General features: G+C 71.7%; 130 protein-coding genes and 1 tRNA gene (2 of these 131 cut by a window edge). 50 read left to right on the top strand and 81 right to left on the bottom strand.

What is annotated here, in order from left to right; translation table 11 throughout:
* The 3 genes in view from K8F61_RS16725 to K8F61_RS16735 are tightly spaced (at most 1 nt apart) and all read left to right on the top strand, a layout consistent with a single transcriptional unit that may run on beyond the window.
* A protein-coding gene (locus tag K8F61_RS16725) for a TIGR03364 family FAD-dependent oxidoreductase (RefSeq protein WP_231819956.1) crosses the window boundary here: on the top strand, positions 1-570 show its end. Its footprint begins 636 nt before the window's first position; the window shows 570 of its 1,206 coding nt (coding positions 637-1,206); the start codon falls outside the window, past its left edge; the stop codon is at positions 568-570.
* Entirely contained in the window at positions 567-1,337 is a 771-nt protein-coding gene (locus tag K8F61_RS16730) for a phosphonatase-like hydrolase (RefSeq protein WP_231819958.1), read from the top strand. The genes K8F61_RS16725 and K8F61_RS16730 overlap by 4 nt, the downstream gene beginning before the upstream one ends.
* Position 1,338: 1 nt before the next feature.
* On the top strand, positions 1,339-2,448 hold the full coding sequence (locus K8F61_RS16735) for an alcohol dehydrogenase catalytic domain-containing protein (protein WP_231819960.1): 1,110 nt from the start codon (positions 1,339-1,341) through the stop codon (positions 2,446-2,448).
* 101 nt (positions 2,449-2,549) lie between these two features.
* Here K8F61_RS16735 and K8F61_RS16740 read toward each other — a convergent pair whose 3' ends face one another.
* Positions 2,550-3,206, bottom strand: a complete 657-nt coding sequence (locus tag K8F61_RS16740) for a hypothetical protein (RefSeq protein WP_231819962.1) — start codon at positions 3,204-3,206, stop codon at positions 2,550-2,552.
* A 22-nt stretch (positions 3,207-3,228) separates the two neighbouring features.
* On the opposite strand from K8F61_RS16740, the gene K8F61_RS16745 reads away from it, so the two are divergent.
* The 4 genes from K8F61_RS16745 to K8F61_RS16760 all read left to right on the top strand — a co-directional run bounded on the left by K8F61_RS16745 (position 3,229) and on the right by K8F61_RS16760 (position 5,977).
* Positions 3,229-4,179 carry an EamA family transporter gene (locus tag K8F61_RS16745; protein ID WP_067250540.1) on the top strand — a complete coding sequence of 317 codons (951 nt, stop codon included), beginning with the start codon at positions 3,229-3,231 and terminating at the stop codon, positions 4,177-4,179.
* Between the two features lie 61 nt (positions 4,180-4,240).
* Positions 4,241-5,281 carry an NAD(P)H-dependent flavin oxidoreductase gene (locus K8F61_RS16750; RefSeq protein WP_231819963.1) on the top strand — a complete coding sequence of 347 codons (1,041 nt, stop codon included), beginning with the start codon at positions 4,241-4,243 and terminating at the stop codon, positions 5,279-5,281.
* Positions 5,282-5,315: 34 nt separating this feature from the next.
* Positions 5,316-5,573, top strand: coding sequence for a type II toxin-antitoxin system Phd/YefM family antitoxin (locus K8F61_RS16755; protein ID WP_231819964.1), 258 nt, complete (start codon positions 5,316-5,318; stop codon positions 5,571-5,573).
* Positions 5,570-5,977, top strand: coding sequence for a type II toxin-antitoxin system VapC family toxin (locus tag K8F61_RS16760; RefSeq protein WP_231819966.1), 408 nt, complete (start codon positions 5,570-5,572; stop codon positions 5,975-5,977). The genes K8F61_RS16755 and K8F61_RS16760 overlap by 4 nt, the downstream gene beginning before the upstream one ends.
* A 27-nt stretch (positions 5,978-6,004) precedes the next feature.
* Here K8F61_RS16760 and K8F61_RS16765 read toward each other — a convergent pair whose 3' ends face one another.
* From K8F61_RS16765 to purU, 3 genes are all read right to left on the bottom strand, one after another.
* On the bottom strand, positions 6,005-6,793 hold the full coding sequence (locus tag K8F61_RS16765; protein ID WP_231819967.1) for a hypothetical protein: 789 nt from the start codon (positions 6,791-6,793) through the stop codon (positions 6,005-6,007).
* A gap of 56 nt (positions 6,794-6,849) precedes the next feature.
* Entirely contained in the window at positions 6,850-7,158 is a 309-nt protein-coding gene (locus tag K8F61_RS16770; RefSeq protein ID WP_231819969.1) for a hypothetical protein, read from the bottom strand.
* A 228-nt stretch (positions 7,159-7,386) separates the two neighbouring features.
* Complete coding sequence (purU, locus tag K8F61_RS16775; protein WP_067250545.1) at positions 7,387-8,250, bottom strand: formyltetrahydrofolate deformylase; 864 nt, start codon at positions 8,248-8,250, stop codon at positions 7,387-7,389.
* 159 nt (positions 8,251-8,409) lie between these two features.
* Here purU and K8F61_RS16780 point away from each other — a divergent pair, with 159 nt between their 5' ends.
* Positions 8,410-9,609 (top strand): cation:proton antiporter, encoded by a 1,200-nt coding sequence (locus tag K8F61_RS16780; protein WP_067250548.1) that lies wholly within the window; start codon positions 8,410-8,412, stop codon positions 9,607-9,609.
* Positions 9,606-10,064, top strand: coding sequence for a glutaminase (locus K8F61_RS16785; protein WP_231819971.1), 459 nt, complete (start codon positions 9,606-9,608; stop codon positions 10,062-10,064). Before K8F61_RS16780 ends, K8F61_RS16785 begins: the two co-directional genes overlap by 4 nt.
* Positions 10,065-10,109: 45 nt before the next feature.
* On the opposite strand, the gene K8F61_RS16790 is transcribed toward K8F61_RS16785, so the two are convergent.
* The 3 genes from K8F61_RS16790 to K8F61_RS16800 are packed head-to-tail and all read right to left on the bottom strand — an operon-like array spanning position 10,110 to position 12,330.
* Entirely contained in the window at positions 10,110-10,838 is a 729-nt protein-coding gene (locus K8F61_RS16790) for a glutamine amidotransferase-related protein (RefSeq protein WP_231819972.1), read from the bottom strand.
* A gap of 57 nt (positions 10,839-10,895) precedes the next feature.
* On the bottom strand, positions 10,896-11,630 hold the full coding sequence (locus K8F61_RS16795) for a substrate-binding domain-containing protein (protein ID WP_231819974.1): 735 nt from the start codon (positions 11,628-11,630) through the stop codon (positions 10,896-10,898).
* A gap of 4 nt (positions 11,631-11,634) precedes the next feature.
* Positions 11,635-12,330: a helix-turn-helix transcriptional regulator gene (locus tag K8F61_RS16800; RefSeq protein WP_231819975.1), complete on the bottom strand. Its 696-nt coding sequence runs from the start codon at positions 12,328-12,330 to the stop codon at positions 11,635-11,637.
* Positions 12,331-12,414: 84 nt separating this feature from the next.
* Between K8F61_RS16800 and K8F61_RS16805 the strand changes: the two genes are divergently transcribed.
* Positions 12,415-12,834 carry a hypothetical protein gene (locus tag K8F61_RS16805; protein WP_067249407.1) on the top strand — a complete coding sequence of 140 codons (420 nt, stop codon included), beginning with the start codon at positions 12,415-12,417 and terminating at the stop codon, positions 12,832-12,834.
* Between the two features lie 102 nt (positions 12,835-12,936).
* Here the strand turns inward: K8F61_RS16805 and K8F61_RS16810 are convergent, their stop codons facing one another.
* From K8F61_RS16810 to K8F61_RS16860, 11 genes are all read right to left on the bottom strand, one after another.
* Complete coding sequence (locus tag K8F61_RS16810) at positions 12,937-13,344, bottom strand: transferase (protein WP_067249410.1); 408 nt, start codon at positions 13,342-13,344, stop codon at positions 12,937-12,939.
* A gap of 107 nt (positions 13,345-13,451) precedes the next feature.
* On the bottom strand, positions 13,452-14,249 hold the full coding sequence (locus K8F61_RS16815) for an APH(3'') family aminoglycoside O-phosphotransferase (protein ID WP_231819977.1): 798 nt from the start codon (positions 14,247-14,249) through the stop codon (positions 13,452-13,454).
* A 48-nt stretch (positions 14,250-14,297) separates the two neighbouring features.
* A complete protein-coding gene (locus K8F61_RS16820) occupies positions 14,298-15,071 on the bottom strand; it encodes a DNA-formamidopyrimidine glycosylase family protein (RefSeq protein WP_231819978.1) in 774 nt (257 codons plus the stop codon).
* Positions 15,064-15,888 (bottom strand): EI24 domain-containing protein, encoded by an 825-nt coding sequence (locus K8F61_RS16825; protein WP_231819979.1) that lies wholly within the window; start codon positions 15,886-15,888, stop codon positions 15,064-15,066. The genes K8F61_RS16820 and K8F61_RS16825 overlap by 8 nt, the downstream gene beginning before the upstream one ends.
* A gap of 34 nt (positions 15,889-15,922) precedes the next feature.
* Entirely contained in the window at positions 15,923-20,746 is a 4,824-nt protein-coding gene (locus K8F61_RS16830; RefSeq protein ID WP_231819980.1) for an Lhr family ATP-dependent helicase, read from the bottom strand.
* Positions 20,747-20,812: 66 nt separating this feature from the next.
* A complete protein-coding gene (locus K8F61_RS16835) occupies positions 20,813-22,147 on the bottom strand; it encodes a CHAT domain-containing protein (protein ID WP_231819981.1) in 1,335 nt (444 codons plus the stop codon).
* Entirely contained in the window at positions 22,141-23,859 is a 1,719-nt protein-coding gene (locus K8F61_RS16840; RefSeq protein ID WP_231819982.1) for a tetratricopeptide repeat protein, read from the bottom strand. The genes K8F61_RS16835 and K8F61_RS16840 overlap by 7 nt, the downstream gene beginning before the upstream one ends.
* Positions 23,856-25,007 (bottom strand): hypothetical protein, encoded by a 1,152-nt coding sequence (locus K8F61_RS16845; RefSeq protein ID WP_231819983.1) that lies wholly within the window; start codon positions 25,005-25,007, stop codon positions 23,856-23,858. Before K8F61_RS16845 ends, K8F61_RS16840 begins: the two co-directional genes overlap by 4 nt.
* Positions 25,004-26,317 carry a hypothetical protein gene (locus K8F61_RS16850; RefSeq protein ID WP_231819984.1) on the bottom strand — a complete coding sequence of 438 codons (1,314 nt, stop codon included), beginning with the start codon at positions 26,315-26,317 and terminating at the stop codon, positions 25,004-25,006. The genes K8F61_RS16845 and K8F61_RS16850 overlap by 4 nt, the downstream gene beginning before the upstream one ends.
* A 55-nt stretch (positions 26,318-26,372) precedes the next feature.
* Positions 26,373-26,555, bottom strand: a complete 183-nt coding sequence (locus K8F61_RS16855) for a PspC domain-containing protein (protein WP_067248683.1) — start codon at positions 26,553-26,555, stop codon at positions 26,373-26,375.
* 69 nt (positions 26,556-26,624) lie between these two features.
* The gene (locus tag K8F61_RS16860) at positions 26,625-28,322 is read right to left on the bottom strand and encodes an ABC-F family ATP-binding cassette domain-containing protein (RefSeq protein WP_231819985.1); all 1,698 of its coding nucleotides are present in this window, start codon (positions 28,320-28,322) and stop codon (positions 26,625-26,627) included.
* 373 nt (positions 28,323-28,695) lie between these two features.
* Here K8F61_RS16860 and K8F61_RS16865 point away from each other — a divergent pair, with 373 nt between their 5' ends.
* Positions 28,696-28,962, top strand: coding sequence for a hypothetical protein (locus K8F61_RS16865; protein WP_231819986.1), 267 nt, complete (start codon positions 28,696-28,698; stop codon positions 28,960-28,962).
* 597 nt (positions 28,963-29,559) lie between these two features.
* On the opposite strand, the gene K8F61_RS16870 is transcribed toward K8F61_RS16865, so the two are convergent.
* Positions 29,560-30,225 carry an alpha/beta hydrolase gene (locus K8F61_RS16870; protein WP_231819987.1) on the bottom strand — a complete coding sequence of 222 codons (666 nt, stop codon included), beginning with the start codon at positions 30,223-30,225 and terminating at the stop codon, positions 29,560-29,562.
* Between the two features lie 101 nt (positions 30,226-30,326).
* On the opposite strand from K8F61_RS16870, the gene K8F61_RS16875 reads away from it, so the two are divergent.
* Positions 30,327-30,953: an NUDIX hydrolase family protein gene (locus K8F61_RS16875; RefSeq protein ID WP_231819988.1), complete on the top strand. Its 627-nt coding sequence runs from the start codon at positions 30,327-30,329 to the stop codon at positions 30,951-30,953.
* Positions 30,954-31,062: 109 nt separating this feature from the next.
* Here the strand turns inward: K8F61_RS16875 and K8F61_RS16880 are convergent, their stop codons facing one another.
* Positions 31,063-32,133 carry a threonine aldolase family protein gene (locus K8F61_RS16880; protein ID WP_231819989.1) on the bottom strand — a complete coding sequence of 357 codons (1,071 nt, stop codon included), beginning with the start codon at positions 32,131-32,133 and terminating at the stop codon, positions 31,063-31,065.
* Between the two features lie 75 nt (positions 32,134-32,208).
* On the opposite strand from K8F61_RS16880, the gene K8F61_RS16885 reads away from it, so the two are divergent.
* Together K8F61_RS16885 and K8F61_RS16890 are read left to right on the top strand one after the other, a co-directional pair.
* A complete protein-coding gene (locus tag K8F61_RS16885) occupies positions 32,209-33,804 on the top strand; it encodes an MFS transporter (protein WP_418888053.1) in 1,596 nt (531 codons plus the stop codon).
* Between the two features lie 31 nt (positions 33,805-33,835).
* Positions 33,836-34,564, top strand: a complete 729-nt coding sequence (locus K8F61_RS16890) for a TMEM175 family protein (protein ID WP_231819990.1) — start codon at positions 33,836-33,838, stop codon at positions 34,562-34,564.
* A gap of 39 nt (positions 34,565-34,603) precedes the next feature.
* On the opposite strand, the gene K8F61_RS16895 is transcribed toward K8F61_RS16890, so the two are convergent.
* Positions 34,604-35,293: an SDR family NAD(P)-dependent oxidoreductase gene (locus tag K8F61_RS16895; protein ID WP_231819991.1), complete on the bottom strand. Its 690-nt coding sequence runs from the start codon at positions 35,291-35,293 to the stop codon at positions 34,604-34,606.
* Positions 35,286-36,719, bottom strand: coding sequence for a DUF6421 family protein (locus K8F61_RS16900; protein ID WP_231819992.1), 1,434 nt, complete (start codon positions 36,717-36,719; stop codon positions 35,286-35,288). The genes K8F61_RS16895 and K8F61_RS16900 overlap by 8 nt, the downstream gene beginning before the upstream one ends.
* A gap of 72 nt (positions 36,720-36,791) precedes the next feature.
* Here K8F61_RS16900 and K8F61_RS16905 point away from each other — a divergent pair, with 72 nt between their 5' ends.
* The 3 genes from K8F61_RS16905 (at position 36,792) to K8F61_RS16915 (ending at position 39,901) form a co-directional block, all read left to right on the top strand.
* Positions 36,792-37,253: an Lrp/AsnC family transcriptional regulator gene (locus K8F61_RS16905; RefSeq protein WP_067248654.1), complete on the top strand. Its 462-nt coding sequence runs from the start codon at positions 36,792-36,794 to the stop codon at positions 37,251-37,253.
* Between the two features lie 58 nt (positions 37,254-37,311).
* Complete coding sequence (locus K8F61_RS16910; protein WP_231819993.1) at positions 37,312-38,649, top strand: aminotransferase class I/II-fold pyridoxal phosphate-dependent enzyme; 1,338 nt, start codon at positions 37,312-37,314, stop codon at positions 38,647-38,649.
* Between the two features lie 280 nt (positions 38,650-38,929).
* A complete protein-coding gene (locus K8F61_RS16915; RefSeq protein ID WP_231819994.1) occupies positions 38,930-39,901 on the top strand; it encodes a 1,4-dihydroxy-2-naphthoate polyprenyltransferase in 972 nt (323 codons plus the stop codon).
* 9 nt (positions 39,902-39,910) lie between these two features.
* On the opposite strand, the gene K8F61_RS16920 is transcribed toward K8F61_RS16915, so the two are convergent.
* A complete protein-coding gene (locus tag K8F61_RS16920; RefSeq protein WP_219085543.1) occupies positions 39,911-40,915 on the bottom strand; it encodes an ArsR/SmtB family transcription factor in 1,005 nt (334 codons plus the stop codon).
* Between the two features lie 86 nt (positions 40,916-41,001).
* Between K8F61_RS16920 and K8F61_RS16925 the strand changes: the two genes are divergently transcribed.
* The 3 genes from K8F61_RS16925 to K8F61_RS16935 are packed head-to-tail and all read left to right on the top strand — an operon-like array spanning position 41,002 to position 42,342.
* Positions 41,002-41,364, top strand: a complete 363-nt coding sequence (locus tag K8F61_RS16925) for a cupin domain-containing protein (RefSeq protein ID WP_231819995.1) — start codon at positions 41,002-41,004, stop codon at positions 41,362-41,364.
* Between the two features lie 22 nt (positions 41,365-41,386).
* The gene (locus tag K8F61_RS16930) at positions 41,387-41,701 is read left to right on the top strand and encodes a DUF4287 domain-containing protein (RefSeq protein WP_067248637.1); all 315 of its coding nucleotides are present in this window, start codon (positions 41,387-41,389) and stop codon (positions 41,699-41,701) included.
* Positions 41,698-42,342, top strand: a complete 645-nt coding sequence (locus K8F61_RS16935; protein ID WP_231819996.1) for a dihydrofolate reductase family protein — start codon at positions 41,698-41,700, stop codon at positions 42,340-42,342. The genes K8F61_RS16930 and K8F61_RS16935 overlap by 4 nt, the downstream gene beginning before the upstream one ends.
* A gap of 55 nt (positions 42,343-42,397) precedes the next feature.
* Here K8F61_RS16935 and K8F61_RS16940 read toward each other — a convergent pair whose 3' ends face one another.
* A complete protein-coding gene (locus K8F61_RS16940; RefSeq protein WP_067248629.1) occupies positions 42,398-42,667 on the bottom strand; it encodes a DUF4229 domain-containing protein in 270 nt (89 codons plus the stop codon).
* A gap of 129 nt (positions 42,668-42,796) precedes the next feature.
* On the opposite strand from K8F61_RS16940, the gene K8F61_RS16945 reads away from it, so the two are divergent.
* The 4 genes from K8F61_RS16945 (at position 42,797) to K8F61_RS16960 (ending at position 46,639) form a co-directional block, all read left to right on the top strand.
* Positions 42,797-43,162, top strand: coding sequence for a PLD nuclease N-terminal domain-containing protein (locus K8F61_RS16945; RefSeq protein WP_219085540.1), 366 nt, complete (start codon positions 42,797-42,799; stop codon positions 43,160-43,162).
* A complete protein-coding gene (menD, locus tag K8F61_RS16950; RefSeq protein ID WP_231819997.1) occupies positions 43,159-44,898 on the top strand; it encodes a 2-succinyl-5-enolpyruvyl-6-hydroxy-3-cyclohexene-1-carboxylic-acid synthase in 1,740 nt (579 codons plus the stop codon). The genes K8F61_RS16945 and menD overlap by 4 nt, the downstream gene beginning before the upstream one ends.
* A 383-nt stretch (positions 44,899-45,281) precedes the next feature.
* The gene (locus K8F61_RS16955; protein ID WP_231819998.1) at positions 45,282-46,142 is read left to right on the top strand and encodes a polyphosphate kinase 2 family protein; all 861 of its coding nucleotides are present in this window, start codon (positions 45,282-45,284) and stop codon (positions 46,140-46,142) included.
* Positions 46,143-46,156: 14 nt separating this feature from the next.
* The gene (locus tag K8F61_RS16960; RefSeq protein WP_231819999.1) at positions 46,157-46,639 is read left to right on the top strand and encodes a GNAT family N-acetyltransferase; all 483 of its coding nucleotides are present in this window, start codon (positions 46,157-46,159) and stop codon (positions 46,637-46,639) included.
* A gap of 21 nt (positions 46,640-46,660) precedes the next feature.
* On the opposite strand, the gene K8F61_RS16965 is transcribed toward K8F61_RS16960, so the two are convergent.
* Positions 46,661-47,932 carry an isochorismate synthase gene (locus K8F61_RS16965; RefSeq protein ID WP_231820000.1) on the bottom strand — a complete coding sequence of 424 codons (1,272 nt, stop codon included), beginning with the start codon at positions 47,930-47,932 and terminating at the stop codon, positions 46,661-46,663.
* 98 nt (positions 47,933-48,030) lie between these two features.
* Here K8F61_RS16965 and K8F61_RS16970 point away from each other — a divergent pair, with 98 nt between their 5' ends.
* The 5 genes from K8F61_RS16970 to K8F61_RS16990 all read left to right on the top strand — a co-directional run bounded on the left by K8F61_RS16970 (position 48,031) and on the right by K8F61_RS16990 (position 53,226).
* Positions 48,031-48,615, top strand: coding sequence for a DUF402 domain-containing protein (locus K8F61_RS16970; RefSeq protein WP_084344886.1), 585 nt, complete (start codon positions 48,031-48,033; stop codon positions 48,613-48,615).
* A 209-nt stretch (positions 48,616-48,824) separates the two neighbouring features.
* On the top strand, positions 48,825-49,760 hold the full coding sequence (locus tag K8F61_RS16975) for a hypothetical protein (RefSeq protein ID WP_231820001.1): 936 nt from the start codon (positions 48,825-48,827) through the stop codon (positions 49,758-49,760).
* A 171-nt stretch (positions 49,761-49,931) separates the two neighbouring features.
* Positions 49,932-50,651 (top strand): class I SAM-dependent methyltransferase, encoded by a 720-nt coding sequence (locus tag K8F61_RS16980; protein WP_067250182.1) that lies wholly within the window; start codon positions 49,932-49,934, stop codon positions 50,649-50,651.
* 127 nt (positions 50,652-50,778) lie between these two features.
* Positions 50,779-51,840 (top strand): polyprenyl synthetase family protein, encoded by a 1,062-nt coding sequence (locus K8F61_RS16985; RefSeq protein ID WP_067250185.1) that lies wholly within the window; start codon positions 50,779-50,781, stop codon positions 51,838-51,840.
* Between the two features lie 12 nt (positions 51,841-51,852).
* Complete coding sequence (locus tag K8F61_RS16990; RefSeq protein ID WP_067250189.1) at positions 51,853-53,226, top strand: FAD-dependent oxidoreductase; 1,374 nt, start codon at positions 51,853-51,855, stop codon at positions 53,224-53,226.
* A 174-nt stretch (positions 53,227-53,400) separates the two neighbouring features.
* Here the strand turns inward: K8F61_RS16990 and K8F61_RS16995 are convergent, their stop codons facing one another.
* Entirely contained in the window at positions 53,401-53,784 is a 384-nt protein-coding gene (locus K8F61_RS16995; protein ID WP_231820002.1) for a hypothetical protein, read from the bottom strand.
* Between the two features lie 77 nt (positions 53,785-53,861).
* On the opposite strand from K8F61_RS16995, the gene K8F61_RS17000 reads away from it, so the two are divergent.
* From K8F61_RS17000 to K8F61_RS17020, 5 genes are all read left to right on the top strand, one after another.
* Positions 53,862-54,473 (top strand): hypothetical protein, encoded by a 612-nt coding sequence (locus K8F61_RS17000; protein WP_231820003.1) that lies wholly within the window; start codon positions 53,862-53,864, stop codon positions 54,471-54,473.
* A gap of 151 nt (positions 54,474-54,624) precedes the next feature.
* Positions 54,625-55,329: a copper resistance CopC family protein gene (locus K8F61_RS17005; protein WP_231820004.1), complete on the top strand. Its 705-nt coding sequence runs from the start codon at positions 54,625-54,627 to the stop codon at positions 55,327-55,329.
* A gap of 131 nt (positions 55,330-55,460) precedes the next feature.
* Positions 55,461-56,054, top strand: coding sequence for a copper chaperone PCu(A)C (locus K8F61_RS17010; protein WP_231820005.1), 594 nt, complete (start codon positions 55,461-55,463; stop codon positions 56,052-56,054).
* Positions 56,051-57,277: a Dyp-type peroxidase gene (locus K8F61_RS17015; RefSeq protein WP_231820006.1), complete on the top strand. Its 1,227-nt coding sequence runs from the start codon at positions 56,051-56,053 to the stop codon at positions 57,275-57,277. Before K8F61_RS17010 ends, K8F61_RS17015 begins: the two co-directional genes overlap by 4 nt.
* Positions 57,278-57,600: 323 nt before the next feature.
* Positions 57,601-58,611 (top strand): alpha/beta hydrolase, encoded by a 1,011-nt coding sequence (locus K8F61_RS17020; RefSeq protein WP_067249298.1) that lies wholly within the window; start codon positions 57,601-57,603, stop codon positions 58,609-58,611.
* A gap of 15 nt (positions 58,612-58,626) precedes the next feature.
* Here K8F61_RS17020 and K8F61_RS17025 read toward each other — a convergent pair whose 3' ends face one another.
* Both K8F61_RS17025 and K8F61_RS17030 read right to left on the bottom strand, forming a co-directional pair.
* The gene (locus tag K8F61_RS17025) at positions 58,627-59,280 is read right to left on the bottom strand and encodes a GntR family transcriptional regulator (RefSeq protein ID WP_231820007.1); all 654 of its coding nucleotides are present in this window, start codon (positions 59,278-59,280) and stop codon (positions 58,627-58,629) included.
* A gap of 495 nt (positions 59,281-59,775) precedes the next feature.
* Positions 59,776-60,261: a YajQ family cyclic di-GMP-binding protein gene (locus tag K8F61_RS17030; RefSeq protein WP_231820008.1), complete on the bottom strand. Its 486-nt coding sequence runs from the start codon at positions 60,259-60,261 to the stop codon at positions 59,776-59,778.
* A 94-nt stretch (positions 60,262-60,355) separates the two neighbouring features.
* On the opposite strand from K8F61_RS17030, the gene K8F61_RS17035 reads away from it, so the two are divergent.
* From K8F61_RS17035 to K8F61_RS17050, 4 genes are all read left to right on the top strand, one after another.
* A complete protein-coding gene (locus K8F61_RS17035) occupies positions 60,356-60,559 on the top strand; it encodes a hypothetical protein (RefSeq protein WP_231820009.1) in 204 nt (67 codons plus the stop codon).
* Positions 60,560-60,625: 66 nt separating this feature from the next.
* The gene (locus K8F61_RS17040; RefSeq protein ID WP_231820010.1) at positions 60,626-61,060 is read left to right on the top strand and encodes a helix-turn-helix transcriptional regulator; all 435 of its coding nucleotides are present in this window, start codon (positions 60,626-60,628) and stop codon (positions 61,058-61,060) included.
* Positions 61,061-61,863: 803 nt separating this feature from the next.
* A complete protein-coding gene (locus tag K8F61_RS17045) occupies positions 61,864-62,811 on the top strand; it encodes a hypothetical protein (RefSeq protein ID WP_231820011.1) in 948 nt (315 codons plus the stop codon).
* 21 nt (positions 62,812-62,832) lie between these two features.
* The gene (locus K8F61_RS17050) at positions 62,833-63,207 is read left to right on the top strand and encodes a hypothetical protein (protein WP_231820012.1); all 375 of its coding nucleotides are present in this window, start codon (positions 62,833-62,835) and stop codon (positions 63,205-63,207) included.
* A gap of 76 nt (positions 63,208-63,283) precedes the next feature.
* On the opposite strand, the gene K8F61_RS17055 is transcribed toward K8F61_RS17050, so the two are convergent.
* The 23 genes from K8F61_RS17055 to K8F61_RS19165 all read right to left on the bottom strand — a co-directional run bounded on the left by K8F61_RS17055 (position 63,284) and on the right by K8F61_RS19165 (position 83,861).
* Positions 63,284-63,619, bottom strand: a complete 336-nt coding sequence (locus tag K8F61_RS17055; RefSeq protein WP_231820014.1) for a hypothetical protein — start codon at positions 63,617-63,619, stop codon at positions 63,284-63,286.
* The gene (locus K8F61_RS17060) at positions 63,619-64,101 is read right to left on the bottom strand and encodes a DUF2746 domain-containing protein (RefSeq protein ID WP_231820016.1); all 483 of its coding nucleotides are present in this window, start codon (positions 64,099-64,101) and stop codon (positions 63,619-63,621) included. The genes K8F61_RS17055 and K8F61_RS17060 overlap by 1 nt, the downstream gene beginning before the upstream one ends.
* A complete protein-coding gene (locus K8F61_RS17065; protein WP_231820018.1) occupies positions 64,098-64,925 on the bottom strand; it encodes a M23 family metallopeptidase in 828 nt (275 codons plus the stop codon). The genes K8F61_RS17060 and K8F61_RS17065 overlap by 4 nt, the downstream gene beginning before the upstream one ends.
* 12 nt (positions 64,926-64,937) lie before the next feature.
* Positions 64,938-67,031 (bottom strand): glycosyl hydrolase family 18 protein, encoded by a 2,094-nt coding sequence (locus K8F61_RS17070; RefSeq protein ID WP_231820020.1) that lies wholly within the window; start codon positions 67,029-67,031, stop codon positions 64,938-64,940.
* Positions 67,032-67,039: 8 nt separating this feature from the next.
* Positions 67,040-67,516 carry a hypothetical protein gene (locus tag K8F61_RS17075; protein WP_231820021.1) on the bottom strand — a complete coding sequence of 159 codons (477 nt, stop codon included), beginning with the start codon at positions 67,514-67,516 and terminating at the stop codon, positions 67,040-67,042.
* Entirely contained in the window at positions 67,513-67,686 is a 174-nt protein-coding gene (locus K8F61_RS17080) for a hypothetical protein (protein WP_231820023.1), read from the bottom strand. Before K8F61_RS17080 ends, K8F61_RS17075 begins: the two co-directional genes overlap by 4 nt.
* Before the next feature lie 12 nt (positions 67,687-67,698).
* Positions 67,699-70,335 carry a phage tail protein gene (locus K8F61_RS17085; protein WP_231820025.1) on the bottom strand — a complete coding sequence of 879 codons (2,637 nt, stop codon included), beginning with the start codon at positions 70,333-70,335 and terminating at the stop codon, positions 67,699-67,701.
* A gap of 1 nt (position 70,336) precedes the next feature.
* Complete coding sequence (locus tag K8F61_RS17090) at positions 70,337-71,110, bottom strand: phage tail domain-containing protein (protein ID WP_231820027.1); 774 nt, start codon at positions 71,108-71,110, stop codon at positions 70,337-70,339.
* Positions 71,107-73,401, bottom strand: coding sequence for a phage tail tape measure protein (locus K8F61_RS17095; protein WP_231820029.1), 2,295 nt, complete (start codon positions 73,399-73,401; stop codon positions 71,107-71,109). Before K8F61_RS17095 ends, K8F61_RS17090 begins: the two co-directional genes overlap by 4 nt.
* A 3-nt stretch (positions 73,402-73,404) precedes the next feature.
* Positions 73,405-73,827 carry a hypothetical protein gene (locus K8F61_RS17100; protein WP_231820031.1) on the bottom strand — a complete coding sequence of 141 codons (423 nt, stop codon included), beginning with the start codon at positions 73,825-73,827 and terminating at the stop codon, positions 73,405-73,407.
* Positions 73,773-74,072, bottom strand: a complete 300-nt coding sequence (locus K8F61_RS17105; RefSeq protein WP_231820033.1) for a hypothetical protein — start codon at positions 74,070-74,072, stop codon at positions 73,773-73,775. Before K8F61_RS17105 ends, K8F61_RS17100 begins: the two co-directional genes overlap by 55 nt.
* A gap of 94 nt (positions 74,073-74,166) precedes the next feature.
* Positions 74,167-74,763 (bottom strand): phage tail tube protein, encoded by a 597-nt coding sequence (locus K8F61_RS17110; RefSeq protein WP_231820035.1) that lies wholly within the window; start codon positions 74,761-74,763, stop codon positions 74,167-74,169.
* Positions 74,764-74,824: 61 nt separating this feature from the next.
* Positions 74,825-75,220, bottom strand: a complete 396-nt coding sequence (locus tag K8F61_RS17115; RefSeq protein WP_231820037.1) for a hypothetical protein — start codon at positions 75,218-75,220, stop codon at positions 74,825-74,827.
* 2 nt (positions 75,221-75,222) lie between these two features.
* A complete protein-coding gene (locus tag K8F61_RS17120) occupies positions 75,223-75,477 on the bottom strand; it encodes a hypothetical protein (RefSeq protein WP_231820039.1) in 255 nt (84 codons plus the stop codon).
* Positions 75,477-75,818: a head-tail adaptor protein gene (locus tag K8F61_RS17125; protein ID WP_231820041.1), complete on the bottom strand. Its 342-nt coding sequence runs from the start codon at positions 75,816-75,818 to the stop codon at positions 75,477-75,479. The genes K8F61_RS17120 and K8F61_RS17125 overlap by 1 nt, the downstream gene beginning before the upstream one ends.
* On the bottom strand, positions 75,815-76,363 hold the full coding sequence (locus K8F61_RS17130; protein WP_231820043.1) for a hypothetical protein: 549 nt from the start codon (positions 76,361-76,363) through the stop codon (positions 75,815-75,817). The genes K8F61_RS17125 and K8F61_RS17130 overlap by 4 nt, the downstream gene beginning before the upstream one ends.
* A gap of 16 nt (positions 76,364-76,379) precedes the next feature.
* A complete protein-coding gene (locus tag K8F61_RS17135) occupies positions 76,380-76,703 on the bottom strand; it encodes a hypothetical protein (RefSeq protein WP_231820044.1) in 324 nt (107 codons plus the stop codon).
* A 64-nt stretch (positions 76,704-76,767) separates the two neighbouring features.
* Positions 76,768-77,982, bottom strand: a complete 1,215-nt coding sequence (locus K8F61_RS17140; protein ID WP_231820045.1) for a phage major capsid protein — start codon at positions 77,980-77,982, stop codon at positions 76,768-76,770.
* On the bottom strand, positions 77,979-78,806 hold the full coding sequence (locus K8F61_RS17145) for an HK97 family phage prohead protease (RefSeq protein ID WP_231820047.1): 828 nt from the start codon (positions 78,804-78,806) through the stop codon (positions 77,979-77,981). The genes K8F61_RS17140 and K8F61_RS17145 overlap by 4 nt, the downstream gene beginning before the upstream one ends.
* A gap of 11 nt (positions 78,807-78,817) precedes the next feature.
* Complete coding sequence (locus K8F61_RS17150) at positions 78,818-80,788, bottom strand: phage portal protein (RefSeq protein ID WP_231820048.1); 1,971 nt, start codon at positions 80,786-80,788, stop codon at positions 78,818-78,820.
* Between the two features lie 12 nt (positions 80,789-80,800).
* A complete protein-coding gene (locus K8F61_RS17155) occupies positions 80,801-82,474 on the bottom strand; it encodes a hypothetical protein (RefSeq protein WP_231820050.1) in 1,674 nt (557 codons plus the stop codon).
* A complete protein-coding gene (locus tag K8F61_RS17160; protein WP_231820051.1) occupies positions 82,416-83,030 on the bottom strand; it encodes a terminase small subunit in 615 nt (204 codons plus the stop codon). Before K8F61_RS17160 ends, K8F61_RS17155 begins: the two co-directional genes overlap by 59 nt.
* Before the next feature lie 132 nt (positions 83,031-83,162).
* A complete protein-coding gene (locus tag K8F61_RS19165; protein WP_418888054.1) occupies positions 83,163-83,861 on the bottom strand; it encodes an HNH endonuclease in 699 nt (232 codons plus the stop codon).
* 134 nt (positions 83,862-83,995) lie between these two features.
* On the opposite strand from K8F61_RS19165, the gene K8F61_RS17165 reads away from it, so the two are divergent.
* Entirely contained in the window at positions 83,996-84,322 is a 327-nt protein-coding gene (locus K8F61_RS17165) for a DUF4429 domain-containing protein (protein WP_231820052.1), read from the top strand.
* A 105-nt stretch (positions 84,323-84,427) separates the two neighbouring features.
* Here K8F61_RS17165 and K8F61_RS17170 read toward each other — a convergent pair whose 3' ends face one another.
* The 8 genes from K8F61_RS17170 to K8F61_RS17205 form a co-directional block, all read right to left on the bottom strand.
* Positions 84,428-84,778: a hypothetical protein gene (locus K8F61_RS17170; protein WP_231820053.1), complete on the bottom strand. Its 351-nt coding sequence runs from the start codon at positions 84,776-84,778 to the stop codon at positions 84,428-84,430.
* Between the two features lie 72 nt (positions 84,779-84,850).
* Positions 84,851-85,270: a hypothetical protein gene (locus K8F61_RS17175; protein WP_231820054.1), complete on the bottom strand. Its 420-nt coding sequence runs from the start codon at positions 85,268-85,270 to the stop codon at positions 84,851-84,853.
* Positions 85,267-85,488 carry a hypothetical protein gene (locus K8F61_RS17180; RefSeq protein ID WP_231820055.1) on the bottom strand — a complete coding sequence of 74 codons (222 nt, stop codon included), beginning with the start codon at positions 85,486-85,488 and terminating at the stop codon, positions 85,267-85,269. The genes K8F61_RS17175 and K8F61_RS17180 overlap by 4 nt, the downstream gene beginning before the upstream one ends.
* Before the next feature lie 24 nt (positions 85,489-85,512).
* Positions 85,513-85,588: transfer RNA gene (locus K8F61_RS17185), tRNA-Trp, on the bottom strand.
* 49 nt (positions 85,589-85,637) lie between these two features.
* On the bottom strand, positions 85,638-86,036 hold the full coding sequence (locus K8F61_RS17190; protein WP_231820056.1) for a hypothetical protein: 399 nt from the start codon (positions 86,034-86,036) through the stop codon (positions 85,638-85,640).
* Between the two features lie 89 nt (positions 86,037-86,125).
* Positions 86,126-86,671: a hypothetical protein gene (locus K8F61_RS17195; RefSeq protein ID WP_231820057.1), complete on the bottom strand. Its 546-nt coding sequence runs from the start codon at positions 86,669-86,671 to the stop codon at positions 86,126-86,128.
* 42 nt (positions 86,672-86,713) lie between these two features.
* On the bottom strand, positions 86,714-87,001 hold the full coding sequence (locus K8F61_RS17200) for an HNH endonuclease (RefSeq protein WP_231820058.1): 288 nt from the start codon (positions 86,999-87,001) through the stop codon (positions 86,714-86,716).
* Entirely contained in the window at positions 87,001-87,138 is a 138-nt protein-coding gene (locus K8F61_RS17205; RefSeq protein WP_231820059.1) for a hypothetical protein, read from the bottom strand. The genes K8F61_RS17200 and K8F61_RS17205 overlap by 1 nt, the downstream gene beginning before the upstream one ends.
* Before the next feature lie 81 nt (positions 87,139-87,219).
* Here K8F61_RS17205 and K8F61_RS17210 point away from each other — a divergent pair, with 81 nt between their 5' ends.
* From K8F61_RS17210 to K8F61_RS17225, 4 genes are all read left to right on the top strand, one after another.
* Positions 87,220-87,483 carry a hypothetical protein gene (locus K8F61_RS17210; RefSeq protein WP_231820060.1) on the top strand — a complete coding sequence of 88 codons (264 nt, stop codon included), beginning with the start codon at positions 87,220-87,222 and terminating at the stop codon, positions 87,481-87,483.
* 116 nt (positions 87,484-87,599) lie between these two features.
* Positions 87,600-88,586 carry a DUF932 domain-containing protein gene (locus K8F61_RS17215; protein WP_231820061.1) on the top strand — a complete coding sequence of 329 codons (987 nt, stop codon included), beginning with the start codon at positions 87,600-87,602 and terminating at the stop codon, positions 88,584-88,586.
* Positions 88,587-88,901: 315 nt separating this feature from the next.
* Complete coding sequence (locus K8F61_RS17220) at positions 88,902-89,162, top strand: hypothetical protein (protein WP_231820062.1); 261 nt, start codon at positions 88,902-88,904, stop codon at positions 89,160-89,162.
* Positions 89,159-89,434, top strand: a complete 276-nt coding sequence (locus K8F61_RS17225) for a hypothetical protein (protein ID WP_231820063.1) — start codon at positions 89,159-89,161, stop codon at positions 89,432-89,434. Before K8F61_RS17220 ends, K8F61_RS17225 begins: the two co-directional genes overlap by 4 nt.
* Positions 89,435-89,477: 43 nt before the next feature.
* On the opposite strand, the gene K8F61_RS17230 is transcribed toward K8F61_RS17225, so the two are convergent.
* On the bottom strand, positions 89,478-90,116 hold the full coding sequence (locus tag K8F61_RS17230; protein WP_231820064.1) for a formyltransferase family protein: 639 nt from the start codon (positions 90,114-90,116) through the stop codon (positions 89,478-89,480).
* A gap of 29 nt (positions 90,117-90,145) precedes the next feature.
* Here K8F61_RS17230 and K8F61_RS17235 point away from each other — a divergent pair, with 29 nt between their 5' ends.
* On the top strand, positions 90,146-90,664 hold the full coding sequence (locus K8F61_RS17235) for a hypothetical protein (RefSeq protein WP_231820065.1): 519 nt from the start codon (positions 90,146-90,148) through the stop codon (positions 90,662-90,664).
* Here the strand turns inward: K8F61_RS17235 and K8F61_RS17240 are convergent.
* On the bottom strand, positions 90,661-91,863 hold the full coding sequence (locus K8F61_RS17240) for a GNAT family N-acetyltransferase (protein WP_231820066.1): 1,203 nt from the start codon (positions 91,861-91,863) through the stop codon (positions 90,661-90,663). The genes K8F61_RS17235 and K8F61_RS17240 overlap by 4 nt on opposite strands.
* On the bottom strand, positions 91,860-92,420 hold the full coding sequence (locus K8F61_RS17245; protein WP_231820067.1) for a ParB N-terminal domain-containing protein: 561 nt from the start codon (positions 92,418-92,420) through the stop codon (positions 91,860-91,862). The genes K8F61_RS17240 and K8F61_RS17245 overlap by 4 nt, the downstream gene beginning before the upstream one ends.
* A 93-nt stretch (positions 92,421-92,513) precedes the next feature.
* Here K8F61_RS17245 and K8F61_RS17250 point away from each other — a divergent pair, with 93 nt between their 5' ends.
* On the top strand, positions 92,514-92,666 hold the full coding sequence (locus K8F61_RS17250) for a hypothetical protein (protein ID WP_231820068.1): 153 nt from the start codon (positions 92,514-92,516) through the stop codon (positions 92,664-92,666).
* A gap of 130 nt (positions 92,667-92,796) precedes the next feature.
* On the opposite strand, the gene K8F61_RS17255 is transcribed toward K8F61_RS17250, so the two are convergent.
* Together K8F61_RS17255 and K8F61_RS19085 are read right to left on the bottom strand one after the other, a co-directional pair.
* Positions 92,797-93,033, bottom strand: coding sequence for an excisionase family DNA-binding protein (locus K8F61_RS17255; protein ID WP_231820069.1), 237 nt, complete (start codon positions 93,031-93,033; stop codon positions 92,797-92,799).
* On the bottom strand, positions 93,030-93,161 hold the full coding sequence (locus tag K8F61_RS19085; RefSeq protein ID WP_269456629.1) for a hypothetical protein: 132 nt from the start codon (positions 93,159-93,161) through the stop codon (positions 93,030-93,032). Before K8F61_RS19085 ends, K8F61_RS17255 begins: the two co-directional genes overlap by 4 nt.
* A 235-nt stretch (positions 93,162-93,396) precedes the next feature.
* Between K8F61_RS19085 and K8F61_RS17260 the strand changes: the two genes are divergently transcribed.
* Positions 93,397-93,669 (top strand): hypothetical protein, encoded by a 273-nt coding sequence (locus tag K8F61_RS17260; protein ID WP_231820070.1) that lies wholly within the window; start codon positions 93,397-93,399, stop codon positions 93,667-93,669.
* Positions 93,670-93,884: 215 nt separating this feature from the next.
* On the opposite strand, the gene K8F61_RS17265 is transcribed toward K8F61_RS17260, so the two are convergent.
* The 16 genes from K8F61_RS17265 to K8F61_RS17340 form a co-directional block, all read right to left on the bottom strand.
* Entirely contained in the window at positions 93,885-94,100 is a 216-nt protein-coding gene (locus K8F61_RS17265; protein ID WP_231820071.1) for a hypothetical protein, read from the bottom strand.
* A 20-nt stretch (positions 94,101-94,120) separates the two neighbouring features.
* Positions 94,121-94,648, bottom strand: coding sequence for a hypothetical protein (locus K8F61_RS17270; protein WP_231820072.1), 528 nt, complete (start codon positions 94,646-94,648; stop codon positions 94,121-94,123).
* Entirely contained in the window at positions 94,645-95,448 is an 804-nt protein-coding gene (locus tag K8F61_RS17275) for a hypothetical protein (RefSeq protein WP_231820073.1), read from the bottom strand. Before K8F61_RS17275 ends, K8F61_RS17270 begins: the two co-directional genes overlap by 4 nt.
* A 146-nt stretch (positions 95,449-95,594) precedes the next feature.
* A complete protein-coding gene (locus tag K8F61_RS17280) occupies positions 95,595-96,089 on the bottom strand; it encodes a single-stranded DNA-binding protein (RefSeq protein WP_231820074.1) in 495 nt (164 codons plus the stop codon).
* 1 nt (position 96,090) lies between these two features.
* Positions 96,091-96,291 carry a hypothetical protein gene (locus tag K8F61_RS17285; protein WP_231820075.1) on the bottom strand — a complete coding sequence of 67 codons (201 nt, stop codon included), beginning with the start codon at positions 96,289-96,291 and terminating at the stop codon, positions 96,091-96,093.
* On the bottom strand, positions 96,288-97,031 hold the full coding sequence (locus tag K8F61_RS17290; protein ID WP_231820076.1) for a hypothetical protein: 744 nt from the start codon (positions 97,029-97,031) through the stop codon (positions 96,288-96,290). The genes K8F61_RS17285 and K8F61_RS17290 overlap by 4 nt, the downstream gene beginning before the upstream one ends.
* Complete coding sequence (locus K8F61_RS17295; protein WP_231820077.1) at positions 97,012-97,425, bottom strand: HNH endonuclease; 414 nt, start codon at positions 97,423-97,425, stop codon at positions 97,012-97,014. The genes K8F61_RS17290 and K8F61_RS17295 overlap by 20 nt, the downstream gene beginning before the upstream one ends.
* Positions 97,418-97,849 (bottom strand): hypothetical protein, encoded by a 432-nt coding sequence (locus tag K8F61_RS17300; RefSeq protein WP_231820078.1) that lies wholly within the window; start codon positions 97,847-97,849, stop codon positions 97,418-97,420. The genes K8F61_RS17295 and K8F61_RS17300 overlap by 8 nt, the downstream gene beginning before the upstream one ends.
* Positions 97,846-98,571, bottom strand: coding sequence for a hypothetical protein (locus K8F61_RS17305; RefSeq protein ID WP_231820079.1), 726 nt, complete (start codon positions 98,569-98,571; stop codon positions 97,846-97,848). Before K8F61_RS17305 ends, K8F61_RS17300 begins: the two co-directional genes overlap by 4 nt.
* Positions 98,568-99,380, bottom strand: coding sequence for an ERF family protein (locus tag K8F61_RS17310; protein WP_231820080.1), 813 nt, complete (start codon positions 99,378-99,380; stop codon positions 98,568-98,570). The genes K8F61_RS17305 and K8F61_RS17310 overlap by 4 nt, the downstream gene beginning before the upstream one ends.
* A 3-nt stretch (positions 99,381-99,383) precedes the next feature.
* Positions 99,384-100,331: a YqaJ viral recombinase family protein gene (locus tag K8F61_RS17315; RefSeq protein WP_231820081.1), complete on the bottom strand. Its 948-nt coding sequence runs from the start codon at positions 100,329-100,331 to the stop codon at positions 99,384-99,386.
* Entirely contained in the window at positions 100,328-100,753 is a 426-nt protein-coding gene (locus K8F61_RS17320) for a hypothetical protein (protein WP_231820082.1), read from the bottom strand. Before K8F61_RS17320 ends, K8F61_RS17315 begins: the two co-directional genes overlap by 4 nt.
* Entirely contained in the window at positions 100,750-100,938 is a 189-nt protein-coding gene (locus K8F61_RS17325; protein WP_231820083.1) for a hypothetical protein, read from the bottom strand. The genes K8F61_RS17320 and K8F61_RS17325 overlap by 4 nt, the downstream gene beginning before the upstream one ends.
* Positions 100,935-101,252: a hypothetical protein gene (locus K8F61_RS17330; protein WP_231820084.1), complete on the bottom strand. Its 318-nt coding sequence runs from the start codon at positions 101,250-101,252 to the stop codon at positions 100,935-100,937. The genes K8F61_RS17325 and K8F61_RS17330 overlap by 4 nt, the downstream gene beginning before the upstream one ends.
* Before the next feature lie 14 nt (positions 101,253-101,266).
* Entirely contained in the window at positions 101,267-101,518 is a 252-nt protein-coding gene (locus K8F61_RS17335) for a hypothetical protein (RefSeq protein ID WP_231820085.1), read from the bottom strand.
* A 123-nt stretch (positions 101,519-101,641) separates the two neighbouring features.
* On the bottom strand, positions 101,642-101,914 hold the full coding sequence (locus K8F61_RS17340) for a helix-turn-helix domain-containing protein (RefSeq protein ID WP_231820086.1): 273 nt from the start codon (positions 101,912-101,914) through the stop codon (positions 101,642-101,644).
* Positions 101,915-102,017: 103 nt separating this feature from the next.
* Here K8F61_RS17340 and K8F61_RS17345 point away from each other — a divergent pair, with 103 nt between their 5' ends.
* The gene (locus tag K8F61_RS17345) at positions 102,018-102,263 is read left to right on the top strand and encodes a helix-turn-helix domain-containing protein (protein WP_231820087.1); all 246 of its coding nucleotides are present in this window, start codon (positions 102,018-102,020) and stop codon (positions 102,261-102,263) included.
* 151 nt (positions 102,264-102,414) lie between these two features.
* A complete protein-coding gene (locus K8F61_RS17350) occupies positions 102,415-103,950 on the top strand; it encodes a recombinase family protein (RefSeq protein WP_231820088.1) in 1,536 nt (511 codons plus the stop codon).
* 111 nt (positions 103,951-104,061) lie between these two features.
* Here K8F61_RS17350 and K8F61_RS17355 read toward each other — a convergent pair whose 3' ends face one another.
* Positions 104,062-104,934, bottom strand: a complete 873-nt coding sequence (locus K8F61_RS17355; protein WP_231820089.1) for a hypothetical protein — start codon at positions 104,932-104,934, stop codon at positions 104,062-104,064.
* Positions 104,935-105,153: 219 nt separating this feature from the next.
* On the opposite strand from K8F61_RS17355, the gene K8F61_RS17360 reads away from it, so the two are divergent.
* Positions 105,154-106,401, top strand: coding sequence for a sugar ABC transporter substrate-binding protein (locus tag K8F61_RS17360; RefSeq protein WP_231820090.1), 1,248 nt, complete (start codon positions 105,154-105,156; stop codon positions 106,399-106,401).
* A 117-nt stretch (positions 106,402-106,518) separates the two neighbouring features.
* A protein-coding gene (locus K8F61_RS17365) for an ABC transporter permease subunit (RefSeq protein WP_231820091.1) crosses the window boundary here: on the top strand, positions 106,519-107,924 show its 5' portion. Its footprint extends 217 nt past the window's final position; only the first 1,406 of its 1,623 coding nucleotides appear in the window; it begins with the start codon at positions 106,519-106,521; its stop codon lies off the right edge, out of view.

A 107,924-nucleotide genomic window follows, 5' to 3' on the forward strand; every position in this document is an offset into this window, starting at 1 on the left:
GGCGTCGTGCGCTGCGCACTCGACATGATGCGGGTGGCGGCCGATCTCCCCGCCCCTCTGCGGGCGCCGCTGCTCACCGGGTGGTCGCTCGTCCGCTACGGCCGGTTCGGAGCCACCGCCTCCGCGTCGGGCCTGCGCGAGCGGCTGCACGCCGAGCGGCCCGAGCTCGCCGCGCTCGACCTCAATCAGATGTACACCCAGCTCCCCGACGGGTCGCTGCTGCTCGGGGACTCGCACCACCGGGCGGTGCAGCCGGGGCCGTTCCAGCCCGAGGCGGCCTTCGACGCCTTCCTCGCCGAGGCCGCCGCGCTGTTCGACGCCGACCGCCTGCGCGTCCTGGAACGCTGGCAGGGGGTCTACGCCGCCGGGCCGACCGAGTTCCTCGTCGAGACGGTGGCGGACGGCGTCCTCGCGCTCGCCGCCACGACGGGGATCGGGATGACGACCGGACTGGGGCTCGCCGAGACCGAGGCCGCGGCGGCGTTCGGGTGGGACGGCGTCCCCGAACCCCTCACCGCGGCGGTGTCCTCGACCCACGACGAACCGCGCCGACCGGAAGGAACCGCATGAGCGCCCTCACCCAGACCCCCACCCACAGCGAGGACCCGCGCGTCGCCGACCGCGTGCCCGTCGAGCTCGTCGTCCTGGACATGGCCGGCACGACCGTCCTCGACGACGGCATCGTCGAGCGCGCCTTCCAGCGGGCCGCCGAGCGCACCGGCGTCGCGGATCGGATGCCGTGGCCCGAGGCGCTGCAGTACGTGCGCGACACGATGGGGCAGTCGAAGATCGACGTGTTCACGCATCTCGCCGGCGGCGACCGCGCGGCGGCGGAGCGGGCGACCGCGCAGTTCGAGGACGCCTACGCCGAGATCGTCTCCGAGGACGGTGCGCAGGAGATCCCCGGCGCCGCCGCGGCGATCCGCACGTTCCGCGAGCAGGGGGTCGCGGTCGCGCTGACCACGGGGTTCTCCCCGGCGACCCGGGACGTGCTGCTGGACGCCCTCGGCTGGCGCGACCTCGTCGACGTGGCGTTGTCGCCGGTCGACGCCGGGCGCGGCCGGCCGGCCCCGGACCTCGTGCTCACGGCGCTGCTGCGCACGGGGGTCTCCGCCGTGCAGGCCATCGCGGTGGCGGGGGACACCACCAGCGACGTCGAGTCCGGGCGGCGGGCCGGCGCCGGTTTCGTCGCCGGGGTGCTCAGCGGCGCACACGGACGCACGGCGCTGGAGGTCGCCGGTGCGGACGCGGTGCTCGACGACGTGACCGCGCTCGCCGCGGCCCTCGCCGAGCGGGAGCTCCTTCCGTCCGGGGTCGCGCTCGCCCGGACCCGCTGACATGCGCGCGGTGCTGGCGCAGACCGGCGCACCGGTGCGCCGGCGGGACGTGACGCTGCGGCCCGCCGCGACCGCGATGGTCTGGCTCGGGGCGGGGCAGCGGCACGAGCGGATGGCGGTGCCCGGCGTCGCGCTCGGACCCCGCGACGTGCTCGTGGCCGTGGAACTGTCCACGATCTGCGGATCCGACCTCCACACCGTCCAGGGCCGGCGGGCCGCCCCCACGCCCCTGGTCCTGGGGCACGAGAGCGTGGGGCGCATCATCGCCATCGGGGACGACGGCGCCTCGGCGGTGGACGCCTCGCCCCTGCACGTCGGGGATCGCGTCGTGTGGTCCGTCACGGTGTCGTGCGAGCAGTGCGACCGCTGCCGGGCCGGGTTCCCGCAGAAGTGCCGGGATCTGGCCAAGTACGGCCATTCCCGGGTCGAGCCGCGGTGGGAGCTGACCGGCGGGTTCGCCGGGCACGTGCACCTGCGGGCGGGCACGGCGATCGTCCGGGTGCCCGAGACGCTCCCCGCTCCGGCGCTCGCGCCGGTGTCCTGCGCCACGGCGACCGCCTGGGCCGCGGTGGCCCGTGCCGCCGCGGTGCGCCCGCTCGACGGTGCGCGCGTGGTGGTGTACGGCGCGGGCCTGGTCGGGCTCACCGCGGCCGTGATCGCGGCGGAGGAGGGCGCCGACGTGCGCATCGCGGATCCGAGTCCGGACCGCCGCGCGACGGCGACCCGGTTCGAGCTGTCGGCGGTGCCGCCGGCGGCCGTGGACGCGGAGTCGGCGGACGTCGTGATCGAGGCGTCCGGGCACGCCGTGTCCGCGGCGATCGACGCGGCGGACACGGGCGGCGTTGTGGTCCTCGTCGGCAGCGTCTTCCCGGCGGATCCGGTGCCGCTGGACGCCGAGCGGATCGTCCGCGGCCTCGTCACGGTGGCCGGGGTGCACAACTACACGGGCCAGGAGTTGGCCGCCGCGGTGGCGTTCATGGCGGGCCGGGGGAGGGCCCATCCCTTCGCCGACCTCGTCGGGTCCGTGCATCCGCTCACGGACGTGGACGCCGCGCTCGCCGAGGCCGCCGCGCCCGACGCCCCGCTCCGCGTCGGTCTCACCCCGCGCTGACCCGCCGTCCCCGCCCTTCGTCCGTCCCTCCGACGCCCGTCGTTCGTCGTTCGTCCGGGTCCCCGGTGTCGAGTGGTCAGTTTTTGTGGGTTCCGTGGCGTTCAACCCGCAGAAACTGACCACTCGACCGAGGAGGACGGGCGCGAGCGCACGGGGGTGGTCGCGGCTGCGGCCACGAGGAGCAGCGCGGACGCCGCGACCGCGGGGAGGAGCCCGACCTGCACGACGACGGAGATCAGGAGGCCGACGCCCGCGGCGATCCGGAGGATCAAGGCCGCACCGGCGGCCATCGGGCGGACGGTCATCGCCGCCAGCAGGATGCCGCCGACCGCGATCGCCGCGGAGAATCCGACCGCGGACCACCAGACGCCGGGCCACGTCGTGCCGTCACGCAGCGCGCCAGTGCGGGAGACGGTCATGGCTGCGGTGAGGCCCGCGACGGCGAGGACCGGTAGGGGCGCGATGAGACGCAGTGCCGTCGTCCGGCGCCGGGTCAGGGTGAGCACGAGGAGCAACCCGGCCAGCACCGGGAGTCCGACCACTGCGGCCACGACGAGGCCGGGGAGGATGTACCCGATGCCGTCCGCGCAGTACCAGCTCCCCGGTTCGTCGCCCATCCGCTCGAACGAGCACAGCAGGTGCAGCTCCTCGCGGAGCATGTCGACGCCGGACACGGTCAGCAGCGGGACGAGGACCGTCCCTGCCCCGAGGAGGACCGGAACCCACAGGGGACGGGCGCGAGGCTGCGGTGACGGCATGCCCCCACCCTAAGCTGGGGGGATGCCCGAAAACTCCGCCGCCGGGGTCGGCACGCCGTCGCGGAACATCGGCGTCGGCGTCGCCCTCGTCATCGGATCCTGCCTCTCCCTGCCGTTCGGCGCCGCCGTCGCGACGACGCTCTTCCCCGCCCTGGGGACCTGGGGCGTCACGTCCTTGCGCGTCCTCATCGCCGCCGTCGTGGTGACCCTCATCGCGCGCCCGAGGCTGCGGCACTGGAACCGGGCGCAGTGGACCGCGGCGATCCTGTTCGGCGTCTCGGTCGCCGCGATGAACGGCACGTACTACGCCGCGATCGAGCGGATCCCGCTCGGCCCCGCCGTGGCCATCGAGTTCCTCGGTCCGCTCGTCCTCGCCGCCGCGCTGACCCGTCGCGTCGTGGACTTCCTCTGGGTCGGCCTGGCGCTGGGCGGGATGGCGCTGCTCGCCGTGGACGGGCTCACCGGCAGCGATCCGCTGGACCCGATCGGGGTCCTCTTCGCGCTCGTCGCAGCGGGGTTCTGGGTGATGTACATCCGCACGAGCACCCGTGTCGGCGCCCTCATCCCGGGCACCGGCGGCCTCGCGGTCGCGCTCGGGGTCGCCGCCGTGCTGCTGCTGCCGTTCGGCATCCCCGCGATGGGGACGGCCGTGGGGGAGCCCTCGCTGCTGCTCATGGCGGGCCTCACCGCACTGCTCGCCTCGGTCATCCCGTACACGCTGGAGCTCGCCGCGCTCCGGCGGCTGCCGCAGCGCGTGTTCGGGATCCTGCTGAGCCTCGAACCGGTCTTCGCGACGCTCGCCGGATGGATCGTCCTCGGTCAACAGGCGACGCCGCTGCGGATGGCCGCGATCGCGCTGGTCGTCGCAGCGAGCATCGGGGTCACGGCGGGGGCGCGCCGACGCCGCGGCGCGGGCCCGGACGAGGAGCCTCCCTCGCTCATGACCGGCTCGATCCCGGTCGTCCCGGACTGACGTCAGGACGCCGCCCGTCATCGAGCGCCGACCGGGAGGAGCTCGGGCGTAGCCTCGAAGCATGAGCGCGCTCACGGATCTCCTCGGCATCGACGTCCCGATCATCCTGGCCCCGTTCGGCGGCCTCAGCTCGGTGGAGCTGACCGCGGCGGTGAGCGACGCGGGAGGACTCGGATCCTACGGACTGTACGGGTACGACGGCGACCGGATCCGCGAGACCGGCGCCGCGCTGCACGCCGCCACCGATCGGCCGTTCGGTCTCAACCTCTGGCTTCCCCAGGGAGACGAGGTCGAACCGGATGACGGCTACGAGGACGCCGCGCGTGCGCTCGCCGGGTACTTCGCGGAGGTCGGGCTGGAGGTTCCGGCGCGTCCGGCCCGCTACCTGCCGACGCTGGAGGAGCAGCTCGACGCCGTGTGGGACGTGCGTCCGGCGGCGCTGAGCGTGGTCTTCGGCGTCCCGTCGCGCGAGGTGGTCGACGCGGCGCACGAGCGCGGCATCACCGTCATCGGCACGGCGACGACGGTGGCCGAGGCCGTGGCGCTGGAGGCCGGGGGCGTGGACGCGGTCGTCGCGACGGGCTCCGAGGCCGCGGGGCACCGGGTCTCCTTCCTCCGTGCGCCCGAATCCTCGCTCGTCGGCGGGATCTCGCTGATTCCGCAGATCGCGGACGCGGTCTCGGTCCCGGTCATCGCCGCGGGAGGGATCGCGGACCGCCGGGGAGTCGCCGCGGCCTTCGCGCTCGGGGCGCAGGGCGTCCAGGTCGGCACCGCCTTCCTCGCCACTCGCGAGTCCGCCGCCAACGAGGCCCACGTCGCCGCGATCCGAGCCACCGCGGCCGACGAGAGCGTGCTCACGAGGGCGATGAGCGGGCGTCTGGCCCGCGGCGCCGCCAACCGTGCGGTGACCGAGATCGAGGCGGCCGGCGCGATCGCCGCCTTCCCGGCGCAGAACTGGATCACAGGCCGGTTCCGGGCCGCCGCGGGCACGCAGGGGCGAGGCGATCTGCAGTCCCTCTGGCTCGGTCAGTCCGCGCCGCTGGCCACGCACGACACCGCCGCGGAGGTCTTCGCCGAGCTCGCAGAGGGCCTCCCCGCCTGACAGTCCTAGCCAGGATCATGGCTATAACGGCCTCATGTCTGCCTACAGTGTGTTGGATGCGCGGAACAACCTGTCCCGTCTCATCGCGGATGCGCGATCCGGCGCGGAGGTCGTCATCACGAACCGCGGCGTCCCCGTGGCGCAGATCACACCGATCTCGGGGGTGGATCTCGTCGGTGACGGACGCCTGATCGTGGAGTGGATCGAGAGCCATGTGAGGCCGCTCGCGTCGCAGCGCACCTCCGGTGAGATCGAGTCGCAGATCGAGGAGTCGAGAGGGGCCTGGGAGTGATCTACGTCGACTCCGGCATCCTCATCTACGCCTTGGAGGACGATGGTGTTCGGGGCGCCGCCGCACGACGGGCGCTCGCCGGCGCGGAGACCAGGCTCGCCACGAGCCCGCTGGCGCTCGCCGAGTGTCTCATCGGGCCGTTGCGCTCCGACGATCTGGTACGACGCGACCGGCACCTGCAGCTCTACGACCGTTTCGTCACGATTCCGCTCGACGGCGACGCCTTCGTCCGTACAGCGGAGCTCCGTGCCCGGTTCGGGCTACGGACCCCGGACGCCCTCCACCTCGCGGCCGCGCAGATTGCCGACTGCGAGGCGCTCTGGACGAACGACCGACGGCTGGCAGCGGCGTCACACGGTCTCGCGGTGGACGTGATCGGCGCACGGGATCAGCCTCTGCCCTGAGCGGGCGTCAATGCCTCGCGCAGGCGGTCATCTCGGCTCGGTGCTTCTCGGAGACGCGCAAAGATGACGGAAGGCGCGCGTGTCGTCGTCGAATCCATCATCATCCGTGCTGGCCGCGAGGAGGGGGAAGAACTCGACCATCGCGGCCGGTAGCGTCCGCTGCCAGTCGCGGATCTCGTCGGTGACCTCGCGCAAGGCGATGCGAAGCACGGGGACGCCCGTCGCGGAGGTCCCGTCGAGGTGCGTTGTGATCCGCCATGCGTCGGCACGGCGGTACAGTTCGTTACGTACGACGTCGAGTTGACGGCGAGTCCACTCGACCTGGACGAGCGTTAGCTGCGCACCGTACGCGCGCTCCAGCGGCGCTCGGGCCGCCTCGATGTCGTGCGCGGCGACGATGACCCGCCACGATCCGTCCTCGGCACGAAGATACCGACGGCTCAGGATGGAGCCGTCGCGGAGCATCTCCTCCTCCCACCGAGCGTGCTCCGTCGTCGCGCGGGGGCGCCCGAAGACGGAGGTCGCACCGGGCGCCACCGCCGGGTGGTGGGTGAACACGTCGACGACGTTCTCGGTGCGGGTCTCAGAGACGCGGAGAGACTCCCCGTCCCTGCGGCCGCGAACGGCGACGAGCCTTCCGGGGCCCGTAGGCGGGGCGCTCCCGGTCAATCGGATGCCGGCCTCGCGGGCGACCGGGGCGGGGAAGACTTCCGCGGCGTTTTCGACAGGAACCACCCGGGGGACGAGCCACGGTGCTCCGCCGTCGCTCACCGTGACCCCGATGGCGGTCATGCGCTCGTCCGGTGCGGGCGTCATCTTTCCTCCTCGTCGTGCGCAGAACGGGTACTCTCCGTGAACTCGTTCGCTGCGAGTCAGATGCCGTAGTAGATGTACAACCAGTGACGCCCATTGGAGGCGGCGGATTCAGTGCAGTAGGAGTCCACGTGATACGGGTAGTTCACTGCATAATTGACGCGGTAGGACTCGCACGTCGGGTAGCTCTTGAAGTCGTCTCGCAGGACATGCCAGACGCCCAGGGGAGCGACGACGGATTCACTTGCTTTGAGTGCAGGCAAGGAAGAACCCGTGGTCGAGGCGGACGCTGCCACAGCGCCGCCGACAGTGAACGCCATGGCGAGGGTCAGTCCGGCTGCTACGCGACGGACGATGGGTATCTTCATGGGAGTCTCCTTTGACGCTCTAGAGAGATGTGACGGTTCCGGACTGTTCCGTCGTCGTGGTGACGGTCAGGTTGCCACCATGGGTTGTCGTGGGTCAATGCGCTCACCGATGAAACATTGGTATGACGCCGCAACGGACGTCTTCGCATGGCTGGCCGCAGGGCTTCCCGGCTGATCCGCTTCGAATCGGATCGCAGAACGGCCTGTCGTCGCACCCCGGGGGTCGCGCTAGAGGATGACCGTCGAGCGGCCGTGCACGATGACCCGGTCCTCGGCGTGCCAGCGCACCGCGCGGGCGAGGACGAGGCGCTCCACATCGGCGCCGCGCTGCTGCAGCTCCGCGGCCGACTCCGCGTGGGTGACGCGCGTGACGTCCTGCTCGATGATCGGCCCCTCGTCGAGATCGGCCGTCGCGTAGTGCGCGGTCGCGCCGATGAGCTTGACGCCGCGCTCCTTCGCCCGCGCGTACGGGTTGGCGCCGATGAACGCCGGCAGGAAGGAGTGATGGATGTTGATGACCGGGGCGCCGAGGCGCTCGATGAAGTCGTCCGTGAGGATCTGCATGTAGCGGGCGAGCACGACGAGGTCGACGTTCCCCTGCAGCAGCTCGAGCTGACGCCGCTCCATCTCCGCCTTGCCCTCGGGCCCCGGGGCGCCGGGGATGTGCACGAACGGCACGCCGAACGACCGGACCGCCTCCGCGAGATCGGGGTGGTTCGAGACGACCATCGTGACGTCGATGTCGAGCTGGCCGCGCTGCGTGCGCCACAGCAGCTCCAGCAGGCAGTGGTCGTACTTCGAGACGAAGATCGCCACGCGCTTGCGCCGTGACGCGTCGTGCAGCGACCACTCCATGCCGAACCGCTCCGCGACCGCTGCCAGCGACGCCTCCAGGGCCGGCCGGGCGGCGGCGAGGCCCTCGAGATGGAGCACCGTGCGCTGGAAGAAGCGACCGCCCTCCGCGTCGGTGGAGTGCTGGTCGAGGGAGATGATGTTGGCGCCGTGCTCGGCGAGCACGCCGGCGACGGCGGCGACGATGCCGGGCTGGTCGTCGCAGGCGATCAGCAGGCGTGCGGTGTCGGGCTGGGCCATGGTGCTCCTCGGAGGCCTCGCGGGGGGTGTGGATCGATTCTGCCGTTCCCCGCCCCGGGAGGCGAATCCTGGGCGTCACGCGGGTGACTCGGGCGCACATGTCGTGTCCGGCGGAGAACCGGGCCGGGCGGCGGGACGCGGTGTCGCTAACCTGAGTCCGTGACGCCCAGCGAAGCAGGCCTCGTCCTGATCCCCGCCCTCGCGGTGCTCGCTCCCCTGCTCGCCCGCGCGGTCCGCCCGGCGGTGCGCGTGCCGATCGTCGTGTTCGAGCTGCTGCTGGGGATCCTCGTCGGCCCGGCGGCGCTGGGGTGGGTCCAGCCGCACGTCGTCACCGACACGCTGGCGGACTTCGGCCTGGCGATGCTGTTCTTCGTGGCCGGGGCCGAGATCGACGTCCGAGGGATCGGCACCCGCTCGCTCGGACGAGCCTCGCTCGGGTGGATCCTGAGCCTCGCCGGAGGGATCGCGGCGGGCCTGCTCCTCGCCCCCGGAGACGGCGCCGTGGTGATCGCGATCGCACTGAGCTCGACGGCCCTCGGCACCCTGATGCCGATCCTCCGCGACGCCGGTGAGCTCGGCACACCGTTCGGCCACGCCGTGTCCGCCATCGGCGCGGTCGGCGAGTTCCTCCCTCTCGTGGCGATCTCGCTGTTCCTGAGCGCGCGCACCACGGTCGTGTCGGCGCTCGTGCTGCTCGCGTTCGTCGTCATCGCGGCGTTGGCGATCGCCCTCGCCCACCGCACGCCGCACGGGCGTCTGCACGCCGTCATCCGGGCGACGCTGCACACCTCGGACCAGTTCGGGGTGCGGTTCGTGCTGCTCCTCATCGCCGCGCTCGTGGCCCTCAGCGTCGTCCTCGACCTCGACATGCTGCTCGGGGCCTTCGTCGCCGGAGCCGTGTGGCGGATCATCATGGCGCGCGCCCCGGAGGCGGACGCGGCCGCGGTCGAGAGCAAGATCGAGGCCGTGGCGTTCGGCTTCCTGGTGCCGATCTTCTTCCTCATGACCGGCGTGCGCTTCGACCTGGGCGCGCTGCTCGCGGCTCCGGCGATGCTGCTGCTCGTCCCCGTCTTCCTCGTCCTCCTGCTCGTGCTGCGCGGCGGCGCGGCGCAGCTGTCCGCACCGGCGGGCTCGTCCGGGCGGGACCGGATCGGCCTCGGGCTGCTCGGCGCCACGGGTCTGCCGATCATCGTCGCCGTGACCGCGATCGGCGTCGACCAGGGCATGCTCGGCTCCGGGACGGCGGCGGCGCTGGTGGGCGCCGGGATGCTGTCGGTGCTCCTGTTCCCGGTGATCGCGATGCAGGTGCGCGGCGAGCGGCTGCCGTCGCGGCCGACCGTGCCCCCGGGGGAGCTGTGACGGTCGCGGCGCTGCTGGCCGACGCCCGCGCGCGCCTGGCAGGGCTCCCCCAGGAGGGGCTGGGGGTGGAGAAGACCTCGCGCTGGCGTGCGCCGCGGATCGTGCGGGCCGGATCCGCCTGGCACGTCGGGGTGCTGCTGCTCACCGCGGACGAGGTGTTCGCCACCGCCGAGGTGCTGCGGGCCGCCGAGGAGGTGCGGCGCGGGTACGCCGCCGAGTCGGCGCGCGCCCGGGCCGAGCGGCGGGCCCAGGCGGTGCGCGGCGGGTTCGCGCCCGGTGAGGTCGTGTACGTGGGCTGGACGGCGATCGACGTCTCCGCGGTGGAGGCGGGCGGATCCTCCGGCCCCCTGGCGATGCGGGACGGCGTGCCCTCGGTACGATGGTCCGCCGCGGGCGGATACATGCCGCTGGCCGCCTACCTGGACGAGCGGATCGCCCTGCTCCTGGGCGGATAGCGCCGGGACCGGGTGCCCCGATGTCGGCCTCCGGACCGGCGGCGCTCAGCGACCGAGCGCGATATCGGCGAACCGGCCGAGGATCCGGGCGGGCTCGGTCACCGCGGAACGGAGCACCGCCTCCTGGACGGTTTCGAAGGCTGCCGGATCGAAGTAGCCGGTCGTCCGGTAGAACGTCATCCGGTCAGCGAAGTCCCGCGGCGACGGCTCCGGATGGAACTGCGTCGCCCAGAGGCGGTCGCCCACGCGGTACGCCTGGACGGGGCAGGCGTCGTTCGCGGCGAGCAGGACGGCGCCGGGCGGAGCCTCGCGCGAGCCCTCCTTGTGGGCGGTGAAGGCGGTGAACGCCGGGGCGGACGGTCCGAACAGCGGATCGGCGGCGGCCGCGGGCGTCGTTCGCACCTCCGCGGCGCTGGCCTCCTCCGGGTGGTCGGTCGTGACCGTCCCCCCGAGCAGGCGCGTCACGACGCCGATGCCGAAGCACGTGAAGAAGGCAGGCGGACCGCCGTCGATCGCGCGCTGCGCGATCCGCTCCAGGTCCGCCTCCAGCCGGCGCTGAGTGTCGGACTTGGCAGCGTCGGTCGCGTTGAACGGGGAGCCGCCGATCACGAATCCGGCGTACCGCTCGCCGGCGTCGTCGGGGAGCGGGGTGGTCACGAGGTCGATGCGGTCCAGCTCGTCGGGACGGACGCCGAGAGCGACGCGGAAGGATGCGCGCTCCGCCGTCGCCGCGTCCAGCTCGGGGCGGACGCCCACATAGAGGAGCGAGGCCACCCCGAGATTCTAGGCGAGCGACGCCGTCCCGCTGAATCCGTGCGCCCCAGGGGGGGCTCAGCGGGAGGAGTTCTCCGTGCGGCCGCGGACGATGCCGACGAAGGTCTCGACGTCCGGCGTCGTCGCATCCTGCCTCCACGCCAGGAGCACCGGGGCGACGGGGCCGTCGACGAGGACGCGGTGGTCGACGGCCTTGCGGTGATGGAGCCGGGCCAGGGACATCGGCATGACGGCGATGCCGACGCCCGCGGCGACCGTCGCGACGGCGTCCGCCACGGTGTCCAGCGGACCGGATGCCGCATCGGCCGTGGGCAGGTCCAGAGGGCCGAGCACGTCCTCGCGGGTGGTGAGCAGCACCTCGCCGCGCAGGTCGTCCGCCGTGAGCTCGTCGGCCGCGAGCAGGTGCGAGTCTGCGGAGGCGACCACGACGGGCAGCTCCTCGTACAGCGGGATGGCGTGCAGACCGGTGCGCTCGAGCGGCTCGCGGACCAGGGCGATGTCCACCCATCCGCTCAGAACGGCATCGCGTTGTGTGGCGACGGGGATCTCGACGAGCTCGAGCGCCACGTGCGGCATGCGGCGCTTCCACGTGTCGATCCATCGCCCCGGCATCGCCCCGGGAACGGCGCCGAGCCGAAAGGTCCGCGGCTGCTCGGGCGGGGCCGGGCGCGCGGCGCGGGACGGGGCGGCCCGCTTCCCCTGGCTTCCGACGCCGGCCCGGGATCGTCCCGCCGCGGCGGGACGCGGGCTCCCGGTGCGGGGGCGGCGGCCTCCGGCGCCCTTCCTCTTCATGCCTTCAGCGTACCGGGGCGGCGGAGGCGGTCACGGTGACGCAGCAGCGCCCCTCGTGCGGGGCGAGGCGGGCGTCGAGGCCCGTGCACCGGGCCCCGTCGATCATGCCTTCGACGAACGCCTGGTTCATCCCGCACACGAGGGCGGTGTGCGTGCGTGCCAGCGCGTCGAACGGACAGTTGGCGAGGACGATCTCGTCGCCCTCCGTCCGCGGCTCGTAGCCCATCGCGCGGAGCGCCTGCCGCAGACGATGCTCGTCCTGCGCCGTGCCCGGGTCGGCCTCGGATGCGGCCGCGCCCGCGATCCGGCCCTCTTCGCGGGCGACGTCGCGGACGGCGTCGTCGAGCGGTGCTGTGCCGTCGGCGTCCTCGATCGCCCGCGCGAGGATGTGTCCGGCGAGGTCGAAACGGCGCGGCGGCAGGGAGACGGCGATGGTGTCGGCGGCGCGACGGTAGAGCTTGGCGGGGCGCCCGGCACCGGGGCCGCTCCGCCCGCTCAACCGGCGGAACTCGACCTCGAGCAGGCCGAGGTCCACGAGCTTGTCGAGGTGGAACCGCGCGATGTGATCGGCGACGCCGGCCGCCTCCGCGGCCGCCTCGCGCCCGGAGGGATCCGGGCGACCGGTGACGTACTCGTAGAGCGCTCGCCGGGTCGGGTCGGCCAGGGCGCCGATGCCGGCGGCGTGGTCCTCGATGCTCATCTCGTCCTCGATCTCGCAGGGGTCTTGTGCTCAGCGTCTCACATCTCTATTTTACAAACAAACACTATTTAGAAAGGAGGCGACATGAGCACCATGACCGAGACCCGTCTTCCGTTGACGCAGGACGGCAACCGGCAGGCGTTCCTGCTGCTGCGGACGGTCTTCACGGTGGCGCCGATCCTGTTCGGGCTGGACAAGTTCGTCCGGGTGCTGACGCCCGACTGGGAGCGCTATCTGGCTCCCTGGATGGACGCCCTCATCCCGGGGGACGCGCGGACCGCGATGGCCATCGTGGGCGTGATCGAGATCGTCGCGGGGATCGTCGTCGCCGTGTGGCCGCGATGGGGCGGCTACCTCGTCGCCGCGTGGCTCGCCGGCATCATCGTGAGCCTCGTCAGCGTCGGCGGCTATCTCGACATCGCACTGCGCGACTTCGGGCTGCTCATCGGCGCGCTCGCGCTGGCGAGCCTCGCCGCCGCACAACGACGCACGCGCTCACGCTGAGCGCACCGCGCGCAGCGGCGAGAGCGGGATCGCGGGGGGAGCGGTCCCGCTCTCGCTCATGCCGGCGCGGCGGGCGCGGGCGCCGACGTGCTCCTCAGGCGCTCAGGCCGCCAGCCAGAGTCCCTTCCGGTCGGTCATGATCCTCATGCCCGCCGCGACGGTCTCGTCGTCGCCGATCTTCGCTCCGCGCGCGATCCTGGCACCCGCCCCGATGTCGGTGCGCACGCCGATGCTCGCCCCGTCGCCGACAGTGGCGCCTGCGCCGATGTGCGCGTGCGCGTCGATCCGCGCGTCCACGCCGATCACGGCGTCGGGCTCGATCCATGCGCCGCGGGCCACCCGGGCCCCGGCCCCGACCTTCGCGCCCGGTTCGACATAGGCACCCGCCTCCACGTGCGCGAGCGGATGCACCTTCGCGCCGTGCGCGACGAGTCCTCGACCGTTGGCGTGCTTGCGGTAGCGCAGGGTGCCGCCCTGGTCGTCCTCGATGTCGACGTAGTTCTTGCCCACGAAAACCTCCCGTGTCCGGGCTTTCCCCCGGATATATGGACAACGGCGGAGGGGCGTGATTCATTCCCGTGCATCGGATCCGATGCGGGGGCGTCCACGGCGCGGCCTCACCCCCAGGTCAGGGGGTCCAGCCGGAGGTAGAAGGCCGCTGCGGCCAGGTCCGGATCCGTGATCCCGAGCGTCGCGAACAGGATCGCGTCCGCCTCCTCCGCCTGCGCGGCGGAGGACCAGTTCTCGGCCGCGTTGGCCCGCAGGAGCGCCAGGTCGGCGTACCGATCCGCGCGACCCAGCCGGCCCAGATCGATCATCCCGTTGCACCGCAGGGTCTCGGGATCCACGAGGAGGTTCGGCAGGCACGGATCCCCGTGGCACACGACCTCCTCGTGCGCCTCGAGGGACAGTCGCCGCGCGAGCTCCCGTTCCACGCGGGCCAGCAGCTCCGGGGCCGGAGTGCCGCGGTCTTCGTCCGGGAGGAAGTCGGGATCGACGGCGCCCCGTCCGACGACGTCCTGAGCGCGCGCGAACATCCGCTCCAGGCCTCTGTCGAAGGGACACGTCGCGGCGTCCAGCGCGTGCAGGGCCGCGAGGCACTGGGCGATCGAGGGCCACGCGGCCAGGAGATCCTTCCCAGCGAGCTCGGAGGCCGGCACGCCGGGGATCGCGGTCATGACGAGGCAGGCGCCGTCCGCGCCCTCCCGCCAGTCCCGAGGCTCCGGAGCGGCGATTCCGCGACCGGCGAGCCATTCCAGGCGATCCCGCTCGGCGGCGAGGTCGGCGACGCGATCGGTCTCCGCGATCTTGGCGAAGACGGCCCCGTCGGCGCGGCGGAGGACGCGGTCGCCGGACTCGCCGGTCGTGATCGGGATCCACTCGTCGCGCGGATCCACCAGTGCTTCGGTGTTCATGTGGTCGACTCCTCCGGTGCGGCGGGCGCGGTCAAGGCTCCGCCTGCCTCATCGCTGACAGGTCGGGCACCAGAAGAGGATCCGCTCCTCCGTCGGGCTCGCGCCGAGCTCGCCCGTCTCGATCGGGGTCCCGCATCTCCGGCACGGGCGCCGGGCTCGGCCGTACACCCAGGTCGTCTGTCCGCGCCGGTCGATCCCGGTGAAGGTGCGGTCGACCCGGTCGATGTTCGCGCGGATGGTCCGAGCCCCGAGCGCCACCAGGGCAGCGGCATCCACGTCCGGCGCCGGCGTCGTCGGCCGCACGCCGCGGAGGAACAGCAGCTCGGCGGCGTACTCGTTGCCGAACCCGGCGACGTTGCGCTGGTCCAGGAGCGCGACGTGGATCGGCCGGACATCGGCGTGGATCCGGCGGGCCGCCTCGGCGGGGTCCCAGTCCGGACCGAGCGGGTCGGGCCCGAGGTGCCCGACGAGGGCGGCCTCCTCGCGGGTGGGGACCAAGGCGAGCATGGACACGTCGAAGCCCACGGCCTCCGCCTCTGCGGTGCCGACGACCGCGCGGGCGCGGAACGCCGGCGCGCGCCACCGCTCGCCCGGACGATACAGGTGCCAGGCGCCGTCCATGCGCAGGTGCGAGCGCAGGGTCATCCCGCCCGCGTGCATCAGGAGGTGCTTGCCCCGCGCCGTGACGTCGGCGATGCTCTCGCCGCGCAGGTCGGCCGTCGCGAGCTCCGGCACGCGCAGGTCGAAGCGCGTGATGACCCCTCCGCGCAGAGCACGGTCGAGCCGCCGCGCGACGCGGAAGACGGTGTCTCCCTCAGGCATCCGACGATCCGCCGGGCAGAGCGGCGCCCCGATCCTGCGTCCCGCCGAGGGGCGGTCGGGAGGCCGCGGCGGCCTCGGGCGCCGGGAGGGGCGTGCGTTCCAGGAGATCCCGGGCGAGCATGGTCGCACCGGCGACCGCCGCAGGCATGACGATCACCGCCCCGAGCGGGACGAGGAAGCACAGCTGCGTCGCGACGCCGAAGCCCAGCGTCCGTGCCCGGCCGCTGCGCAGGATCGCGGTGCGCTGCGGGCCGTCGAGCTCCCGGGCGTCGAACGCGCGGCCGGTGAGCTCCCGGGCGAGGACCCGACCGGTCAGCACGACGCCGAGCACGGCGCCGACCACGCCGCCGACGACCGGGATGAGCCCGACGAGCAGGACGACGAGGCCGGTCAGCGCCCCCACGAGCACGAGGCGGACGCCCTCGCCCACCGTCGTCCAGAAGGAGCCCTCGCCCTCCGGCGGCGCGCCCCGCTCGTGCTCCACCGCCCGCCAGATGCGCTGGTAGAACGGATCGCCGATGATCAGCGCGAGCGCGGTGAAGACGGCCGCGGCCAGCGCCAGCGCGGCCACGAACACGACCGTGCCGACGGCGATCCGCAGCGCCGTGCGCCATCCGGGGATCCACCCGTCGGCGAACGGGGTGAGCGCGTCGGCGAGGGGGCCCAGGGACAGGGCGAGCGGGATCAGCGCGGCCAGCAGCACCGCCGCGGCGATCACGGCGGGGAGCAGGCCCAGCGCCATCAGGCCCGGACGGCGACGCCACAGCCCGAACCCGCGCAGCAGGGTCGCGACCCCGGCACCGAACTCACCGATCACGTTCCCACCCTAGGCTGCGCCACGGATCGGGGCATCAGACGGCCTTGCGGAGGGTGAACCCGCGCGGCGTGGCCACGAACCCGGCCTCCTGCAGCACCCGGCCGAGAGCGGAGCCGAGCTCGGTGCCGTACATGCTCTGACCGTTCACCTTCTCCACGGTCAGCGTGTCGAGGCGGCGGGCCCGTGCGGTCGCCGCGAGATCGGCGGCGGCGGCGCGCAGCGTGTCGGGGTCCTCGTCGAACGCCAGCACCGTGCGTCCGCCCCGCTCCAGATAGAGCACGAGGGATCCGTCGACGAGGACGACCACGGCGCCGGCCTTGCGGCCGGGGCGATGCGACACCTCGTCGAGGCGTGGCCAGGCGAGCGCGGCACCGTAGGGGTTCGCCGGATCCGTCGCGGCGAGCGTGACCGCCGAGCGGGGCGGCGGATCGGCGAGGCCGGCGAAGGTGCGCAGTCGATCGACCGTGGTCGAGGCGGCGAACTGGGCGGCGCCGAGGTGTTCGATCACGTATCCGCGGCGGCAGTGCCCGGCCTCCTCGAACCCCGCGAGGACCCGGTAGGCCTGCGCGAAGCCGCCCGGGACTCCCTCCGCCTGCACCGATCCCCGCGTGACGACGCCGTAGCGGTCCAGGAGCAGCCCCGCGGTCACGGTGGCCCGCCGGGACGGGTCGGTCTCCCGCTCCGGCAGCAGCGACCAGCGCCCGCCGGCCGTCGTGGGGCGGGCGGACGAAGGGCGCGCCAGGGAGACGCCGCGGAACGTGCGGGCACGAGGAGCACGGCGCGTCACCCGGTGCGCCTGGGATCCGCCGGACAGCAGGGCGCGGATGGGCGCGAACGTGTCGCCGGTCACCTCGCCGGCCCAGACCAGGTTCCACAGTGCTTCGAGCACGGCCTGCTCGCTCGTGGCCTCGGCGGCCTCGCGCAACTGCGCGGGGAAGAAGGCGCCGCGCCCCGTGAGCACGGACCGCAGCCGGAGCTCGAGCGGGTCCGCGGCGTCCTCCTCCACCGGGCTCAGCGCGGGCTCGTCCGCGTCGGGGAGCGTGAACGGCGCGAGGTCGGCCGGATGCAGCGAGACCCAGCCGTCCCGACCGGGCAGGGCGCCGTGCCCGGACCACACGACTTCGCCGGAGGACAGCAGTTCGTCCAGCATCGCCGGGCTGTAGTCGCGCACGCGCTGGGGGAGGACCAGCGACTCCCAGGCGCTCGCCGGGATCGGCACGCCGGCGAGCTGCTCGACCACCGTGGCGACGCCGTCGACCCCCTCGAGCGGACGCGACAGGTGCTGCCACTGCGGCAGGAATCGGGCGAACGCCTCGGGGGCGACGGGCTCGACGCTGCCGCGGATCGCGGCGAGCGAGCGCATCCGCAGCCTCCGCAGCACCTCGGCGTCGCACCACTCCCCGTCCTCGGAACCGGATGCGGTCGGCGGGAGGAAGTACCCGCTCGCCACCCGCCCGTCGCCCTCCAGTCGCTGCAGCGCGTGCCGGACGACGGCGGCGCCGAGCCCGAAGCGGCTCGCCGGAGCGGACGCGGGGAACGGCGCGTGGGTGCGGGCGTAGCGGGCGAGCAGGTCGCCCAGCGGGTCCGCGACCGGTTCGAGGAAGGCGACCGGGATCCCGACCGGCAAGGGCACGCCGAGCGCGTCGCGGAGTCTTCCGGCGTCCTCGATGGCGGCCACCCGCGGCACGCCGCCGACCGTGACCTCGATCGCCCGCCGGGCCGCCACCAGCGCGGCCAGGTGCGCGGCCGCCTCGGCCTCCGTCGCGTGCGGGGGAGCGTCGGGGGCGAACTGGGCGCGTTTCGTCTCGGTGCTTCGCTCCTCGCTCAACGACCGGGAGGGGACGGCGAGGGACGCCGGCTCCGCGCTGTGCTCCTCATCCCGTGTCCGCGGGGCCTCCGCGGGCTCCAGGCGCAGCGCGACCTCGGCGGCGTCGAGCGGCCCGAGCACGCGCAACAGGTCCGCGACGCCCTCCACACCGCGCGCACGGCGGCTCGGGTCGAGCCGTTGCACCTCGCGCTCGAACTGCGTCATCACGTCCGGGTCGAGGAGCTCCCGCATCTCGACCGTGCCCAGCAGCTCGCCGAGCAGAGCGGGATCCACCGACAGTGCCGCGGCCCGTCGCTCGGCGAGCGGCGAGTCGCCCTCGTACATGAACGCGCCGACGTAGCCGAACAGCAGGTCGCGGGCGAAGGGGGACGGCTGGGCCGTCTGGGTCTCGACCAGCCGGATCCGTCGATCGGCGATGGCCGTCGCGAGCCGCCGCAGCGACGGCAGGTCGTACACGTCCTGCAGCACCTCGCGCAGGGTCTCCAGGATGATCGGGAACGTGGGGTGCTTGCGCGCGACCTCCAACAGCTGCGCCGACCGCTGCCGCTGCTGCCACAGCGGGGTGCGGCGGGTGGGGTTCATCCGCGGCATGAGCAGGGCGCGGGCCGCGCACTCCCGGAACCGGGAGGCGAACAGCGCGGAGCCGCCCACCTCGTCCGTGACGATCCGCTCGAGCTCCTCCGGCTCGAACACGAACAGCTCGGCGCCGGGGGGATCGGTCTCCGCGTCGGGGATCCGGACGATGATCCCGTCGTCGCTCGCGACCGCCGATCCCTCCACGCCCAGGCGCTCCCGGACCCGTGCGTTGACGGCGAGGGCCCACGGCGCGTGCACCGTCTGCCCGTAGGGGGAGTGCAGGATCAGCCGCCAGTCACCGATCTCGTCCCTGCTGCGCTCGACCGTGAGCGTCCGGTCCGTCGGGAGGGCCCCTGTCGCCTCGCGCTGCTCGTGCAGATGGGCGAGCAGGTTGGCCTGCGCGCGGTCGTCGAGCCCGGCGGCGCTCAGACGCTCCCTCGCCTCGTCCGGCGTGGCGGCGGAGACCTCGCGCGTGAACCTCCCCAGCGCCTCGCCGAGCTCATACGGGCGCCCCAGACCGTCGCCGTGCCAGAACGGCACCCGTCCCGGTTGTCCGAACGCGGGGATCACGTTCACCCGGTCGTGCGTGATCTCGGCGATCCGCCAGCTCGTGGTGCCCAGCGTGAAGACGTCGCCCACCCGCGACTCGTAGACCATCTCCTCGTCGAGCTCGCCGACCCGGGCGCCGGTGGTCTCTCCGGCCACGAAGACGCCGAACAGGCCACGATCCGGAATCGTGCCCCCGCTCGTGACCGCGATGCGCTGCGCGCCGGGTCGCCCGGTGAGCGTCCCGGCGTCCCGGTCCCACACCAGGCGGGGGCGCAGCTCGGCGAACTCGTCGGACGGGAACCTGCCGGCCAGCAGATCCAGCGTGGCCTCGTACGCGGATCGGGGGAGGGACGCGAAGGGGGCGCTGCGGCGCACGGTGTCGAACCACTGCTCGACGTCGATGGGATCCAGAGCGCAGGCCGCGACGGTCTGCTGGGCGAGGATGTCGAGCGGGTTGCGCGGCACGGCGATGGCCTCGATCTGCCCGGCGAGCATGCGCTCGGTCACGATCGCCGTGTGCAGCACGTCCCCTCGGTGCTTGGGGAAGAGGGACGCGCGGCTGATCTCGCCGACCTGGTGGCCCGCGCGGCCCACGCGCTGGAGGCCGGATGCGGCGGACGGCGGCGCCTCGACCTGGATCACGAGGTCCACGGCGCCCATGTCGATGCCGAGCTCCAGGCTGCTCGTGGCGACGACGCACCGCAGGATCCCCGCCTTCAGCTCCTCCTCGACGACGGCGCGCTGCTCCTTCGAGACGGATCCGTGGTGCGCCTTGGCGAGGACCGCCTCGGCACCGGCGGTCGAACCCGACTGGGCGGGACTGGCGGCCGGGACGGCGGCGTCGGGCAGGTCCAGGCCGAGTCGCTCGGAGTAGATCTCGTTCAGCCGCCCCGTGAGGCGCTCGGCCAGCCGCCGGGAGTTCGCGAACACGATCGTGGAGCTGTTCTGGAGGATCCGGTCGACGATCGCCTCCTCGACATGCGGCCAGACGGAACCGGTGACCTCGGTGTTCTCGGCGAACCCCGTCGATCCGTCGTCCGCGCCCGCCGGATCGGGGGCGCCGGGCGGCGGGGGCGGGTTGAGCATGTCGTCGATGGGGACGACGACGTCCAGGTCGAACGTCTTCGAGGCCCGCGGCGCCACGATCTCCACCGGCTGGGAGCCCCCCAGGAAACGGGCCACCTCGTCGATCGGGCGGACGGTGGCGGACAGCCCGATCCGCTGGACGGGCGACTCCGCGCCGTGCCCGCGGCGCAGCGCGTCCAGGCGTTCCAGGGAGACGGCCAGGTGCGCGCCCCGCTTGGTCGCCGCCACGGCGTGCACCTCGTCGATGATCACCGTGTGGACGTCGCGGAGGGTGTCGCCCGCACGGCTGGTGAGCATGAGGTAGAGGGACTCGGGCGTCGTGATGAGGATGTCGGGCGGATCGGTCTGGAGCTTGCGGCGGTCCGCCGAGGACGTGTCCCCGGAGCGCACGCCCACGGTCACCGCGGGGGCGGGCACCCCCAGTCGCCGGGCGGCCTGGCCGATGCCGATGAGCGGCGAGCGGAGATTGCGCTCGACGTCGACCCCCAGCGCCTTCAGTGGCGAGATGTAGAGGACGCGGGTGCGCGAGACGCCCTCGGCCGGGGTCGTCGTGCGCCGTCCGCGCCGCCGGGGCGCGGTCTCCTCCGGATCGGGTTCCGCTCCCGCGGTCTCCGTCCGCTCCCGGAACACCCGGTCGATCGCCCAGAGGAAGGCGGAGAGCGTCTTTCCCGATCCTGTCGGGGCGACGACCAGGGCGTTCCTCCCCGCCGAGATCGCCTCCCAGGCTCCGGCCTGGGCCGGGGTGGGCGCGGTGAACGCCCCGCGGAACCAGTCCTGGGTCGCGGGGGTGAATCGGTCGAGGACGTCGGTCGCACCCACCCGTCCATCATCCCGGCTGCCGCCGACATCCGGACCCGTCGCATCCCGATGGAGGCGCGGCGGGGGTCAGGCGGGCGTCGGCGGCGGGGACCAGGTCGTCGTGAACGCGCCCCAGAGGAGGGGGCTGAAGCGGCGGTCCCCGGTCTCGGTCCAGCGGAGCCGCTGCGCGCGCTGCCACGCCGTCAGGGTCGCGACCGGATCCTCCGCGTCGTGCGCCGCGTCGACGGCCAGCACCGCCTCGGCCAGCATCCCCTCGGCGTCGTCCCCCAGACCCGGGACGAAACGGCGCAGGCCCGCGTCGGTCGGCAGGGTCCACCGGGTCGCCGTGACGTACTCGGCGCCGCGGTGGGCGAAGGCGGCGACGAGCCCGGTCGGCTCGGCGTAGCGCAGGTCCCCGCCGGAGTCACAGGCGACCAGCGCGACGCGGTTCGGAGCGGTGAGGGGACCCATCGTCGAGGTGCCGAGGGCGATGTCGGCCGCGGAGAGCGGGCGGTGCTGCCCGAGCGTCCCCGCCGAGCCGGGCGTGGTCGCCGGGTCGGACAGGTGCATGCGCGCGTCGAGCGCGTGCGTCGAGGCGGTGACGTGGCCGACGTACAGCAGCCGGGAGGCGCCCTGCAGCTCGAGCGCCAGTCGCTCCCGGGTGATGTCGTCACGGCGGATGCGGCTGTGCGGATCGTCGCCCGCGGGGGGATGCCGTCGCGCGGCGTGCTCCCGCATGCGCACGGCCAGCGGGGCGTCGTCCGCCACCGGACCCAGCACGCTGCCCAGCTCGCTCGTCGCCGGGAAGCCGGGGACGACCGGATCCACGACCGCGACGACGGGCGCCTCCGGGTCCCAGGGCGCGACGGCCCGGGAGGGATCGTTGCGGAGGGTGGCGGGAAGCAGCGCCGAGACGTCGACCATGTCGATCGTCCGCTCGTCCCCGGAGGTCGCGAGCATCTCCCACGGCACCTGCGCGGTCGAGGGGGAGGACTGCACCCGCAGGCGGGGGCGTCGGCCGGCGTGCTCGAGCGCGTTCAGCTCCAGCCCCAGCCAGGCCGGGATCAGCGCGGCGGTCAGCGCGGCGGCCAGCGAGCGCTCACGCTCCCGGTCCAGGAGCTCGCCGGTCGAGAGCGCGCGGCGCAGGGCGTCCGTGCCCCCTTCCCCGGCGAGGGGCGTCGGCAGCGCCCAGGCCAGCCGACCGAGGACCGGGGCGATCTCCGCCCGGGGGAGGACGGTCATGCGCGGCGAGTCGAGCTGGTGGTCCCACACCCAGCTCACGTAGAGGTCGTCCGCGTCCACGTACCGGACACGGGCGGTGGGCCGTCGGTCGCCGAGATCGACGAGGACCTCGCGTCCGTCCGTCCGGGCCCCCAGGGCCGGCGGGCCGAGCAGGCGCATCTCCCGCCAGTTCTTCACCATGCCGCCACCACCGTGTCCGCGCGCACCCGCACGCCGTACTCGGCTTCGGCACGGACGATCCACTCGTCCAGGGCGGCTCCCGTCCCGGGTGCGCGGCGCACCCGCGGCGGCAGGGCGAACCGCGGGACCGAAGCGGAGCCGGACCCTCCCCACAGGCCGGAGGCGGCGGCGGGGAGCAGGGCGGCGTCCGGGTCCGCGCGCTCCGCGGCCGGATCCGACGGGATCAGGTCGTCGCGCCGGAACGGATCGAACAGCGGCGCGATCCCGGGCGTCTCGGTCGTGCCGGTCGGGACCGCCTCGGACTGCAGGGTCGCGGAGGCCGCGGCGTTCTCGACGAGGTCGAACATCAGCTCGGCCTCCCGGAGCACCCCCGCCAGACGGAACGCGAGCTCGCGCGCCGGGGCGGTCACGGCCAGCCCCCACCGCTCGCGCACCGGTCCGGGCGGGAAGTCCTCCCGCAACGCCTCCGTCGCGAGCAGCACCGGCACGGCGATCTCCAGGGCGGTGCGCAGGCGCTGCATCCGTCGTCCCGGCAGCGGCGTCACCGACGCCCACTCGGCGTACGCCTCGGCGCGCCGGAGGTCCACGCGGCAGCGCTCGTGCACCGCACGGGCGAGACCCCGTGCCGCGAGGTACGACTCCTGCGCCTCCGCGTGCTTCAGGAGGGCGGACTGGGCGTCGCCGAGGAACCCGTACGCCTCGCGCAGCTCGTGCACGGAGCCGAGCGCGGTGAGCTCCTCGATGAGCCCGCGGAGGATCTTCAGCCCCTGCGCCGTGCGCCGGGTCTGCAGCAGGACCGATGCCAGGCCGGTCCTGCTCGCCGCGAGCCGGGTGACGAGCCCGGCCTCGCGGGCCAGGTCCGCGGCCTCGGAGAAGAGCTCCTGCGCCTGCTCGACCCGACCGTCCTGCAGCGCCGATCGGGCGAGGTTCTCGACCGCGAGCTGCCGGGTCGCAGCGTCGCCCTGCTCGCCCTGCATCTGTGCGGCCAGGCGCAGGTACTCCTCGGCGCGCGGGTCCCCGGTGCGCTGGGCGATGACCCCGAGGTTCGTGTACGCGTGCGCGGCGAGGGAGGGCTCGAACGCCATCGCCGCCTCGATCGTGCGGTGCGCCTCGGCCTCCGCCTCGGCGAGGCGTCCGACGAGGATGAGGATCCCCGTGCGGATGTTGTGCGTGGACAGGGTCAGCAGGTCCCGCTGATCCAGTTCCTCGCCCGCGGCCTCGATCTCCGCGGCCGCCACGTCGAGCGCGGCGAGCGCCTCGTCGTTGCGATCCAGCGCATGCAGGACCTGCACGCGCGAGAGCCGGCCGTTGAGCTGCACGGTGCGGGTCGCCCGCTCGTCGCCGATCTCCGCGAGCGCGGCCTCGGCGGTGGCGATGCCCTCGTCGGTGAGGGCCAGCGCCTCGGCGAGCCGTCCCTGCCATTCGCGCACGGCGGCGAGGTTCAGGATCGCCCGGGCCCGCAGGTCGCGGGCCTCGCCGTCGATTCCGCGGCCGTCGTATCCGGGGGCCTCGGTGGCCGCGAGGACCTCCTGCAGAAGCTGCTCCCCGCGGGCGAGGTCTCCGCGCTGCATGCTGCGCGCCCCGTCGTTGTTGCGGTCGCGGTACGGTCGCCAGCGTGCGGTCGCCGGGATCCTTCCGCGGACCGCGGACGGATCCTCGCCGGGTCCGAACGGATCCGGTGCCCCCTCGGCGGCCGGCGACCGGTCCGTCACGCGGTCGCCTCCGGGGCGTCCTCCGCGGAGAGGGCTCGCTCGGCGAGGGACCACGGGTCGGCGACGCGCGCGGCGGCGAAACGGAGCACGGCGTCGCGGACCTCCGCCGGCTCGGGGTCGAGCGGGACCGGCGTCATCCGCTCGTCCCAGATCCGGAGAGTCCGTCGCGCGACCGGGAGGATGAGCGTCTCGACGCTGACCGGCACCTCACCGGCGAAGCGCTCGCCGTCGTGGCGCAGGACGACCTCGACGCCCCGCGGTGGGGAGTGCCTCGGGTCGGGCCCGAAGCGGGCGCGGAACGGGCCGGCCTCGCCGCCGGCCACCGCGTCGGCCTCGATGCGGAGGGTGTGGGTGCCCGCCTCCGCCAGGATCGCCCAGCGGGCGTCCGCATCGGCGTGCAGGGTCTGCGCCGGGACGGCGGCCCAGGGGACCGCCGCCGTGCCGGACGCGACGGCACGGCCCGCGGCGCCCGTCGCGCCTCCGGCGGCGAGCGCCCAGTCGTCGCGGGCCCGCGGGGCCGATCCGGCGGACGCGACGACCGGCGTCGGCGCAGAGGCGGCCTCGAGGTCCACGCCGTAGTCCTCGGCGAGCCCGACGAGGGTACGGGCGAGTGCGTCGGACTCGGCGGAAACGGGCGAGGGGGCGGCGGCGAGGGCGGCCAGGGCGGCGCGGCCGTCCGCGAGAGCGCGGACGACCGCGTCCTCGTCGTCCAGCAGATGCTCCAGGCCCGCGGTGAGCAGGATCCGTTCGGCGTCGATGAGGCCGGCGGAGAGGGGCGGCAACGCGAGGCCCGCCGGCCACCAGGAGCGTGCCCAGGACAGGTGCGCCCAGCGTCGGAGCTCGGCGCGCAGCGGCCCCTCATCGGCGGGGAGCGTGCGGGGGGAGTCCGCCGGCGTGACGGAGCGCACGGCCTCGGCGACCTCGTCCCCGTAGACGTCGGCGAGCCATTCCTGCGCGATCCCCGGGTGGAGCACGAGCGCGGTCGGGGTCGCCGACCCGTCGATGCGCCAGCGCAGCAGTGCGCCGCGCCCTTCGACGAGGGCGGTCGCCGACGGGGGCGCGGGCGGGAGGACGGACCCGTCCGCCCCGTCCTCGTGGGCGGAGATCCGGATGCCGCCGTCCTCGGTCGGCGTCAGCAGAAGAGTCATGCGGCTCCCGGGAGGTCCCGGCCGAGCGCGGCCTTCACGCGGTGGCGCTGGTCCATGATCACCGAGCGCAGCACGCCGTCCAGCAGGTCCCAGACCTCGTCGGCGGCGGGTGGGCGCCCCCGCAGCTCCCGCCCGTGGACGCGGACCCAGAGCCGCCGCAGATACGCGCGGCGGGCGTCGCGCACGTCGTCGCGGAGGGACTCCGGCACACCGCTGGCATCCCCGGGGAGCCGCAGCACGCGGCGCACGTACGCCTCCCGCGACCAGCGCCCGTGCAGAAGACGGACGCCGCGCGCCGGGCGCGGGGAGGCGGAGGGGCCCAGCGCCTGTCCGGACTCGCGTCCGAGCATCATGACGACCCTGCTGCGCTCGTCGGCGAGCTGCCAGGGCGCCGCCGAGCGCGCGATCTCGTCGGCGAGCAGGTCTGCCGCATCGCTCAGGAGCTCATGCGGGGATCCGGACGACAGCGCGGCGAAGAGCCGCTCGAAGACCGAGCGGTCGAAGGGGAGCGGCAGATCGCGTTTCGTCGCGGTGCCGCCGAGCCGGGGCACGGGGATCGTCTCGTGGGCGGTCAAGCCGAGATCGCGCGCCGCGCCCGGGTCGGCGTGGCCCGCGGCCGAGGCCGTGCCGGAGGCGGTGGCGACGAGCGCGGTGAACGAGGCGTCGGCGTCGTCCGGGTCCTCTACGCAGACATCGAGGAACCGCTGCGCCAGGGCGTCGGCGTCCGGCGTGGGGGAGGGCAGGGGCGCGGTGGCCGCCCAGGCGTCGGCGAGCGCCGCGTCGAGGACCGCACGCTCGGCGTCGTCCTCGAGCAGTGCGCGGATGCGCGTCAGCAGCGAACCGCCCGTCTCCTGCTGCACCTCGGCGACGGTGCTCGCGGCGATCGCGGCCGCGTCCGGGCCGGGCATCCCCGTCGATCGGGCCAGCTCGAAACAGCGCTGGAAGTAAAGGTCCTGCGGGTTGCCCTCGGTCACGCCGAGCGCCCGCCGGGCGCGCTTGAGCTCGGGGAACCAGGCGGCCGTCGCGGCGAGATCGTCCCGCGCGCCGTGGATGCGTGCGGTCAGCTCCGACGCTGCCGTCGGATCCAGGGCGGATCCGGCGAGGTGCGGGTTCTGCACGGGCCGGATCACCAGCGGGTCGAGGATGAGCTTCACGGTGCGCGCGAGCGGCCGGCCGGCGGGGTTGCTCAGGGCCTCCACGTCCGCGCCGAGGGCTGCCCAGGCCTCCGTGATCACCGTCGTGCGGGCGCGTCGTCCCGTCCCGGACCCGGCGACGGGGTCTGCGGCCGCGGGCGGTGAGGAAGTGCGCACGGTCCCACCCTAGCCATCACGCCCCGGGCGGGACCGAAGCCGTGATCGAGAGGGATCAGCGCTCGGCCGGGATGAGGATCCACAGCACGATGTACACCCAGAGGGGCAGCCCGGCGAACACCATGGCGAGCACGGTGAGGATGCGCACGACGGTGGGGGACCACCCGAAGCGGGTCGCGACGGCGGCGCACACGCCCGCGAGCACGCGGCCGCGGCGGGGGCGGATGAGATCGTTCATGCTCTCATCCTCCCGCCGCGACCGCGCCGCGTCACGGGGGCTGGCCCGACTCTTCGAGGAGAGCTGGCCCTACCCCGCCGGGCGGGCGTCCCGGACGAGGAACCCGTCCTGGGGATCCAGCTCCAGGCGCAGATCCAGCTCCAGCCGATCGAGGAACACGTCGTCGTGGCTGACGACGAGCACCGCGCCGCGGTAGGCCCGCAGCGCCTCCACCACCTGGTCGACCGTGTCCAGGTCGAGGTTGTTGGTGGGCTCGTCGAGCACGACGAGATGCGGTGCCGGGTCGGCCAGCAGGACCGTCGCGAGGGCGACCCGGAACCGCTCGCCCCCGGAGAGGCTGGCGACCGGTCGGTCGACCGCTCCGCCGCGGATGAGGAACCGCGCCAGTCGGTTGCGCAGCTCCTTCTCCGGGATCTCCGGGGCCCGCGCGCCCACGTTGGCGAGGACCGACGCGTGCTCGTCGAGCCCGTCGATCCGCTGCGGCAGGTACCCGATCCGGTCCGTGTGCGCCTCCGCCCGCCATGCGGCGCGCAGGTCCGCCGGCGTCGCCGCGTCGTCCTCCGCGGCGCGGGCGGGCGCGGCGTCCTCCGCATCCTCGGGGGCTGCCGGGCGCGCGTCGGCGGAGGCGACCAGCCGTCGCAGCAGCGTCGTCTTGCCGACGCCGTTGCGCCCGACCAGCGCGACCCGCTCCGGCCCCTGGACGACCCACGATCGCTCGCCGTCGCCGAGCGTCGCGATCCGGCGGGTGCGGGACACCAGCGGATCGGGCAGCTCGATCTTCATCGTGGCGTCGTCGCGGATGCGCCGACCGGCCTCGTCGAGGGCCTGCCGGGCCTCCGCCTCCTTCGCCTGCACCTCCCCGCGGAGCCTTCCCGCCGAGACCTGGGCTGCCATCTTTCGGCCGTGGGCGACGATCTTCGGCACGCGCTTCTCCAGCTCCGCCTTTCGGGCGGTGCGGGACCGGTGCGCGAGCTTGGTCTCCGCCTCGATCCGCTGCCTCTTCTCCTTGCGGAGGGCCTGGGCCGCGTCGCGCTCGTCCTGCTTCGCGGACTCCTGCTCCGCGTCCAGCCAGGCGCGCCAGGCGGAGTACGGGCCGCCGAACACGCTCAGCGTGTGGGCGTACAGCTCGGCGGTGTCGTCCATCAGCTCCAGGAGCGCGACGTCGTGGCTGACCACGATGAGCGCCCCGCGCCAGGAGCGCACCATGTCGCCGAGACGGGCGCGCGCGTCGCGGTCGAGGTTGTTCGTCGGCTCGTCGAGCAGCGTGATCGGCGCCCGACGGGCCCGGATCCCCGCGATCGCGACGAGGACGGCCTCGCCGCCGGAGAGCTCCCCGACCGTCCGGTCCAGGAACGAGGGGTCGAGGCCGGCTTCGGCCAGGGACGCGGTGGCCCGCGCCTCCACGTCCCAGTCGTCGCCGACCGCGTCGAAGTGGGCGGGGTCGACGTCGCCGGACGTGATGGCGCGGACGGCGTCGAGCGCCTCGGCCACGCCGAGCAGCTCGGCGACGCGGGCGTGCGTGTCGAGGGTGAGGCGCTGCGGGAGGTACGCGACGTCGCCGCCGGTCGTGATCCGGCCGGCGGTCGGCGTCTCCTCCCCGGCGATGAGGCGAAGCAGCGTGGACTTGCCCGAGCCGTTGCGCCCGACGAGGCCGGTACGGCCTGCGCCGAACGCGCCGGAGACGGCGTCGAGGGCGGTGGTGCCGTCCGGCCACGTGAAGCTGACGCGGTCGAGGACGACGGAGGAATGGTTGAGGGGTGTTGACATGAGCGGCTCCCGGGGGTGTGCGGGGGCGCTGATCCCGGTGGCTCCCGAGGCCTCCGGACGGAGACGGGCGCCGTGCGGACCGGTGCCCGGCGGCGAGGCCGGCGGCGGGCGGATCCCTGCTCGTCGAGCGGCTCCGGAAGGGGCGGCTCAGAACGGCAGGCGGCCGGTGGCGGGAAGGATCGTCGGATCAGCGCGTGGACAGGACGCGGAGACGACGATTCAGATCAAGGGACTTCCAGACACGGCGGACAGGACGCTCGACTGTACCGCGGTCGTCGCTTCCGTGCAACCCGGGCGTGTCGCCCGCCGCGAGGCGGACCGGGTCCGCCGTGCGGGGGATGCCGGGGCGGCCGGCGCTGCGTACCGTGGAGGCATGACAGACGACCGGATGAGTCCGCACGAGGCGCGCCAGCGCATGAGCTGGGGCCTGGGCATGGCGCTCGGGATCGCGATCGGGACGGCCCTGGGTGCGGGCTTGGGCAATCCCGGTCTGGGGATCGCGATCGGTCTCGCCGTCGGTGTGGCCGTCGCGGTCGCCTTCGCGGCGGCCGGTCGCCGTGGCGCCGGACGCCAGGATGGTTCCCCCGACGCGGACGATTCCCCCGACGCGGACGGCTCCTCGGACCTCCCTGGCCGCTGAGCGCCCGTTCCATCCGGCTCCGGTCGCCCCTTTCCGGTCGTTGAGCGAGGAGCGCAGCGACGAGTCGAAACGTGGTGGCGGTTCTCGGTCGTTGAGCGAGGAGCGCAGCGACGAGACGAAACGCGGTGGCGGTCCCGCGGTGTGAGGGCGGTCCGCTGCGCGATGGCCTCGTCCGTCGCGCAGTCCCCCGCCGTCCTTCGGTCGGCTCCCGCCAGGCCCGATGCCAGCGCGTCGGACGAGGCCATCGCTCCGCTCGGCTCCGGGGTGACTCCTCTTCCGGTCGTTGAGCGAGGAGTGCAGCGACGAGTCGAAACGCGCTGCCTCGGTCCGCGGTGTGGGTGAGGCCGCTGCGCGATGGCCTCGTCCGTCGCGCGGTCCCCCGCCGTCCTTCGGTCGGCTCCCGCCAGGCCCGATGCCAGCGCGTCGGACGAGGCCATCGCTCCGCTCATCTCCGGGTGCCCCTTTCCGGTCGTTGAGCGAGGAGCGCAGCGACGAGACGAAACGTGGTGACCCGGGGGCGGGGCGTTTCGACTCGCTCCGCTCGCTCAACGACCGGGGGCGGGAGCGCAGCGACGACGCGAAACGCGGTGGACCGCCTCAGGAAACGGGGGTCAGGCCGTCGATCCAGCGCGTGAGGAAGGTGTGGACGTCGGCGAGCTCCTGCTCGGAGACCGAGTGGGTCAGACCCGGATAGACGCGGCCGGTCAGCTCGGCGTGGTCCGGGAGCCACTGCGCGGTGTGCTCCACGAGGACCGGCGGAATCACGTCGTCGTGCGTGCCGCGCCCCCAGAACACCGGGGTGCGATCCGCGCGGAGCTCGTCGTCCCGTGGCAGGTCGCCGGGTGTGGCATAGCCGGAGAGGTTGACGACGGCGCCGATGCGCTCGGGCGCCAGCCGCAGCGCCTGCAGGGCGACGGACGCCCCCTGGGAGAATCCGAGCAGGGCGACCGGGGCGGTGGTCCCGGCGGCCTGTCCCTCGTCGTCGAGCCACTCCAGCACGGATGCGGCAGCGCGCGTCACCGAGGAGGCGTCGCGGCGCTCCAGCTCCTCGATCGGGTACCAGGACCGCCCCGGCAGGGGCCACGGCGCCGCGAACGGCGCGGGCAGCGACACCACGGCGAGCGGCTCGGGCAGGAACGACGCCAGTGCGAGCAGGTCCCTCTCGTCCGAGCCGTACCCGTGCAGGAGGACGAGGAGCGGCGCGTCGCCGGGCCTGCCCGCGCGGCGCACCGCGGAGCGGTCGATGACGGGGGTCGCGGTCATGGGTCCATCCTGCCAGCGTCCCCCGTGCGCGCCCCGATCGGTCGTGGGCCCGGCCCGTGGATGACCGTGTCAGACCGATGGCGCGCTGGTAGAAAGGGACCATGGCCGTGCGCACCCCTGATCCCGACCCCGCCGACGGCGAGGACCTGCCCGAGCCGGGCGATCTCGGCTTCGGGGACGCCGGTGGCTTCGGCGAGTCCGCCCTGTCGGGAAACCCCGCGTGGCTGAGCGAGTTCGAGCTGGCCGAGGCACGCCGCCGCCTGCCGATGCTCTACGTCGAGGCCATCCCGGTCCGCGCTGACGGCTCGGGACAGGTGACCGACATCGGGATCCTGCTGCGCGCCACACCGATGGGGGAGATCAAGCGCACGATCGTCTCGGGACGGGTGCGCTTCGGCGAGACGGTCCGCGACGCCCTGTTCCGCCACGTCGAGAACGACCTCGGCCCGATGGCGTTCCCCCTGCTGCCCGCGTCGCCGGTGCCCTTCACCGTCGCGGAGTACTTCCCGATCCCCGGCGTGAGCGCCTTTCACGACGACCGGCAGCACGCCGTGTCGCTGGCGTTCGTGGTGCCGGTGACCGGCACGTGCGAGCCGCGTCAGGACGCCCTGGAGGTGACCTGGTTCTCGCCTGAGGAGGCGGCGTCGGACGCGCTCGCGGCCGAGATGGAGGGCGGGCGGGGCACGCTGGTCCGCCAGGCCCTGGCGCACCTCGGCCTCTTGCGCTGAGCGCCGTCGCGTTCGGGGCTCGATCCGGGGAGGATCGCCGCGAAGACGCGCCCCGAAGCCCCGGAACGGACCCCGAACCCGCCGGACCGGGGGCCGACGGAGACCGGAGTCAGACCGACGTGAGCCGGGAGAGCGCGGCGACGAAGGCGTCGACGTCGGCCTCGGTCGTATCGAAGCTGCACATCCACCGGACCTCGTTGCGCGCGGCGTCCCAGTCGTAGAAGCGGAACGTCTCGCGCAGGCGGTCCGCGACGCCGTCCGGCAGGGTCGCGAAGACACCGTTGGACTGCGTGGCCTGCGTGAACGCGACGCCCCGGATGGATCCGTCGGCGATCCCCGCCTCGACCGCGCGGCGCAGGCGCTGGGCCATCGCGTTCGCGTGCCGGGCGTTGCGCAGCCACAGGTCGCCCTCCAGGAGGGCGACGAGCTGGGCCGACACGAAGCGCATCTTCGACGCCAGCTGCATGTTGAGCTTGCGTCCGTAGACGAGGCCGGAGGAGGCCTCGGGGTTCAGGATCACGACGGCCTCGCCGAGCATCGCGCCGTTCTTCGTGCCGCCGAAGCTCATCACGTCGACGCCGGCGTCGCGGGTGAACGCGCGCAGCGGAAGATCCAGCGCGGCGGCGGCGTTCGACGCCCGCGCGCCGTCCATGTGCAGCCGCATGCCGCGCTCGTGGGCGTGATCGGCCAGGGCGCGGATCTCCTCGACGCTGTACAGCGTGCCGAGCTCGGTCGACTGCGTGATGGAGACCACGAGCGGCTGCGCCCGGTGCTCGTCGCCCCAGCCCCAGGCCTCGCGGTCGACGAGCTCCGGGGTGAGCTTGCCGTCCTCCGTCGGGACCGTGAGGAGCTTGATCCCGCCGACCCGCTCCGGCGCCCCGCCCTCGTCGACGTTGATGTGCGCTGTGGCGGCGGCGATGACCGCGCCCCAGCGGGGGAGCATCGACTGCAGGCCCACGACGTTGGCGCCCGTGCCGTTGAAGACCGGGAACGCCTCGACGCCGTCGCCGAGGTGCGCGCGGAAAACCTCCTGCAGGCGGGTCGTGTACGCGTCCTCGCCGTAGGCGATCTGGTGGCCGTCGTTGGCCGCGGCGATGGCCGCAAGGACCTCGGGGTGGATGCCGGAGTAGTTGTCGGAGGCGAAGCCGCGCAGGGCCGTGTCGTGGAGCTGTTCGGTCACCGCTCAAGCTTACGCGGCGGCCGATCCGCTCCCGACCCTGGTGCGATGTCGGAGGCCGCGCGTACCCTCGTCGCCATGGACGCAACCTCCCCCGCAGCGCCCGCCCCGGATGCGGCGAAGACGCCGCTCACCGATGCGCAGCGACACGGCGTGCGCAGCTTCGTCCAGGTGCTCGTGAACACGATGGTCGCGAACGTCACCACCAGCTTCCTCTGGTTCGCGTTGACGTTCTGGGTGTATCTGGAGACGCAGAACGTCATGGCGACCGGGATCGTCGGCGGCGCGTACATGCTGCTCGTCGCGATCTTCTCGATGGTGTTCGGCACGATCGTCGACCGTCACCGCAAGCGCAGTGTGTTCCTCTTCTCCAGTGCGGTCACCGCGGTCGCGTTCGTCGCGGCGTGGCTCATCTACCTCTGGCAGCCGGAACGGGCGCTCCTGGACTTCGGCGGCCCCTGGTTCTGGCTGTTCGCCGGCATCATCCTCTTCGGCGCGGTGGTGGAGCAGATGCGCAACATCGCGCTGTCCACGACCGTCACGCTGCTGGTGCCCGTCGACCGGCACGCCAACGCCAACGGCTGGGTCGGCACGGTTCAGGGACTCGCGTTCATCGTCACGAGCGTGTTCAGCGGCCTCGCCATCGGATTCCTCGGGATGGGCGGGACGCTCGCGATCGCCGTGCTGTTCACCCTGGTCTCCCTCGTGCACATCGTGTTCGTGCGGATCCCCGAGAAGCAGCCGGAGGTGGACCCGAACGCGCCGAGCGCGCTGGACTTCCGCGGGAGCATCGCCGCGATCCGCGCCGTTCCCGGGCTGTTCGTCCTCCTGCTGTTCGCGATGTTCAACAACCTCGTCGGCGGCGTCTACATGGCGCTGATGGACCCCTACGGCCTGGAGCTCATGCCGGTGCAGTGGTGGGGCGTGATGCTCGCCGTGTCGTCCACGGGGTTCATCATCGGCGGGCTGGTCATCGCGGCGCGCGGCCTCGGCCGCAATCCGATCCGGACGATGCTGCTCCTGGTGATCGTCACCGGTGCCGTCGGGTCCCTGTTCGCGATCCGGGACTGGTGGGTCCTGTTCGGGATCGGCATGTGGATCTACATGATGCTCATCCCCGCGATCGAGGCGGCGGAGCAGACGGTGATCCAGAAGGTGGTGCCGTTCGAGCGGCAGGGGAGGGTCTTCGGATTCGCGTCGGCGATGGAGGCCTCCGCGGCGCCGGTCACGGCATTCCTCATCGCGCCGATCGCGCAGTACGTGATCATCCCCTACGTCGAGTCCCGGGAAGGCTCGGCCCACTGGGAGTGGCTGGTCGGCGTCGGGGACGCCCGCGGCATCGCGGTGATCTTCTTCTTCGCCGGGCTCGTCACGATCGGTCTCGGACTGATCGCCTTCACCACCCGGGCCTACCGGTCCGTGAGCGCCAGCTACGCCGAAGCGCCGGCGAGCGACCCGACCGCCGCGGACGACCGCGCACCGGGCGACGACACCGCGGAGGAGGCCGGTGCGGCGGAGACAGGCACGACGGAGGGCGAGGCCCCATCCGCCGGGGAAGCGGTCGGAACGCCGATCGTGGTGGCGCCGCCCGCGACGCGTGGCGGGCTGGTGACGCCGGACCCGGTCGACGGGCCGCCCGCCTCGGACACGCGGCGCCCCGGACCGGAGGCTTGACGACGACCGGCTCCCGCGGAAGCATGTGCGGGTGACGGACGACGAGCACGACCAGCCTCCGACCGCGAGCGCGTCGAGCGCGACACGCCACCGCCCCGCCGAGCAGCGGCACGCCGTCCTCTCCGCCGAGCGGCTGAAGGCGTTCGTGGACGCCGTGGTCGCGATCGCGATGACGCTGCTGATCCTCCCGCTCATGGAGAGCGTGATCGAGCTCGGCCGGGAGGGACGGACGGTCCCGGAATACCTCTCGGAGGAGAACGGCCAGCTCGTCAGCTTCGCGATGAGCTTCGTCCTGATCGCGGTGTCCTGGATCACCCATCATCGGGTCTTCGACCGGGTCGAGCGCACGACGAACGCGCTCGTCTGGCTTCAGGTCGCCTGGATGTTCACGATCGTCTGGCTTCCCGTGCCGACCGCGATGCTGGGGTCCATGGAGACCGACGCCGTGCAGAAGGTCCTCTACATCGGGACGCTCCTCGTGACCGCGCTGCTGATGCTCGCGACCCGGCTGTACCTTCGGGCGCACCCCGAGCTGCACAGGATCCCCGACGCCGCGCTCGCCGAGGGCGTCCGGGTGGAGATCGTGCTCTGCGCCCTGTTCGGGATCGCGCTGCTCGTCGCCGTGCTGATCCCGGCCGTCGGCTACTGGGCGATGTTCCTCATGGTGCTCTCCGCGCCGGCACAGGCGATCCTCGGCCGCCGGTCTGCGCGGGCGCAGCGCACGTCCGCCGGCGCGGGTGACGCGGGAAGAGCCCGCTGAGTCCACGGGAGCCGGCGCTCGGGCCGTGGGCGCCGCGGATCAGGCGATGTCGATGATGCGGTCGTTGAGGGCGTCGGCGTCCCGGTCCCAGAGCCCGGCGACCGCCGCGGCCAGCTCGTCGCGCACATCGTCGAGGCTGCGGACACGGAAAACGACCGCCGCGGCGCGCAGCGGCTCGCCCGCGTCGCGCGCAGCCTTGGCGAAGCCGTGGGCGACCGCGCGTGTCCACGCTTCGCTCGCCGCCTTGACCGCAGCGTAGTTCGCGCCGCCGGCGAGCGGGCGCGCCACGGCCGTCGAGGACACGATCGCGAAGCGGCCCGCGCCCGAGGCGCGCAGGTCCGCGTCGAACGCGCGGCTGACCACCCGGACCGCCGTGAACGACGCCTCCAGCGCCCGGTAGTCGGCCTCGGTCTGCCCCGCGAGGCCTCCGCCCCCGCGCCACCCGCCGACGAGCGGGATCACCGCGTCGACGTGGATGTCCTCGGCGGCGAGCCGCGTCGCGAGCCCGGCCACCTCGGCCTCGTTCGTCAGCCCGCAGACCTCCGTGCGCACCGGATGACCACCGACGGCCGCGGCGGCGAGCGCCTCGAGCTTCTGCGGGTCGCGGCCCACCGCGATCACCCGCGCCCCGGTCGTGACCAGGGCGCGGGCGACGGCCAGGCCCGCCGGGCTCGTCGCCCCCGCGAGGAGGACGACGCGCCCGGCGGCGCCGCGTGCGGTGTCAGTCATCCGTGCCGCGGATCCCGACCGTCGACTCGATGACCGGCTTCATCTTCTTGTCGAGCGTCTCGAAGAACATCGACAGCGGGAACTCGTCGTCCATCACCGCGTCGGTGTACCCCTTGGGGGCGCCCGCGAGGATCTCGTCGCTCAGGCCGCGCGCCCACTGCGACGCCGGGTGCGGGGTGAGCGTGCCGCGGACGAGCTCGTAGGCGGCCAGCCAGTGCGCGGTCTTCGGGCGGTCGATCGAGTGCCAGTACAGGTCGTCGATCGCGTCCCCGAGCGCCACGACCGCGTCGGGCACGTTCTCCCAGTCGAAGGCGAGGGCGGTGTCGGTCCAGTGCAGCACGCCGCGCTGGTGCAGCCACGCGAACAGCAGCTGGCCGCCGACCGCGTCGTAGTTGCGGGTGCGGTTGCCGGTGATCGCGAAGCGGAAGATGCGGTCGAAGATCACCGCGTACTGCACGAGGTGCGCGTAGTCGTGCATCTCCTGCTCGGTCTCGGTGAGCTGCTCGCCGGCGGCGACGCGCGCGTCGAACGCGCGCTCGATCTTCACCGACTCGCGGAAGGCCGTCATGTCGCAGCGCATCTCCTCGAGCGAGTAGAGGAAGAACGGCATCCGCTGCTTGATCATGAACGGATCGAACGGCAGGTCGCCGCGCATGTGCGTGCGGTCGTGGATGATGTCCCACATCACGAACGTCTTCTCGGTCGTCTGCTGGTCGTCGAGCATCGCGGCGGCGCGCTCGGGCAGGTCGAGGTTCGTGATCTCGCTGGCGGCGCGCACCACGCGGCGGTACCGGGCCGCCTCGCGGTCCTGGAAGATCACGCCCCACGTGAACGAGGGGATCTCGCGCATCGCGACGGTCTCCGGGAACAGCACCGCCGAGTTGGTGTCGTAGCCCGGGGTGAAGTCGACTAGGCGCAGCGAGACGAACAGCTTGTTGCCGTAGTCGCCCGCCTCCAGCTCGGCGATGAACTCCGGCCAGATGGTCTCGACGATCAGCGCCTCGACGAGGCGGTCGCTGGAGCCGTTCTGCGTGTACATCGGGAAGACGACGAGATGGCGGATGCCGTCGATGCGGTGCTGCTGCGGCTGGAAGGCCACCAGCGAGTCGAGGAAGTCGGGCACGCCGAAGCCCTCGTCGGCCCAGCGCTGGAAGTCCTTCACCGACGCGGCGAGGTAGTCGGCGTCGTGCGGGAAGGCCGGGGCGAGGGCGCGGATGCCGGCGATGATCGCGGCGACGTGGGCGCGCGCGGCCTCGTGGTCGGCGGCGTTCGGGATCGACCCGTCCTTGATCTGCAGGGGGCGGATCGCGATCGCGGCGTCCTTGAGAAGTGTCCACGCCGCCGAGCGCTCGGCGGTGGCGGCGTCCTCCACGACCTCGGGCTCGCCGATGATGGCCTGCGCGTGCATGGGGGAAGTGATGGACATCGGGACCTCCGATCGAGGATCATGCCGGAAATTTTCCGGCAGAAGCGGGTTGACGAGACTATTCTTCCATTCATGGATGATCCTGTCGACCTGTCGATCCTGGCCGCGATCTCTCGGGACGGTCGCGCCACGCTGGCCCAGCTCTCCGAGCAGGTGGGGTTGTCCGTCTCGGCGGTGCAGTCGCGGCTTCGCAAGCTGGAGTCGCGCGGGGTGATCGGCGGCTACCGCCCGATCGTCGACCCGGAGGCGGTGGGGCGTCCGCTCTCGGCGTTCATCGAGATCACCCCGCTGGATCCTGCCCAGCCCGACAACGCGCCCGAGCTCCTGGAGCACCTCGACGCGATCGAGGCGTGCCACTCGATCGCAGGCGACGCCAGCTACATGCTCTTCGTCCGGGTGCCCACGCCCCGCGCGCTGGAGCAGCTCGTCCGCGACATCCGCCTCGCCGCCAACGTGAGCACGCGCACCACCGTGGTCCTGCAGACCTTCTACGAGCACCGTCCGATCGTGCCCCAGGCGCCGGCCGGCGACTGACCCGGCCGATCGTCGGGCGGCGATCCCCGGCCCCGTAGGCTGGGCGCGAGGAGGGCGGATGACCCAGGGCACGACCGAGGGCCGGATCCATGGCACGACGGCGAGCGAGATCGCCGACAGCATCCGGGTGCGCATCGACACCGGCGCGCTGACGGCCGGCGACGCGCTGCCGACCGTGCGCGCCCTCGCCGAGGAGCTCGGCGTGAACCGGAACACGGTGTCGTCCGCCTACCGCTCTCTCGCCCGCGCCGGGGTCGTGACCAGTCGCGGCCGAGCCGGCACGGTGGTCGCCGGCGCCGTGCTCACCGAGGAGGAGGGCTTCGCCCGGGGAACGGTGCTGCGCGACATCGGCAGCGGCAATCCGGATCCGGATCTGCTGCCGCTGCCGGTCCTCTCGGAGCTCGACCTGCGCACGAGCGCCCTGTACGGCGAGGACCTCATCGATGCGGGGCTGCGGTCGTGGGCGACGCCGTGGCTCGCGCAGGCGCAGCTGCGGCCGTTCGAGCTGACCGTCACGTCGGGCGCGGTGGACGCCCTGGAGCGGCTCCTCGCGGCGAGTCTCGCGCACGGTGACGCGGTCGCCATGGAGGATCCCTGCTTCCTCTCCAGCATCAACGTGGTGAAGCTGGGCGGCTACCGGGCCGTCGGCATCCCCCTCGACGACGAGGGCATGACGGTCGACGGGCTGCGGGCCGCGCTCGACACGGGCGCCCGGGCGGTCGTCTGCACCCCGAGGGCCCACAACCCGACCGGGATCAGCCTCAGTGCGCGCCGTGCGGAGGAACTGCGCCGTGTCCTCGCCGCGTACCCCCACGTCCTCATCGTCGAGGACGACCACTACTCGCTCCTTTCCCGCCGTCCGTACCACTCGGTCGTCCCGGACGGGCATGCGCGGTGGGCGCTGGTGCGGTCCATGTCGAAGTTCCTGGGGCCGGATCTGCGCCTGGCGCTGCTCGCGAGCGACCCGGACACCGCCGTCCAGCTGCGAGCGCGGCTGTCTCCGGGGACGACCTGGGTGAGCCGGATCCTGCAGCGGGTCGCGGTCGGGATGCTGGATCATCCGGACACCCCCGCCGCGCTGGAACGAGCCGCGTCGCATTACGGCGCCCGGAACGACGCGCTGCGCGCCCTGCTCCGCGAGCGGGGGATCACGGCACGCGGAGACGACGGGCTGAACGTCTGGGTCGAGTGCGGCGTCGACGCGCGCGCCGTGTCGGAGGCCATGATGCGCCGCGGCTGGCTGGTCCGCACAGGCGGCGTCTTCCACCTCGAGCCCGACGAGTCCGCACCGGAGATCCGGCTGACGACGCACACCCTGGACGACGACGAGCTCCGCGCGCTCTCGGACGATCTGCGCGCCGCCATCGACGAGGCCCGCGCCCGCACCCGCCGCTGACTCGGCCGTCGACCCGGGGCTGGGCGCGTTTCGTCTCGGTGCTTCGCTCCTCGCTCAACGACCGGAGTGTTCGGTCGTTGAGCGAGCGGAGCGAGTCGAAACGCGGTGACCCGGGGCTGGGTGCGTTTCGTCTCGGTGCTTCGCTCCTCGCTCAACGACCGGGGGCGGGTGTTCGGTCGTTGAGCGAGCGGAGCGAGTCGAAACGCAGTGACCGGGGCTGGGCGCGGCACTCCTCCCTCAACGGCCGGTGGGGCAAAGGGGGCCGCACTAGGATTCCTGCGTGGCATCCTCGAAGCGCTCCCGCGCGGCGACCCCGTCGCGCCCGAAGACCTACTCCCGATCCGGCAATCCGGCCAAGCGTCCCGTCGCGGAGGCTCGTCCGGTGACCGTCGGCGACTGGATCGGCGCCGCCCGCCCCCGGACGCTGCCGCTCGCGATCGCCCCGGTGCTGATCGGCACGGGCGCGGCCCGGCTGAGCGATCCGGCCTTCCACTGGGTGATCGCTCTCGCATGCCTCGCGGTGGCGGTGCTGCTCCAGATCGGGGTCAACTTCGCCAACGACTACAGCGACGGCGTGCGCGGCACGGATGCGCACCGGGTCGGACCGGCCCGGCTGACGGCCTCCGGACGGGTCCCGGCGCGTGCGGTGCTCGTGGTCGCCCTGGTGTTCTTCGGCCTCGCGGCGATCGCCGGCCTGGCGATCGTCATCCGTACCCAGCAGTGGTGGATGATCGCCGTCGGCGCCGTCTGCATCGTCGCCGCCTGGTTCTACACCGGCGGGAAGCGGCCCTACGGCTACAACGCGCTGGGCGAGGTGTTCGTCTTCGTCTTCTTCGGCCTCGTCGCCACGCTCGGCACCACCTGGGTGCAGGTGCAGGACCTGCCGCAGGAGGCCTGGCTCGGCGCGGTCTGCGCCGGGCTGTTCGCCTGCGCCGTGCTCCTGGCCAACAACCTCCGCGACATCGACCAGGACCGCGTCGGGGGCAAGCGCACGCTCACCGTGGTCATCGGCCGGCGCGCGACGCAGATCCTCTACACGGCCTTCGCGATCCTGCCGTTCGCCGCCGTGGTGTACCTGGCGCTCTTCTACCCCATCGCGTGGCTGGCTCTGCTCGCGCTCCTCGCGATCCTGCCGGCCGTAGTGATCGTGTGGATGTACCGGGAGCCGAAGGAGCTGGTCGTGGCGCTGGCCCTGACCTCGCTCGGCGCGCTGGCCTACGCCGGCGGACTGTTCTGGGCCTTCATCGGCTGAGCGGACGGATCAGAGTCCGGCGCCCACGAGGGCCTCGCCCAGGGGTGTGCGCAGATGGAGCATGCGCGCGCCGTCGCGCCTGCTCTCCACGAGACCGGCGTCCCGCAGCACGGTGAGGTGGTGGGAGGCGGTCGACACGGCGATCCCCGTCTCGGCGGCCACCTGGCTCGTCGTCCGGGCGACATGACCGGACAGCAGGATCCGCGCCCGGACAGGACCGACCAGCGCTCCCAGCGCACCGGCCAGGTCCGCCGCATCCCGTGCCCATCCGGCGGTGACTCCGCGGGCGGGGTAGAACAGCGTGGGCTGCGCGGGCGGCTCCGTCAGCACCATGCACCCCCAGGACGACATGACCGAGGGCACGAGCACGAGGCCGCTTCCGCGACAGTCGACCTCCTCGCTGTGCCGGCGGAGGCGCACGCGGACCGCGTCGTCGCCCCAGCTGACGGCGGGATGGATGTCCGAGGCCATGGCGGCCAGCCCCGCCGAGGCCACGACGCGGGAACGCACGGCGATGTCGGCGCGCAGCAGCCGCTCCAGCTGCGGCCACACCGGGGCGAGGGCGGCCTCCCACACCTGTTCCCAGGCATCGGCGATGACCGCGCGAGCGCGCTCGGGACGCTCCTGCATGCGCCGGAGCGCGTCCTGGCGACGTCCGCTGGAACGGATCACCATCTTGCCGAGATCCACGCGCATTCCGGCGAGGGGCGCCTCCCTCAGGGCGGCGAGCTCGTCGGCGGGCGTCATGTCCCAGCGGGCGGCGGCCGTGAGGAAGTCGGGCATGTAGCCGTCCGCGCCGATCACGTGCACGAGCACGGCGAACGGCTCCGGCGGCAACCGGTCGCGCACCTGACGCAGCCATCCCCACTGCAGGGGATGGTCCTCGGGGCGGACGAGGATGCGGACGGCGTGGGCCAGCTCGTGCCCCGGGGAGATGCCGAATCGCACGGCCTGGAGGTCGCCGGGTCCGAGGTGGAAGTCGACGTGATGCGGAGAGTCCGAGTTTCGATCCACATCGAAACTCTACGACGACCACCCGGTCGCGGGAAGAGTGGCCTCGCGGCCGCGGAGACGGCCCCGAACGAGGAGAGAGGAACACGATGACGCACACCATCGCAGACCCGATCGTGCCCCCCGAGCGGATCGGGATCGGCACCCGCGCGAGCCGTCGTTTCGAGGGCAGCCAGCACGGGGCGGGGATCTCCTACTTCTACGTGGAGAACGAGCCCGGCGAGGGCCCCGGGCTGCACTGGCACCCCTACCCGGAGACGTGGGTCGTGATCGAGGGAGAGGCGGAGTTCACGGTCGGCGCGGAGACGTTCCGCGGCTCCGCGGGCGACACCGCGACCGGTCCCGCACACGTCCCGCACCGGTTCGTGAACGTCGGCACCGGCACCCTGCGGATCCTCGGGATCCACGCCTCCGACACCATCGTCCAGACGTTCCTGGACGAGAACGACTGACCCCATTCCCAAGGAGAGAAGCATGTCCTTTCAGGCATACCTGGACACCATCGAGACCAAGACCGGTCTGACGCCGAGGCAGCTCGTCGAGCGCGCCGCGGAACGGGGCTTCGGGCCCGGTACTAAGGCCGGGCCGATCCTCGACTGGCTGAAGGCGGACTACGACCTCGGCCGCGGACACGGCATGGCGCTCGTCCACGTGATCACCAAAGGCCCGCGGATCAGCGACGCGCACGTCGGCCGCGGCGGCTCGCACGGCGACGCCTCCGACACGCTCTGGCTCGACGGACAGGCGACGAACCCGCACGTGTCCGCGCGGAAGGGAACCGGCCGATGACCGTGCGCGCCGACCTCAACATCTCCCTCGACGGCTTCGCGTCGACGACGGACCAGACCCCGGAGAACCCGATGGGCGAGGACTGGTTCCGGCTCGTCGAGGCGTACGCCGCGACGAGGACCATGCGCCGGCGTGTGTTCGGCGACGAGTCCGGGGCGGGGACGACCGGTGTGGACGAGAAGTACGCGGCGGCGTACTTCACCGGCGTCGGGGCCGAGATCATGGGCGCCGGGATGTTCGGGCTGCACGCCCATCCCGACGATCCGGACTGGCGCGGGTGGTGGGGCGAGGAGCCGCCGTTCCACGTCCCCGTGTTCGTGCTCACGCATCGTCCGCGCCCGGACCTCGAGATGCGCGGAGGCACCACGTTCCATTTCGTCGACCTGTCGCCCAAGGACGCGCTCGCCCGGGCGCAGGAGGCGGCCGGCGACGCGGACGTGCGCATCGGCGGGGGAGTCCGGACCGTGCGCGCGTTCCTGGCGGAGGGGCTCGTGGACCAGCTGCACGTCGGGATCGCGCCGATCCTGCTCGGCAGGGGACTGCGGCTCTGGGACGATCTGCGCGGGCTCGAGTCCGACTATGCGGTGCGCAGCGAGACGGCCGAGAGCGGCACGATCCACGTCACGTTCCGTCGTCGCTGACCGCGACGACGCGGCGGGACGCAGACGCGGACGGATGCGGCGTCGCCACGGCGGATCACCGCTCGCCGGCGGCGTCGTCCTCCACGTCCTCGTCGCTGCGTCGGTTCTCCCGGTCGCTGCGGCGCTCGTAGATCTCACGGGACGCGTTCGACAGCGGGGCGCGCAGGAACAGCAGGGAGATGCTGATGCCGATCAACGCCGCGAACAGCACCGCGAGCCACCAGAACTCCCGGAAGATCGGGAAGAAGAACCAGAGGATGCCCAGCGGCACCAGGAACGCGAGCAGCCGCAGCACGGAGTACACGAGCAGGGGCGGGAGCTTCACCGTGCCAGTCTACGAAAAGCGCTGAGGCGTCCGCTGTGAGCGACCGGGCCCGGTCACAGCTGGGCGACGATCCGTCGTTCCCGCCCCGACACGGAGCTGCGCCTCAGGCGTCATGCCTACACTGAAAGGGTGGCGCGGTTTCTCGTGATCGGCGGCATCCTTGCCGCCTTCTTCTGGATCTACAGCATCGTCGACTGCTCCGTTCAGCCGGCGACGCGCCACCGGGGCGTGTCCAAGGGCGCATGGATCGCGATCGTCGTGCTCATCCCCGTGATCGGCGGGATCCTGTGGTTCGTCATCGGGCGCGCCCGGCCGGGCTCCTCTCCCCGGGGCGACCTGTTCGTGCCGCTCGACAACGATCCCGCGCACCTGCGGCGGATCAGCGAGGCGGAGCAGGAGCGCCGCATCCGCGCTCTCGAGGAGGAGCTCGCCCGCCTGGACGAGCCGCGCGACCCCGACGCGGGAGCCGGCACGGGCGCGGGCGAGCGTCCGTGACCGACGCGGCGTCCCGGTCCGCGTCGCCCGCCGCCACCGCCTCACTGGCGCTGCTGGAGGGACTGGTCGCGCGCGGCGTGCGCGACGTCGTGCTCTCCCCGGGCTCCCGCTCCCAGGCGCTCGCGCTCGCCGCGTCCGCGCTCGCCCGCACCGGGGCGCTGCGCGTGCACGTGCGCATCGACGAGCGGGTGGCCGGGTTCACCGGCCTCGGCATCGCCCGGGAGACCGGGCTTCCCGTCGCCCTCGTGTGCACGTCGGGCACGGCGGCGGCCGGGTTCCTCCCCGCGGCCATGGAGGCCTTCCACGCGGGCGTGCCGCTGATCCTGCTCACCGCGGATCGCCCGCCGGAGCTGCGTGGCGTGGGCGCCAACCAGGCGACGACCCAGCCGGGGATGTACCGCGCGTGGGTGCGCCTCGAGGTCGATGCCCCGGTACCCGCCGACGACACGGATCCGACGGTGTTCCCGGCGCTGGCCGCGGACGCGGTCGACGCGGCGACCGGTGCCGCCGGCGAGGGGCTGGCCGGCGTCGCCGGTCCCGTGCACCTGAACCTCCCCTTCCGCGAACCGCTCTCCGCGCCGGTCGAGCCGACCCGGGATCGCGGGCGGGCGGCGGAGCCCCCGGCCCCGGGGCCGGCGGGTCGCGGTCCGGCGGCGTCCGAGGAGGCCGCGCACGTCCTCGCACGCGGCCCGCGCACGGTCGTGATCGCCGGGGCGGATGCGGGTCCCGACGCCGAGGAGATCGCGCACCGTGGCGGCTGGCCGCTGATCGCGGAGGTCGTCAGCGGGGCGCGGTTCGGCCGGCAGATCGTCCACGGGTACCGGGCGCTGCTGCGGGACCCCGCCCTGGGCGGACGGGTGGAGCGGGCCGTGGTCCTCGGGCACCCCACCCTCAGCCGCGAGGTGCCCGCGCTGCTGGCCCGCGAGGACGTCGAGGTGGTCGCGGTGCGGCGCGGCGGCGAGCGCCTGGATCTCTCCGGCGGGCGCGGCGGCAGCCACGCCCGCGACGTCGCCGCGGTGTCGGTGGCCCCCGGGGCGGTCGACCGGGAGTGGCTCGGCGCGTGGATGCGCGCCTCGGCGGACGCGGTCGTGGACCTCGATGCGCCCGCCCCGGATCAGGCGGGGCTGTTCTCCACGGACGCCGCCGCCCGGCTGGGCGCGGTGCGGGCCGAGCTCGACGCCGTCCGCCGCCCCCTGGACCGCGAGCTTCTCGTGGACGCGGTCTGGCGCGCGACCTGGCCGCACGACCGGCTGATGTTCGGGTCGTCCCGACTGGTGCGGGTCGCGGACGCGGTGCTCGGAGGCAAGCGCGTCCCCGTGCACGCCAACCGGGGCCTCGCGGGGATCGACGGCACGATCGCCACCGCCACCGGGATCGCCCTCGCGAGCCAGGCGGCGGGGGCCGCCGGTGTCACGCGCGTGCTCCTCGGCGACCTGGCGTTCCTGCACGACGTCGGCGCGCTCCTGCTGCCCGCCGACGAGCCCGCGCCGCGGATCCAGGTCGTCGTCGGAAACGACGGCGGAGGCACCATCTTCGACGGTCTGGAGGTGGCCGCGTCGGCGCCCGCCGCGGATCTGGACCGCGTCTTCTACACGCCGCAGACCACCGGTCTCGAACACCTGGCCGCCGCTTACGGCTGGGACTACCGGCGCATCACGACCCGCCCGACGCTTGACCAGGCGCTGACCGCCCCGGTCTCCGGTCCTCAGCTGATCGAGGTGCCGCTCCCGCGCTGACCCCGCGGGCGCCCGTGGGTGCCCCTCCCGGTCGTTGAGCGAGGAGCGCAGCGACGAGACGAAACGCGGTGGCCCCTTTCCGGTCGTTGAGCGAGGAGCGCAGCGACGAGACGAAACGCGGCGATCCGGGTCCGCGGTGTGCGTGCGGTCCGCTGCGCGATGGCCTCGTCCGTCGCGCGGTCCCCCGCCGTCCTTCTGTCGGCTCCCGCCGGGCCTGATGCCAGCGCGTCGGACGAGGCCATCGCTCCGCTCGGCTCCGGGGTGCCCCTTACCGGTCGTTGAGCGAGGAGCGCAGCGACGAGACGAAACGCGGTGACCGAACCTCGCCGACGGCGCGGTACGGGATCCGTGACGGTGTCGGGCGGGACCGGCATGATGGGTCCATGGCCACGCACGCATCGCACTGGAGCGCTCCCGCCGCCGAGATCCTCCGAGTGGAGCCGGGTGTCCGACTCGCCGACATCGATCCCGACGCCCATCCGGGCTTCGACGGGGACAAGGCGGCCGGCGCGGCGGAACTGGAGCTGCGCCGTGAGCGCCTCGGCGAGCTGCAGGAGCGACTCTTCGCCGAGAGCGTCGCGGGCGAGGCCCACGACGCCGTGCTGCTCGTGCTCCAGGCGATGGACTCGGCGGGCAAGGGCGGCATCGTCCGTCACGTCGTCGGCGGCGTGGATCCGCAGGGCGTCGAACTGGCCGCGTTCAAGGCGCCGACGGCGGAGGAGCGGGCCCACGACTTCCTGTGGCGCATCGAGAAGCGCCTGCCGCGCCACGGGTACATCGGCGTGTTCGACCGCTCGCACTACGAGGACGTGCTGATCGGCCGGGTGCGCCACCTCGCGGACGACGCCGAGATCGAACGGCGGTACGGGGCGATCCGGGACTTCGAGGAGCGCGTCGCGGCGACCGGCACCCGCATCGTGAAGGTGATGCTGCACATCGGGGCCGACGAGCAGAAACAGCGCCTCATGGAGCGGCTGGACCGTCCCGACAAGCACTGGAAGTTCAACCCCGGCGACGTGGACGAGCGCATGCTCTGGGACGACTACATGGCCGCGTACGAGACGGTCTTCGCGCGCACCTCGTCGGATGCCGCCCCCTGGCACGTGGTCCCGGCCAATCGCAAGTGGTATGCCCGGCTGGCCGTCCAGGAGCTGCTCATCTCCGCACTCGAGGACATCGACCCGCAGTGGCCCGTGGCGGACTTCGACGTCGCCGCGGAACGCGCTCGCCTCGCAGCGACGTGACCCGGGATCCGGCGATGGACGAGCCCTCGACGGAGCCGGGCGTCGTGGTGCGTCCCGCCGAACGCGACGACGTGGACGCGCTCGTCATGCTCCGCGCCGAGATGTTCCTGGCGATCGGCGCCGCAGGTGCGGAGGAACCGGGGTGGCGTCGGGCGGCGCGGGACTGGTTCCTCGTGCACGTCGACGATCCCGCGGTGTGCATCGCGGTGGTCGAGGAGGAGGGCGCCGTCGTCTCCGTCGCGATCGGCGTGCGGGAGGACGGCATCCCATCCCCGGGCGGCGACGGCTCCCGCGTCCATCTCTCGAACGTCTCGACCCTTCCCCACGCGCGGCATCGAGGACATGCCCGTCGAGCCGTCGCGTCGGTCCTGGAGTGGGCGGACGGCCAGGCGGTCGCGCGCACGGAGCTGTTCGCGACCGAGGAAGGGCGTCCGCTCTACGCGTCGTTCGGGTTCCGGGTGCACCCCTTCCCGTCGATGCGGCGTCCCCGGCCCTGAGGGCCGGCGGACGGCGCCGCGTCAGGCCAGCGCGTCCACGATCGGGCGGAACTTCACGCGGGTCTCCAGCAGTTCGGTCTCCGGATCGCTGCCGGCGACGATCCCGGCGCCGGCGTAGGCGGTGATCGGGATGGTCCCGGCGTGCGCGTCGCTCTCGTCGATCTGCGCGCAGCGCAGCGCGATCGCCCATTCGCCGTCGCCGTCGCCGTCGATCCATCCGACGGGCCCGGCGTAGCGTCCCCGGTCGAACGGCTCGAGGCGGCGGATCGCGTCCATCGCGAGGTCGGTGGGCGTCCCCGCCACGGCGGCGGTCGGGTGCAGCGCCCCGACGAGGTCGAGCGCGGATCCGCCGTCGGACAGCTCGCCCTCCACGTCGGTCGCGAGGTGGAACAGGTTGGGCAGCTTGAGCATGAACGGCTGGTCGCTCGCGGCGAGCGCCCGGGTGTGCGGACGCAGCGACGCGAGCACGCTCTGCACGGCGTACGCGTGCTCGTCGAGATCCTTGGTGCTGGAGGCGAGGTGGGCGGACGCGGCGGTGTCGGCGTCCGCGTCGGCTCCGCGGCCGATCGTCCCCGCCAGCACGCGTGCGGTCACGGTGCGCTCGTGCACCGTGACGAGCGTCTCCGGGCTCGCCCCGATCATGCCGTCGACGGCATACGTCCAGGTGTCGGGGTACCCGGTCGCGAGGGCGCGGACGAGGCGGCGCACGTCCGATCCCGCGGGGATCGTGCCGATCAGGTCCCGGGCGAGGACGGCCTTCTGGTATCGGCCGCCCACGATCTCCGACACCGCTCGGCGGACGGAGTCCTGGTAGCCCTGCGGTCCTTGCGCGCCCGGGCCGAGGGTTGCGGACCAGTGCGGTCCGTTCTCCCGCGGGGAGGGGGCGTCCGCGGCGCCGTCGGCGTCGGGGGCGTCGGCGTCGGTGATGCGCGTGAGCCAGGTGCGTCCGGCATGGCGGCCGATGACCGCCTCCGGGACCAGGATCACGCTGTCGCGCGCCGAGCGTCCGTCGAACACGAGCGCGCCGAACCCGACCAGGCCGGTGCCCGGGATGCGCAGCGGGTCGTCGACCCGGGCGCCCTCGGACAGCGTGCGCCACTGCGCCGCGAGCTCCGCGGCGCGCTCGCCGGCGGTCCCCGCCGACACGCGGAGGACGCGCGCGACACCCGCGCCGACGGCGACGATCCCGTCTCCGCGGCGCAGCCAGGCGATCGGCGTCGTCGGGTCCGCGTACGCCAGAAGATCCTCGACGGGATCGATCTCCCGGGTCGTCACGACCAGACCACTGCTCACCCGTCCAGCCTATTCCGCAGGCGTCGCCCTCGCGGTCGCCGGGATCGTTGCCCTGCCGCCGCGTCCGGCGGACGACGGGCCGGTCGTAGAGTGGCGAGGTGACCGCTCCCCGCCCCGCCGCCGGCAGCCCGATGATCTTCCAATGGCGCAAGTGGGACGCCTCGCCGCACTGGCGGCACGAGTGCGTGTATCTCGGCGCGGACGAGTGGGGCGACTGGATCGGGCAACCGGTCGGCTGGCGCAGCGCGCGGCCGGGGCGGGACTTCACGGCGCGCGGCCCGAACGTGACGCTGGTGCCGCGCGCCGCGGGGGACGACGGCGCGGACCATGCGGTGACCGTGAACCGCGACCACCCCGAGGGGATGCGCATCTACATCGACCTCGGCTGGGACGTCCGCTGGGGTGGGGCCGACGGCATCCCGGATCCGCTGTTGGCGACGGGGATCGACATGGATCTCGACGTCGTACGCATGGACGGGCCCCGCGGCACGTGGGTGGACGATCGCGATGAATGGGACGCGCACCGGGTGCGTTACGGCTATCCGGCGGAGGTCGTCGCCCGCCTCGAGGCCCGTGCCCTGGACCTGGAGTCGAGGGTGCGCGCGAAGACGCCCCCGTTCGACGACGCGGTGCCCGACGCCTGGCTGGACCGGCTCGTCGCCCTCGGCCTCGACCGCCGCTGACGCCCGAGGCCGTCTCCCTGTATCCCGGTCCCGATCCGCACACCTTGTCCCGATCTGCACAAGTTGTGACGGGACGGGTGTGCAGATCGTGCCCGGGTGTGCGGATCGGGCACCACGGCTGCACCTCGGGACAGGGACCGGACCGGCCGCAGGTGCGGATCGGGAGCGCGGGGCTCGGTCGGGTCGAGGACACCTGGCAGGGTGGAGGCATGCGCCCCACCCACGGAATCCGCGTCGGTCTCGCCGTCGCCGCCGCGACGGCGGCGCTCCTCCTCTCCGGATGCACCGGCTCCGAAGCGCCTTCGGAGCCGTCCGCGTCGTCCGCGCCCACGGCGTCGCCGACCCCGGACGCGCCCCGCTTCGCGCTCGCGGAGCTGCAGGCCATCCGCGTCCCGGAGCTCTGCGGCCACCCGGCGGGCGTGCTCGTCGGCGGCCGGCTGCCGGGGATCCCCGAGGCGCAGGGTCGCGTGATGCTCGCGCCCCTGCTCGCCGAGGACGTCGCCGCCGGTGCCGAGGAGAGCGACGGAGCGGTGATCGGCGCGGACGCGGCGGGCGAGCCGTTCCTCGCCGCGACGCTGTACTGCGATCAGGGAGGGGTGTCCTGGCCGAACGTGGTCGTCGTCTGGGATGCGGACCGTGCTCCCGTCGCGACCTTCCACGCGGAGGAGCTGACGGGCGGCGACCGCGAGCAGATCTGGTCGCTGAGCCCCGCCGATGCGGGGTTCCACGCGCGGTGGACCGCACCGGCGGCGGAGGACGCGGCCTGCTGCCACCAGCTGTCGGTGGAGGCGGACGTCGCGGTGGACCTGGCCGCCGGAACCGCCGCCGCGGGAGAGCCGGTCGTGCACCGCGGCGAGGAGCAGGTCCGTGCCGTGGCGGAGGCCGCGCTCGCCGGAGAGCCGGTCCCGGACGGGATCCAGATCGCCGCCGGCCTGGTCGACGGTCTCGTCGGCATCCGCGACAAGGGGTGGACCTATGACCTCGACGGCATCGCGTGCCAGGGCTCGTCCGATATGCAGCGGAGCCTGGTCTGCGGGATCCCGGTCGCGAAGGACGGTGAGGAGCTGGCCTTCGTGGTGTACCCCGCGCGGGGATCCGGGTGGAACGTGTACGACATCCCCTCGTTCGAGCTCGAGCTGTACTGACCCAGGCAAGACCCCTCCCCGCCCCGATCTGCACACCTTGTCCCGATCTGCACGGGTTGTGACGGAATGGGTGTGCAGATCGTGATCGGGTGTGCAGATCGGACCCGGATCCGAGCGTACGGACGGGCCGGGGCGGGCGTCAGGGCAGGTGACGGAGCCTAGGATCGAGGGATGACCCCGGACGAGGCCAATCGCGCCGATCTGCACAAGGATCCCGCCCGCGTGAGCGGGATGTTCGACCAGGTCGCGGCCGGTTACGACCGCACCAACGTGGTGATGACGTTCGGCAACGACGCGCTGTGGCGCGCGGCGACGACCCGGGCGGTCGCACCGAAGCGCGGCGAGCGCATCCTGGATCTGGGCGCGGGGACCGCCTCATCCTCCGCTTCCCTGGCCGGCAGCGGCGCCGAGGTGGTGGCGGCCGACTTCTCGCCCGGCATGCTCGCCGAAGCGCGTCGGCGGCACGGACACCGCTCGAACCTCCGCTTCGTGCAGGCGGATGCGACGGCTCTGCCGTTCGAGGACGACGAGTTCGACGCCGTCACGATGTCGTACGCGCTGCGCAACGTGCAGGATCCCAAGAAGGCGATCGCCGAGCTGTTCCGGGTCACCAAGCCCGGGGGGCGCATGGTCATCAACGAGTTCTCGACACCGCCGAACCCCCTCTTCCGCGGCCTCTACCGCTTCTACAACGCTCAGGTCCTGCCGCGCGTCGCTCGGGTGGCCGGGACCAACGCGGACGCCTACGACTACCTGAACGAGTCGATCGCGGACTGGCCCGATCAGCGCACCCTGGCATCGTGGATCCGCGACGCGGGCTGGACGAGCGTCGAGTACCGCAACCTGTCGTTCGGCATCGTCGCGCTGCACCGCGCCCGGAAGCCCGCGTAATCCGCCGCCCCCGCATCGAGTGGTCAGTTTCTGTGGCTTCGCGGCCCGTGAACCCACAGAAACTGACCACTCGAGGATCGGCGGGCAGGCGGACGCGGCGCATCCGGCGCGCGGGTAGGCTGGACGGGTGACTTCGAGCCCTACCGCCTCGGGTTCGCGCCTCGCGAGCCGTCTGGGGTTCAGCGACCGCGTGTTCGTCGGCCCCGCCGCGCGCCGGCTCGCCCGGGAGATCGAGGCCGGACTCGACCTCGTCGAGACAGGGCTCGCGGAGGACCTGCGCGTCGCCGACCCCATCGCGGATGCCACGAGCCGCTACCTGTACGAGGCGGGCGGCAAGCGGGTGCGTCCCGTGCTCACCCTGCTCACCGCCCAGCTGGGGGAGGGGAACGTCCCGGCCGTCGTGGACATCGCCAAGGCACTGGAGATGACGCACCTCGGATCCCTCTACCACGACGACGTCATGGACGGAGCGGATCGCCGTCGCGGCGTCCCGGCCGCCCACGCGGTGTGGGGCAACAGCATCGCCATCCTCACCGGCGACCTCCTCTTCTCCCGCGCCAGCCAGCTCATGTCGAATTACGGCGACCGGGCGATCCGGTTGCAGGCGGACACCTTCGAGCGCCTCGTCCTCGGGCAGATGCACGAGACCGTCGGACCGCAGCCGGAGGACGACCCCATCGCGTTCTACCTCCAGGTGCTCGCCGACAAGACCGGATCCCTCATCGCCGCAGCCACGCAGGCGGGCGCCATCTTCTCCGGCGCGCCGGCCGAGTACGAGGAGCCGTTGCGCGTCTACGGCGAGAAGGTGGGTGTGGCGTTCCAGCTCCTGGACGACGTGATCGACCTCTCCTCGAAGCCCGAGGACACCGGCAAGGTGCCGGGGACCGATCTGCGCGCCGGAGTCCCGACGATGCCGTCGCTGCTGCTGACGACCGAGGACGACGAGGCCTCGGCCGCGCTCGCCGCCGAGATCGACGCCGGCGTGGCACGGATCGCGGAGGGCGAGGACGCGGCGATCCTGGACGAGCCGCTCGCGCGCCTGCGCGACCACGCCGTCACCGCCAAGACCCTGGAGCTGGCGCGCACGTGGACGCGCGACGCCATCGCCGCGCTCGACCCGCTGCCGAAGGGGCCGGTGCGCGACGCGCTCACCCGCTTCGCGCAGTCGCTGGCCGACCGCAGCAGCTGACGAAAGGAACCCATGACCAAGCTCAGGCTTGCCATCGTCGGTGCCGGACCCGCGGGCATCTACGCGGCCGACATCCTGCTCAAGGCGGAGCGTCGCTTCGACGTCTCGATCGACCTGTTCGAACAGCTGCCCGCCCCGTACGGCCTGGTCCGCTACGGCGTGGCGCCCGACCACCCGCGCATCAAGGGGATCATCACGGCGCTGCGCGACGTGCTGGACCGGGGCGACATCCGGCTGTTCGGCAACGTGCGCTTCGGTGAGGACATCACTCTCGAGGACCTCAAGCGGCACTACAACGCGGTGATCTTCGCCACCGGTGCCGTGCGCGACACCTCCCTGGACATCCCCGGCATCGACGCCGTCGGCTCCTACGGAGCCGCGGACTACGTGAGCTGGTTCGACGGGCATCCGGACGTGCCGCGCGAGTGGCCGCTGGACGCCGCCTCGGTCGCCGTGATCGGCAACGGCAACGTGGCGCTGGACGTGTCCCGGATGCTCGCGAAGCACGCCGAGGACCTCCTCGTGACCGAGGTGCCGGACAACGTCTACCAGGGCCTGAAGGCGAGTGCCGTCACCGACGTCCACGTCTTCGGCCGCCGCGGCCCCGCGCAGGTGAAGTTCACACCGCTGGAGCTGCGGGAGCTGGGCGAGCTGCGCGACGTCGACATGGTCGTGTACGACGAGGACTTCGACTACGACGAGGCCTCGCGCGATGCGATCGCCAGCAACAAGCAGGTCATGGTGATCGACCGGGTGCTGCAGTCGTGGCGCAAGCGCGACTCCGTGAACAACGCCGGGGGCACGGCGTCCCGGCGCCTGCACCTGCACTTCTGGGCGCGACCGGTCGAGGTCCGCACCGACGACGAGGGGCGCGTGAGCGCGTTCGTGTACGAGCGCACGCGCCCGGACGGTCAGGGCGGCGCGGTCGGGACGGGCGAGTTCCGCGAGGTGCCGGTGCAGGCCCTGTACCGCGCGATCGGGTACTTCGGCTCGCCGCTTCCCGGCGTTCCCTTCGACAAGAAGCACGGCGTCATCCCGAACCGCGAGGGCCAGGTCCTCGCGAAGGACTCGAACGAGCGGGTGCCGGGCATCTACGCCACCGGCTGGATCAAGCGGGGACCGGTCGGGCTGATCGGGCACACGAAGTCGGACGCGATGGAGACCGTGCGGCACCTCATCAACGACCAGGGGTCGTGGTGGCAGCCGGAGGACCCGTCGGAGGAGGCGATCCCGGCGCTGCTCGCCGAGCGCGGCGTCCGCTGGACGGACCTCGACGGCTGGCACCGGCTCGACGAGCACGAGATCGGGCTGGGCGCGCCGCAGGAGCGGGCCCGTGTCAAGGTCGTCCCGCGCGACGAGATGGTCCGCGTCTCCCGCGGCGAGTGACCCGCCTCCCGGTCCGCTTCCGCACCCGGGCCTGATCCTGCGCCTGATTCTGTGCGCGGGATCAGGCGAACGCGCCGGATCAGGCGAGCATGCCCTCTGCACGCCTGATGCGGCGCGAACGCCTGACCTCGCGTGGCCCGTGCGGGACGAGCGCGCGACACGAGGGCGGAGCGGCTAGGGCTTCGCGACGACCTCGACGGTGAAGGCGACGGACTTGCCGGAAGCCGCGTTGTCCAGCGTCACCGCGGTCGTGCCGACGTGCAGCGCCTCGAGTCCGGGGTTGAACTGGGCGGATCCGTCGTCCTTGCCGGGGATGAAGGAGACGACCGTCGGATCGGCGATCTCGGCGGACCACTCCGTGAATGTGGTGTCGTCGCCGATGAGGTCGATGGAGTTGCCCTCGGCGACCTCCACGGTCGTCCCGTCGATCTCCCCGAGGTCCACGATCACCGGGGGCAGGGTCTGGCCGCTGGGCGAGCCGCAGGCTGTGAGCCCGAGCAGGGCCGCGGAGGCCACGACGGCCACGGCGGCGCGGGCGAGGAGCGGGCGGATCGACATGGGCGGCCTCCGGGGGCGGGGGATGCGGTCGTCCCCAGCGTAGGGCGGGGACTCGCCGCGCGGCTAGCATGGAGAGGATGAGCACCAGGGGCGTACGCACCGCACGCGGGACCACCGCGGCGTCGGTCGCGACCTTCGTGGCGCTGCTCTCGCACGTCGCCGGCGGCGGAGCGATGCCCGGATGGATCGGGATCGTGCTGCCGTGGGTGTTCTCCGTGCTCGTGTGCGTCCCGCTGGCGGGCAAGCGCCTGTCGGTCGTCCGCCTCGGGATCGCGGTGTCCCTGAGCCAGGCGCTGTTCCATGTGCTGTTCGTGCTGGGCACCGGCTCAGCGACGACTCTGGTCGGCACGGGCCACCACGGCACCGTGCTGCTCGCCGGCGGGGGAGCGGGCGCCGACCCTGTCGCCTCCGCCATCGTCGGGGACGCGCCGATGTGGGCCGCCCACATCGCCGCCGCCGCTCTGACGATCCTCGCCCTGCATCGCGGGGAGCGGATCCTCAAGCGGCTCGGTGGGATCGCGGCGGATGCCGCCGCCTGGTTCTCCCGCAGCATCCGCGTCCTGTCGGCGGTCCGGGGTATCGAGACACCGCGCGAGCAGCGGGTGGCGATGTCCGCAGCGCCGCCGGCCCGGCGTCCGATCCTCTTGACCGCGGTCGTCCGTCGCGGTCCTCCTGTCGCGCTCGTGTGAACCGCCGCCCGCATCCGCGGGCCGATCGGCGCGCCTCGGGCGGCTGCCGATCCTCTGCGCGAGTCCGTCGGACGACGCCTCGTGCCGCACACATCCGCGACCGCCGGCCCTCCGGCGCGCATCCGGACCCTCGGGTCCTGCAGGAGAGATCATGAACGTTATCCATCCGTCCCCTTCCGCCCGCGCGGCGCGGCCCGCACGACGCCGGTCCGCGGCGCGCACCGCGCTGGTCGGCGTCGCCGTCGCCCTGGCCGCCGTGCTCGGCACCGCCCTGCCGGCCGCCGCCCATGACGAGCTCGTCGACTCCACCCCGGCGCTCACCGACGACGGCTCCCCGGCCGTCCTCGAGACTGCGCCGGCGGAGATCGTGCTCACCTACTCGGCCGACGTCCTCCAGGGCACGGCCGTCGTCGCGGTGATCGATGAGAACGGCGACGATCACGTCGCGGGACCGGCCACCATCGTGGGCAACATCGTCACCGCGCCCGTCGCGGACGACCTCGCGGCGGGATCCTACGAGGCGCGCTGGGCGGTGACCTCGTCGGACGGGCACCCGATCTCCGGGATCATCCCGTTCTCCGTCGCGAACGGAGCGGCGGTCTCGCCGGAGCCCAGCGCCAGCGCCGCGCCTTCCGACGAGGCGACGCCGTCCGCGACGGCGGCCCCGAAGGACACCGCGGCCCCGAAGGACACCGCGCCTCCGGCGTCGGGCAGCGATGCCGGCGAGGCCGGGCCGCTGCTGGGCATCGTCATCGGCGTCGTCGTGGTGGGCGCGATCATCGTGATCCTGGTCACCCTCCTGATGCGGCGCCGTTCGGCTCCGGGCAAGGGAGCCTCCTCCGACACGGACGCCTGAGCGGCGACCGACCCTCACCGTCGCCCCGGCACCGTGCCGGTAGCGACCGATCGACCGTGGACGCCGTGCGTCCGGTCGCAGACCCGGCGCGCCCGCGCCCGGTCTCCTCGACGACCTCGAAAGAAGACATCATGACCCGTTCCCTGTTCCCCGCCTCCTCGATCGCTCCGGTCTCGCGTCGTCGCGCCGGACGCCTGGCCGTCCTCGCCGCGGCGACCACGCTCGCCCTCGCGGGCTGTGCGCCGGCGGCCGCCGCGCCGGAGACCCCGGCCGCCTCCTCCGCCGCGACCGCGAGCGCCGAGGACGTCTCCGTCGTCGACGCCTGGGTGAAGGCCGCCGACGAGGGCATGTCCGCGGCCTTCGGCGAGATCCGCAACGCCGGCACCGCGGACGCGACCCTGGTCTCGGTCACCACGCCGGTGTCGTCCATGGTCGAGCTTCACGAGACCGCCGCCGACGCGTCCGGCCAGATGGTCATGCGCGAGAAGGAGGGCGGCTTCACGATCCCCGCGGGCGGAACGCACCTGCTCGAGCCCGGCGGCGACCACATCATGCTCATGGAGCTGTCGGCTCCGCTGCGCCCGGGCGAGGAGGTGGAGCTGGAGCTGACGTTCGACGACGGCTCCTCGCTCACGGTCTCGGCCCCGGTGAAGGACTACGCCGGCGCGAACGAGAACTACGAGGGCGGCGAGCACGACGGCCACGGCGGGAACAGCGCGCGATGAGCTCGCGGCCCGCGGAGGACGCGGGCCGCGCCCGGTCGACCCGGCGGCAGTTCCTCCTCGGAGGGGCTGCCGCCGGCGTCGGCGCGGTCGCGGCGCTCGGCGTCGAACGCCTCGTCGTCCCCCATCCCGGACCGGCCGAGCCGGAGTCGGCACCGGTGCACGGCGGAGACACCGTCCCCTTCCACGGCGAGCATCAGGCCGGGATCGCCACCCCGGCGCAGGCGCACGCGGTGTTCCTCGGTCTGGATCTGCGGGAGGGCGTCGACCGGGCGGGGCTGCGCGGTCTCATGCGCACGCTCAGCGATGACGCGGCCCGGCTCACGGCCGGCCGCGGCGCGCTGGCGGACACCGAGCCCGAACTGGCGGCGTCCCCGGCCCGGCTGACGATCACGTTCGGCTTCGGTCCCGGCTTCGTCGCCCGGGCCGGGGGAGAGGCCCCGTCGTGGCTTCGCCCGCTGCCCGCGTTCGGCGTGGACCGTCTTCGCCCCGAGCTCGGAGACGGAGACCTGCTCCTGCAGATCGCCGCGGACGATCCGCTCACCGTGGCGCACGCGGCGCGGATGCTCCTCAAGGACGCCCGCCGCTTCGCACGGGTCCGGTGGCGGCAGCAGGGGTTCCGCCGGGCGCACGGCACGGAGGCCCCCGGCACGACCATGCGCAACCTCTTCGGTCAGGTCGACGGCACGTCCAACCCCCGGCCGGGCACCGCGGACTTCGAGCGCGTGGTGTGGATCCGGGACGGCTGGCTGGCGGGCGGCACCGGCGCGGTGATCCGCCGGATCCGTCTCGACCTGGAGGGATGGGACCGGATCGACCGGGCCGGCCGCGAGCAGTCCGTGGGCCGGCGCCTGTCGGACGGCGCGCCGCTGACCGGGAATCGCGAGCACGACGAACCGGACTTCGAGGCGCTGACTCCGGTGGGGTTCCCGGTCATCCCGGCGTTCTCCCACGTCCGGCGGGCACGCAGCGACGACCCGCGGGAGCGGATCTTCCGACGCGCCTACAACGACGATGTGCATCCCGAGGGGGAGGAGGTGTCGGAGTCGGCGCTGGTGTTCGTCTCGTTCCAGGCGGACGTGGACGCGCAGTTCGTGCCGTTGCAGCGCCGTCTGGACGAGCTGGACCTGCTCAACACGTGGACGACGCCGATCGGATCCGCGGTGTTCGCGATCCCTCCGGGGTGCGCCGAGGGCGGCTGGATCGGGGAGACGCTGCTGTCGTGAGCGACGCCCCGGTCGTCGTGGGGGGCCGGGCGTTTCGTCTCGCTCCGCTCGCTCAACGACCGTGGGGTGGTTTCGGGTTTCGGTCGTTGAGCGAGGAGCGCGGCGACGAGTCGAAACGCGGTGACCTGTTTCGCGGGGTGGGGCGTTTCGTCTCGCTGCGCTCGCTCAACGACCGGGGGTGGTTTCGGGTTTCGGTCGCTGAGCGAGGAGCGCAGCGACGAGTCGAAACGTGGTGACCCGGTGTCGCGGGGGGTGGGGGGCGTTTCGTCTCGCTCCGCTCGCTCAACGACCGGGGGTGCGGTCGCCGGCGGTAGCCTGGCCGGGTGACGCAGTGGGTGACCGACGTGCTCGGGGACGAGTTCCAGCAGCGCACGCTGCCGCTCGGCGAGGACGAGGAGGGCCCCGTCGTGGCGACGCTCGTGCGCGCGTTCCCCGAGCACAGCATCCGGCAGCGGCTCTTCGGCGACCGCCGCCCCCTGGCGGACACGGACGTGCTGTACGTCCACGGCTGGTCCGACTACTTCTTCCAGAAGCGGCTGGCCCGGTTCTGGACCGCGCGCGGCGCGCGCTTCTTCGCGCTGGATCTGCGCAAGTACGGCCGCAGCCTCCGCGACGGCCAGACGCCCGGCTATATCGCCGATCTCTCCGCCTACGACGCCGACATCGCCGCCGCCCTCGCCGCGCGCGACGAGGAGGAGCCCGCGCACCCGCGCCGACTCGTGCTCCTGGGACATTCCACCGGCGGCTTGATCCTCAGCCTCTGGGCCGCGCGGAACCCCGGACGAGCGGACGGCGTGATCCTGAACAGTCCCTGGCTGGAGTTCCAGCTTCCGCGGTTCACGCGCGAGACGATCGCGCCGCTCGTGGGCTGGCAGGCGCGCTACCGCCCGTTCGAGCGGGCGCCGCAGGTGGATCTCGGCTTCTACACCCGGGCGCAGCACGAGGTCGCGGACCCCGCGGACCCGATCGACGTGAATCTGCAGTGGCGCCCGGAGCAGACCATGGCCGTGCACGCCGGATGGCTCAACGCGATCCTCGCCGGTCACGCGACGATCGCGGCCGGGATCGACATCCCGGTCCCGGTGTGCGTGCTGCTGTCGAAGCGCTCGGCCGTGCCCACGGCGTGGTCCGACGAGCTGACCCGCGCCGACAGCGTGCTCGGCGTGGACGACGTGGCCCGTGCCGCGCTCAAGCTGGGGCCGTCCGTGACGATCGAGCGGATCGACGGCGCGCTCCACGACGTCTTCCTCTCGCGCCACGAGGCGCGGGAGGAGGCCTATGCGCGGCTCGACCGCTGGTCGCGCGGCTGGGCGGTCGCCACGCGGACCGGATGACGCGATCGAACTCCGTCAGTCCACGAGGTGGACGGTGCGGGCCTGCTGCTCCGCCCCGTCCGCGTCCCCGATGCGGATGGCCTCCGCGTAGCGCCGGTAGCCGTCCGCGACCTGTGCACGCCCGTCGTCGCCCAGGGACCACCCGCGCAGGTTGCGCGTCAGGACCATCCCGGTCTCCGACAGGAGCATCGTGTGCAGCGGGTTGCCGCAGTGGTCGGCGAGATACCCGAACAGCGCCCAGCGCGCCGCGACGACGTCCGACCGCTCGACGAGCGCGTCGGCGACGCTCTCGGCGAGGGCCGCGGCAGACGCGCGCTGCGCATCGCTCATCCGCAGCACGGCCATCCGCGTCAGCACGCCGGCCTGGTACCCGGCGAACTCGAGCGACTGCGCCACGGTCTCGTCGTTCACCTCGGTGACCCGGGTGAAGCGGCTCGGCCGCATCTCCACGAGTCCGAGCCGTTCCAGCCGCTGCAGCGCCTCACGCACCGGCATGCGCGACACGCTGTACTGCGCGGCGAGGTCCGCGTCGCGGATCCTCTGACCGGGCTCCAAGGTGCCGTCGATGATGGTCTCTCCGATGCGTTGGAACAGCTCCTCCGCGAGCAGCTGCTTCTCCACCCCGACGGAGATCGGCGTCATCGCGGTCTTCGGTTCTGCGATTTCCATGGATACTGAACCCCCAGACGCACGTGTCCCCACGATCACGTGCTCAGGCGCACAATCACATCACGGATATCTCGCAGATCCAAACGATCGTCTATCCGGTCGGCGCGTCGGCGGCTCCGGATGCACCCCGGCCTACCCCGTCGCGTCCCCGCCCCGGCTCGTCCCAGCCCGGTCGCCCGCCGCCGAAACCCCCTCTCCGCGCCGAGACCCCCTCCTACGAGCGCTCGGGGGAGGGGGTCTCGGTGGCGAGAGGGGGTCTGGGTGTGAGGAACCCGCGACACGCGCGGAACGTCCGACGGAGAGGGGGTGCGACGGGGGCCGATCCATCCGTCCGCCGTGTTCCCCACCACGGCGACGATCTGATCGTCGGCGGACCGGTTCGGCCCCGTCGCACGGTGTCACACGGGAGGGCGTGACCCTTTCAGTCTTGGCGATCCGGCCCTGTATATCAGTATCGAAGCTCAGCGCTCGCCGCCGTCCGGTCGGCGTCGCCGCTTACCGGTAGTTGATGAACTGAAGGTCGATGTCGAGATCGGCGCCCTTGAGCAGCGCGATCACCGCCTGGAGGTCGTCGCGGCTCTTGGACTGCACGCGCAGCTCGTCGCCCTGGATCTGCGACTTGACGGACTTCGGGCCCTCGTCGCGGATGATCTTGCCGATCTTCTTGGCGTTCTCCGAGGAGATGCCGTCCTTGAGCGACGAGACGATGCGGTACTCCTTGCCGCTGGCGACAGGGTCGCCGGAGTCGAGGCTCTTCAGCGAGATGCCGCGCTTGATGAGCTTCGACTGGAACACGTCGAGCACGGCCTTGGCGCGCTCCTCGGCGTTCGCGGTGATGACGATCTGCTCGCCGCTCCAGGCGATCGAGGCGCCCGTGTTCTTGAAGTCGTAGCGCTGCTCGATCTCCTTGCGGGCCTGGTTCAGCGCGTTGTCGGCCTCCTGGTGATCCACCTTGGAAACGATGTCGAAAGAGCTTTCCATACGGCCAACCTACCTGATCCGGCCCCGTCTCGGCTTGCGCTAGCGCAAGTAGAACGGTATGCTTGACTTACTACAGGGAAAGGAGGTAGACAAGATGCACAAGGACCTGAAGAAGATCGCGAAGGCCCTCATTGAGCAGGACTTCGAGGTCACGACCACGCGCCGCGGCCACCTCGTCGTGTTCAGCGACGGGAACCTGATCGCGACCTTCAGTGGCACCCCGAGCGACGGGCGCTCCTGGAAGAACTCGCTTGCGAAGTGCAAGCGGGCCGGGTTCGTCTGGCCGCCCCCGAGGTAGCCGAGAGGGGACCGGGATAGACCAAGTATCCCGGTCCCCCAGGTCCAGAGCATAGATCGGAGGATCATGGAGCACTACACCGCAGAGGTAGAGGTCGCGGAGCGCGGCCCCCTCACGAACGAGAAGATCGACCAGGCGATGGACTACCTGGCCGACTACGCGCCGAGCCTGTCCGTGACACCGCGCGGCCACCACAGCGCGCGGATCACCCTCCCTGCCGACAGCATCGGTCAGGCGGCCCGCACCGCGGCGCTCCTGGCCGAGCACGCCCTGGCAAGCACGGTCATCCGGCTCGACGTCATGACCGAGGCGGAGGCTGACCTCCGCGAAGGCGCGGCCGACGTCCCGGAGCTCATCGGCGTCCCCGAGGCCGCGGAGCTGCTGCACGTCTCCGCGCAGCGGGTGCGCCAGATGATCGCCGAGGGGAAGCTCGCCGCGCACCGGATCGGGGAGCGCTCATACGCGCTCGTCAGGGCCGAGGTGGAGGCGAAGGCGGCATAGTAGATCCCTCGAAGGCGCGGGCGGCCGAGGAGGGCGGCAGCCATGCCGCCCTCGCTCCGGCCTTCGCCTCACGCGCTGGCGATAGCGGCGGGACCACATTCATGGGTGTGGCCCCGACCGGCTTGGGGATGCCGTACTGTCGGGGCCACTTCACGCGAGGATTGCTGGGGATAACCCTCCGTGTATCCGACGGGAATTCGATTGGGGTTCGTCGGTGCCGACCAGAATATTGCGCCATGCATACGCGCACAATAGGTGCTTCCCCGTAAGGGCAGCTGCGTTCGGTGGGAGAGCTTGGCTGTGGTCGGGCGGGCGGGTTATGGTGTGCGGCGGAGACGGTTAGGAGACGGTTAGCGGCAGGGAGAAGCAGCTGCCCCGCGCCCGGATGCCGTCTTCAGCTGCCGTCATGGTTCCAGCCCCGGGGGATCTGGGGTAGTCCCTCATCTGAGCGCCGTGGCGGCCTGGGGGCGGTGTCCCACTCTGGGGGTGAGGCACCGGCCCCAGCCCGTCCCAGCGGATCGCGCCTCGAAGGGGACAACGAGGAGCCTGTTCTCCCGGTACAGGCGGAGAGCGGCGCGCTTGGGCCCATGCCTGATCGTCCGAGGGGGAGTCGGGTCGGTGCCGTCTGGTGAGAACAGTAGAGATTGCGACGCCAGCGAGGCTGACATACCTCACATTTAAAATTTCAGATCGTACATCGATCGCGCAGATATGTCAGTCCTCCGAAGAGGGGACAGACAGGTCCGGCGGGGCGGGCCTAGCGTCAAGGGCGAGACTCCAAGCCGAGTGAAAGGTTCAAGACTGTGAAGAATCGACTCTCTAGTTTGCCCGTCCTCGCGGGTGCGTTGACGGTCGCTCTCGCGATGACGGCGGCCGGTCCCGCGCATGCCGCTGACTCTGATTACAGGAGCGAAGCGGTATCGGACCACATTGCCGAAGTCGCCCCGGCGGCGGCGGTTGTTGCCGGTCAGGTTGAGGGGCAGACCTTCAGCGCCGCGGCTGGCAACACCGAGGTCGCTGTGCCGCTGACCGCGCCGGGGGTGGTGGATGTGACGGCTCAGGTGGCCGTTGAGGACTCGCGCCAAACGATCAGCACGAGCATCGAGCTCCCGCAGCAGTTCGCGGCCGGAGGGGGTGCTCCGGCCTCTGATGGTACGGTCGTCTACTCGGATGGATCGGGCGTGGCCGCCGTCAATGACGCTATCGCCGTGCAGACGCTCTCCGACGGGTCCACCCGAGTTCAGACGGTGCTCGCCTCCCCGGACAGCAAGCACGAGTTCGAGTACGGGATGGACGGCTTCACGCCCATCCAGGATGGTGACGGGAATGTCGGGTTCGTGAACGGCGACGGCGTCGTGGTCCCTGTCGAGGCCGCGTGGGCGCGAGACGCCAACGGGGCAGAGGTCGCGACCCATTACGAGGTTCGGGGGGACAAGCTGGTCCAGGTCGTCACCCCCTCAGCTTCTACGGCCTATCCGGTCGTTGCGGATCCCACCTGGGCGTGGTGGAACGCCGCGTACGGCGCGAAGCTCAACAAGACTGAGACCCGCGACGTCGCGAACGGTGGAGGCAACGCTGGCGTTTGTGGGCTCGCCCTCTTCGCGAACCCCGTTCTCGCTGGGGTCTGCGCGGCACTTGCCGGGTATCTTGTTGGTCAGGCGAACATCGCGCACGGCGCGGGCGAGTGTGTCATCATCGTCGTCGCCCCGGCTCCGTCGGTGTGGCGCTACAAGGACGGCGACTGCTACTAATCGCCGGTTTGGAGGACCACGATGACCTACCTACTTGCGGCGCTTTTCGGTGTGAGCTGGGGTGTGCTGCTGTGCTGGATCGACAGTCGGACGGGGGCGTGGTTGCCCAAGCTCTGCAGCGCGGTGATCTTCCTCGTCGTCGTGATTCCTCTCGCTCTCGGCGGTGCAGCGGGGGCAGGCCCCGTCCTTACTATCGGCATCACCGCGGTACTCGGTTTCATTCTGGCCGCGGGCGCTGTCTGGAGAGGGCACCCTGCCCTCGATGGGCTGAGCTATGGCGCAAGGGTACGCGCGATGCTGTTGAAGGGATCGGCAGTACGGGCGCATCGAGGTGAGCTTCTCGAGCGTCGTGAGGCATCAACCGAGGAGGCGGAGCCTGCGTCGCACACACCGTAGGCTCTAAGCTTCATCACGCCGAAACGGCCCCCGGGCCGGAACCGTTCAGGCTCCGGCCCGGGGGCCGTTTGGTGTCTTAGCGGAGGGCGCGGCGCAGCGACGAGCCGGGCGAGTACCGGCGCTCGATGGCGGCGGCCGTGGGCTTCGTGATGAGCGCGTAGCTGGCCTGGACGACGACGACGGTGAGCAGCACAAGCTGCGGCCACTCGGGCACGGTGTCGCCCGTGTACACGTAGTAGAACGCGAGCGCGACGGCTGCGAGCACGACCGAGACGACGACCGCGAGCGTCCGCTTCTGCCACGGCTTCTCGATGAACGGCAAGATGCCGTTGAGGAAGCCGATCAGGTGCGGGGCGAGCAGGCCGAGGAGCACGAGAACTCCGGCGGGGATCGTGGGCAGGGTGATGTCCATCAGGGGGACTCCTTCTTGGTGATCGCATCGGTCAGGCGGCCGATGTCCTTGCGGAGGCCGCGCACGTCGGCGCGCACCTCCCCGGTTTCGAGGCGTCCGGCCTGGACGTCTTCGCGGAGCTGGACGGTGTCGTCGGATGCCTTCCGGGCGGCGCGGACGGCATGCTGGGCGGTCTCGGTGGCCGCGGCGATCTTCGCGTCGAGCTTGTCGATGTCGTCGCGCAGGTTCGAGCCGTGGCTGTTCTTCACCTGGTGGCGGATCTCGCCCGCACGCTGCAGCACGATGGTGAGAACCGTGCCGACGGTGCCGAGCAGGGCGACGAGGATATTCGCCGTCGGCTCATCGAGCAGTCCGCTGCTGACGTCGTCACGGAGACTCGACACCCAGATGAGGGCCGCCCCGGTGGCGATCGCACCGAGCACGACAACCACCGGGGCGGGAACCGACCGGCCGGGCTTGTGAGTGGGCTCGTCGGCGGTCACCGCTCAACCTTGGCGATGAGCTCATCGAGGCTCTTCGCGAGCCCGTCGGTGCGAACCTGGACGCCCTGGACGGCGGCGAGGGCCTCGTCCTCCTTCGACCAGATCCGACCCCGGCCGAAGTTCCCTTCGAGGTCGAAGGCGCGGCCTGCCATGACGAGGTCGAACGCGTACCAGGGGATCCCGAAGGTGCGCTGGATCCGGTTGAGGCCGTCATTGCCGACCTCGACGAACAGGGTCTTCGACCCGTCCTCGGCGGTGCCCATGCGGCTGTCGCGGTTCAGCAGCCATCCGGCCTGCCGCGCCTGCTCGATGTCGGTCTCGTGCTCCAGGAAGCGGGGGCCGACGGTGAAGATGTGCTGGCCGTTCCAGCGGGTGGTGATCATGCTCATGACGATGTCCTCCTCGGGTACAGGTGCGGGTGATGGCGTGGTGGGTGTGGCATCGCGGAGCCACTGTTCGGGGTCGATGGTCGATCCGCCTCCGGGGCGGACCTCCCAGTGCAGGTGCACGCCGTCCACGTCCCCGGTCGCGCCCATCTCCGCGATAGGCGTTCCCTCGGCGACCCGGGTGCCGACGGCGACGAAGATGTCAGCGGTGTGCGCGAGGTAGTGAAGTACCCCGGAGTCACCCTGGAAGTCGAGGCGCTTTCCCCATCCGCCCTGCCATCCGTATCCGACGACTACTCCGTTCTCGGGGGCGACCAGCGTCCGGCCCTCCAGCCAGCCGATGTCGAGCCCGGCGTGGAATCGCCGGCCGCCCCAGATCGGGTGTGTGCGCCACCCGTAGGGGTCGCTCAGGTTTCCGGGGGAGGGTCTGCGGGGCATGGCCGTGTCCTTTCAGCCGTTGGTGATCTTCGTGTCGGGCGGGAGCTCGCCCGCGGCGAGGCGTTCCCAGGTGCGGATGTCTTCCTGGCCGAGCGTCCACATCGCGATTCCGGACAGGCCCCAATCGAGGCGCGCCCGGTCACGCCAGTGCACGACCGTCTCGGCGTCGGACCAGAAGACGATGGACGCCCCGTCGCGGTCGACGGCGAGCACACGGCCGACCCAGACGTCGTGGTCGAGCGCCTGGACGCGGATCGTCGCCGGGGTGTCGGTCGAGAGCGGGGCGTCTATCCAGTGGTCGTACGTCCAGTCGAGCGATGGACCGTCGGTGCGGGTCTCCCACTCGTCGATGTCGGCGTTCGGGCGGAACCGGTTCTGTCCGTCCCAGGTGACGCCTGTGCGGGGGAACCGGCCGAGGGCGCGCGTCTCCGTGCCGATCTGCACCTGTACGGCTTCGCGCGGCTGGTACCACCAGCCGTCGCCGCAGTAGACGTGGTCGACCCAGAACGCGGCGTCGGCGACGATCCCCACCGTCGGCGAGGAGGGGGCCGCAGCAGCGGTGAGGACGAGCGGGAGCCCGCGCGCTTCCGAGAGGCCGAAGTACACCCGCGCGGAGCCCTCACGGACCCGCAGCCCCAGGACGAACTGCCCGTCTCCGGCGGGCGCTCCGACGGGCCTCGGGGCAACCCGGCCCGACGCGAGCACCGTCGAGCCGCTTCGGAGCCGCACGGCACCCGCGGGGTTCACCTCAGCGGTCAGCCCGCGGACGGTGACGCCCGCCCACCCGTCGGCCGCGAACTGCCCGCGCACCTGCAGGTACACGGCCCCGTCGAAGTCATGCGCGAGGTTGAGCTGCCCGGCCCCGCGGTACTGGTGGTACCTGCCTGTCGTCCAGCGCTCCCACGCGCCCGAGGCGACGTCGTAGACGTTGTCGAGCTGCTGCTGGGTGCCCGCGTTGTCGTCGATGATGGTCGCCGCGACCGGCGGGCGCTTGAGCAGCTCGGCGGTCAGCGTGTAGCCGACCTTCGGGGCGACGAGCTCTCCGGTTGCGGCGCGCACGCGGCGGGGCGTGAGCGTGTACGACGCCCCCGCGCCGGGCGCGGAGTTGTCAGCGACGGACCAGAGCGGATCGCCTGACGGCAGCCCATACCGAACCGTGTACGCGCGGCCTTCCCACTCGTCCGCCGTGATCCCGGCCGCCGAGCCCTGATCCCAGTCGGGTGCGTACCGCCAGTCGTAGACGTCCTGCAGGCCCCACGCGGACCGGGAATCACCGTCACGGAACGCGAGCCAGCCGATCCTGTGGTGGGTGCCGGATCCGGCCGGGTTTGCGTCGGTGCCATCCCAGGCGCGATACCCCGTGAAGTGCTGCCAGGCGGCATAGTAGGTGCCGGACTCACCCCGATAGTCGGCCCCGAGCGCGGCGGGGTAGTTGTGGATCGCCCAGAAGTACGAGTACAGCGGGAGACCCATCATCAGCTTCTTGGGCGGGATCTGCGATACGGCCCAGTTGTAGACCTCGCGCATCCAGAAGCCTGGGGAAACGGGGCCGGGCGCGGACCCGGCCCACGCGAAGTCGTAGGACATGATCGCGGCGTGGTCGAGGATGCCGCCGAGCACGGAGTACCGCGCCCAGTCCTCGCCGCCGACGGAGCCGGAGGCGGTCAGCGGCGGGAGGGCGGCGGAGCATTCGAGCCCGCGGCTGTGGGCGAGGGCCGCGATCTGCCGGAACAGGTTCTCCGCGGGCTCGGCGTTCTCCGCGCCGCCCACACGCTCCAGGTCGATGTCGATGCCAGCGAGCCACGGGCGCGCTGTGAGCGCCGCGCCGAGGTCGTCGAGCAGCCGTGTGCGGGCCTGGGGAGAGGCGAGGAGCGCCGCGGCGATGTCCGGGTCGCCGTCGTTGCGGAACGCGAGCCAGAAGCGAAGGTGCGGCCACCGCTCCGCATACGGCAGCAGTACGTCCGCGTTGAACGTCTGGGTCAGCTCCCCGGCGGCATCGACATGCCAGCCGAAGATGGAGACGTCCGTGATGCGGTCGCCGTAGTGCTCCAGCGCAAGCCTCACCCTGTCGGTCCACATGTGCCCGACCCACACCCATACACGCACGGGGCCTCCTAGGAGCGTTCGGACCACCCCACGGTCATGTGCACGGGCTGGTCGGTGGTGACGGCGACGTGGCCGTCGGATCGTTCGGTGATGAGCGGTGCTCGGCCGTGCCCGAAGGGCGCTCGCCCGGTCTCACCGTCGACGTAGGCGGGGCCGATGAGGCGGCCGAAGCGGAAGGGGCCGACCCGGACAGCCCCAGGCCGCGCGGGGGTGACGGTGACCCGGGTAGGCGTGGCGAGGTCGGCATTCGACAGGATGATGACCTCGTCCGTCGTTCGGGTGACGACCCCGTTACGCCACTGCGGGCCGCCTCGCCGGATGACGACGTCGGAGGGGTGGATGGTCACGCCGGAAGGGTCGCCCGGCTGAATCTGCACGTCGGTGACGTCGATCCCGTCAGAATCCGGGGTGCCCTCGTAGAGCAGGCGCAGGGTGAGCCTTCGGACCTTCCCCTGGTCGGCGGGGATGCGCGCGGTGAGTCTCACGACACACCCGCCGACCAGGGGAGCTCGGTCACGTGGGGGAGCCATCCGGAGGCGTTGCCGCCCGGCTGCAGCATGACGTCGGTGACGTCCGCCCCGCCTGACGGGGCCTCGACCTCGATGCGGAGCGTCATCCGGGCGACCCGCCCCTTCACGCGGAATGTGCCTCGCATTGGCGGCTCCTCTCAGGCCAGCTCGACCGGGATCGTCTCGCTGGTCCCGTCCTCGTACTCGACCGTCACGAGCGCCTTCAGCGGCGGGACGGACCCGCCGGAGACGGCGTCGGCGCGCAGCGATAGCGCGTACACGTCCCGGTTGTCCGGGTGTACGGTCTGCTCGATCCAGCGCAGGCCGGCCCCCGCGAACCGCACGGCGTTGTCGCCGGTCCCGCGTCCGGGGACCAGCGAGACGCCTGACGATGCCCAGTGAGACAGCGCGTTGTCGAAGCGCCCGTTGCGGAGCAGGTTGAACGGCACGAGGTCGAACGCAGCGAACGGTGACCCGGTGTTGAGGCCGCCGTCGTCACCGTCCGTGGCCCCGCCGAGCTCGCGGAGCTTCGCCGAGAGGGTGATCTTCGACGCCCACGGCCGGACCACGTCGTGCTCCACCCGCACGATCCGCTGCGCCTCCCGGATGCCGAGCTCGTCGTCAACGACCGTGACGAGGTCTCCGACGGCGAACCGGTCGACGGCCTGGCCGGACTTGTACGAGAGGTCGGCGACGGTGAACTCGTAGGACACCGACGGCTTGCACCGCTTGGCGAGCGTCGCCTGCGTCATCGCGAGCATCGTCCATGGTGAGGTGCCCGCGGCGAAGTCGTACGTCGCCTCGCGCACCTCAGACGTCCAGGTGAAGTCCTCGACGTAGGGCTTGCCGTTGTTGACCGCGGCGATGGTCTGCCCGTCGGCGTTGCGGGCGTAGATCCGCGTGACGAGCGACGTCGTGTCGACGACCCGCTTGGACTCTGTGAGTCCGCGACCGTACAGGAACGCGACGCCGCGGTCACGACCGGCCTGTGTCACGAGCGATACCGTGCGGGCGGTGCTGTCGAACACGAGGTCTCCGCCGTGGTGCTTCTGGATCGTCCGCAGCATTTCCAGCGGGTTGGTGTCCTCGACCGCGTACGTGCGCCGGGTGGTGACCGTGACGGCCCCGACCCGCCAGCCGGTGTCCCTGAGGGCGTCCTGCATGGCCCTGCCCGCCGGGGTCTGCAGGTAGTCGTGACCATCGATCTGCCCTGCGTAGGCGAGGTCGTAGAACTCCGCCTCGCAGCGGACGTTGACCACAGGCACCCGCCCCTGTCGGCTGGTGGTGATCCGCCGCACGCGGTACTTCTCGCCCGCGAGCTCGACGACCCGTTCGGGCAGGATCGAGCCTGTGGCTCGGTGCGCCGCGGGGAGGGAGAATTCGAGGGCCTGCTCCCCGTTCACCTCGTCGATGACGACGGCGGAACGGGGGTCGATGATTGCCGTGTCGCCTGCCCCGTCGTGGACGATGATGGGCGCACGCGGGTACTGGGGGATCGGCGGCGGGGTCCACGGGAGCGGGGCCACTGTGACGGTGAAGGTACGCGAGACGCTGCGCCCCCACTCGTCTCGGAGGGTGACGGTTACGGGAACGTCACCGGACGCCCAACCGGCGGCGATGGTGAGCGTCGTCCCGGTGATGGTGGCGGTGACGCCGACGGCCGCGACGGTCCATTCGGGGTCTGCCCCGGCCCAGGTCGCGTCGAGCGGGATCGTGAGCGTCTCCTGCTGGTTCACGGTCTGGTTCGGGATGGGCGCGAGGGTCGGCTCGGGCGGGAGGAGATCGATGCCGGTGAACCTCGCCCCGGCGGCGAGCGGAACCTCCCACCGCAGGAGACCGGTGAACTGCGCCGGGAGCGCGCCCGTCGACCATGTCGCGCCGCCGTCCGCTGACCAGTGCGGCGTGGCCTGGATGGTCGGTGCGGGTGCCGCCGTCCAGCTCACGGGCTCCGCGCCCGTGGCGAGCGTGTGCGCCGCTGTCGCGGTGACGGCGGCATCGGACACCGTCAGCTTGCCCGCGGCCGCGGCCGACGCGCCGCGAGCCCACGATGCGTGTGCGATCCGACGGGCGAACGCGGCGAAGTCGAAGGCCGCCGTCGGGTGCGCCACGAACACCTCGTCGACGTGTCCGCCGGTCCAGTACCCCGCGGTCTGCAGGGAGAGCACGTCCAGGTCAGCGGTCGACGCAGCGTTCACGGCCCCGGACAGAGACAGGGCCGGGCCGACGAACAGCTCGCCCGTCTCGTGGCGGACGACGGCGAGCTGCGAGGTGCGGGCGTCGAGGTCGACGAGCTGCCCGATCCACTGCCAGCCGGTCGTGCCCGCCCACGCGGGGGTGTCGTACTCGTCGAGGACCAGGTCGCCGGATCCGTCATAGACCTGCTGGCGGACCGAGCCGCCCTGGTACGTCGACAGGTACACGACCGGCGACGAGCCGCCGCGGGTCGACATCAGCGGGCAGTACGCCATCGCGTACCCCTGGCGAACTCGCAGCCCGATCAGTAGGCGGCCGGACGACGGCCAAAGGCCCGCGAAGTGCGGCAGCCGCAGCCGCCCCTGCTCCGTCTCCGGGTCGGCGACGTTCAGCGCGAGCTGGGTACCCCAGTCGCCAGCCGGAACCCCGTACCCGCTCCCGGACTCGTAGGTCACGGACCAGGATCGGGCGGGGTTCACGGCGTCCGGGAACGTTCCGGCGGCGAGGTTACCGCCGTCGAACCGCTGCGCCGCGACCGGGTTCAGGCCCGGGTAGGTCAGCGGCGTCTCGCCGCTCCACGACAGCCGGTCGTTCCATCCCATGTCACTGCCTCCGAGAGTTGGCGCGCAGGCGCGCTTTCGTCACCGTTCCGGTCGTCGCGACCGCGAATGTCGTCGTCGTGTTCGGCCACATCTCCGGCCTGTCGAGGGTCGACATGGACCGCACGACCGAGGCGACCTTCGTCGCCCCCTGCCACCGCCCGAAGTCGAAGCGGTCCCAGTCGAGACGGAGAACCTGCGCTGCCGTGAGCGGGCCGGACACCCGCACCGGGACGTTCCCGACCGTCACCGTCACCGTCTGCGTTGCCGACAGGGTGCCCTGGATCTCCACGGTCGGGTACGAGACGGTGTTGCCCTTCTGGCGGCTCACCGTTCGAGATCCCGCGCTGCTGTACTCCCACGCCTCGTCGTCGACGAGGCGGCCGTACCCGCTGAGCGCCTCGAAGGTGACGTCGCCGCGGAGCTGGTACAGCCGGGGCGACCAGGTGAGGCGCTCCCACTCGACCGGAGCAGACGGGATCGCCGTCCACCGCCACCCCGAGGCGGCATCGAATGTGAGGTCGCGTTCTCCCCGCTTCGGGTCGAGCGCGAGGATCAGGGCGTCCCGTTTGCCGTGGGCGTCCTGAGGCGTGGTGCCCTGGATGACCACGTCGAACACGTACCGTGCGGAAGACACCGTCGCGCCGCCGAAGAACAGGCCGTCCGTCCCCGGGGCCTCCAGCGTTTCGAGCCGGAGGCCCCCGAGCGACGGAAGGTCCCGGAGGGTCGCGATCAGACCCAGCGAGTCCGAGTTGAACGTGCCGAAGGTGAAGCTCACTCCGTCACCGCCCCTCCGAGGTTCACGCGGCCTCCGGCGCGCTTCGCGCGCTCGGCCCGCTCGTAGAGCTCCTGGGCCACCTCATCGACGCGCCGGTCGCTGTCCACGATGAGCTGGTCAACGTGCACAAGCGGCCCCTGCACAGTCGCGGCGGACTGGCCGTTCCCCGCGATTCCCTCCTCCAGCGCCCGGTTCATGAGGCCGGTGTCGACCACAGACTCGGGCCGCCCGGCCTCCGCGAGCACGGCGACCGTGCCGCCGGGCCGGGGAAGGATGGTGGCACCCTTCGCCAGATAGGGGATGCTAGGGATGGACAGGCCCCAATGCTGGCCGCCGATGAGCGGCACCCAGTCGGGGATGTCGACGCTGATGGAGTTGAGACCGTCGATGGCCCCGTTCACGAGGCCGATGATCCCGTTCACCGCGCCCGCGACGGTGTCGACGACGCTGGAGAACGCGCCCGAGACGAACCCCGCGATCCCGCCGAAGACGTCGTTGAAGACGCCGCCGAAGGTCCAGACGGCGTTCAGGATCCCGTTCCAGACGTCGGAGAAGAACTGACCGATGCCGGACCAGATGCCGTTCCAGATGTTCGCGATGCCTTGGGTCACCGAGCCGATGACGTTTGCGACGTTCTGGATCGCGTCGCCGATGAAGCGGGTGATCCCGTTCCAGATGTCCTGGAAGAACCCGGCGATGGCGTCCCAGTGCTGCATGATGAGGCCGTAGACCGTCCAGTTCAGGAACAGGTTCACGATCCAGTCGAGTGCCGCCTGGAAGAACGCGACGATCCCGTCCCACAGGCCGCGGAGGAAGTCGCCGATGCCGGTCCAGAGGCCGTTCCACCAGGTGACAAATCCGCTCATCACGCCGCTGAGCCAGGAGAGGAAGCCCTTCCAAACGTCGGTGATCCAGGTGACGAATCCGTTCCAGACGTCGCCGAGCCACGCCACGAAGCCGTTCCACACGTCGGTGATCCACTTCACGACGTGGTCCCAGTTCAGGACGAGGGCGACGATGGCGGCGATGAGACCGGCGATCAGCAGGACGACCCAGGTAATCGGGTTCGCCAGCAGCGCCACCGTGGATGCCCAGATCGACGCCGTCCAGGCGACGAACGCGGCCACGAGCGTGCCGCCGATGACGGCTGCGATGACGCCGATGACGCCGACGTTCTCGCCCACCCAGGCACCCAGCGCCTGCAGCATCGGCATGGCGGCGGTGAGCCCGTCACCGAGCGCGGTGAAGACGGCCGTCGCCAGCGGTTCGAGCGCGGTCATCGCCGTGTTCATGGTCATCTGCCAGCGCTCGGCGAAGTCCATGGTCTCCTCGCCGACGCCGAGGATCGTGTCCCCGGTCGCGCCGGTCGCGGCCATCAGGTCGTTCATGTTCAGCACGCCGGACTGCAGCGCCCCGACGAACTGGGACGCGCCGCGGGTGCCGAACACCTTGGAGGCGAGGTCGAGCGCTGCCGCCGTGTTGCCCTCGTCGATGAAGCCCTGGATCTCGGACGACACCCGCCGGAACGCTTCCTGCGGCTGCTCGCCCTCCTTCGCGAGGGTCACGAGGCCCTTGGAGAGCGACGCCATGACCTGCGTCGAGTTGAGGCCCGCCTTGTCGAGCGACCCGAGCAGGGCGATGCTGTCCTGGAACCCGAAGCCGAGGTTCTGCAGGGCGGGCGCGTTCGCCTGGACGCCGGAGGCCAGGTCGTTCATGCCGACGCCGGTGGCCTGCGAGACCCGGAACAGGTCGTCCATGGCCCCGACGACGGCGTCGCCCTCGATGCGGAAGGCGGAGAACGCGGCGGAGGTCGCGTTGATGTCGACGTCCTGGCCGAGGATCCGGCCTGCTTCGAGGTACTGCGACGCGACCGTTTCGAGGGTCTTCCCGCTGAGCCCCAGGCGGGTGTTGAGGTCCGCGACGGTCGGGCCGATCTTCCCGAACTCCGCGGGCACCTTCAGGCCGACCTGCTTGGCCGTCTCGACCAGCCCGTCGAGCGCCGCGCCCTGCGCGCCGGTGCCGACACGGATCGTGTCGGTCACGTCATCGAACGTGGATCCGATGTCGTAGAGGCCCTTGAACGCGGCGACGGTTCCGGCGACGGCGGCCGCGCCGCCCACAGCCATCGCGGCCTTGGCCTTGGAGGACCACCCCTTCCCGGCCTTCTCGCCCTCGGCCTCGGCCGCCTTCGTCCCGGGCGCGAGCGCCTTCACGACGTTCTCGGTTGCCCCCTCCATCGTGGGGACGAGGCGGACCCACGCGGTGACGAGCTCAACACCGGGACTGGACATAGCTCACCCCCGCTTCCTGCGTTTCGAGTCCCACCAGGCGTTGAACTGGCTGATGGGGATGGGCTTTGCGCCCAGCTTTCGGCCCTTCGGGCGTTCCCAGGGCCGTGGGATCGGCTTGGGCCTCGGGGCGGACTTCTTCCCGGCCCGCTGCCAGTTGCCGACCTGGAGCAGGTCGACGAGCGCGGCGAGGAGCTGGTCGGTGACGGACCAGCGTTCACCGTGGATAGCGCGCGATGTCGCGGTGGAGGGGTCCGCCTGGAACCGGCGCACCATGACGAGCAGATCCCGCCAGGAGTAGTCGAGGCCGACCCGCGCGAGCCGCCATCCGCGGTCCAGCAGGTCGGCCTCGATAGCCTCGTAGTGCTCGCCGATCAGCTCGACGAGGCCGAAGATTCCCCCAGGGTGATCCCGGCGTCCTTCTGCCACTCCTGGATGAACTCCTTCACGAACTTCACCGGGACGTCGGCCAGCGCCGTGCCGAGGCCGGGGGCGACCTCGTCGAGGACGGTGTAGACGCCGCCCTCCACGCTGTTGGCCTCCGCGAATCGCTGGACCTGCTTGCCGGTGAGGTACTCCGCCTTCGGGAGCAGGAACTTCTCGCCGGTGTCGGTCTCGAAATCGAACATGTTCTGGTCGAGCGACTTCTTCCAGTCGGGCAGCTTGTAGCCCATGGGGAACCTCCTTGGTTCTCACGCGGGGAACAGGGGAACAGCAGAGCGCCCGGCCGGTTCCCCGCGGCCGGGCGCTCTGGTTGGTGGACGACGGTCAGCCCGCGGGGTTGGCCGCGCTGACGACGCCGTCGTCCGTGTAGATGTAGATGCTCTGCCCGTGCTTGTCCGGGTAGGTCGACAGGGTCACCGGGAGGGTGACAGCGGCCGATGCGGTGAGGGGAATCTCCCCGCGCTCGGTGACCTGGCCGTGCGGGACGAAGACGAGGGCGCGCCGGTCGCCGTCCTTGAGCTTGAAGTACCAGGCCTTGATCGGGCGGACGCCCGGCCCGATGGCGGCGCGCACTCGCGTGCCCTTAGTCGCATCGGCGGCGGTCACCTTGACGTTCTCGTCGCCCATGTAGTTCTTCAGCGCGCCGACGGACAGCTCCAGGTGCGTCCAGGCGACGGTGCCGTCGAATTCCGTCAGGATGCGACGGATGACGTTGAGCGCCCAGTCCTTGATGGTCTCCGTGGTCTCCGACGGGGTGATCGTGACGCCGTCCTCGTTCACGTAGCCGGAGTCGGTCAGGCCGTCGAGTGCGAAGTCGTCGATCGTCTCCGGGATGACGTCGGTCTCCGGGCCGGTCAGGATCGCGCCCGTGGTCTCCTGGTCGGGCGCGCCGATGAATACGTTCTTGCTGTTCACGCTCATGCGTGTGCCCCTTTCAGGCGTGGGATGGGCGCGCGGCCGTGCGGCCGAGCGCGGCGGGGAACTACTCGCCGACCCTGCGGAGGTCGACGGAGACGGTGGCCGTGAACCTGAAGCGGTCCGGGACGGACGGCATCGGGAGGTTCGCGGGCAGGGAGGGTGCTCGGACGCCGTAGCAGGTGACACCGCCGACCGATCCGGCCCGGCCTGCCGCCTGCAGGTGAGCGATCATCTCGGCGCACAGGCGGCGTGCCCTCGTCTCGGTGGTCGCGAAGCCCTCCAGCGCGAGGGTGAAGGAGTCCGTAACGAGGTCGCGTGCGGTGCCTCCCGCGCTCACTACGCGCCCAAACTCCGCCGGGCGGCGCGACGGTACCCTCGTGCCGATCTGGGCCGTCATACGCGCCGACAGCTCGCGGACGACCGCGACCTCGTCGTCGGCGGGGATCAATACCTCCGCCATGCTCACCTCCCTGCGCCGACGGCGCGTGTGAGCGCGCGGTCCTCGGCCTCGGCTTTGCGGGCCTCGTGGGTGACCGTGGTGACGAACACGACGGCGCGGTCCCGGTTCTGGGTCGTTCGCACCTCGAAGCCCTCGCCGCCCGCGGCCTCCGCGATCCGCGTGCCCCGGGCGGTTAGGTCGTCCGCCACCTCTTGTGACTGCATCAGCGCGACGACGGCCGGGCTGTGGATCTTCACTCGCAGTCCCTTGGTCGCCATTACCCCTCCCAGCGGATTAGACGGATGATCGTGTGGCTGGTGACCGGCGAAGGCCCGGGCTGGCGAAGCACGCCTCCGTCGACGTCGTACAGGTCTCCGAACAGGCGCACACGGTCGGTGGCCTGGACGTCTGCCGCGAAGGGGCCGCGTAGCGTGTACGCGACGGACGAGCCGTCGCGGTTCACGGTGTCCTCGCCCGAGGCCCCGACGTCGATGGCCCACCCCGCCGACGCGCTTTCGGCGGCATGTTCCCAGTCGCGGGCTTCGTTCCCGCGGCCGTCCTCGACGAGCGGGGCGCGCACGATGGTGATGCTGTGGCGGGCGACGACGCCGGAGATCACGGCAGCCGCCCGATGCGGTACGCGGCGAGGCGTCGGCCGCCCGGAGAGTCCGGGTCGATGCCGCCACCTGCGCGGCCGTAGTCGACCGACACCCCGGCGGCCTGCTCCCGCGTCCAGCCCATCGACGTGCCGAGTGCCGCGGCGGCCATCTCCAGCGTGGCGGTGAGCAGGTTCGGCGGCGTTTTCTTGAAGCCCGCCGTGTACTTCACGATGACGGATCGCCCCGTGAGGTTTGTCCAGCCGGTGTCGCGGTCGAACTCGACCCGCTGTACTGCCACGTCGGTCCAGGCGGTGCCGTCGATGGTGACGGAGTCGATGGACTGGACCTCCATCGCCGGGAGCCAGACGTCATCCGGCAGCCGTCCCGTCCTGCGGTACTCGACCTGCCGGGCGGGGGCGATGTGCCATCCGCAGAAGTCGCGGATGTCCTGGGTGGCGGCTTCCAGCTCCCGCTCCAGGAATGGGTGGGAGGCCGCCGTGACCTGCCCCTGCGTGCGGTCCGACATGTCGGTCGCAGTGGCGAAGCTGTCGAGCTGTTCGGGCATGGCGGCCTCCTCCGGGTTACCAGTCGGTCTCTTCGCCGTCGGCGGTGCCGGTGGCGTCTTCGGCGGGCTCGTCGCCGGTCTTCGTCTCAGCGGCCGGGGCCGCCTTGTCTGCTGGCTTCGGCCCGGCCTTGTCGTTCGGCTTCGGCGCGGCCTTGTCGTTCGGCTTCGGCGCGGCCTTGTCGGCCGTCTTGGGCGCGGCCTTGGTCTGCCCCTTCGGGGCGGTCTTCTTCTTGACCTCGGTCACCTTGTGCGAGCGCTTCATGCGCTCGGCGTCCTTGTCGTCGAGCTGCAGGGTGTGCTCGATCCCGCCGATGTCGACGGTGTACTCCTTGAGTGCCACGGCGCTGTTCCTTTCGTGGGTGGCCGGGCCTCGGCCCCGACAGTGCCGGGGCCGAGGCTGGGGGTTACTCGCCAGCGGTGATGTTGACCTTCACGAAGGCGGCCGGGTACTTCACCTGCAGACCCAGGCGGCGGCGAACGCGGACCGTGATCTTGTCGTTGGTGAAGTTGTCGGCGTGCGAGTTCGTGGACTCGACGCGGATGCCGCCCTTGCGGAAGACCTTTGCCGAGCGGAACGCGCCGACCAGCGGCTCGCCCTGCGGGGCGGCGAGGGTCACGACGGTGCGCAGGCCCCACACGGGCGGGTTCTGCATGATGCTGCCGTTGCCGTACTGCCCGGCGAAGTAGCCTCCGCCGAAGTACTGCCCGTTGCCGTCCTTGCCGAGGCGCAGGTCCTGGTAGTCCAGCGGGTGGATCATCAGGCCGTCGGCCGAGAACTCGGTCGCGGTCTGCACCTTCTGGATCGCCTTGAACAGGGCGTCGGCGACGGAGTCCGTGCCGCGGGCGTGCGTCTGCACACCGGAGCGGTTGCGGATGCCGAGGAGGTTCGTGCCCGTGCCGTCGCCGGAGAGGATCTGCGCCTCCGACTTCGCCGCGAGGTCGTACAGCGCGGTGCTGTTGATCTCCGAGACGACGTAGTCGAGGTCTTCGGCCATGTCGTCGGTCATCGTGAACCAGCCCGCGACCTCCGACAGGGCGTCGGTGCGCCAGGTCGGGTCGGCGACGTGGAGCTGCGGCTTCTGCCCGCCCTCCGCGACGGTGCCCGTGCCGCCCTCCAGCGCGCCGAACACCGGGTAGGTGATCGCCGTGCCGGACACGGTGCCGTCGCCGAGCAGATCCTCGACGACCAGGCGCTCCCGCTTCGGGAGCACGAAGCCGCGGTCCACGTCCGTGATGAGCGGCCCGTACGCGCCCTCGTGGCCGCCGACGGCCTGCGTGTCGGTCGCGGCCTTGAACTCGGGCGCGGCGATGGTGCCGCGCTCCTTCAGGCTCCGGGTGCCGAGGTGCTTGACGAAGTGCTCACCGAGCGACTTCGCGCCGTCGCTGGACGGCCCCTCGGGCGTCGGGTCGACGTCGGACTTCATCCCGCCGATGCGCTCCATGAGCGCCTTCGACTTCTCGCCGCGCTCGATCTGCTCGCGCAGGTCGTCGGCCTCGGCGTTCTTCGCTTCGAGGTCCGTGATCTCGTCGGCGGTGAGGTCGCGGTTCGACGCCTTCGCGCCCGCGACGATCGCCTGCATGCTCTTGAGCAGCGCGGCGAGCTTCTCCTTGGGGTTCATTCGATTCCCTCCCTGGGGATCAGGCGGAGGCCGTCATTGCTGTAGGCCTTCGCTGCGATGGATAGCTGCCAGGCGTCTGCGGCGGACGGGCGTCCGTCGCGGCCCTCGGACTTGACGCGGCCCGCGCCCTCGTCCTTGACCGCGGCGTTCCCGCTGGCCTTCTCCTGGTCGGTGCCTGCGCCGTCGGCCCCGTCGGGGTCATCGGGCAGGACGCTCTTGATCGACGCGAGCGCGGCCTCCATGGCGGCGGCGGCGTCGCGCAACGTGGTCTCGTTCTTGGCGGACAGCACGCGGCCCGCCTTCACGCCGTCGACGAGCGCATCGACGGCGGACTTCACGGCCACGACGGAGGTGTCCCGGTTCGCGCCGACCGGCACGAACGAGTACTCGAAGACGTCGAGGTCGCGCAGCTCGTACGCCTTCGTGCCGTCGTCGAGTTCGACCACGTCCCCGTCGAGGACGTCGTACGCGAACGACAGCTCCCGGATGCGGCCGGACTTGACGAGCTTGTAGACCTTCAGCGCGGTCGGGTCGTCGAGGTCGAACTCGCCCTTGACCCACCAGCCGTGCTCGTCCTCGCCCTCGTCAATCGCCGTGGCGACGTACATGTGCGGGTCGTCCATCCGGTGGCCGAACAGGCCCGGCAGCTTCACGCCGATGTCGCGGCGCTTCACGATGCCGCGGAGGAACGCGCCCTTGGCGACGACGTCGCCGTAGGAATCCGGCGTGCGGGTGAACGTGGACGGGTAGACGAGGAACTGGCCCTCGGTAAGCCCGTCCGCCTCGCTGGTCTTGAACTTGACCGGCAAGCTCTTGATCTTCACGGTGGCTCCTTTCAGCCGAAGGTCACTTCGACGTCGCAGGTGCACCCCGCGACCCCGTCTGCGCCGAGCACCGGGTCGCCCGGCCACTTCGCGCCGTTGGAGAACAGGTCGTCGAGGCCGACCGTCTCTCCGTTCATCGCGGCGTGCTCCGGCCGGGGGTTCCCGGACGTGACCAGCCACGTCTTGCTCGCGCCGCCGTTCTGCCGGGCGGCCTCGACCGTCGCGAAGGCCGCCACGGTGGTGAGGAGGGTCCCGGCGATCACGCCCTTGCGGGACTCCTCCGCGACGTCGAAGACATGCGCCGGATCGTCGACCCCCTCGGGGCCGTCGCCATCCAGCACCGCCTCGATCTGCGCTCGGGTGGTCGAGTTGATGGCCCCGGCGCGGGACTTCGCGACCTCCCGGAGGAAGGCCTCCGTGCGGGCGACGTCGTAGTCGGATTCGGAGAAGCCCATCGACGCGGCGACGTCCTTTCCGATCACCGAGGACACGGACACTGCGAGGGCGAACAGGTCGTCGCCGAGCTCACGGTCCCAGCGCTCCGCGTCCCACCACTCGCCCGCGGCCTTCGCGCCGAGTGCCGACAGCACGGTCTTGCGCTGCCGCTCGAAGAACGCCGCGATGACCTGCTCGGCCTTCTGCGACTGCGGCTGCGTGACCTGCGACTTGGCCCGGACCTTCCACTGCCCCGACTTCCGGGCGGGGAGCGCCCGGACCACCCGCAGCTCGCCGATGTCGTCCAGCGCCTTCGGTGGCGCGGAGTCGCGCGGTGACGCCTGCCCGCCGATTAGGACGTTCAGCGGGACGACGAGCTTCTCGGCGTCGCCGCCGAGCGCGGGCATGTTGAACTTCGCGCGGGCCTCGTCGGCGGTCATCCACGGGCGGCCGACCGAGGTGGAAATGACCGCGGCCTGCTCCTCGAAGTCGCCCTGCAGCTTCTCCTGGATGTTGAACTCGGAGTACGCGCCGTTCGTCTTAGCGACCCGCGGCACCAGGAACGTATTGATGCGGTCCTCGATCCGCGCGAGCGTCGGCCCGAGCGTTTCGGAGTACAGCATCTTGCGGAACTCCTTGGTGTTGCTGAAGTTCGCGTTGTCGAGGATGCCGACCATGACGGGGTTGACGTGGTAGACGGCCGCGACGGTGGCGAGCGCGAGCTTCGCGACCTCCGACCACTCGTCCTCCCGGGCCGAGAAGCCCAGGCGGTTCAGGGTCATGCCGTCTTCGAGGATCGGCGTGCCGCCCGCCTTCTTGCCGTCCGCGCCGGTCCAGCGCTCCTTCCAGTCGCGGGCGAAGCGCTCACGCGCGGCATCCGACCAGACCGCGTCCTTCGGGCGGGTGATGTACGCGCCGACGCGGCCACCGCGCTGCCACACCTGCTCGCGGTACGACCACGCCTGCACCTGCTCCGCGAGAACCTGCTTCAGCGTCTCCACGGGCGAGGTGCCGTGCTTCGGACGCCCGGGGTTCCAGCCGTGGAACACGAGCATGTTGTCGGCGGGCACCTCGGTACGGGTGCCGTCCGGGTTCTGGACGACGAACTTCCCGGCGGCGAAGAACGTTCCGCCGCGCTGCTCGACCACCCACGCAGGGGGAATCGGCTGAATCGTCCAGCCCGACGGACGGTCCGGGTCCTCATAGACCGCCCAGTAGGCGACGTCGTACAGACCCATGTCGGACGCCAGCGCCTCCAACAGCTCGTACTGCGTCATTGACGCATTCGGGTACTTCAGCAGCAGCGCGAGGGGATCGTCGCGTAGCCGCACCCGGTCGGTGTCGCTCACGCGCGCGAACGTGCCGAGCCCGAGGTGAGCGACGTTGCGGGCGACGAACGACAGCACGATCCGCAGGTGCGGCTGCGTCCGGTACAGCTCCTCCGGGGTCAGCCCGAGGATCATCTGCCGGAACGTCGGCCCCAGCCACTCGATGTACTGTCCGCCGCTGCGACCAAGGAGGGCGTTCAGCCCGTCACGAAAGCCCACGGTCCCCCCTAACTAGTCGAGGACCAGCAGGCCCCCGCTCTCGTATGCCGACTCGTAGGTCGGTGATGGATTGGTCATCAGCAGCCCGACGGCCGCGATGGCGGCGATGAGCGCTGACGGATCGGTCGGTGATGCCTTGCGGTCGATGACCCAGCCGTCGCCGAGCGCCTTGACGGTCGCCGAGTTGGCGGGCACATCGAGCACCGGCTGTCCGCCGTGCGTGAGGCGTACGAGCGGGTCGTGCTCCGCGACGGAGGAGCGCAGCAGGTCGAAGAACACGCCGTGCCAGCCCGCGAGCTGCGAGCCCTCCCACGGGTACGGGTCAAGCCCGGCGTCGTCGAGCGCCTCCCAGAGGGACGAGATGGGCGCGCCGCGGCGCTGCAGCGCCAGGTGCTCCGGCTTCACGCGGCGGTCCTTGGAGGTCAGCCAGGGTATCAGCCAGTCGGGGCCGGTGCGGCTCGCGGCTATCTCGACACGGGGACGGCCCTCGGTGTCCCAGTACGCGATGGCGACGTGCACCATCGTGCGGTCGTGGGACATGTCGATGCCGTAGCAGGCGGGCCGCAAGAGGTCGCGACCGACACCGCGCGCCGTACGATCCGCCCGCGTGTCCAGCGACGCCGCCCAGGATCCTGCGGGGAACGGCCCCAGCCCGGCCATGTTCACGAACTGGCACAGGACTTCTGTGCGGAACACCCACTCGGGGTCGGTGCTGGCGGCCGCGCTGATCGAGCGCACGTCGATGGTGTAGCCCAGCGACGGGTTCGCCTCGCACCAGCCGTCCCGGTCCCACACGTCCCGGTCCGGTGCGGCTGACCACTCGAAGATGCCGAGCGAGTCGTCGTCGCCGTCGCCGAGGTCCGGCGGCAGCTCCACCATCCCGTCCTGCCCATCGGGCCAGTCGAGCGCGCGGTGCGCGAGCGAGCGAAGGTGGCGGAGGACGATGGACGCGAGGTCGCCTGCGTTCGACGCGGCCCAGACCTGAGCGAGCCGTCGCGCCATAGTGGTCTTCGTGACCGCGGACCACGCCTGCCAGTTCTGGTGCTCGCGCAGCTCGTCCAGGAGGACGAGGTCGCCGGAGAGGCCGCGGCCGCCGCGCCGGGATGCCGCCGCGACCTTGTAGCGCTCGCCCGTGTTCAGCCGCAGCGCCTTCTTGCCGTTGGTCCGGTCGACGTGCTCGATCAGCTCGGCGAGCTCCGGGATGGACTCGGCGATTTCGACCGCGCCCATCCACTGCTCTTCGGCGATGTCGAGCGACTGGGCCGTGCCGATCACGAGCGGCGCGCCGTCGGCGTACATGCGCCACAGGCTGAGTACCTGCATGAGCGTGCTCTTGCCGTTCTGCCGCGCGACGAGCAGCAGCACCGTCTTGAACCGGTACGTGCCGTCCTCGTTCAGCTCCAACGCGCGGATGAGCAGTGACTTCTGCCACGGCAGCAGCTCGATTTCGAGGATTTCCTCGGCGAACTGGATGCAGTCGAAGCCGCGGGAGGTCTCGGGCGTCAGCTCGCGCTTCGGCGGGGTGAAGATGCGCGGCTCGGTGCAGCCGACACGACGGCGGAAGGAGTCGGCCCGCGTGGGGCCGCCGACGGCCTCTAGGTACGCCGGGCCGGGGCCGCGGGTACTCCTACGCGGTGCGGCCGCCCCGGAGCGCCGTGAGCTTCGCCCTCTTGTCGCTGTCGCCACTCTTAGCCTTCGCCTTCAGCTCAGCCCGGGCAGCCGGGGTCGCCCCCAGCTCCCGAAGGATGTTCATCAGGTGCGGCAGGAGGTACAGCGCCTTTGTCTCGGCGAGCGCGTCCCCCGATGCGGCCGCGGTGTCGATCCGCTCCGCGATGCGGCGGCCGGAGGCGATGATCGACGTGTCCTCCGGCTCGGTCTGCAGCGACGCGACCGTCGCGTCGTAGGCGTTCGTCATCACGGACTCACCGCGGGCGGCGATGCCCGCGAGGCGCACCCGCGCCTCGGCGAGCTTCTGCGCCTGATCGACGGCCTTCAGATCGCCGCCGAGCGCAGCAGTCCACACGGCCCGCTGCAGTTGGTCTAGGCGGTCAAGCTCCAGCGCGCGGACCTCAGCGGGATCGGCGCTCGTGCCCGATGCGGCGAGCGCGCGACTGATGCCCTTCTCTGCCTGCGCCGTGGTCTTGTAGCCGAGCTGCGCGGCGATGCGCTGCGGGGAGATGCCCGCGCGGCGCAGCTTCAGGGCGTCAGCGTCACGGGCGGCGTTCTCAGCGGTGGTGCTCATGGGGGAGCCTCCGGGAAGCTCACGCGCGTGCGCGCGATGGGGTGGGTGGCGCGGAGGGGGATAGGTCACTGCCGGCGCTCGGTCCTGTGGTGTCGGTCGCAGCGGTCCTGACGCCCCTACCCGTCCGGCGGGTCAGGCCGCGAGTGCGTCGGACTTGGCGATGTTGCAGGCCAGGTGCGAGCACTGCACATTGCGGCGTAGGTGTCCGCCTCCCCGGCTCATCGGCACTATGTGGTCGAGGCTGACGCTGCGCGGGTGCGGGTACTCCAAGGCGCGGTCTACCGGCTCCTCGCAGATGCCGCACACCCAGCCGTCACGTTCGAAGATGTGAAGCCTGTTGATCGGCTCGTACGGGACTCCCCAGCGGCGGGCGCGCGCACGGTAGCGCCGGTTACCCTCGCTGGCCCAGGGCACGCCCTCAGCCCGCCGGGCAGCGCGGTAGTGCCGGTAACAGAGCGACCTCGCTAGGGGCGCATGAGTGCAGCCGGGCGTGCTGCAGACGCCGGGCTGCAGCTTCGGCGCGCCGCGCCGTCGGCCCGTCGGGACGTACCGCGCACGGGCATGCAAGTTGTACTGCTCACGGGCACCCGGCGCGGCCATGCGCCGCTTCCACTTCGCCTGTTCACGGCACCCGGCTGAGCAGTATGACTGACCCGCCCGGCCCTCGAACTCCGTCCCGCAGCGGGCGCAGGTCAGCTGCCGCGGACCCTGCCGGGTACGCGGGCGCGGTGGTCGTGCCGGTGAGCATCGCGCGCATAGGAGGCGCGGTCGGCCGGGTCCGCACCGCGGCGGTAGGCGTTCACCGCACTTGCGGCAAGTAGGCTCGGGCATAGCCCTCCGATCAGCTCAGATGATCCGGTTGGGTCAGGCCCCGGGCCGGTGTTGGTAGCACCGCCGGGGCCGCATTCATGTTCGCTCGATCCCGGCTGCAAGGCGAGCCGACGGGCCGCCGGTAGGCTCATGCCGTGAGTGAGAGCATCAAGGCTGAGTCCCTGAACGGGTCCATCGAGTTCCTGGGTAACGGTGTCGTCATCAAGACGAAGGGTGGATCGAAGACGATCCCGCTGGACCGGATCCAGGGTGTGGAGTTCAAGAAGGCGGGCATGACTGCCGGTTACCTGCGTGTGAGCACGGCCGGGTCGGAGGCTCCGGCGGTCGGGGGCTTCGGAAAGGTGCGGAACAAGACCCAGCAGGTGCAGCTGGACTCTGACGCTGTGCAGTTCTCTCGGTCGTCGAAGAACGCGGAGTTCGAGGCTGTCGCTGACGCGATCAACCGGGCACTGCTGGGTTAGGTCAGCGTTCCCTTCCGCAGCGTTCGCACCGGATCGGGGCCGGGGCGTGCCAGTGCGCATACCCGTAGAAGTCCCACCGGTGCAGACCGATCAGGCAGAACAGCCTCATGCGCGGATGACCTCGCCGTGTGGGCTGGCCTGGATGCAGGGCAGCAGGTCCTCCATCAGGTGCGGGTACCGGCGCTCGGCCTCCCATTCGACGAAGACCGTGTCGGCGGCCAGCCCTCGGCCCCCGCGGCCGCCCGCCGACACGACGCTGATGCTGCCGCCGTTCAGGTAGCCGATGCGCAGCCTGCCGTTGGCGCGGGTGATCCGTCTCACAGCGAGCGCGATCACCGCGGCCTCCAGCTCGTCGAGTGCGTGGCGGGCATGGGTCGAGGTGGCGGACACCACGAGGACGCGGTGACCGTGCACGGCTGCCCGTTCGTTCAGGGCCTGGGCGATGATCTTGTTCATGGGGGTTCCCGTCTTCGGGGGTGTGCAGGATAGTTCCCACCCGCACGAACGGGAACTATGCTGCGCACGGGTTCAGGTGAGGCGGTTGAGCCACCGGCTGAGCGTGCGCACGATAGGTCGCACGGGCCGGTCGATGAGCAGCGCGCGCAGGCGCAGCAGCGACAGGGTGAGCGGGTCGCATGCCCAGTCCGGCGCGACGTCGACGTCCAGCTCGGAGCCGAGGTACAGGTAGTACCCGCGGCCGACAGCGTTCAGGGTGGGGTCTGCGATGACCTGCCGTTCGAGGCTGTCGTAGTCGGACCGGCTGACCACGACGGTGTGCGGCCGCCACGGGTGCGGGTGCAGGGTGACGCCGTAGCGATCCTGCACCTCAGCGGTGAGGGCGGCGCGACGCTGGGCGATGTACGTGCGGTATTGGTCGACGGATCCCGTCCAGAGGGCGACCTCATCGAGCACGGCGTAGGTGTGGCGCTGGCCCTGCCGGGCGGTCACCGCTTCACCGCCGGGGCGCTGTTGGCGAGCTGCTCCAGCGCGTCGCCGAGCTCAGCGTCGGCGCTGCGGTCGTCGGGCTGCCAGTGGGCCTGCTTCGCGGTGACTCGGTACGTGCCGGGCACGCCGCCCATGAAGGCGGGGAACGAGTCCGTGCCGTCCGGGATGGTGTAGCTCTTGCCGTGGAGGGGTCCGCCCTTGGCGGTGACTGTGCGGGACATGCTGTAGCTCCTTGAGGTGGTGGGTGGCACGGACGGCAGGACTCGAACCTGCAACCGGCGGTTTTGGAGACCGCTGCTCTTCCTGTTGAGCTACGTCCGCGGGTGCGGGGTTGCCGCCCCCGGGCGGACACCGCCCGGGGGCGCGCTGGTCAGCCCGTGGTCCCGGGGGTCGGGACGTAGCTGAGCTCGCCCTGCCAGGACCCGAACCGGCAGTTGAGCGAGCCCTTGGAGTTGCTGTAGGCGGTGACCGCGGTGCGGAGGACGAAGCCGCCGCCGGGCCAGCGCCCGAGGTTGGTCCACGCCGGGGCGATGCCCCAGGCCTTGGTGGCGACGCCCGAGAGGACGGGCGTTCCGTTCGGCCTGCAGATCCAGATCGAGAACTTGGCGGTGTCCCAGGTCTCGCCGAACTCGATGTTCATCGGTCGGAACCAGATCTCCTCCGGGTCACTGAACCGGACAGTGTTCCAGGTGACGGGGCCAGCGTTGCAGGCACCGTAGGACTGGCCGACGTTCTGGTCGGCGGCGGGGAACTTGGTCGTGCGTCCCATGTTGTGTTCCTTTCTTCCCGGGCGGGTGCCCTGCGGGCAAAGAAGAAGACCCCGCCCGTGTGGGCGAGGTCTTCGTGGTCTGTGCCGAGTCAGAGGTACTGGCGTACGAACGGCTCGTCGGGGTTGGGACGGAGGTTCAGGACCTCTCCGGGCTGGATCGTCCATCCCTGCCGCCACTCGATGGCCCCGATTCCGGTGGCGCAGAAGCGGGTGTTGATCGAGGCGAGCACGTCTCCTGCGGCGACCGTGTAGCTGGTCGGTCGTCCCTCGTCGTCGACGGTGGTGGTGCCGGTCGCGAACTCGCGCGGCCCCGTGTCCTTCAGCTCTCCGTGGAGCTCGGCGTACACCTCCTGGCCGGGGTTCTCGTTGTTGGGGCTGGTCAGCTCGATCACGGCGTTGGAGCGGCACGCGCCGTTGCCGTCGGCGTCTGCCGGGATCCCGAGGGTGCCGTCGTTGAACCAGGCGTACCCGTCCGGCTTCTGGCCGACGGTCTGGGCGGTCGTAGGGGTCGGATCGGGCTGTTCCGCTGCGGCGTACGCGGGAGGGTTCAGCGCCACGACGGTTGCGCCCGCGGCGAGCGCGAACGCAGCGAGGACGCCTCCTGCGACGAGAGCGATCTTGGATGCCTGGCTCATGTATTCGATGTTGGCATCCGTCACCGGGAGAAAGCCAGCCGGTCACCAGTCCTCGGTGACGGTGCCGAGCTGAGGGCGCGGTGCCCGGTTCCCGCGTGAGCGGTTGCAGCGGACGTGGGCGGGGCGCAGGTTGTTGCGGTCGAGCGCGAGGTGCGGGTGCGTGCTGCGCGGCTTCGCATGGTCGACGTCCAGGGCCTCGGGGTCGCCTGCGGGGGCGTCGTAGTCGATGGGCTGCCCGTCCATCCAGCATGGGAGGTTCTTCGCCCGGTATTCGGCGGCGACCTCGGCGCGCAGCTCCCGCCATGCGCGGGTGCTGAGCAGCTGCCCCATCAGCGCTTGATGCCTGCCCGGTTGCAGCGCTGGCAGGCGCGGCGGTTGCAGGGCTGGTCGCAGTGGGCGCATGCGCTGTAGCCGCGCTCGACGGTGATCGGGGTGCCGCACTCGCAGCGGTAGGCGGTGGCGTTCATGGCGTCCTTCCTGGCTTGCTTTGTCGGCGGAGAGGAGTAACGTATGTACCAGTAAATGGGACATACGAAATGGGGCTAGGGATGAACGGGTACGAGACCAAGGCCGAGCTGGGCCACGACTGGATCCGCACCGAGCGCACGGTCGAAGCGCTCGACACGATCCGCGACCTGCACGACATGCAGTCCTTCGCCGACGACGTCAACGCGACGGTCCTCGACAACGCGGGCCAGCAGATCGTCATGCAGGTGAACGGCTGGGCCGTCATCCCCGCCGGGCAGCACGCCCAGGAAGCCGCCGACCTGATCGACCGCGCCGTCGAAGCGCTCGACGCACCCGGCGTCTAGCAGATCGCCGCCTGAGCAGCACGGCCCCCGGGTGCGACCCCCGGGGCAGGCACGAGCCGCACTCGCGGCCAGCAGTACCCGCCCGGCCGAAAGGCCACCAACCGAAGGAGCTAGACATGGCACACGAAATCGACGAGCTCGCCCCCGGCGTCCACGGCTTCGCCTCCGCGCGGGTCGACGCCTGGCACCGCCTCGGCGTCACCCTCGACAGCACGTTCGACGCGCAGCAGGCGATGGACGCCGCGCACCTCGGCGGCTGGAACGTCCGCAAGGCCCCGATGTTCTACCAGGATGACCCGGAGAGCGCGGCCTCGCCCGTGCCGGTTCCCGACCGCTGGGCGACCGTTCGCACCAACCCGGTCACGGGGTACGTCGAGTACCTCGGCACCGTCGGGTCGCATTACACGCCGATCCAGAACGAGGAGCACGCCGAGCTGCTCAACGCGCTCGTCGACGAGTCCGGCGCTCACTTCGAGACCGCCGGGTCGCTGCGCGGCGGCCGCGAGACGTTCATCACCATGAAGATGCCCGACACGATGCAGGTGGGCGGGAAGGACGCGGTCGACCTGAACCTCGTTGCGCTGAACAGTCACGACGGCAACTCGGCGTTCCGGTTCCTCGTGTCCCCGGTCCGGGTGGTCTGCGCGAACACGCAGGCCGCCGCGATCCGGTCGGCGAAGGCCACGTTCAGCATCCGCCACACCGGGAAGGCCGGTCGCGAGCTGCAGGAGGCGCGCGAGGCGCTCGGGCTGACCTGGAAGTACGTCGAGGCGTTCCAGGCCGAGGCGGAGGCGCTGCTCGCGAGGCGCTACACGAACAAGCAGTTCGACGCCTACGCCGCGCAGCTGTTCGGGATCACGGACGAGGGCAAGGCGTCGAAGCGCGCGATCCAGAACCGCGACGGGCTCATCAGCCTCTACCGCGACAGCGACACCCTCACCGGCATCCGCGGCACCCGCTGGGGCGCGTACCAGGCCGTCACGGAGTACGTCGACCACTACGCCCCCGCGAACGGCGAGGACCAGGCCCTCGCGCGCGCCACGCGCACGATCACAAGCCACAAGGCCGACGGGATCAAGAAGGCCGCGTTCGCGCTGCTGTGACCATCACGGGGCCGGGGGTGAACGCCCCCGGCCCCGCCCGCTCAGAGGAAGGAATGAAGGAATGAACGAGCCGAAACGGCAGACAGAGATGGGCGCGGGGTGGGCGTTCCCCGGGCTGGCTCGCAAGGCGCACTACTTCGCGGACCGTGATCTGGTTTCCGCGTGCGGTCGGTGGATGTTCGCCGGGCCGCGCGACCCCGAAGACGGGCGTCGGTCGCCCGACGACTGTGCGGCGTGCGTGAAGCGTCTCCCGCGCGTCGAGGGGGCGGGGTGACTGCCCGCGGTGTGGCCCGGCGGGCCGGTAAGGTCATCCGCATGGCAGGGCAGGACTACCTCGACATCGCGGGCATCGCCGAACGGATCGGCGTCAAACCCGCGTCCGTGCAGACCTACCACACCCGCGCGGGACGCAACCGGCGCAACGGCACCCCCCAGCCGTGGGACCTGCCGGAGCCGGACGCACGCTTCGGCGGCGCGCCCGTCTGGCGCGTTACGACCATCGAGGCGTGGGAGAAGGTCCGTCCCGGCGCGAGCACCGAAGCCGCAACGGCGGCTCGGCGAAAGGAGAAGGAGTGACCGCCACGCAGTACGAGGTCGCGGTGGAGACCCAGGAGGCCTACACCTCCGAGAATGCGGAGGACGCGGTCGCGGGTCTCGTTGCATACGCTCCCATCGCCGTGGGCTCGCCCGGCACGAACCTGACGATAGTCATTCGGCTCACAGCGTCGGGACTCGCCCAGGCGGCCGCAGACGCCGAGAGGGCGGTCGCGGATCTCGCCGGGATGAGAGCCCTCGCGCTTGAGGTCTCGGCCGCAGGGCACGGACTGGCGAGGGCCGAGGCGATCTGATGGAGGCCCGGCCAGGTGCACAACGTCTGGCCGGGCCTCCGGTCTATCCGGCCGTGAGCTCCAGCAGCTCAGGCCGGTGCACCGGGGCCGAGTCGAACGACGGCTCCCAGGTAGCGAGCTTGTCGTCCTGCGGGCGGACCGGCACACGCTGCGGGACGTTCGCGAGCTGCGCGGCCTCCCGGATCAGCTCGACGCCGAGTGGGAACAGATGCCGCGACCACAGCGCGGAGGCATCCAGCCCTGGCGGCACGACGAGGTGCCGCTGAAGGGCGATGGGGCCTCCGTCTACCCGGTCCGTCAGGTGGTAGATCGTCCCGCCGACGACCCGCTCGTGCATCCTGGCCTGCCACTTCACGGCGTCCCGGCCCCTGTGCAGAGGCAGCAGCGACGGGTGATACCCGAGCGCCAGCGGGGCGCAGGCGCGCGTCCTACGGCCGACGAAGGCGTGGCTGTGGGCGGTCAGGATGAGGCCGACACCGTCGGGGACGTGTTCGGGCGCGAGACGCCGGACGTCGGTCCACGGGATCCCGGTGCGCTCACCGTACGTGGCGAGAACGTCGCGGCCCCCTCGGCGTCCTTCGGCGGGGGAGCACAGCCCGGCGAGGGCGTGCCCGTCCCCGGCGAGCGCTTCCGCGACAGCGAGGCCGAACGAGCCGGACCCGGCCAGGTAGATTGACGTCACAGTGAACTCCTTGTGCCTGGGAGGTGCTCGTGATCGAAGCGATGGTCGATGCCGCTGGGGAATCGGCGACCCCTCTCGCCCTGTCGATCGTCGCTCTCGCGGTATCGGCGCTCGCCGCGGGGTTTACGGGCTGGCAGGCGTACGGCGAGCACGCAGCGCGGTCGCGCGCGAGACGGGCAAGCTGGGTGTTCGAGACCCAGCGGCGTTCGCCCGCGGACACGCGCTACCACAACTGGCTCCTACGAAACGCAGGCGGCGGTTCGGCCACCGACGTTACGCTGACCGTCGGCACGCCGCTCCTAGGGAAGACCGAACAGGTATACCGGGCAGCGAGCCATGTCCCGCCCGGCGGGGCGGCTCTACTCGTGCGGGGGCTGGGCGGCCTTCCCTCCAGCCTCCACAACTTCGATGAGGAGCGCGGCGGGTGGGCGCTCGCGACGGACCGGGCAAGCCGCGAGACGGGCGTGCGCATCTTCGACCAGTGGGGCGTGGTCAGCTGGACTGATGAGCGCGGGAAAAGCCGAACCCAGCGGATACCGCTCTACTAGGCGTCGCGCTCCCCGAAGTAGCGGAAGCCCTGCACAGCGCGCAGGTGGCCGCCGAAGCCGGAGCCCGCGCCCGGTGCACCCGACCCGCGGTCCGCGGAGCGGTGCAGGGAGCGCTTGGACGCGCCCTTGTTCGTCCCGGCGAGCGTCCCGCTGATCTGCCGCCACAGCGGGGACCGACGGAGGGCCGCGCATAGCTGGGGGTGCGACGTGTGGAACTGGGTCGTCATCCGGCGGCCGGGCAGCACGCCCTGTCCGGTGCGTTGGAGCTCGGCGACGTGGTTGAGGAACCGGACGCCGATGCCCGCGCCTTGCCATTCAGGCAGGACGACGAGGCGCGACGCTCGGGCCTCGACGGCGTTCACCTTGCGGCCGCGGCGGTCCTTCGTAGAGACGTTCTTCGTGCCGACGCCCAGGTGCGCGACCGGCTCGCCCTCGACGAACGCGACGTAGCACTTCGCGCCGATCATGGGCGGGATATCTAGATAGTGATGCGGCTTGAAGAACGGCCATAGGTCCCACCCGCCCAACCGGACCTCCACGTCGATGCGTGGGCGTCGCCACGTTTTGCCCTCCTTGTCGGAAGCCAGCTGGAACTGCTTGGTGCCGGTGTCGATGACCCAGTCGGGTTCGACCCAGTCGAGGATGTCGTAGTGGCAGGACAGGAGGACGGCCTTGCCGCCGGTGCGCCGCCACGCCTTCGCGAACGCGCCCGCGCCGACCTTCGCGATCTGCCGGTCGACTACGGACGTGAACTCGTCGAACACGACACGGTCTGGCTGCTCGGCGAGGATGCGGGCGAGGTCGGCGCGGAACCGCTGGCCCATCGACAGGACCGAGTACGGGCGCAGCCACACGGGGACGTCTCCGAGACCGGCGGCGGCGAGCGCGCCGGTGACGGTGTTGAAGTCGCCGCGGGGGGCGATCCCGTCCACGATGGGAGCGTCGTCGGGCCAGCCGTCGGGCTCGTAGAAAGCGGAGCCGCCCCAGAGCTGGCGGCCGATGCTCGACTTCCCGGATCCGGACGGGCCGACGACGACGCCGATCTTCCAGTCGCCGCCGTCGAGGTCGATGGGGAGGTCGAGGGCGAGCTGGAACCGGGTCGCCTGGTCGTTCGTGGCGTTGAACAGCGACCGGACCCGCTCGGCCCGGTACGAGTCGTACGGGGGGACGGACTGGTCGACGCGGATTGCGGTCGTCATACAGTCACCACCCGGCACTCGTAGCCGTCGGCGCGGAGGCGCTCGTACACGGCCTCCTGCTCGCCTTCGTCGGCGCAGATAACGGTCACGCCGTACTGCGACTGGTACTTGTCGTCCTCGGGCTCCAGGAAGTCGGCCGCGCCGGGCGCGCCCTCGTCGTCCTTCACGAGGTCGTCCAGGTCGTCGAGGTCGTAGCCGGTGCCGTCGAGGTCGCCGTCGAGGCCCTGCAGGAGAGCGAGCAATGCGTCCTCGTCGTACTCGGCGACGTCGTTGGCACGGTTGTCGACGGCGACGATCTTCGCCGCCTGCTTCTCGTCGACGTCGACGATGGACACGAGCACGGTGTCCCACCCGAGCTTCTGGGCGGCCTGCAGGGTGTGGTTGCCCGCGAGGACTTCCATCGGCACGCCGGTCTTGGTGCCCTCGTTCACGACGAGGGGCCGGTACTGGCCGTGCGCCTGAAGGGACGCGACGATCAGGTCGACGTTGCCGCGTCGCGGGTTGCCGCGGTACGGGCGAAGCTCGGTCGTGGGGACGTCGACAGTGCGGAGGATCATGCGGTGTTTCTCCCTTGTGCGGAGGGCTTGCTTTGTCGTCGTGGAGGAGTAACGTATGTACTACCAACCAGTACACACGAACAGGAGCCAGGAATGAACGCACTCGACGAGCTCGGCGAGCTGTACCGCGACGAAAACGGGCACGAGGTCTGGCGCATCCGCGACCGCAAGGGCAACGTTCAGCACGAGGGCGTCGCCAGCGACCACGACGCAGCCTGGCTCGCCGAGCAGATCAGCGCCCTGTAAGCGGGACGTCGCGCCCGCGGGGAGTCGTCTCCGGTGCCTGACCGGCCCTCGACCCGCGGGCACGAGAAACGCCCCGCACGGAGCTAGGTGTGCGGGGCGTTCCGGGACAGAGTAATCCATCCAACGTGAACTACCGTTGCATGATTTGCGAGTTTTTGTCCACCCCGACACGCGGGCGGCCCGACCGCACGCTCCCGGCCACTTCGAGCAGCCGGTCGGTGCGGACCGTCATCCCCTCGGCGGTTTCGGTCGCGCGCAGCTTCCCGTTGCGGATCCAGCGGTAGATGGTGTCGACCGACTTCCCGGTTGCGACCGCGGCCTCGGCGACGGTGAGCTCGCGCTTCTGGATCACGCGCGGCACGGTCACGCGATTGCTCCCATGATCGCGACGAACGCCCAGGCGCACGCCGCGACGAACAGCCCGCCCGCGCAGACGACGACGATCATCCCTATCGCCTGCCCGATGGCTTCGGCCGCGTTCTTCGGCTTGGTCATGTTCTTCTCCTTGTCGGTGGTGTCGGTGCGGGTGGTCTCGTCCCGGTCGCTTCGAGGTAGTGGTCGGCGAACTGGCTGTTCGAGTGCTCGTGGCTGGCCGCCGGTCGCTCCCAGCCGCACGAGCACGTGGCCGTGATCGTCTGGCCCTTCCCGCCGGAGCGAAACAGGGTGGCTGGGTAGTGGCCGGTCACGGCACCGGGCCAGGACTGTCAGGGGTTGGGGGTACTGTGCCCGCGTGGATCCCCGCCTGACCGTCGAGCCCGTTACCGTGCGGCGTCACGAGCCGGAGCGGTGGAACGTCCGATTCGAGGGGCAGGTCATCGGCTACGTCATCCACAAGCGCGTCGGGTCGCGGCCGGTCTGGTTCTACGACGCTCACGTCCTGGTCGGTGGCCAGGACGTGAGCCTCGATCTGGACACCAGCTTCGACAGCCGGTGCGACAAGATCCTCGGCGCGTACCTCGACCCGGCCGCCTTCCCCCAGACCCGGTACTGGCTCCGCCTGTAGCTGCTCACTCCGGTCCGGGCGGTTGGTGCACGCTTCGAGGCGCTCTTCCCACTCGTCAACGTCGGCGGTCACCGGCCAGTCGGACACGGCCCCGCATGGCACGCACTGCGCCTTCACAGGACCGCTGCCGGGTCCCATGCCGTACCCGACAGACCGCCTCGAACCGCAGCGAGAGCACCGCCACGCGGCGCGCTGTCCCTCGGTGACATGCGCGCTCATCGGGCGGCTCCGTCCCAGTCGCAGGACAGGCCGCCCGCATAGCCGCTGCGGTAGGTGATGCACGTCACCGTGCGGCCGTCCGTGAGGCTGATCGTCCGTTCGTACAGCTTCGACGACCGCTGGCCCGCGTCGCCGTCCACGGCCGGGCTGCCGCCGGACGCGCACCCGCTGAGCACGAGACCGCCCAGCGCCAGAACGACGAGGGGCGACACGCGGCCCCGCCTCGCCGCGTTCACGCGGTCACCTCCGGAACCAGGCGGACGAGGCCGCCGAGGTTGGTGTGCGCGTGCAGGGCCTTGTCGCGGGCGTCTCGCTTCTCGCGGCCGCCGAAAGCCTCGGACCAGCCACCGTCCTCGTTCAGCCGGTAGGTGTTCGTCTGACCGAGCCGGGCGAGGTTCTTCCGCGGCGCGTAGATGCCGGGCTCGGTGGGAAGCGGCAGCACCGCAGGATGGGCCTCGAAGTAGGCGTGCGCCGCGGCGTAGGGCGTGAACAGCGACGGCCCGATGTCGCGCTGGACGATGTAGGTATCCAGCGAGTGTTCGCTGAGCACCCTCACTTCGTTGTCGTCCACCGGGTAGACCGGATGGTCGGGGTAGTCCGGGCTGCGCCAGCGGTAGAGCTTCTCGTCGCGTCGGGCCTGGAGGTAGTCCCGGACCTTGTCGAGCGCGGTGCCGCCGATGGCGGTGGACCGGCCCGAGGAAGCAGCCAGCTCGACGATTTCGATTCCGTCGCCGAGCGGCTTCACGGTGATGGTGGTCATGATGCGATAGCTCCTTCGGTTGCGGAGGCCTCGGCCTCCAGGTGGTGTCGGTACGCTGCGAGGTCGTGCTCGACGATGAACGGGTCCCAGCTCTTGCCGCAGGCGGGGTTGATGCAGCGGTAGACGAGCGGGTCGAGGTACTGCAGCGGCGGGCGGCGCTGCAGGGTCATCGCGCCGCAGCCGCCGCGCTCCTTGTTGCAGCGGGCGTAGGGAAGCATCCGGGCCTGCTCCTCCATGGGGAACGCGGCGAGCGCGGACTGGACGGCGCGGTAGAACCGGACGGCGCGCTCGGCGATGCCGAGGTTCATCGGGTCGCCGGTGCGGGCCAGGTCGACGGCGAGTTCGACGCGGTCCTTGACGTGCTCGATGGTGTCCCGAGAGCCGAACCCGTACGCGGTCGTCCCGCCGTTGCGGACTTCGAGGAAGTCCAGGGGGTCGCAGGCGAAGGCGAGGTCGCGGAGCGCGGCCCAGGTGTCGTCGGCGGTCAGCCAGGAGACGGGGACGATGACGCGGGATCCGGGCCGGGTGGGGTTGCGGCCGGTGTCCGGGCTGGTGCTTCGCTCCACCGAGCGGAGGTGGGTGATCAGGTCGACGGCGAGGTCGAGCGCGGCCTGGTACCGCTCGTGGCAGGACTCGCAGAGCATGCCGCGGGTGGCGGGCTGCGGGAGGCAGCCGGTGCACTCGACGGCTCGGCGCGCTCCGGCGTCGTACTGGATGCCGCGGCAGGTGCTGAGGTGCTCGCCGTGGACGGTGCAGGAGCGGCCCATCAGGGCGGTTACGCAGGGGAGTGTGAACGTCACCGGTCGGCCTCCTTCGGGTGGCAGTGGCAGCGCCCGTTGCGGGCGCACTTGTACGGGGTCCAGCAGCAGGCGCGGCTGCAGCGGGTCGGTGGGGGGTCGTGGGGCCGGGTGGGTGGTACCCAGCCCCGTTGCGGACGGTGCATCGCCTAGAACGGGGTGTCGTCGCCGAAGCTGTCCGCGCCCCAGGCGTTGTCGGACGGTGCCCAGGCGTCGTTCGTCGTGTAGCCGCCGCCGTTGCCCGCTGCGGGGGCGTTCGACCCGCCGCGGGCGGTCTGCGAGGCGGCGCGGGTGACCTGCGCCGTCGCGTAGCGGAGCGAGGGGCCGATCTCGTCGACCTCCAGCTCGATCGCGGTGCGGTTGTTGCCCTCGCGGTCCTGGTAGGAGCGCTGGCGGAGGCGGCCCTGGGCGACGACGCGCATGCCCTTCGTCAGGCTCCCGGCGACGTGCTCGGCGAACTCGCGCCAGACCGAGCAGCGGAGGAACAGGGCGTCGCCGTCCTTCCACTCGTTGGTCTGCCGGTCGAAGTTCCGAGGGGTGCTCGCGATGGTGAAGTTCGCCACGGGAAGCCCGCTCTGGGTGTAGCGCAGCTCCGGGTCAGCGGTGAGGTTGCCGACGGCGGTGATGATGGTCTCTCCGGCCATGTCAGGCCACGTCCTTTCGGTTGTGCTCCGCCCGCAGGTAGCGGGTGAGCTGTTCGGTCTTGTCCTCGTACGCGCGGGCCGCGCGTACCGCTCGGGTGGGGGCCATGCGCTCGGTGCGCAGGCGTTCGATGCGGGCGGCCGACCGCTGGAGCCGGTCGAAGTACTCGTCCGCCCAGTCGTCAGCGGTGAGCCGGTACCTCATGCCGCCAGCCCCGCCCAGTCGATGTAGCTCGCCGCCTCGTCCGGGTGCTGGTCGATGGCGGCGAGGATGTACGGGCCGGGGTGGGTCGGCTCCTGCGCGGCCCGAGACAGCACCAGCCGCGAGTAGGCGAGGGCCGCCTCCCCGGTGACCGGCCGCTCCGTCGCCGCGGCGAGCCGGACGACCACCTCGTGCAGGTCCCGGATGCCCATGTCGAACGCGGCCAGCCGCACGTCTTCCGGGAGGGCAATCTTCAGGTCGGTCCGCTCGCGCGCGGCTGGGTCAGGACCGACTTCAGGTAGTCCAATCGGTTCGGTCGTGGGACTGGGACTGGGACTGGGGGAGGGTGTTACGGACGAGTTACCCGCACCGTTAGTAACGGCGTTACTCTCGGCGTCGCGCTCCCGTTGCCTCTGCCGCCACCGGGCCTGACGCTCGGCGTTCTTCGCGAGCATCCGCTCCTTCCGTGCCCGCTCCTCCTCCGCAGTGCCGTTGCCCGTCTGGGCGGTCCAGTCGTGGAACTGGTAGCCGCCCTCCACCGGGACCCACAGGCCCGCCGCGACCAGCCGGTCAGCGGCCTTCTTCGGCCCGAGTGCTCGGGCCGTCTCCGTCGTCACGAACCCGCCGGTCGTGTGCTTCTTGCACAGCGCCCCGGCGCGCGTCCACATGCCCATCGCCTCGTTCCCAGCGGCGAGCACCTTCGGGTGGAACGCCAGGTCGTCGTCAACGGGGAAGTACGCCACCTCCGCTCCTCCCTCCTCTCAGGAATCCATCGCCGTAGACGTCGCGCATCATCGCGACCGCCTCGGCGCGCGTGATTCGCCTGCGCCACGGCCCGTCCGCGGCGACCGCGAACCAGCAGTTCGACGCGACGTGGTAGTACGGCACCCGCGCCGGGTCATCGACCCAGCCGCGGACCTTCCACCCGTTCAGCAGCGCCAGGGACTGCATGTCGGCCTCATACCGGCCGTTGCAGACGACGCACGCGGCGAGGCCGTTCGCGTAGTCCGCCGCGCCGCCCTGCGAGGCCGCCTGCCGGTGCTGATAGGTCAGCCCCCAGGCGGTCCCGCAGGACACGCACCGCTCGCCGTCGCGCTCCTTGACGCCGCGGCGCACCTTGTCGGTTGGGTCAGCCACGGCGGCCCCCTATGGCGGAGTCGACGTGCTTGCCGACGTTCATCAGCTCGAAGTGGCGGCGGTTCACCGACGCGAGGACGCCCTTCGCATAGTCGGCCGCGAGCTTCGCGGACTCCGCCGCGCGGCGGTAGTCGCGGAGGCTATGGCTGGCGCGCTCGCGAGCCCGGGTGAGCGGGAACCCGTCGCCGAGCAGGTCGTCGATCAGCTTCGCCTTCCGTGCGTCGAAGTCCTGCTCGGCGTCGGACGCCAGGGCGAGCAGGCCGGTCTTCTCGCGGCCGATGTAGTCGGTCAGTTCCAGGGCGAGCATCGACAGGTGGTGCAGGGTCTGCGCGATGGTCGCGGGGTCGAGCGCGGTCTGCTCGACGAGCGCGGTCGCCCGGTCGTGGAGGTCACGCCACTCCTCGGCGGTCGTCGGCCCGGTCATGCCCCGAACTCCGCTCCGACACGAAGGGCCAGGTTCGGCTGGATGAGGGCGCGGGCCGTGCCGTGGAAGTTCATGACGACAAGCGGGCGGAGGGAGCTACCGCCGGTCTCGGACGTGTCCCGCTCCGAGGCGCTCGGCATCATGACCCGCAGGGGGTCGCCGGGGGCCTCCCGGAGGTGCCGTGTGGCCGACAGAAACTCCGGGTTCAGCGCGAGCTCCGCGGCTCGCGGCTCGTCCTTCGTGTCCGTGAACTGGTCGAACAGCCGGGCGACGGGCGGGAAGTTCCCGCGCACCTGGTCCGACAGGTGCGTCATGCGGTCCGCGTCCGAGCCGTCGAACTCCCAGATGTCGAACTGGACGGTGCCGACGTGGCGGCGCGTCACCCGCTCACCGGGGACCAGCTTGCCCGCCTCCGGATCAGTCCACGTCAGGTCGACGACCTCAAGCGGCCGGGAGCGCGCCTTGCCGTGGCCCCACTGCTTCAGCAGCTCGGCCTGGTGACGGCTCATCAGGAATGCGCCGTCGGGCGTGCCCGCAGGGGCGGGAACGCACAGCTGGTGCACCCGATACCGGTCGGTCGTCGTGACCGTCACGCGGCCGTCGCCGACGGTCCAGTGGACCGCGGTGAGAACCGGGGTCACGTCGTCACGGGATGCCGCGGCGAGCGCCCCGCGCAGGAGCCACCTCACCCGCTCAGCGGGAAGCCTGACCGTCCCGCTCATGCGCTCACCGTCCCCGCGCCCAGGGCCGCCCGCTCGGCCGCGTGCGCCGCGGCGGCCGTGGCCTCGGCGGTCGCCTCCGCAGCCGCGGCAGAGCCGTCATCGGTCTCCGGCTGCTCGGCGGAGGCACGCGCGTGACCAATGGCGGCGATGGCGTCGAGGGTCGCAGCGGTCACCTCGCCCTGCTTCGCGGCCGCCCGCGCCTCCTGCCAAACCGCGGCGACGTCCTCGCGCGAGTGGGCGGCGTTGGCGCGGTCCCGGAACTCCTGGTCCCGCGGGACGGCCCCGGAGCGCTGCTTCCGCTGGCGGTCTGCGCGCTGCGCCTGGGCCGTCTGCTCGGCCGTGGGTGTGGCGTGCGCATCGTCATCGTCACCGCCGGGGGCCACACCTGTCACGGCACAGAGCGAGTAACGCCGGGCGTACGTGATCGCTGCCCCGAGCGCCTGGGGCGCGGCGGACGCCGCGGGCAGCGGGTAGGTGCCCTTGATGACGCCGCCGGACTCGTGGCGCAGCGCGTACTTCAGCACGAACCCGCGCTTCGTCTGCGTAGGAGCGGCGACGAAGGACAGGCCGTGCTTGCCGAGCAGCGGCAACGCGGCCTCCGTCACATCGGACAGATCGGCGTACCGGTACCGGTACGACCGGCCGCCGTCCTTCGCGGTGACGGCCGCCTCGTTGTCCTTGCGGACCGAGGGCACCTCGGCCTGGAACGCGGCGAGCGCGGTCGGCAGGTCGGCGTGCTCGATGTGGGGCAGCGTGCGGGCCTGGATCGAGACGTCGGCCTCGATGGTCTTGGTCTTCTGCGCGACCATGGTCTAGCTCCTTGCGGTGATGGTGAGCCGCGGCTGCGACTCGGTGGTCTTGATGAATCGGGCGTACGTGTCGGGGTCGGCCTTCTTGAAGGCGGCCGAGTCGAAGCGGTCGGTCTTGACGGGCATGCCGGTCCAGGTGACGTTCGAGCCGGTGCCCGCGAACTTCACGGGCTTGCCGTAGTCGACGAGCAGCGTGCGCATCTCGGCCTCGACCGCGGCGACCCGGTCGGCTGCCGCCGCGGCGGCCTCCTTCGCGGCCTCGCGGCGCGACAGCAGCGCGTCCAGCGCTTCCAGGCCCTCGGGTACGGCCTCGCCGTCGAACGCGCGCCATGCGGCGACCTGCGCCTTCGCCTCCTCGATGTCATCGAGCACGTCGGCGCGCTCGACGGTGAACACCCGCGGCACCATGTGCAGGGGGACGAAGTCCTCATGCGCCTCGAACACAAACCGGCAGCGGTCAGCGCCGGTCACGTGGAGCTGCCAGACGACCTGCCAGAAGTACCGGCGCGGGACGTCGCCCCAGGTCGGCCAGTCCTTCACGGTCGTCTTGAACTCGCCGATCTGGTGGCACCGCCCGTCGTCGGGGTCGACGTCGAGCGCGTCCGGCGTCGCCAGGTCAAAGGAGAACGGGCGGTCGTCGTCGTACCCGGCGAGGTGTTCTCCGTCGGCGCGGCCGACCAACGCTGTCGACGGGATCAGGCCGAACTCGTGCTGCGCCCAGGCGGCGATGGCCGCCTCACGCTCGCGGCCGTGGCGGGTGTAGTCGTTGCCGCCGAACCCGCGGCCGCTCTCCTTCTCCTTGCGGAGCGTCGCCCAGGTACCCGCACCGCCGGTCATGATGCGGGCAGCGTCCGTCGCGGACACTCCGAGGAGGCGGTCAGCGAGCCAGCTTGCGCGGTCGGTGCCGTCGTTGATGACGTGGAATCCGTGCCTCACGATTGCGGGTGTCATGCGAGGTTCACCTCCAGCGCGGCGAGCGCGCGTTCTTCCTCGGCGGTCGGGCCGTCCGACTCCCAAAGCAGGAGGGTCATGCCGGGGGCAGCGGGGTGCCCCTTCGCGTAGGCGATGATCGGCATGGGCTTGTGCATCGCCTCCGGGGTGTCATCCGCGGTGACTCTGGCGTCGACCAGGCCGTCGGCAAGCGCCTTCAGCGTGGGGACGAGGTTGTCCGCGTCGCGCCGGTGCCTCGTCTCCACGAGCCACACGAGGGTGACCGTCGGGCGAGTCATCGCTGGGATGCGCTGGGCGACCGCACCCTCGCGGGCGGCGCGGCGGATCGCAGCAGTGCGCTTCGCCTCCTCGCGGAAGTGCAGGCGATGGTTCGCCGTCAGCGGGGGCGCGCCCCACGGCAGCGGGATCTTGTACACACTCACCGGGACGTCACCCCCGACACGACGACGAACGCGGCGAGCGCGAGCAGGCCGACCAGCGGGACAGCGTTGAACACGCCGGTCACGAGGAAGGCGAACAGCCCGGCGAACGCGAGGGACAGCAGGATCATCTGGACGGGCATCACCCAGTAGCGGTGGGTGCGGCGGAAGATGGCCGGGCGCTTCATGCCGCCGCCGCCTCGGAGAGTGCTGCGGCCGCCCAGACCGTGGAGGCAGGGCCGCCTGCGAACCCGGAGACACGGCCGGTGCTGACCACCCGCCCCTCCGTCTTGAGGTCCGAGCGGCGCTTGCGCACCGAGTCGAGCTGCGTCGCGGGCCAGTTGTGCTGCGACCGGAGCCGCTTGTAGTGGAACTGCAGCTCGTGGTCCGTCATCGGGCCGAGGTTGGTCAGCAGCCACAGGATCGCCCGCTTCTGCTCCTCGCGGCGCTCGCGGCCTGGGATGGCTGCGTGGCTCGTGGCCGGATCGGTCGAGCGTGCCAACTGCTCCGCGGCGCTCACCGGGCTACCCCGCTCAGGACGTCGATGAGGGCGTTGGCGAAGGCCCAGCGCTCGGGGTCCGCCTGCGAGGCGATCTTCGCCCCGAGATTGTCCGCGTCGAGCGCGGCCTCGTGATGCCCCATCCTCTCGGCCTGCTGGCCGACGAAGACCAGCGCGGCGATGACGGTCCTCCACTCCGCGTCGGTGAGGGTGACGGCGGCCTCGTCGTGCGCCGGGGTGGACTGCTCGGGGGTCTCGTTCGTGGTCATGTCTAGCTCCTTCGGTGCGTCACGCGGCCTGGGCGGCCGGGACGGTTTCGGTGGGGGTGTTCTGGTTCTGCTCCATGAGCTGCCGAGCGACTTCGCCAAACAGCTCGAAGCACTCGTCCTTGGTCATGCCGCTGCGGCGAACGGGGCGACGGTCCGGGGCGGGGTTGCCCGGTTGTCGGGGGCGAACTCGGCGGGCAGGAGGTCCGCGGGGTGTCGACGCAGCGCCTTGGCGATGCGGGCGACCTCCGAGACGGTCCAGTCGCCGCCGCCGCCGCGCATCTTCCGGTAGAACGTCGGCTGCGCGATCCCGGCCTTGTCAGCGGTCCACGCCTGGGTGCGGTCCTCATCGGCGATGGCCTGCGCGATGAGATTGGTCGTGTCTGAGTTGGTAGCCATACGAGCACCGTAACACACGTATGACTACCAAAAGGTGCGCGAACGAACACCGGAGTGGTTGATTCGACTACCTCTGGTCGCCAAACGGAGCTATCATTGAGGCATGGGTATCTACGGAGACAGGTTCAACGCGGCCGTCGCAGCGGAGCTGCGCGGCGAGCGCGCAAAGCAGCGCATCACCATTGATGCGCTCGTCGCGGCTACGGGGTACGCGAAGACGACCGTCCTCAACTACCTCAACGGGAAGCGCGACATCCCCCTCCCGGCGCTCGCGGAACTATGCCGCGTGCTTGGGGTTGACCCCCGCCGGATCTTCGAGCGAGCGGAGCAGGTGGTCGATGGCGAGTGACGGCTTCACCTCGCAGGCGCGCGCGACTTCCGCGATCTGTGCCACCGTCAGCATCATTGCTCTCCCGTTCTAGTCTCGAAGTAATATTCGAAATATTAGCCCACTCTGCGGACCCTAGCCGGGCCGCTCCGACGACCCGTTGGGGGAACTCATGGCTGCTGTACCGGCGGTGACACCGCGCCAGGCGCGCCGGGCGCTCGGGATCATCCGAGTGTCATGGGAGCGCGACGGGACGACGAGCCCCGAGATCCAGCGGCATGCAATCGAGCAGCACGCCGCACGCACCAACACGCCCGTCGTCGATTGGATCGTCGCCGCCGACGACCGCCGCTACTCCGCATCGAGGAACGACTCGAAGTGGTGGGCGAAGCTCGACAGCGCGATTGCGCGCCTGGAGGCGGGGGAGGTCGAGGCCCTGTTCGTGTGGCAGCTCTCCCGCTCCGCGCGCCACCGGCTGCGGTGGGCGGTCGCCATCGACCGCATCGAGTCGGCCGGGGGAGTCCTGGAATCGGCGACGGAGCTGCTCGACACGACGACGTCGGCGGGGCGGTTCTCCCGGGACGTCATCGTCGCGCACAACGTCATGCAGGCCGAGCTGATCGGGGAGACCTGGCGGGAGACGCACCAGCGTCGGGTGCGTAAGGGGCTGCCGCCGACGGGAGGGCACCGGTTTGGCTACGTCCAGCCCGTACACTCGGACAACTGTCCGAAGTCGTGCGAGCGCACCCGCCCACACGGCATCCATGAGCCGGACCCGGTCACCGGGCAGGTGCTGCGGGAGCTCTACCGCATGTACATCGCCGGAGCCGGGTACGCAAAGATCACCCGCCACCTCAACGAGAGCGGTCACACCGACGGCCGAGAGCGGTGGACCTACGCAGGCGTCATCCGCATGCTGGACAGCGGGTTCGGGGCCGGGCTGCTCGGCCATACCGAGGTCGTGAACAAGAAGCGCGTTATTCCGCCGCCGTGGAAGCGCCGCTACTCTCAGGGTGTGCACGACGCTGTTATCGACACGGCGACGTGGGACGCCTACGTCGCCCGCCGCGCGTCCGGCAGCGGGCGCTCCGCGCGCGCTCGCACCCCCTACCTGCTCGCCGGGATCGTCCGCTGCGGCGATTGCGGGAGGTCGATGCACGGGAAGCGGACGGACGGTCAGTACACGTACGTGTGCTCGCGCGCGGCGACGACCACAGGCGTCCGGAAGGTGTCGGTCGTCGCATGGCGGGTGGAGAAGTTCGTCGAGGAGTGGCTGTTCGGATTCGCTGAGGATGCCGACGCCCGCGTCGCCGCTCAGGCCGCGCGCGTCGGCAAGCGGCGGGACTCGGAGTTCACCCTGCGGCGCGCCCGCGCGCGGATCGAGAAGGCCGACGAACGTCTCGCGGCGCTCACGATCAAGCTCGCAGACGGAACCGTCAGCGACGCCGCCTACCGGGCGGCCGCGGAGAGCATCCAGGCCGACCGCGACGCCGCCGAGGAAGCCGTGAGGGCCGCAACCAGCAACCCGGTGATCGAGCGCGCACCCGCGGAGGTCCCGCGGAACCTCCGCGACCTGTGGGCAACGCTGAACACGGAGCAGAAGAACCTGCTGCTGCGTCCGCTGCTCGACCGCGTCGTCGTCGCCCCGGCCGCTCACCGCGGCTTCCGCGGGGACCGCTTCACGATCGTCCCCCGCTGGGAGGCGTAGCCCTTCGTCTCCCCGTTCGTAACGCGGCGGAGGGTGGTTGGCCGTTTCTACATCACGATGTCGAACGAAGAGTCAGCCATGCCGTCAGTGTATCGAGCCGTCCCGGCCGGGTCATCCGGGCGGCGCGGACGTCTCCTGCCGCCGGCGGGCGATCTGCACCGCCGCCGCGATCAGCAGGGCGATCGCCGCGACCACGGCGAGCACGCGCAGGGACATCGTGAGGATGCCCATGGCCTCGAGCGTCCCCGCGCCCGGAACGCCGAGACGGCCGGAGCCCGTGCGGAGGGTGCTGACGAGCACTCGCGTCCGATCGACGAGCGGGATGATCAGGACGGCGGCGGCGATCACGCGCGGACCGGGCGCTCGCAGGCCGGCGAGCGCGGCCGCGAAGCCGAGTGCGGCCACGGAGGTCAGGCCGATGAGCGACCACACCGTCCACCCCTGTCCGTGCGTCATCGCCAGGTATCGGGCCTGATCGGCGGCGGCCTCCAGCGCAACAGCGGCGCCGCCGAGCGCCAGAGCGATCAGCAGGGGAGTGTGCGAGGGTGCACGGCACGCGAAGACTCCGAAGACGGTCGCGATCAGCCCGCACGTCAGGGCCGCCAGCAGCAGCCCGGACTCGAGGAGGAACTCCGCGCGGGCCTCACCCATCAGCTGGATCAGCAGCATCGCGGCGGCGGCCGCGCCATGCAGGAGAGCGACGACCCCGGCGGCGACGACGAGCCACCGGGCACGGACGGAGACCGCGCCGAGCACGAGCAGCACGGTGGCGGCCGCCGTGGTGGTGATGAGCACATAGAGCGTGTTGTCGCGGGTGAACCCGAGATCCGGCGGCCACCCGCGTGCCAGCCGGAGCGGGGCGAGGACCCAGGAGGAGAACGCGATCATCAGCACGGCGAGCGCGGGAAGCGCGGTCGGCGGGCGCACGTCGGCGGACGGAGTCCTCGCGGACACCGGGGCGGACGAGGCGGAGGGCAGGGCCATGCGGGCTCCGATCTGCGATGACACGGCGCACCCATGGTGCGAGGGGTGGAGTGCCTTCGTCCAGAGAAGCCGACGACATGGAAACGCTTTCACATTCTTTCCAGCGTCGTCTCCGTTGCAATCGCGGCGATGCGAGGTCATACTGTAAACGCTTGCAATCAGGCGATGGGGCCGACCGACCCGGTCCGGGCTCCTCACACACATCAGAGAGGCACACCGATGAAGGTGAACACCAAGAGCGCACTCGGGCTCGGCGCCCTCCTCGTGGCCGGAGCCGTCGCCCTGACCGGCTGCGGCGGGAACGCGGAGTCCGGTTCCGGCGGGGACAACGGATCCGACGGCGCCGGCGCCGCAGGAACGCTCACGATCTGGGTCGACGCGAACCGCGCCACGGCGCTCAAGGACGTGGCCGCGGCGTTCGAGGAGGACAAGGGCGTCGCCGTCAAGCTCGTCACCAAGGACTTCAGCAAGATCCAGGAGGAGTTCGCCGCGCAGGTGCCGACCGGGAAGGGGCCGGACATCACCGTCGGCGCCCACGACTGGCTCGGCGGCTTCGTCCAGAACGGCCTGGTCGCCCCTGTGGACCTCGGCGACAAGGCCGCGGAGTTCCAGTCCGTCGCCGTGTCCGCGTTCACGGACGACGGCAAGGTCTACGGCCTGCCGTACGCGATCGAGAACATCGCGCTGATGCGCAACGCGGACCTGGTCCCCGAGGCGCCCAAGAGCTTCGACGACATGATCGCCAAGGGCACCGCGGCGGGCGTGCAGTACCCGTTCGTGGTCGGCCTCGACCCGGCCAACGCCGACCCGTACCACCTGTACCCGTTCCAGACCTCGTTCGGGAACTCCGTGTTCGCGCAGAACGCGGACGGCAGCTACGACGGCTCGAAGCTGACGGTCGGCGACGAGACAGGCGTCGCCTTCGCGACCTGGCTCGGCCAGCAGGGCAAGGCCGGCACGATCAACCTGAACCTCACCCAGGACCTGTCGAAGGAGGCCTTCAACTCCGGCAAGTCCCCGTTCATCCTCACCGGTCCCTGGAACGTCGCCGATGCGCAGGCCAAGGGCATCAACATCGCCGTGGACCCGATCCCCTCCGCGGGCGGACAGCCCGCCCGCCCCTTCGTCGGCGTCCAGGGCTTCTACGTCAACGCGAAGTCCGAGAACACGCTGATCGCCAACGAGTTCCTCACGAACTACCTGGCCACCGAGGACGTGCAGACCGCCCTGTTCGAGGCCGGTGACCGTGCTCCCGCGCTGACCAGCGCGTTCGAGAAGGCCTCCGCCGACCCGATCGTCGCGGGCTTCGGCGCCGTCGGCAAGGACGGCGTCCCGATGCCGTCGATCCCGGAGATGGGCGCCGTCTGGGAGTTCTGGGGCGTGACCGAGGCCGCCGTCATCAAGGGCGAGGACCCCGCGGCGACCTGGGCCAAGATGACCGCCGACATCCAGGCGAAGCTCGGCTGACCGGCTCGGGGCGTCCGGCCGGGTCCTCGGCCCGGCCGGACACCCCGGATCCGCATCGCCGCCGGCGGACGCCCCGCCACGACACGACACCGACCGCACACGAACGCAGGAGAACGGATGACCGCGCCCGTCATCGAGGAGCCGAGAGCCGGGGAGGACCCCGGCGCCGCGCGCCGGCGCCGCCGCGCAGAGCGGTACGCCGAGGCCGCCGCCGCGGGATGGAAGGTGTGGCTGGTCAAGATCGCCGCGCTGGCGATCATCGACGCGGCCGCCGTCTACGCCGCCATGGTCCTGATCGCGGCAGGATCCTGGATCGTGGCCGCGGTCGTGCTGCTCCTGGCCGTCGCCGTGACGGTCGTGTACCTCACCCCCGGACTGCTGCCGGCGAAGTACCTGACGCCGGGACTGATCTTCCTCCTGATCTTCCAGGTGTTCGTCGTCGGCTACACCGTCTACATCGCCTTCACGAACTACGGCACAGGGCACAACTCGACGAAGGAGGACGCCGTCGCGGCGCTCCTCGTCCAGTCGGAGAGCCCGGTCGAGGGCGGCCCGGTGTACGACGCGACCGTGCTGGAGCGCGACGGCGCGTACTTCCTCCTCGTCACCGATCCCGAGACCGGCGAGGCCGAGATCGGCACCACCGGCGAGGCGCTCGCCCCGGTCGACGCCGAGTTCGACGGCGACAAGGCCGTCGCCGTGGACGGCTACACGACGCTCGACTTCGGCACGGTCGTGAAGAACCAGACCCTCGTGTCGGCCGTCGCCGTCCCCGTCTCGGACGACCCGGCGGACGGCTACCTGCGGATGAAGGACGTCTCCAGCGCGCAGACGTACCTGTCCGACCTCGCCTGGGACGCGTCCGCGGACACCATGACGGACGTGAGGACCGGGACGGTCTACCGCGACATCGGCACCGGGGCCTTCACCTCCGCCGACGGCGAGGAGCTTCTGCCTGGCTGGTCGGCCAACGTCGGCTTCGCGAACTTCACGCGGGCGTTCACGGAGCCGAGCATCCGGGAGCCGTTCCTCGCGGTGGCCGCCTGGACCCTCGTGTTCGCCGTGCTCTCGGTGGCGACGACGTTCGCCCTCGGGCTGTTCCTCGCGATCGTGTTCAACGACCCGAGGATGCGCAGCCGCAAGTACTACCGGGTGATCATGATCCTGCCCTACGCCTTCCCGGCATTCCTGTCGGCGCTGGTCTGGGCGGGCATGTTCAACCAGGACTTCGGCTTCGTGAACCAGGTGCTCCTCGGCGGCGCGGAGGTGCCCTGGCTGCAGAACGAATGGCTCGCGAAGGCGGCGATCCTGATCGTGAACCTCTGGCTGGGCTTCCCGTACATGTTCCTCGTCTGCACGGGAGCGATCCAGTCGATCCCCGAGGACATCACCGAGGCGGCGCGGATGGACGGCGCGAACGTGTGGCAGATCTTCCGGCGGATCAAGTTCCCGCTGCTTCTCGTGTCCGTCGCGCCGCTGCTCATCTCGTCGTTCGCGTTCAACTTCAACAACTTCAACCTGAT

Origin of the sequence: Microbacterium resistens, from assembly GCF_021172025.1 — a bacterium.
GTDB lineage: Bacteria > Actinomycetota > Actinomycetes > Actinomycetales > Microbacteriaceae > Microbacterium > Microbacterium resistens.

Bases quoted from the DNA above. Each gene is read 5' to 3' on its own strand.
- K8F61_RS16730 (WP_231819958.1), top strand. From the start codon at position 567: ATGAGCGCCCTCACCCAGACCCCCACCCACAGCGAGGACCCGCGCGTC.
- K8F61_RS16735 (WP_231819960.1), top strand. From the start codon at position 1,339: ATGCGCGCGGTGCTGGCGCAGACCGGCGCACCGGTGCGCCGGCGGGAC.
- K8F61_RS16740 (WP_231819962.1), bottom strand. From the start codon at position 3,206: ATGCCGTCACCGCAGCCTCGCGCCCGTCCCCTGTGGGTTCCGGTCCTC.
- K8F61_RS16745 (WP_067250540.1), top strand. From the start codon at position 3,229: ATGCCCGAAAACTCCGCCGCCGGGGTCGGCACGCCGTCGCGGAACATC.
- K8F61_RS16750 (WP_231819963.1), top strand. From the start codon at position 4,241: ATGAGCGCGCTCACGGATCTCCTCGGCATCGACGTCCCGATCATCCTG.
- K8F61_RS16755 (WP_231819964.1), top strand. From the start codon at position 5,316: ATGTCTGCCTACAGTGTGTTGGATGCGCGGAACAACCTGTCCCGTCTC.
- K8F61_RS16765 (WP_231819967.1), bottom strand. From the start codon at position 6,793: ATGACGCCCGCACCGGACGAGCGCATGACCGCCATCGGGGTCACGGTG.
- K8F61_RS16770 (WP_231819969.1), bottom strand. From the start codon at position 7,158: ATGAAGATACCCATCGTCCGTCGCGTAGCAGCCGGACTGACCCTCGCC.
- purU (WP_067250545.1), bottom strand. From the start codon at position 8,250: ATGGCCCAGCCCGACACCGCACGCCTGCTGATCGCCTGCGACGACCAG.
- K8F61_RS16795 (WP_231819974.1), bottom strand. From the start codon at position 11,630: ATGAAGAGGAAGGGCGCCGGAGGCCGCCGCCCCCGCACCGGGAGCCCG.
- K8F61_RS16800 (WP_231819975.1), bottom strand. From the start codon at position 12,330: ATGAGCATCGAGGACCACGCCGCCGGCATCGGCGCCCTGGCCGACCCG.
- K8F61_RS16805 (WP_067249407.1), top strand. From the start codon at position 12,415: ATGAGCACCATGACCGAGACCCGTCTTCCGTTGACGCAGGACGGCAAC.
- K8F61_RS16815 (WP_231819977.1), bottom strand. From the start codon at position 14,249: ATGAACACCGAAGCACTGGTGGATCCGCGCGACGAGTGGATCCCGATC.
- K8F61_RS16820 (WP_231819978.1), bottom strand. From the start codon at position 15,071: ATGCCTGAGGGAGACACCGTCTTCCGCGTCGCGCGGCGGCTCGACCGT.
- K8F61_RS16835 (WP_231819981.1), bottom strand. From the start codon at position 22,147: ATGGTGAAGAACTGGCGGGAGATGCGCCTGCTCGGCCCGCCGGCCCTG.
- K8F61_RS16845 (WP_231819983.1), bottom strand. From the start codon at position 25,007: ATGACTCTTCTGCTGACGCCGACCGAGGACGGCGGCATCCGGATCTCC.
- K8F61_RS16855 (WP_067248683.1), bottom strand. From the start codon at position 26,555: ATGAACGATCTCATCCGCCCCCGCCGCGGCCGCGTGCTCGCGGGCGTG.
- K8F61_RS16860 (WP_231819985.1), bottom strand. From the start codon at position 28,322: ATGTCAACACCCCTCAACCATTCCTCCGTCGTCCTCGACCGCGTCAGC.
- K8F61_RS16865 (WP_231819986.1), top strand. From the start codon at position 28,696: ATGACAGACGACCGGATGAGTCCGCACGAGGCGCGCCAGCGCATGAGC.
- K8F61_RS16870 (WP_231819987.1), bottom strand. From the start codon at position 30,225: ATGACCGCGACCCCCGTCATCGACCGCTCCGCGGTGCGCCGCGCGGGC.
- K8F61_RS16875 (WP_231819988.1), top strand. From the start codon at position 30,327: ATGGCCGTGCGCACCCCTGATCCCGACCCCGCCGACGGCGAGGACCTG.
- K8F61_RS16885 (WP_418888053.1), top strand. From the start codon at position 32,209: ATGGACGCAACCTCCCCCGCAGCGCCCGCCCCGGATGCGGCGAAGACG.
- K8F61_RS16895 (WP_231819991.1), bottom strand. From the start codon at position 35,293: ATGACTGACACCGCACGCGGCGCCGCCGGGCGCGTCGTCCTCCTCGCG.
- K8F61_RS16900 (WP_231819992.1), bottom strand. From the start codon at position 36,719: ATGTCCATCACTTCCCCCATGCACGCGCAGGCCATCATCGGCGAGCCC.
- K8F61_RS16905 (WP_067248654.1), top strand. From the start codon at position 36,792: ATGGATGATCCTGTCGACCTGTCGATCCTGGCCGCGATCTCTCGGGAC.
- K8F61_RS16910 (WP_231819993.1), top strand. From the start codon at position 37,312: ATGACCCAGGGCACGACCGAGGGCCGGATCCATGGCACGACGGCGAGC.
- K8F61_RS16925 (WP_231819995.1), top strand. From the start codon at position 41,002: ATGACGCACACCATCGCAGACCCGATCGTGCCCCCCGAGCGGATCGGG.
- K8F61_RS16930 (WP_067248637.1), top strand. From the start codon at position 41,387: ATGTCCTTTCAGGCATACCTGGACACCATCGAGACCAAGACCGGTCTG.
- K8F61_RS16935 (WP_231819996.1), top strand. From the start codon at position 41,698: ATGACCGTGCGCGCCGACCTCAACATCTCCCTCGACGGCTTCGCGTCG.
- K8F61_RS16955 (WP_231819998.1), top strand. From the start codon at position 45,282: ATGGCCACGCACGCATCGCACTGGAGCGCTCCCGCCGCCGAGATCCTC.
- K8F61_RS16960 (WP_231819999.1), top strand. From the start codon at position 46,157: ATGGACGAGCCCTCGACGGAGCCGGGCGTCGTGGTGCGTCCCGCCGAA.
- K8F61_RS16975 (WP_231820001.1), top strand. From the start codon at position 48,825: ATGCGCCCCACCCACGGAATCCGCGTCGGTCTCGCCGTCGCCGCCGCG.
- K8F61_RS16980 (WP_067250182.1), top strand. From the start codon at position 49,932: ATGACCCCGGACGAGGCCAATCGCGCCGATCTGCACAAGGATCCCGCC.
- K8F61_RS16990 (WP_067250189.1), top strand. From the start codon at position 51,853: ATGACCAAGCTCAGGCTTGCCATCGTCGGTGCCGGACCCGCGGGCATC.
- K8F61_RS16995 (WP_231820002.1), bottom strand. From the start codon at position 53,784: ATGTCGATCCGCCCGCTCCTCGCCCGCGCCGCCGTGGCCGTCGTGGCC.
- K8F61_RS17000 (WP_231820003.1), top strand. From the start codon at position 53,862: ATGAGCACCAGGGGCGTACGCACCGCACGCGGGACCACCGCGGCGTCG.
- K8F61_RS17005 (WP_231820004.1), top strand. From the start codon at position 54,625: ATGAACGTTATCCATCCGTCCCCTTCCGCCCGCGCGGCGCGGCCCGCA.
- K8F61_RS17010 (WP_231820005.1), top strand. From the start codon at position 55,461: ATGACCCGTTCCCTGTTCCCCGCCTCCTCGATCGCTCCGGTCTCGCGT.
- K8F61_RS17015 (WP_231820006.1), top strand. From the start codon at position 56,051: ATGAGCTCGCGGCCCGCGGAGGACGCGGGCCGCGCCCGGTCGACCCGG.
- K8F61_RS17025 (WP_231820007.1), bottom strand. From the start codon at position 59,280: ATGGAAATCGCAGAACCGAAGACCGCGATGACGCCGATCTCCGTCGGG.
- K8F61_RS17030 (WP_231820008.1), bottom strand. From the start codon at position 60,261: ATGGAAAGCTCTTTCGACATCGTTTCCAAGGTGGATCACCAGGAGGCC.
- K8F61_RS17035 (WP_231820009.1), top strand. From the start codon at position 60,356: ATGCACAAGGACCTGAAGAAGATCGCGAAGGCCCTCATTGAGCAGGAC.
- K8F61_RS17040 (WP_231820010.1), top strand. From the start codon at position 60,626: ATGGAGCACTACACCGCAGAGGTAGAGGTCGCGGAGCGCGGCCCCCTC.
- K8F61_RS17050 (WP_231820012.1), top strand. From the start codon at position 62,833: ATGACCTACCTACTTGCGGCGCTTTTCGGTGTGAGCTGGGGTGTGCTG.
- K8F61_RS17055 (WP_231820014.1), bottom strand. From the start codon at position 63,619: ATGGACATCACCCTGCCCACGATCCCCGCCGGAGTTCTCGTGCTCCTC.
- K8F61_RS17065 (WP_231820018.1), bottom strand. From the start codon at position 64,925: ATGCCCCGCAGACCCTCCCCCGGAAACCTGAGCGACCCCTACGGGTGG.
- K8F61_RS17080 (WP_231820023.1), bottom strand. From the start codon at position 67,686: ATGCGAGGCACATTCCGCGTGAAGGGGCGGGTCGCCCGGATGACGCTC.
- K8F61_RS17085 (WP_231820025.1), bottom strand. From the start codon at position 70,335: ATGGGATGGAACGACCGGCTGTCGTGGAGCGGCGAGACGCCGCTGACC.
- K8F61_RS17095 (WP_231820029.1), bottom strand. From the start codon at position 73,401: ATGTCCAGTCCCGGTGTTGAGCTCGTCACCGCGTGGGTCCGCCTCGTC.
- K8F61_RS17105 (WP_231820033.1), bottom strand. From the start codon at position 74,072: ATGGGCTACAAGCTGCCCGACTGGAAGAAGTCGCTCGACCAGAACATG.
- K8F61_RS17110 (WP_231820035.1), bottom strand. From the start codon at position 74,763: ATGAGCGTGAACAGCAAGAACGTATTCATCGGCGCGCCCGACCAGGAG.
- K8F61_RS17115 (WP_231820037.1), bottom strand. From the start codon at position 75,220: ATGGCGGAGGTATTGATCCCCGCCGACGACGAGGTCGCGGTCGTCCGC.
- K8F61_RS17120 (WP_231820039.1), bottom strand. From the start codon at position 75,477: ATGGCGACCAAGGGACTGCGAGTGAAGATCCACAGCCCGGCCGTCGTC.
- K8F61_RS17130 (WP_231820043.1), bottom strand. From the start codon at position 76,363: ATGCCCGAACAGCTCGACAGCTTCGCCACTGCGACCGACATGTCGGAC.
- K8F61_RS17140 (WP_231820045.1), bottom strand. From the start codon at position 77,982: ATGAACCCCAAGGAGAAGCTCGCCGCGCTGCTCAAGAGCATGCAGGCG.
- K8F61_RS17160 (WP_231820051.1), bottom strand. From the start codon at position 83,030: ATGAGCACCACCGCTGAGAACGCCGCCCGTGACGCTGACGCCCTGAAG.
- K8F61_RS19165 (WP_418888054.1), bottom strand. From the start codon at position 83,861: ATGCCCGAGCCTACTTGCCGCAAGTGCGGTGAACGCCTACCGCCGCGG.
- K8F61_RS17170 (WP_231820053.1), bottom strand. From the start codon at position 84,778: ATGAACAAGATCATCGCCCAGGCCCTGAACGAACGGGCAGCCGTGCAC.
- K8F61_RS17180 (WP_231820055.1), bottom strand. From the start codon at position 85,488: ATGTCCCGCACAGTCACCGCCAAGGGCGGACCCCTCCACGGCAAGAGC.
- K8F61_RS17190 (WP_231820056.1), bottom strand. From the start codon at position 86,036: ATGGGACGCACGACCAAGTTCCCCGCCGCCGACCAGAACGTCGGCCAG.
- K8F61_RS17195 (WP_231820057.1), bottom strand. From the start codon at position 86,671: ATGAGCCAGGCATCCAAGATCGCTCTCGTCGCAGGAGGCGTCCTCGCT.
- K8F61_RS17200 (WP_231820058.1), bottom strand. From the start codon at position 87,001: ATGGGGCAGCTGCTCAGCACCCGCGCATGGCGGGAGCTGCGCGCCGAG.
- K8F61_RS17205 (WP_231820059.1), bottom strand. From the start codon at position 87,138: ATGAACGCCACCGCCTACCGCTGCGAGTGCGGCACCCCGATCACCGTC.
- K8F61_RS17210 (WP_231820060.1), top strand. From the start codon at position 87,220: ATGAACGGGTACGAGACCAAGGCCGAGCTGGGCCACGACTGGATCCGC.
- K8F61_RS17215 (WP_231820061.1), top strand. From the start codon at position 87,600: ATGGCACACGAAATCGACGAGCTCGCCCCCGGCGTCCACGGCTTCGCC.
- K8F61_RS17220 (WP_231820062.1), top strand. From the start codon at position 88,902: ATGGCAGGGCAGGACTACCTCGACATCGCGGGCATCGCCGAACGGATC.
- K8F61_RS17240 (WP_231820066.1), bottom strand. From the start codon at position 91,863: ATGACGACCGCAATCCGCGTCGACCAGTCCGTCCCCCCGTACGACTCG.
- K8F61_RS17245 (WP_231820067.1), bottom strand. From the start codon at position 92,420: ATGATCCTCCGCACTGTCGACGTCCCCACGACCGAGCTTCGCCCGTAC.
- K8F61_RS17250 (WP_231820068.1), top strand. From the start codon at position 92,514: ATGAACGCACTCGACGAGCTCGGCGAGCTGTACCGCGACGAAAACGGG.
- K8F61_RS19085 (WP_269456629.1), bottom strand. From the start codon at position 93,161: ATGACCAAGCCGAAGAACGCGGCCGAAGCCATCGGGCAGGCGATAGGG.
- K8F61_RS17270 (WP_231820072.1), bottom strand. From the start codon at position 94,648: ATGACCACCATCACCGTGAAGCCGCTCGGCGACGGAATCGAAATCGTC.
- K8F61_RS17280 (WP_231820074.1), bottom strand. From the start codon at position 96,089: ATGGCCGGAGAGACCATCATCACCGCCGTCGGCAACCTCACCGCTGAC.
- K8F61_RS17285 (WP_231820075.1), bottom strand. From the start codon at position 96,291: ATGAGGTACCGGCTCACCGCTGACGACTGGGCGGACGAGTACTTCGAC.
- K8F61_RS17300 (WP_231820078.1), bottom strand. From the start codon at position 97,849: ATGACCGGGCCGACGACCGCCGAGGAGTGGCGTGACCTCCACGACCGG.
- K8F61_RS17305 (WP_231820079.1), bottom strand. From the start codon at position 98,571: ATGAGCGGGACGGTCAGGCTTCCCGCTGAGCGGGTGAGGTGGCTCCTG.
- K8F61_RS17310 (WP_231820080.1), bottom strand. From the start codon at position 99,380: ATGGTCGCGCAGAAGACCAAGACCATCGAGGCCGACGTCTCGATCCAG.
- K8F61_RS17315 (WP_231820081.1), bottom strand. From the start codon at position 100,331: ATGACACCCGCAATCGTGAGGCACGGATTCCACGTCATCAACGACGGC.
- K8F61_RS17325 (WP_231820083.1), bottom strand. From the start codon at position 100,938: ATGAAGCGCCCGGCCATCTTCCGCCGCACCCACCGCTACTGGGTGATG.
- K8F61_RS17335 (WP_231820085.1), bottom strand. From the start codon at position 101,518: ATGACCACGAACGAGACCCCCGAGCAGTCCACCCCGGCGCACGACGAG.
- K8F61_RS17340 (WP_231820086.1), bottom strand. From the start codon at position 101,914: ATGGCTACCAACTCAGACACGACCAATCTCATCGCGCAGGCCATCGCC.
- K8F61_RS17345 (WP_231820087.1), top strand. From the start codon at position 102,018: ATGGGTATCTACGGAGACAGGTTCAACGCGGCCGTCGCAGCGGAGCTG.
- K8F61_RS17350 (WP_231820088.1), top strand. From the start codon at position 102,415: ATGGCTGCTGTACCGGCGGTGACACCGCGCCAGGCGCGCCGGGCGCTC.
- K8F61_RS17355 (WP_231820089.1), bottom strand. From the start codon at position 104,934: ATGGCCCTGCCCTCCGCCTCGTCCGCCCCGGTGTCCGCGAGGACTCCG.
- K8F61_RS17360 (WP_231820090.1), top strand. From the start codon at position 105,154: ATGAAGGTGAACACCAAGAGCGCACTCGGGCTCGGCGCCCTCCTCGTG.